This window comes from Acinetobacter sp. 826659 (genome assembly GCF_000588515.1).
In the GTDB taxonomy this organism is placed as follows: Bacteria; Pseudomonadota; Gammaproteobacteria; order Pseudomonadales; family Moraxellaceae; genus Acinetobacter; species Acinetobacter pittii.
Map to the genome: position 1 here is coordinate 346,030 of NZ_JFYD01000002.1, position 115,343 is coordinate 461,372.

The 115,343-nt window shown below is 39.3% G+C and carries 109 protein-coding genes and 1 other RNA gene (2 of these 110 only partly in view); 65 read left to right on the top strand and 45 right to left on the bottom strand.

What is annotated here, in order from left to right:
* The 10 genes from J663_RS06215 to J663_RS06260 form a co-directional block, all read left to right on the top strand.
* Positions 1-625 carry the 3' portion of a VOC family protein gene (locus J663_RS06215; RefSeq protein ID WP_033848560.1) on the top strand. Its footprint begins 305 nt before the window's first position, so only the last 625 of its 930 coding nucleotides appear in the window; its start codon lies beyond the left edge, outside the window; it ends in the stop codon at positions 623-625.
* A gap of 29 nt (positions 626-654) precedes the next feature.
* Positions 655-1,866 carry an NAD(P)/FAD-dependent oxidoreductase gene (locus J663_RS06220; RefSeq protein WP_033848562.1) on the top strand — a complete coding sequence of 404 codons (1,212 nt, stop codon included), beginning with the start codon at positions 655-657 and terminating at the stop codon, positions 1,864-1,866.
* 42 nt (positions 1,867-1,908) lie between these two features.
* On the top strand, positions 1,909-3,132 hold the full coding sequence (locus J663_RS06225; protein WP_033848565.1) for an MFS transporter: 1,224 nt from the start codon (positions 1,909-1,911) through the stop codon (positions 3,130-3,132).
* 23 nt (positions 3,133-3,155) lie between these two features.
* Positions 3,156-3,677, top strand: coding sequence for a cupin domain-containing protein (locus tag J663_RS06230; RefSeq protein ID WP_002117566.1), 522 nt, complete (start codon positions 3,156-3,158; stop codon positions 3,675-3,677).
* Positions 3,678-3,712: 35 nt separating this feature from the next.
* Positions 3,713-4,537 (top strand): alpha/beta fold hydrolase, encoded by an 825-nt coding sequence (locus J663_RS06235; RefSeq protein ID WP_033848567.1) that lies wholly within the window; start codon positions 3,713-3,715, stop codon positions 4,535-4,537.
* Between the two features lie 15 nt (positions 4,538-4,552).
* Positions 4,553-5,347 carry an SDR family oxidoreductase gene (locus tag J663_RS06240; RefSeq protein WP_004703156.1) on the top strand — a complete coding sequence of 265 codons (795 nt, stop codon included), beginning with the start codon at positions 4,553-4,555 and terminating at the stop codon, positions 5,345-5,347.
* Positions 5,348-5,362: 15 nt separating this feature from the next.
* Positions 5,363-6,154 carry an aspartate dehydrogenase gene (locus J663_RS06245; RefSeq protein ID WP_033848569.1) on the top strand — a complete coding sequence of 264 codons (792 nt, stop codon included), beginning with the start codon at positions 5,363-5,365 and terminating at the stop codon, positions 6,152-6,154.
* A 13-nt stretch (positions 6,155-6,167) separates the two neighbouring features.
* Positions 6,168-7,634 carry an aldehyde dehydrogenase gene (locus J663_RS06250; protein WP_033848570.1) on the top strand — a complete coding sequence of 489 codons (1,467 nt, stop codon included), beginning with the start codon at positions 6,168-6,170 and terminating at the stop codon, positions 7,632-7,634.
* Between the two features lie 38 nt (positions 7,635-7,672).
* A complete protein-coding gene (locus J663_RS06255) occupies positions 7,673-9,313 on the top strand; it encodes a thiamine pyrophosphate-binding protein (protein ID WP_033848573.1) in 1,641 nt (546 codons plus the stop codon).
* A gap of 155 nt (positions 9,314-9,468) precedes the next feature.
* Positions 9,469-10,665 carry a hypothetical protein gene (locus tag J663_RS06260; protein ID WP_033848575.1) on the top strand — a complete coding sequence of 399 codons (1,197 nt, stop codon included), beginning with the start codon at positions 9,469-9,471 and terminating at the stop codon, positions 10,663-10,665.
* Between the two features lie 61 nt (positions 10,666-10,726).
* On the opposite strand, the gene J663_RS06265 is transcribed toward J663_RS06260, so the two are convergent.
* On the bottom strand, positions 10,727-12,025 hold the full coding sequence (locus J663_RS06265) for an MFS transporter (protein WP_017399054.1): 1,299 nt from the start codon (positions 12,023-12,025) through the stop codon (positions 10,727-10,729).
* A 241-nt stretch (positions 12,026-12,266) separates the two neighbouring features.
* Between J663_RS06265 and def the strand changes: the two genes are divergently transcribed.
* On the top strand, positions 12,267-12,749 hold the full coding sequence (def, locus tag J663_RS06270) for a peptide deformylase (RefSeq protein WP_033848577.1): 483 nt from the start codon (positions 12,267-12,269) through the stop codon (positions 12,747-12,749).
* 178 nt (positions 12,750-12,927) lie between these two features.
* On the top strand, positions 12,928-14,250 hold the full coding sequence (locus tag J663_RS06275) for a glutaminase (RefSeq protein WP_033848578.1): 1,323 nt from the start codon (positions 12,928-12,930) through the stop codon (positions 14,248-14,250).
* Here J663_RS06275 and J663_RS06280 read toward each other — a convergent pair.
* On the bottom strand, positions 14,217-15,005 hold the full coding sequence (locus J663_RS06280; protein ID WP_033848580.1) for an AraC family transcriptional regulator: 789 nt from the start codon (positions 15,003-15,005) through the stop codon (positions 14,217-14,219). The genes J663_RS06275 and J663_RS06280 overlap by 34 nt on opposite strands.
* Before the next feature lie 106 nt (positions 15,006-15,111).
* Between J663_RS06280 and J663_RS06285 the strand changes: the two genes are divergently transcribed.
* Positions 15,112-16,332, top strand: coding sequence for an MFS transporter (locus tag J663_RS06285; protein WP_033848582.1), 1,221 nt, complete (start codon positions 15,112-15,114; stop codon positions 16,330-16,332).
* Positions 16,333-16,399: 67 nt separating this feature from the next.
* On the opposite strand, the gene J663_RS06290 is transcribed toward J663_RS06285, so the two are convergent.
* On the bottom strand, positions 16,400-17,545 hold the full coding sequence (locus J663_RS06290) for an aldose epimerase family protein (protein WP_033848584.1): 1,146 nt from the start codon (positions 17,543-17,545) through the stop codon (positions 16,400-16,402).
* 193 nt (positions 17,546-17,738) lie between these two features.
* Between J663_RS06290 and J663_RS06295 the strand changes: the two genes are divergently transcribed.
* Positions 17,739-18,185 (top strand): hypothetical protein, encoded by a 447-nt coding sequence (locus J663_RS06295; protein WP_033848586.1) that lies wholly within the window; start codon positions 17,739-17,741, stop codon positions 18,183-18,185.
* A gap of 11 nt (positions 18,186-18,196) precedes the next feature.
* Here the strand turns inward: J663_RS06295 and J663_RS06300 are convergent, their stop codons facing one another.
* Positions 18,197-19,072 carry a LysR substrate-binding domain-containing protein gene (locus tag J663_RS06300; RefSeq protein ID WP_081404654.1) on the bottom strand — a complete coding sequence of 292 codons (876 nt, stop codon included), beginning with the start codon at positions 19,070-19,072 and terminating at the stop codon, positions 18,197-18,199.
* A gap of 184 nt (positions 19,073-19,256) precedes the next feature.
* Between J663_RS06300 and J663_RS06305 the strand changes: the two genes are divergently transcribed.
* From J663_RS06305 to J663_RS06320, 4 genes are all read left to right on the top strand, one after another.
* Complete coding sequence (locus J663_RS06305; protein WP_033848590.1) at positions 19,257-20,006, top strand: SDR family NAD(P)-dependent oxidoreductase; 750 nt, start codon at positions 19,257-19,259, stop codon at positions 20,004-20,006.
* 77 nt (positions 20,007-20,083) lie between these two features.
* A complete protein-coding gene (locus J663_RS06310; RefSeq protein ID WP_033848591.1) occupies positions 20,084-21,385 on the top strand; it encodes an MFS transporter in 1,302 nt (433 codons plus the stop codon).
* A gap of 19 nt (positions 21,386-21,404) precedes the next feature.
* Positions 21,405-22,250 (top strand): transketolase, encoded by an 846-nt coding sequence (locus J663_RS06315; RefSeq protein ID WP_081035343.1) that lies wholly within the window; start codon positions 21,405-21,407, stop codon positions 22,248-22,250.
* Positions 22,251-22,260: 10 nt separating this feature from the next.
* Positions 22,261-23,265, top strand: a complete 1,005-nt coding sequence (locus tag J663_RS06320) for a transketolase family protein (protein ID WP_033848593.1) — start codon at positions 22,261-22,263, stop codon at positions 23,263-23,265.
* Between the two features lie 78 nt (positions 23,266-23,343).
* On the opposite strand, the gene metH is transcribed toward J663_RS06320, so the two are convergent.
* Positions 23,344-27,030, bottom strand: coding sequence for a methionine synthase (metH, locus tag J663_RS06325; protein WP_033848594.1), 3,687 nt, complete (start codon positions 27,028-27,030; stop codon positions 23,344-23,346).
* 462 nt (positions 27,031-27,492) lie between these two features.
* Between metH and J663_RS06330 the strand changes: the two genes are divergently transcribed.
* Positions 27,493-29,124, top strand: a complete 1,632-nt coding sequence (locus J663_RS06330) for an inorganic phosphate transporter (RefSeq protein WP_005070664.1) — start codon at positions 27,493-27,495, stop codon at positions 29,122-29,124.
* 165 nt (positions 29,125-29,289) lie between these two features.
* Positions 29,290-30,624 carry a D-serine ammonia-lyase gene (locus tag J663_RS06335; protein ID WP_033848595.1) on the top strand — a complete coding sequence of 445 codons (1,335 nt, stop codon included), beginning with the start codon at positions 29,290-29,292 and terminating at the stop codon, positions 30,622-30,624.
* Positions 30,625-30,671: 47 nt separating this feature from the next.
* Here the strand turns inward: J663_RS06335 and J663_RS06340 are convergent, their stop codons facing one another.
* The 5 genes from J663_RS06340 to J663_RS06360 form a co-directional block, all read right to left on the bottom strand.
* Positions 30,672-32,219: a hypothetical protein gene (locus tag J663_RS06340; RefSeq protein ID WP_033848597.1), complete on the bottom strand. Its 1,548-nt coding sequence runs from the start codon at positions 32,217-32,219 to the stop codon at positions 30,672-30,674.
* Between the two features lie 554 nt (positions 32,220-32,773).
* Positions 32,774-32,938 carry a hypothetical protein gene (locus J663_RS18830; protein WP_000854552.1) on the bottom strand — a complete coding sequence of 55 codons (165 nt, stop codon included), beginning with the start codon at positions 32,936-32,938 and terminating at the stop codon, positions 32,774-32,776.
* Between the two features lie 109 nt (positions 32,939-33,047).
* A complete protein-coding gene (locus J663_RS06350; RefSeq protein WP_033848598.1) occupies positions 33,048-34,052 on the bottom strand; it encodes a formylglycine-generating enzyme family protein in 1,005 nt (334 codons plus the stop codon).
* Positions 34,049-35,725, bottom strand: coding sequence for an arylsulfatase (locus J663_RS06355; RefSeq protein WP_033848599.1), 1,677 nt, complete (start codon positions 35,723-35,725; stop codon positions 34,049-34,051). The genes J663_RS06350 and J663_RS06355 overlap by 4 nt, the downstream gene beginning before the upstream one ends.
* A gap of 170 nt (positions 35,726-35,895) precedes the next feature.
* Positions 35,896-36,513, bottom strand: coding sequence for a rhomboid family intramembrane serine protease (locus J663_RS06360; RefSeq protein WP_033848600.1), 618 nt, complete (start codon positions 36,511-36,513; stop codon positions 35,896-35,898).
* A 158-nt stretch (positions 36,514-36,671) separates the two neighbouring features.
* On the opposite strand from J663_RS06360, the gene nfuA reads away from it, so the two are divergent.
* Both nfuA and J663_RS06370 read left to right on the top strand, forming a co-directional pair.
* A complete protein-coding gene (gene nfuA / locus J663_RS06365; protein WP_002117617.1) occupies positions 36,672-37,310 on the top strand; it encodes a Fe-S biogenesis protein NfuA in 639 nt (212 codons plus the stop codon).
* A gap of 169 nt (positions 37,311-37,479) precedes the next feature.
* Positions 37,480-39,744 carry a TonB-dependent siderophore receptor gene (locus tag J663_RS06370; RefSeq protein ID WP_033848602.1) on the top strand — a complete coding sequence of 755 codons (2,265 nt, stop codon included), beginning with the start codon at positions 37,480-37,482 and terminating at the stop codon, positions 39,742-39,744.
* 23 nt (positions 39,745-39,767) lie between these two features.
* Here J663_RS06370 and J663_RS06375 read toward each other — a convergent pair whose 3' ends face one another.
* Both J663_RS06375 and J663_RS06380 read right to left on the bottom strand, forming a co-directional pair.
* The gene (locus tag J663_RS06375) at positions 39,768-40,775 is read right to left on the bottom strand and encodes a hypothetical protein (protein ID WP_033848604.1); all 1,008 of its coding nucleotides are present in this window, start codon (positions 40,773-40,775) and stop codon (positions 39,768-39,770) included.
* Positions 40,776-40,800: 25 nt separating this feature from the next.
* Positions 40,801-41,826, bottom strand: a complete 1,026-nt coding sequence (locus tag J663_RS06380; RefSeq protein ID WP_033848606.1) for an alpha/beta fold hydrolase — start codon at positions 41,824-41,826, stop codon at positions 40,801-40,803.
* 284 nt (positions 41,827-42,110) lie between these two features.
* Between J663_RS06380 and J663_RS06385 the strand changes: the two genes are divergently transcribed.
* On the top strand, positions 42,111-42,725 hold the full coding sequence (locus tag J663_RS06385) for a carbonic anhydrase (RefSeq protein WP_002117769.1): 615 nt from the start codon (positions 42,111-42,113) through the stop codon (positions 42,723-42,725).
* 35 nt (positions 42,726-42,760) lie between these two features.
* On the opposite strand, the gene J663_RS06390 is transcribed toward J663_RS06385, so the two are convergent.
* A complete protein-coding gene (locus tag J663_RS06390; protein ID WP_033848609.1) occupies positions 42,761-43,384 on the bottom strand; it encodes an arylesterase in 624 nt (207 codons plus the stop codon).
* Between the two features lie 44 nt (positions 43,385-43,428).
* On the opposite strand from J663_RS06390, the gene J663_RS06395 reads away from it, so the two are divergent.
* Complete coding sequence (locus tag J663_RS06395) at positions 43,429-44,121, top strand: ABC transporter ATP-binding protein (RefSeq protein WP_033848611.1); 693 nt, start codon at positions 43,429-43,431, stop codon at positions 44,119-44,121.
* A 3-nt stretch (positions 44,122-44,124) separates the two neighbouring features.
* Entirely contained in the window at positions 44,125-46,584 is a 2,460-nt protein-coding gene (locus tag J663_RS06400; RefSeq protein WP_033848614.1) for an ABC transporter permease, read from the top strand.
* Between the two features lies 1 nt (position 46,585).
* Here J663_RS06400 and J663_RS06405 read toward each other — a convergent pair whose 3' ends face one another.
* Positions 46,586-47,395, bottom strand: coding sequence for a rhomboid family intramembrane serine protease (locus J663_RS06405; RefSeq protein ID WP_033848616.1), 810 nt, complete (start codon positions 47,393-47,395; stop codon positions 46,586-46,588).
* A gap of 76 nt (positions 47,396-47,471) precedes the next feature.
* Between J663_RS06405 and mtgA the strand changes: the two genes are divergently transcribed.
* Both mtgA and ppk1 read left to right on the top strand, forming a co-directional pair.
* On the top strand, positions 47,472-48,149 hold the full coding sequence (mtgA, locus tag J663_RS06410) for a monofunctional biosynthetic peptidoglycan transglycosylase (RefSeq protein WP_002117784.1): 678 nt from the start codon (positions 47,472-47,474) through the stop codon (positions 48,147-48,149).
* Between the two features lie 105 nt (positions 48,150-48,254).
* Entirely contained in the window at positions 48,255-50,333 is a 2,079-nt protein-coding gene (ppk1, locus tag J663_RS06415; protein ID WP_033848618.1) for a polyphosphate kinase 1, read from the top strand.
* A 60-nt stretch (positions 50,334-50,393) separates the two neighbouring features.
* Here the strand turns inward: ppk1 and J663_RS18835 are convergent, their stop codons facing one another.
* Positions 50,394-50,522, bottom strand: coding sequence for a hypothetical protein (locus J663_RS18835; RefSeq protein ID WP_080591609.1), 129 nt, complete (start codon positions 50,520-50,522; stop codon positions 50,394-50,396).
* Between the two features lie 57 nt (positions 50,523-50,579).
* Here J663_RS18835 and J663_RS06420 point away from each other — a divergent pair, with 57 nt between their 5' ends.
* Positions 50,580-51,170 carry an SPOR domain-containing protein gene (locus J663_RS06420; RefSeq protein ID WP_033848620.1) on the top strand — a complete coding sequence of 197 codons (591 nt, stop codon included), beginning with the start codon at positions 50,580-50,582 and terminating at the stop codon, positions 51,168-51,170.
* A 29-nt stretch (positions 51,171-51,199) separates the two neighbouring features.
* Here J663_RS06420 and oxyR read toward each other — a convergent pair whose 3' ends face one another.
* The 4 genes from oxyR to rubA all read right to left on the bottom strand — a co-directional run bounded on the left by oxyR (position 51,200) and on the right by rubA (position 54,552).
* Positions 51,200-52,108: a LysR family transcriptional regulator OxyR gene (gene oxyR / locus J663_RS06425; RefSeq protein ID WP_005070616.1), complete on the bottom strand. Its 909-nt coding sequence runs from the start codon at positions 52,106-52,108 to the stop codon at positions 51,200-51,202.
* A gap of 6 nt (positions 52,109-52,114) precedes the next feature.
* The gene (estB, locus tag J663_RS06430) at positions 52,115-53,059 is read right to left on the bottom strand and encodes an esterase EstB (protein WP_033848622.1); all 945 of its coding nucleotides are present in this window, start codon (positions 53,057-53,059) and stop codon (positions 52,115-52,117) included.
* 52 nt (positions 53,060-53,111) lie between these two features.
* Positions 53,112-54,293: a rubredoxin reductase RubB gene (rubB, locus tag J663_RS06435; protein ID WP_033848623.1), complete on the bottom strand. Its 1,182-nt coding sequence runs from the start codon at positions 54,291-54,293 to the stop codon at positions 53,112-53,114.
* 94 nt (positions 54,294-54,387) lie between these two features.
* Complete coding sequence (gene rubA / locus J663_RS06440; protein WP_000760495.1) at positions 54,388-54,552, bottom strand: rubredoxin RubA; 165 nt, start codon at positions 54,550-54,552, stop codon at positions 54,388-54,390.
* A 446-nt stretch (positions 54,553-54,998) separates the two neighbouring features.
* Between rubA and J663_RS06445 the strand changes: the two genes are divergently transcribed.
* Positions 54,999-55,439: an SRPBCC family protein gene (locus J663_RS06445; RefSeq protein ID WP_005070606.1), complete on the top strand. Its 441-nt coding sequence runs from the start codon at positions 54,999-55,001 to the stop codon at positions 55,437-55,439.
* 15 nt (positions 55,440-55,454) lie between these two features.
* Here the strand turns inward: J663_RS06445 and J663_RS06450 are convergent, their stop codons facing one another.
* Positions 55,455-55,943 carry a YqiA/YcfP family alpha/beta fold hydrolase gene (locus J663_RS06450; protein ID WP_033848624.1) on the bottom strand — a complete coding sequence of 163 codons (489 nt, stop codon included), beginning with the start codon at positions 55,941-55,943 and terminating at the stop codon, positions 55,455-55,457.
* Positions 55,944-56,199: 256 nt separating this feature from the next.
* Between J663_RS06450 and lysS the strand changes: the two genes are divergently transcribed.
* The 5 genes from lysS (at position 56,200) to cysN (ending at position 62,288) form a co-directional block, all read left to right on the top strand.
* Entirely contained in the window at positions 56,200-57,729 is a 1,530-nt protein-coding gene (gene lysS, locus J663_RS06455) for a lysine--tRNA ligase (protein WP_005070604.1), read from the top strand.
* 185 nt (positions 57,730-57,914) lie between these two features.
* Positions 57,915-59,357, top strand: a complete 1,443-nt coding sequence (locus J663_RS06460) for a capsule assembly Wzi family protein (RefSeq protein ID WP_033848627.1) — start codon at positions 57,915-57,917, stop codon at positions 59,355-59,357.
* 254 nt (positions 59,358-59,611) lie between these two features.
* Complete coding sequence (locus tag J663_RS18840; protein WP_002117520.1) at positions 59,612-59,743, top strand: hypothetical protein; 132 nt, start codon at positions 59,612-59,614, stop codon at positions 59,741-59,743.
* The gene (cysD, locus tag J663_RS06465; RefSeq protein WP_000140408.1) at positions 59,736-60,644 is read left to right on the top strand and encodes a sulfate adenylyltransferase subunit CysD; all 909 of its coding nucleotides are present in this window, start codon (positions 59,736-59,738) and stop codon (positions 60,642-60,644) included. Before J663_RS18840 ends, cysD begins: the two co-directional genes overlap by 8 nt.
* Before the next feature lie 30 nt (positions 60,645-60,674).
* Positions 60,675-62,288, top strand: a complete 1,614-nt coding sequence (gene cysN, locus J663_RS06470; RefSeq protein WP_002117513.1) for a sulfate adenylyltransferase subunit CysN — start codon at positions 60,675-60,677, stop codon at positions 62,286-62,288.
* Positions 62,289-62,341: 53 nt separating this feature from the next.
* Here cysN and J663_RS06475 read toward each other — a convergent pair whose 3' ends face one another.
* Positions 62,342-62,899 carry a DUF2239 family protein gene (locus J663_RS06475; RefSeq protein ID WP_081404637.1) on the bottom strand — a complete coding sequence of 186 codons (558 nt, stop codon included), beginning with the start codon at positions 62,897-62,899 and terminating at the stop codon, positions 62,342-62,344.
* Between the two features lie 213 nt (positions 62,900-63,112).
* Between J663_RS06475 and J663_RS06480 the strand changes: the two genes are divergently transcribed.
* Entirely contained in the window at positions 63,113-63,625 is a 513-nt protein-coding gene (locus J663_RS06480) for a hypothetical protein (RefSeq protein ID WP_002117749.1), read from the top strand.
* Positions 63,626-63,667: 42 nt separating this feature from the next.
* On the opposite strand, the gene J663_RS06485 is transcribed toward J663_RS06480, so the two are convergent.
* The 3 genes from J663_RS06485 to J663_RS06495 form a co-directional block, all read right to left on the bottom strand.
* Positions 63,668-65,005 carry a CitMHS family transporter gene (locus J663_RS06485; RefSeq protein ID WP_002117607.1) on the bottom strand — a complete coding sequence of 446 codons (1,338 nt, stop codon included), beginning with the start codon at positions 65,003-65,005 and terminating at the stop codon, positions 63,668-63,670.
* Positions 65,006-65,574: 569 nt separating this feature from the next.
* The gene (locus tag J663_RS06490) at positions 65,575-66,900 is read right to left on the bottom strand and encodes a hemolysin family protein (RefSeq protein WP_002117726.1); all 1,326 of its coding nucleotides are present in this window, start codon (positions 66,898-66,900) and stop codon (positions 65,575-65,577) included.
* 123 nt (positions 66,901-67,023) lie between these two features.
* A complete protein-coding gene (locus tag J663_RS06495; RefSeq protein ID WP_004703082.1) occupies positions 67,024-68,013 on the bottom strand; it encodes a LysR family transcriptional regulator in 990 nt (329 codons plus the stop codon).
* A 587-nt stretch (positions 68,014-68,600) separates the two neighbouring features.
* On the opposite strand from J663_RS06495, the gene J663_RS06500 reads away from it, so the two are divergent.
* The gene (locus J663_RS06500) at positions 68,601-70,205 is read left to right on the top strand and encodes an isocitrate lyase (RefSeq protein WP_002117581.1); all 1,605 of its coding nucleotides are present in this window, start codon (positions 68,601-68,603) and stop codon (positions 70,203-70,205) included.
* A 55-nt stretch (positions 70,206-70,260) separates the two neighbouring features.
* Here J663_RS06500 and J663_RS06505 read toward each other — a convergent pair whose 3' ends face one another.
* Both J663_RS06505 and J663_RS06510 read right to left on the bottom strand, forming a co-directional pair.
* Entirely contained in the window at positions 70,261-70,731 is a 471-nt protein-coding gene (locus J663_RS06505; protein WP_005075493.1) for a copper resistance protein NlpE, read from the bottom strand.
* 188 nt (positions 70,732-70,919) lie between these two features.
* Complete coding sequence (locus J663_RS06510; protein WP_005070594.1) at positions 70,920-71,243, bottom strand: hypothetical protein; 324 nt, start codon at positions 71,241-71,243, stop codon at positions 70,920-70,922.
* Positions 71,244-71,444: 201 nt separating this feature from the next.
* Here J663_RS06510 and J663_RS06515 point away from each other — a divergent pair, with 201 nt between their 5' ends.
* The 9 genes from J663_RS06515 to J663_RS06555 all read left to right on the top strand — a co-directional run bounded on the left by J663_RS06515 (position 71,445) and on the right by J663_RS06555 (position 77,639).
* Positions 71,445-72,320: an urease accessory protein UreD gene (locus J663_RS06515; protein WP_033848632.1), complete on the top strand. Its 876-nt coding sequence runs from the start codon at positions 71,445-71,447 to the stop codon at positions 72,318-72,320.
* Positions 72,321-72,421: 101 nt separating this feature from the next.
* Positions 72,422-72,724: an urease subunit gamma gene (gene ureA / locus J663_RS06520; RefSeq protein WP_002117495.1), complete on the top strand. Its 303-nt coding sequence runs from the start codon at positions 72,422-72,424 to the stop codon at positions 72,722-72,724.
* Between the two features lie 11 nt (positions 72,725-72,735).
* Complete coding sequence (locus tag J663_RS06525; protein ID WP_033848633.1) at positions 72,736-73,056, top strand: urease subunit beta; 321 nt, start codon at positions 72,736-72,738, stop codon at positions 73,054-73,056.
* Positions 73,046-73,504 (top strand): GNAT family N-acetyltransferase, encoded by a 459-nt coding sequence (locus tag J663_RS06530; protein WP_033848742.1) that lies wholly within the window; start codon positions 73,046-73,048, stop codon positions 73,502-73,504. The genes J663_RS06525 and J663_RS06530 overlap by 11 nt, the downstream gene beginning before the upstream one ends.
* A 12-nt stretch (positions 73,505-73,516) precedes the next feature.
* Positions 73,517-75,217 (top strand): urease subunit alpha, encoded by a 1,701-nt coding sequence (gene ureC, locus J663_RS06535; protein WP_033848635.1) that lies wholly within the window; start codon positions 73,517-73,519, stop codon positions 75,215-75,217.
* Between the two features lie 70 nt (positions 75,218-75,287).
* The gene (gene ureE, locus J663_RS06540) at positions 75,288-75,770 is read left to right on the top strand and encodes an urease accessory protein UreE (RefSeq protein ID WP_033848637.1); all 483 of its coding nucleotides are present in this window, start codon (positions 75,288-75,290) and stop codon (positions 75,768-75,770) included.
* Complete coding sequence (locus tag J663_RS06545; RefSeq protein ID WP_033848640.1) at positions 75,757-76,422, top strand: urease accessory protein UreF; 666 nt, start codon at positions 75,757-75,759, stop codon at positions 76,420-76,422. Before ureE ends, J663_RS06545 begins: the two co-directional genes overlap by 14 nt.
* A 23-nt stretch (positions 76,423-76,445) precedes the next feature.
* A complete protein-coding gene (ureG, locus tag J663_RS06550) occupies positions 76,446-77,060 on the top strand; it encodes an urease accessory protein UreG (RefSeq protein WP_002117800.1) in 615 nt (204 codons plus the stop codon).
* A 9-nt stretch (positions 77,061-77,069) separates the two neighbouring features.
* Positions 77,070-77,639, top strand: a complete 570-nt coding sequence (locus tag J663_RS06555) for a HupE/UreJ family protein (RefSeq protein WP_033848641.1) — start codon at positions 77,070-77,072, stop codon at positions 77,637-77,639.
* 42 nt (positions 77,640-77,681) lie between these two features.
* Here the strand turns inward: J663_RS06555 and rsmD are convergent, their stop codons facing one another.
* Complete coding sequence (gene rsmD, locus J663_RS06560; protein ID WP_017387153.1) at positions 77,682-78,233, bottom strand: 16S rRNA (guanine(966)-N(2))-methyltransferase RsmD; 552 nt, start codon at positions 78,231-78,233, stop codon at positions 77,682-77,684.
* Positions 78,233-80,251: a penicillin-binding protein 2 gene (gene mrdA / locus J663_RS06565; protein WP_005802923.1), complete on the bottom strand. Its 2,019-nt coding sequence runs from the start codon at positions 80,249-80,251 to the stop codon at positions 78,233-78,235. Before mrdA ends, rsmD begins: the two co-directional genes overlap by 1 nt.
* Positions 80,252-80,486: 235 nt before the next feature.
* Between mrdA and J663_RS06570 the strand changes: the two genes are divergently transcribed.
* The 4 genes from J663_RS06570 to J663_RS18845 all read left to right on the top strand — a co-directional run bounded on the left by J663_RS06570 (position 80,487) and on the right by J663_RS18845 (position 83,329).
* Entirely contained in the window at positions 80,487-81,005 is a 519-nt protein-coding gene (locus tag J663_RS06570) for a hypothetical protein (protein WP_002117557.1), read from the top strand.
* Between the two features lie 61 nt (positions 81,006-81,066).
* On the top strand, positions 81,067-82,380 hold the full coding sequence (locus tag J663_RS06575) for a membrane protein (RefSeq protein ID WP_005070566.1): 1,314 nt from the start codon (positions 81,067-81,069) through the stop codon (positions 82,378-82,380).
* A gap of 86 nt (positions 82,381-82,466) precedes the next feature.
* Positions 82,467-83,120, top strand: a complete 654-nt coding sequence (adk, locus tag J663_RS06580; RefSeq protein WP_002117671.1) for an adenylate kinase — start codon at positions 82,467-82,469, stop codon at positions 83,118-83,120.
* Positions 83,121-83,191: 71 nt separating this feature from the next.
* A complete protein-coding gene (locus J663_RS18845) occupies positions 83,192-83,329 on the top strand; it encodes a hypothetical protein (protein ID WP_002117672.1) in 138 nt (45 codons plus the stop codon).
* A 37-nt stretch (positions 83,330-83,366) separates the two neighbouring features.
* Here the strand turns inward: J663_RS18845 and nth are convergent, their stop codons facing one another.
* Positions 83,367-84,056, bottom strand: a complete 690-nt coding sequence (gene nth / locus J663_RS06585) for an endonuclease III (protein WP_017398664.1) — start codon at positions 84,054-84,056, stop codon at positions 83,367-83,369.
* Positions 84,057-84,848 carry an RnfABCDGE type electron transport complex subunit B gene (locus J663_RS06590; RefSeq protein WP_033848643.1) on the bottom strand — a complete coding sequence of 264 codons (792 nt, stop codon included), beginning with the start codon at positions 84,846-84,848 and terminating at the stop codon, positions 84,057-84,059. It lies immediately after the preceding gene.
* A gap of 272 nt (positions 84,849-85,120) precedes the next feature.
* On the opposite strand from J663_RS06590, the gene gdhA reads away from it, so the two are divergent.
* A complete protein-coding gene (gene gdhA / locus J663_RS06595; protein ID WP_081404638.1) occupies positions 85,121-86,524 on the top strand; it encodes an NADP-specific glutamate dehydrogenase in 1,404 nt (467 codons plus the stop codon).
* 53 nt (positions 86,525-86,577) lie between these two features.
* Here gdhA and J663_RS06600 read toward each other — a convergent pair whose 3' ends face one another.
* The 5 genes from J663_RS06600 to J663_RS06620 form a co-directional block, all read right to left on the bottom strand.
* The gene (locus tag J663_RS06600; RefSeq protein WP_033848645.1) at positions 86,578-87,687 is read right to left on the bottom strand and encodes an META and DUF4377 domain-containing protein; all 1,110 of its coding nucleotides are present in this window, start codon (positions 87,685-87,687) and stop codon (positions 86,578-86,580) included.
* A 168-nt stretch (positions 87,688-87,855) separates the two neighbouring features.
* Positions 87,856-88,632: a DODA-type extradiol aromatic ring-opening family dioxygenase gene (locus tag J663_RS06605; RefSeq protein ID WP_005075524.1), complete on the bottom strand. Its 777-nt coding sequence runs from the start codon at positions 88,630-88,632 to the stop codon at positions 87,856-87,858.
* A gap of 112 nt (positions 88,633-88,744) precedes the next feature.
* Positions 88,745-89,224: a 23S rRNA (pseudouridine(1915)-N(3))-methyltransferase RlmH gene (rlmH, locus tag J663_RS06610; RefSeq protein WP_033848647.1), complete on the bottom strand. Its 480-nt coding sequence runs from the start codon at positions 89,222-89,224 to the stop codon at positions 88,745-88,747.
* Between the two features lie 303 nt (positions 89,225-89,527).
* On the bottom strand, positions 89,528-91,957 hold the full coding sequence (gene lon, locus J663_RS06615) for an endopeptidase La (RefSeq protein ID WP_002117591.1): 2,430 nt from the start codon (positions 91,955-91,957) through the stop codon (positions 89,528-89,530).
* A 445-nt stretch (positions 91,958-92,402) separates the two neighbouring features.
* The gene (locus tag J663_RS06620; RefSeq protein WP_033848649.1) at positions 92,403-92,987 is read right to left on the bottom strand and encodes a 5-formyltetrahydrofolate cyclo-ligase; all 585 of its coding nucleotides are present in this window, start codon (positions 92,985-92,987) and stop codon (positions 92,403-92,405) included.
* A 240-nt stretch (positions 92,988-93,227) separates the two neighbouring features.
* On the opposite strand from J663_RS06620, the gene J663_RS06625 reads away from it, so the two are divergent.
* From J663_RS06625 to J663_RS06630, 3 genes are all read left to right on the top strand, one after another.
* Positions 93,228-93,572, top strand: coding sequence for a hypothetical protein (locus tag J663_RS06625; RefSeq protein WP_033848651.1), 345 nt, complete (start codon positions 93,228-93,230; stop codon positions 93,570-93,572).
* A gap of 112 nt (positions 93,573-93,684) precedes the next feature.
* Positions 93,685-93,798 (top strand): hypothetical protein, encoded by a 114-nt coding sequence (locus J663_RS18850; protein ID WP_002117788.1) that lies wholly within the window; start codon positions 93,685-93,687, stop codon positions 93,796-93,798.
* A gap of 93 nt (positions 93,799-93,891) precedes the next feature.
* The gene (locus tag J663_RS06630; protein ID WP_005070549.1) at positions 93,892-94,212 is read left to right on the top strand and encodes a hypothetical protein; all 321 of its coding nucleotides are present in this window, start codon (positions 93,892-93,894) and stop codon (positions 94,210-94,212) included.
* A gap of 139 nt (positions 94,213-94,351) precedes the next feature.
* On the opposite strand, the gene ssrS is transcribed toward J663_RS06630, so the two are convergent.
* From ssrS to J663_RS06640, 3 genes are all read right to left on the bottom strand, one after another.
* Positions 94,352-94,536: non-coding RNA, 6S RNA (gene ssrS / locus J663_RS18605), on the bottom strand.
* Positions 94,537-94,729: 193 nt separating this feature from the next.
* On the bottom strand, positions 94,730-95,014 hold the full coding sequence (locus tag J663_RS06635) for a cell division protein ZapA (RefSeq protein WP_002117766.1): 285 nt from the start codon (positions 95,012-95,014) through the stop codon (positions 94,730-94,732).
* Positions 95,011-95,571, bottom strand: coding sequence for a hypothetical protein (locus J663_RS06640; protein WP_002117619.1), 561 nt, complete (start codon positions 95,569-95,571; stop codon positions 95,011-95,013). The genes J663_RS06635 and J663_RS06640 overlap by 4 nt, the downstream gene beginning before the upstream one ends.
* Positions 95,572-95,635: 64 nt before the next feature.
* Here J663_RS06640 and J663_RS06645 point away from each other — a divergent pair, with 64 nt between their 5' ends.
* From J663_RS06645 to J663_RS06665, 5 genes are all read left to right on the top strand, one after another.
* Positions 95,636-96,265: a UPF0149 family protein gene (locus J663_RS06645; protein ID WP_033848653.1), complete on the top strand. Its 630-nt coding sequence runs from the start codon at positions 95,636-95,638 to the stop codon at positions 96,263-96,265.
* Between the two features lie 67 nt (positions 96,266-96,332).
* Positions 96,333-97,655, top strand: coding sequence for a Xaa-Pro aminopeptidase (gene pepP, locus J663_RS06650; protein WP_033848655.1), 1,323 nt, complete (start codon positions 96,333-96,335; stop codon positions 97,653-97,655).
* A 31-nt stretch (positions 97,656-97,686) separates the two neighbouring features.
* Positions 97,687-98,895, top strand: a complete 1,209-nt coding sequence (locus tag J663_RS06655; protein ID WP_033848656.1) for an FAD-dependent monooxygenase — start codon at positions 97,687-97,689, stop codon at positions 98,893-98,895.
* Positions 98,892-100,124, top strand: a complete 1,233-nt coding sequence (locus J663_RS06660; protein ID WP_033848657.1) for an FAD-dependent monooxygenase — start codon at positions 98,892-98,894, stop codon at positions 100,122-100,124. The genes J663_RS06655 and J663_RS06660 overlap by 4 nt, the downstream gene beginning before the upstream one ends.
* A 207-nt stretch (positions 100,125-100,331) precedes the next feature.
* Positions 100,332-100,583 (top strand): hypothetical protein, encoded by a 252-nt coding sequence (locus tag J663_RS06665; protein ID WP_002117665.1) that lies wholly within the window; start codon positions 100,332-100,334, stop codon positions 100,581-100,583.
* Positions 100,584-100,620: 37 nt separating this feature from the next.
* Here J663_RS06665 and J663_RS06670 read toward each other — a convergent pair whose 3' ends face one another.
* Positions 100,621-101,022, bottom strand: coding sequence for a MerR family transcriptional regulator (locus J663_RS06670; protein ID WP_033848660.1), 402 nt, complete (start codon positions 101,020-101,022; stop codon positions 100,621-100,623).
* A 65-nt stretch (positions 101,023-101,087) separates the two neighbouring features.
* On the opposite strand from J663_RS06670, the gene J663_RS06675 reads away from it, so the two are divergent.
* Positions 101,088-101,729 carry a cation transporter gene (locus J663_RS06675; protein ID WP_033848661.1) on the top strand — a complete coding sequence of 214 codons (642 nt, stop codon included), beginning with the start codon at positions 101,088-101,090 and terminating at the stop codon, positions 101,727-101,729.
* 56 nt (positions 101,730-101,785) lie between these two features.
* On the opposite strand, the gene J663_RS06680 is transcribed toward J663_RS06675, so the two are convergent.
* The gene (locus J663_RS06680) at positions 101,786-102,388 is read right to left on the bottom strand and encodes a LysE/ArgO family amino acid transporter (protein WP_033848662.1); all 603 of its coding nucleotides are present in this window, start codon (positions 102,386-102,388) and stop codon (positions 101,786-101,788) included.
* 105 nt (positions 102,389-102,493) lie between these two features.
* Between J663_RS06680 and J663_RS06685 the strand changes: the two genes are divergently transcribed.
* Entirely contained in the window at positions 102,494-103,384 is an 891-nt protein-coding gene (locus J663_RS06685) for a LysR family transcriptional regulator ArgP (RefSeq protein ID WP_033848664.1), read from the top strand.
* A gap of 17 nt (positions 103,385-103,401) precedes the next feature.
* Here the strand turns inward: J663_RS06685 and J663_RS06690 are convergent, their stop codons facing one another.
* Entirely contained in the window at positions 103,402-103,773 is a 372-nt protein-coding gene (locus tag J663_RS06690) for a hypothetical protein (protein ID WP_033848665.1), read from the bottom strand.
* 90 nt (positions 103,774-103,863) lie between these two features.
* A complete protein-coding gene (gene rsmI / locus J663_RS06695; RefSeq protein WP_033848667.1) occupies positions 103,864-104,700 on the bottom strand; it encodes a 16S rRNA (cytidine(1402)-2'-O)-methyltransferase in 837 nt (278 codons plus the stop codon).
* A gap of 209 nt (positions 104,701-104,909) precedes the next feature.
* Here rsmI and J663_RS06700 point away from each other — a divergent pair, with 209 nt between their 5' ends.
* The 3 genes from J663_RS06700 to J663_RS06710 all read left to right on the top strand — a co-directional run bounded on the left by J663_RS06700 (position 104,910) and on the right by J663_RS06710 (position 106,965).
* Positions 104,910-105,311, top strand: coding sequence for a YraN family protein (locus J663_RS06700; RefSeq protein ID WP_005070523.1), 402 nt, complete (start codon positions 104,910-104,912; stop codon positions 105,309-105,311).
* Positions 105,312-105,390: 79 nt separating this feature from the next.
* Positions 105,391-106,098 (top strand): BON domain-containing protein, encoded by a 708-nt coding sequence (locus tag J663_RS06705; protein WP_033848669.1) that lies wholly within the window; start codon positions 105,391-105,393, stop codon positions 106,096-106,098.
* A gap of 3 nt (positions 106,099-106,101) precedes the next feature.
* Positions 106,102-106,965 (top strand): alpha/beta hydrolase, encoded by an 864-nt coding sequence (locus J663_RS06710; RefSeq protein ID WP_002117650.1) that lies wholly within the window; start codon positions 106,102-106,104, stop codon positions 106,963-106,965.
* Positions 106,966-106,993: 28 nt separating this feature from the next.
* Here the strand turns inward: J663_RS06710 and nudC are convergent, their stop codons facing one another.
* The 3 genes from nudC to dnaQ form a co-directional block, all read right to left on the bottom strand.
* Positions 106,994-107,737 carry an NAD(+) diphosphatase gene (gene nudC / locus J663_RS06715; RefSeq protein ID WP_033848672.1) on the bottom strand — a complete coding sequence of 248 codons (744 nt, stop codon included), beginning with the start codon at positions 107,735-107,737 and terminating at the stop codon, positions 106,994-106,996.
* Positions 107,737-109,380: a hypothetical protein gene (locus J663_RS06720; protein WP_033848674.1), complete on the bottom strand. Its 1,644-nt coding sequence runs from the start codon at positions 109,378-109,380 to the stop codon at positions 107,737-107,739. Before J663_RS06720 ends, nudC begins: the two co-directional genes overlap by 1 nt.
* 130 nt (positions 109,381-109,510) lie before the next feature.
* A complete protein-coding gene (gene dnaQ, locus J663_RS06725; RefSeq protein ID WP_033848676.1) occupies positions 109,511-110,890 on the bottom strand; it encodes a DNA polymerase III subunit epsilon in 1,380 nt (459 codons plus the stop codon).
* Between the two features lie 233 nt (positions 110,891-111,123).
* Here dnaQ and J663_RS06730 point away from each other — a divergent pair, with 233 nt between their 5' ends.
* Together J663_RS06730 and J663_RS06735 are read left to right on the top strand one after the other, a co-directional pair.
* Positions 111,124-114,339 carry a LysM peptidoglycan-binding domain-containing protein gene (locus J663_RS06730; RefSeq protein ID WP_033848677.1) on the top strand — a complete coding sequence of 1,072 codons (3,216 nt, stop codon included), beginning with the start codon at positions 111,124-111,126 and terminating at the stop codon, positions 114,337-114,339.
* 15 nt (positions 114,340-114,354) lie between these two features.
* On the top strand, positions 114,355-115,343 hold the 5' portion of the coding sequence (locus tag J663_RS06735) for an extracellular solute-binding protein (RefSeq protein WP_033848679.1). 847 nt of this gene lie beyond the right edge of the window; the window shows 989 of its 1,836 coding nt (coding positions 1-989); it begins with the start codon at positions 114,355-114,357; its stop codon lies beyond the right edge, outside the window.

Below are 115,343 nucleotides of genomic sequence, written 5' to 3' on the forward strand. Positions count from 1 at the left end.
GTGTCTTGACCCAAATGGCATGACCATTCGTTTTGAACAAAGTTTTGTAAAAGAAGTACCAGAACTTAAAACGGAAGGTATTAACCAATACGGCAACATTCAACGTGTGAATGCAGCAAGTCCTGTATATGAAAAAGGTCAACCTGTTGCGATTGGACATGTGGTGTTCTTCACACCGGATTTGGCAACTACTGAAAACTTCTATATTGAAAAAGTAGGCTTTCATTTATCTGATGCTTACAAAAATCGCGGTGCATTCTTACGGTGCCGCGGTGAAGGTTATCACCACGATTTATTCTTACTTAGCGTTCCAAATAAACCTGCGGGCCTAAATCACGTTGCATTTGTTGTTCGTGATATTCATGAGGTGATTGGAGGCGGTTTACATATGAACCGTTCAGAGTGGTCAACCTTTATTGGACCGGGACGTCATCCAATTTCTTCTGCTTATTTCTGGTACGTCAACTCACCATTGGGTGGTGCATTTGAATATTACACCAACGATGATTATTTGACCGAAGAATGGCAGCCACGTGTAGAAGAACATCGTCTAGAGCTTTTCACCGAGTGGGCGATTGAAGGTGGTCTTGATGACAAACCCCGCCGTCAGGTAAAGCCTGTGTAACAGGCATTGCTTTACAAGGAAGAAAGGCTATGGAAAAGATTGTAATTGTAGGGGCGGGGCAGGCTGCAGGTTGGGCAGTTAGTACCTTACGTCAAAATGGATATATGGGTGAAATTCATGTGGTCTCAAATGAAGATCAGGTGTTTTATGAGCGTCCGCCATTGTCTAAGCAAGTACTTTCAAAAGAAGCAAGTTATGAAAGTTTGAATCTGTTCTCTCCAGAACAGGTTCAAGAGTTCAACATTCAATGGCACAAACCGGAAATTGCAACAAAAGTCGATCGCGAGCAAAAGCAGGTTCATTTAGAAAGTGGTCAGATTTTGCCGTATGACAAATTGCTGATTGCAACTGGAAGCCGTGCGCGTGTACCCGTCAATACATGGCAGTTCATTCCAAATGTTGTGACTTTACGCAATGTGCATGACTGTGAACGTTTGGCTGAAATTTTAAAGAATGCAAAAAATGTCGCTGTGATAGGCGGTGGCTGGATTGGTTTAGAAATTGCTGCAACTGCACGTAAGCAAGGTAAAGATGTTCATATTTTTGAGTATGGCGACCGCTTATGTGCAAGAAGCGTGAGTCCGGAAGTTTCTGCATTTTTAAAAAATATGCATGAAACCCAAGGCACAAAAATTCATTTAGACAGCAAGAGCCTTCATTTGGTTGAAGCGCCGAATCAGAAAGTTGAAGTGGTGAACCATCCTCAAAATAGTCAGTTATTTGACTGTGTTGTGGTAGGTGCAGGCGCTGAAATTGCCAAAGAGTTAGGTGTACATGCTGGTCTCGATGTGAAAGATGGCATTGTAGTGAATTGTTTTGGGCAAACTTCAGATCAAAACATTTATGCCGCAGGTGATGTCGCGATTCATCCTGGTTTGGGTTATTGCATTCAGTCTTGGGCAAATGCACAAAATCAGGCAATTGCAGCAGCAAAGTCGATGCTCGGCATTGAAACTGAATATAGCGATATTCCATGGCTTTGGTCAGATCAATATCACTTTAATATCCAGATTTTAGGTACGTATCAGCCTGAAAAAACGAAGGAAGTAGTCATTCGCCAAGGCGGGGAAGATCAGGTGAGCTATTTATATCTGGACCATGAAAATCGTTTGCTCAACATGATAGCCATTAATGATTCTAAACTGGTCAAACTGGCAAAACGTTGGATGCAAGCCAACACCGTTTTAGATCCAAAACTATTAGCAGATGCTGAATTTAATGTCATGAAGTTAAAACCGTAAACATTAAATCTGGTTCTCATTACCAAATCGAAGGAATGACACATGAGTAATGAAGAAAAAAGTGGATTGAAGCATTGGGTACCTGCTTTTGTCCTTATGGTATGTGTGGTACTGGCGTTTTTCGACAAGATTAGTATTGCGGTTTTATTTTCAGATCCTCATTTTCAAAGTGCAATGGGAATTGCTGAAGATAAGGCCAAGCTCGGATGGCTCATGACAAGTTTCTTACTTGCTTATGGTTTTTCATCAGTCTTTCTCAGCTTTTTGGGTGACATCTTTAACCCAAAGAAAATGCTGTTCTGGAGCGTAACGTCGTGGGGCGTACTCATGTTCTGTATGGGGTTCACCACCAGTTATTCAGGCATGTTGGTTTTACGTGTACTGCTTGGTTTAGCAGAAGGCCCGTTATTTGCCTTGGCATACACCATTGTTAAGCAGACTTATACGGACCGTCAGCAGGCACGTGCTTCTACCATGTTCTTACTTGGAACACCGATAGGTGCATTCCTTGGGTTCCCGATCACTGCAAATGTTTTAGCTCACCACGACTGGCACACCACTTTTTTTGTGATGGCTGCGCTAACCCTGATTGCGATTTTTAGCATTGTTTTTGGTCTGCGTAACTTGCAGCTCAAGAAAACTGTCGAAATTGAGGGCGAGAGTAAACGCACTAATTTCAAAGGTCACATTGCCAATACTAAATTGCTGCTCAGCAACAGCGCATTCTGGTTGGTTTGTCTCTTTAACATTGCGCTGATGACGTATTTGTGGGGCTTAAACAGCTGGGTTCCTTCTTACTTAATGCAAGACAAAGGATTCAATCTCAAAGAGTTTGGGATCTATTCAAGCTTTCCGTTCATTGCCATGTTAATTGGCGAAATTATCGGTGCGTTTTTATCTGACAAGTTAGGCCGCCGCGCAATTCAAGTATTTAGCGGTTTATTACTCGCGGGCATCTTCATGTATGTGATGGTCATTATGACTGAGCCATTATTGATTATTGCTGCCATGTCTTTAAGTGCTATGGCATGGGGTTTTGGAGTAGCAGCTGTATTTGCTCTGCTTGCAAGAGTCACGACCTCAAATGTAGGGGCGACTGCGGGTGGAATATTTAACGGTTTAGGTAATTTTGCAAGTGCAATTGCGCCTGTTCTTATCGGTTACATCGTGATGCAAACACATAGTTTTAATTTAGGAATTACCTTCTTGGCTGCTGTCGCTGTCATTGGGTCGTTGTTCTTGGTTCCTCTTTTAAAACGTTATTAATTCACTGTATAGGAGTTTAAAAAATGACTACACAACAATTCGAATCGTGGGCACAACCAGAGGGTGCTTCTTTAGAAGATTGGTTAAACACACGTATTGCTCGCTTTGAGACACGTAAATACGACTTCGATGCTTTGAAGTTCCAAGCAGATTACGACCCGAAATATCGTCGTGCACAAATGCGTTACATGGGTACGGGTGCAACAGGTGTTGCAAATGACGGTAACACCGTTCCAGCAGAAAACTTCACATTTTCAACCATGGTTCTGCCACCACAGTGTGAAGGCCCTTTGCACATTCACCACGATGTTGAAGAAGTTTTCTTTATGCTCCGCGGCGAAATTGATTTGTTCATTGAGCACAACGGCGAAAAATTTGAAACCCGTTTAAAAGAGCGTGACCTGATTTCAATTCCACCGGGTATTTACCGTGGTCTATTTAACCCAGGTCAAGAAGATGCCTTGATGTGTGTGATGTTGGGAACAGGTAAACCAACAATTCCGAACTATCCACCAGAGCATCCGTTGTCTCAAATCAAACGTTAATTGTTTGATGAAGTGAATGAAGGAAAGAATTGAAAATGATGACACTCATTGAAAAGTTAGCAGAATTTCCGGTGAAAACCGTTACTGTTCAAGGCCAGCAGCAAGCCTATCGGGAAGCCGGTCAGGGCGAGTACCTTGTGCTGTTGCACGGCATTAGTTCAGGTTCTGCTTCATGGGTAAACCAACTTGAAGTGTTGTCTCATCATTTTCATGTCATTGCCTGGGATGCACCGGGCTATGGCAAATCAGATGAACTTTTAACTGATCAGCCCAATGCGACCGACTACGCAAAGCGTTTGGTTGCGTTGTTTGATGTTTTAAAAATTGAAAAAGCAATTGTGGTCGGACACTCATTAGGTGCCTTACAGGCCAGTGCATTTGCTGCACTGTACCCAGAGCGAGTGGAACACTTGGTTGTTGCTAACTTAGCACAAGGCTATCAACGCCACGATGAGCAAACACAAATTCAGGTTTTTGAAAAAAGACCAAAAATGTTGAAAGAACTAGGCGCTAAAGGAATGGCCGAAAGCCGTGGACCTCATTTGATTTATAAACAAGAGCCACAAGCCTTAGCTTTAGTTTCAGAAGTAATGCAGCAGTTGACCTTACAAGGTTTCACACATGCATCGTACTTACTGGCATATGACGAAATACGTAATTACTTAACCCATTTAAAAGTCCCATGCACAGTCATTGCAGGGCAGCAAGATCAAATCACTCCTGCGTTAGGTATACAAGAGCTTGCTCAGGAATTGCAGTTGGAACAGCGCTTCGTCATAGAAGATGCAGGACATTTAAGTTATGTCGACCAACCGCAAGCATTTAACCAAATTATGTTGACGATTCAGGAACAATCGTAAGAGAGATTAAGGATTATGAGCTTCCAAGTTGAAGGAAAAGTTGCAGTTGTTACCGGTGGCTCATCTGGGATTGGGCTGGCTGCTGTTGAAATACTGGTTGCAGAGGGTGCAAAAGTTGCTTGGTGTGGTCGCGATGAAGAACGTCTAAATGCTTCAAAGCACTATATTTTAGAAAAATTTCCGCATGCCAATATTTTTACCAAAGCATGCAATGTGTTGAAAAAAGAAGAAGTTCAGCAATTTGCCAAAGACGTCAAACTCAATTTGGGCAATGTGGACATGCTCATTAATAATGCTGGGCAAGGCCGTGTTTCAAATTTTGAAAACACACAAGATGAAGACTGGATGAAAGAAATCGAGCTGAAATATTTCAGTGTTTTACATCCGGTACGGGCTTTTCTTGATGACTTAAAACAGTCGGCAAATGCCTCAATTACCAATGTGAACTCGTTACTGGCATTACAACCGGAACCGCACATGATTGCGACTTCATCTGCACGCGCTGCACTGTTGAATTTAACCCATTCGTTGGCGCATGAGTTTACTCAATATGGTGTTCGCGTGAATTCAATTTTACTCGGAATGGTCGAATCTGCGCAGTGGAAACGCCGTTATGAAACCCGTTCAGATTTAAATCTGTCATGGGAAGAATGGACAGGCAATATCGCAAAAAATCGTGGCATTCCTATGCAGCGTTTAGGCCGTCCAGAAGAGCCTGCACGTGCTTTAGTTTTCTTGGCATCACCATTGGCATCTTACACCACAGGTTCGGCAATAGATGTCTCAGGTGGTTTTAACAAACATTTATAAATATTAGGTGCTGTCATGAAAAAGTTGATGATGATTGGTTTTGGCGCAATGGCAGCAGAAGTGTATGCCCACTTGCCTCAAGATCTGCAACTCAAATGGATTGTCGTGCCATCTCGTAGCATTGAAAAAGTTCAATCACAAGTCTCGTCTGACATTCAGGTGATTTCAGATATTGAGCAATGCGATGGTACCCCAGACTATGTCATTGAGGTGGCAGGTCAAGCAGCAGTGAAAGAGCATGCTCAAAAAGTTTTAGCGAAAGGCTGGACCATTGGTCTGATTTCGGTGGGTACTTTGGCTGATAGCGAATTTTTGGTTCAGCTTAAGCAAACTGCCGAAAAAAATGATGCCCATCTGCATTTACTGGCAGGGGCTATCGCAGGGATTGACGGGATTTCTGCAGCCCAAGAAGGGGGTTTGCAAAAAGTCACTTACAAAGGCTGTAAAAGTCCAAAAAGCTGGAAGGGTAGTTATGCAGAGCAATTGGTCGATCTAGACCATGTTGCTGAAGCTACAGTCTTTTTCACAGGAACTGCGCGTGAAGCTGCCATGAAATTTCCAGCTAATGCCAACGTTGCAGCAACCATTGCACTTGCAGGACTTGGTATGGATGAAACCATGGTTGAGTTAACTGTTGATCCAACCATCAACAAAAACAAACACACTATTGTGGCAGAAGGTGGCTTTGGGCAAATGACTATTGAACTGGTGGGCGTGCCGTTACCAAGTAACCCAAAAACATCAACTTTGGCTGCGCTTAGCGTGATTCGTGCTTGTCGCAACAGTGTAGAAGCAATACAGATTTAAGAAGGATTTGATCATGGCAAAGGAAATTTATATTGCAGGTGAATGGCGATTAGGCAGTGGTGCAGTCATTCAAAGCCTGTTTCCGGCAGATCAGTCGGTAAACGCTGAGCTTTCAACAGCAACGCTTGAAGATGTAAATGAAGCAATTGAAAAAGCGGATCAGGCTTGGCGTCAACCGAGCTGGAGAAACAGTTTGCCGCATGAGCGCGCACGTATTCTCTACAAAGTTGCAGACATTATTGAAGCGCGTGTAGATGAATTAGCCAAATTACAAACACGTGATAATGGTAAGCCTTTAACCGAAACTCGTGGCTTGGTGATGAGCGCGGCGGCAACTGCACGTTATGTTGCTGCGGCATGTGAAACATTGAACGATGAGCTCACCACTCAACGTGCTCCAGACTTTATGACCATGAGCGTGCATGAACCTGTGGGCGTTGTAGCAGCCATTACCCCTTGGAACTCTCCAATTGCGAGTGAAGTTCAAAAGCTTGCTCCAGCTTTGGCAGCAGGAAATGCCGTGGTGTTAAAACCAGCTGAAGCGACTTCACTGATTGCTTTAGAGCTTGCCAAAATTTTTGAAGAAGCAGGTTTACCAAAAGGCTTACTCAGTGTGTTAGTGGGGCGTGGTTCTGTGATTGGTGATGCTATTGCTCAGCACCCATTGGTTCGTAAAATTTCTTTTACAGGTGGAACAACCACGGGACGTCATTTGGCACACATTGCCGCAGATAAACTGATTACTACTTCGCTTGAGTTAGGTGGTAAGTCACCAACCATCGTTTTGCCGGATGCGGATGTCGAACTGGCAGCTAAAGGTGTCGCGTACGGTATTTTTAGCTCGGCAGGCCAAGCGTGTATTGCAGGTTCTCGCTTGTTTATTCATAGCAGTCTTTACGATCAGTTTTTAACGCATTTGGTTGAAATTACCAAAGGCTTACGTGTGGGCCATCCAGAACAAGCTGGTGTGCATTTAGGTCCACTGGTCAATGACAAACATTTGCAATCAGTTGACCGCTATGTGCAGCTTGCTAAAAGCGAAGGTGGTCAGGTTCTAATTGGTGGTGAAGCGCTTACGGCTGGTGACTATGCCAAAGGAAGCTATTACTTACCCACCATTATCACGGGCTTAAATAACAGTGCTCAAACCTGTCAGGAAGAAATTTTTGGCCCTGTTTTAGTCGTTATGAAATATGACAACGAGCAAGATTTAATTGCTCAAGCCAATGACAGTTGTTTTGGTCTTGCCGCAGGTATCTGGACTGAAAGCTATCGCAAAGCTTGGCGTATTGCACGTGCATTAGAAGTGGGAACGGTATGGATTAATACCTACAAAAAATTCTCGATTAGTGCGCCGTTTGGTGGCTTTAAAGACAGTGGGATTGGGCGCGAAAAAGGCCGTTTGGGCATTTTATCGTACATGCAACAAAAGAGTATTTATATGGGGCTGAATGAACAGCCTAACCCTTGGTGCGATTAATAAATTCAAGGACTGAAAACAAATTTTGAGGAACAGACATGACTGAACGTGTAAATGTAGGCGAAGCAATCGCAAGAGTTTTAGAAGCGCACCAAGTTGATAGTATTTATGGTGTTATTTCCATCCACAATTTACCTATTGCCGATGCGGTAGGGCGCCGTGAAAAAATGCGCTTTGTAGCAGCCCGTGGTGAAGCGGGTGCGGTTACTATGGCAGATGCACACTCACGCTTTAAAGGCCTAGGGGTAGCGTTAACCAGTACGGGTGCTGGTGCGGGTAATGCGGTGGGTTCACTCATTGAAGCAATGAATGCAGGTAGCCCTGTATTGCATTTAACGGGTCAAGTTGAGCGTGAATATCTCGACCGTGATGCAAGCTTCATTCATGAAACCAAAGATCAACTTACATTTTTACGTGCATCAAGCAAAGCAGCATTTCGTATTACCAGCCCAGACAATGCTGTTGGTGTAATACGTGAAGCCATCCGTGTTGCAACTACAGTTCCAATGGGACCAGTTAGTGTTGAGTTACCAATTGATGTACAAGCAGCAGAAATTGATTTACCACTTAATCTTGGGCCAGTGAAAGCACTTGAATTGCCACAGGCAGAGCAAGCTGAAATTGATCTTCTTGTAAGCGAGATCAAAAAAGCAAAACGTCCGATTTTCTGGATTGGTGGTGGAACTTTAAATAGCATTGCCGAAGTTAAAGCAATTGCAGATTTAGGTATTCCAGTTGTTTCATCGACTCATGCTCGTGGGGTGTTGCCAGATGATCATCCACGTAGCTTAGGTGCGTTCCATAACTCGGCAGGTGTTGAGCAGTTATTAAAAGATGCCGACCTGATGGTGGTAGTGGGTTCTCGTTTACGTAGTAATGAAACAAAAACTTATTCGGTTGAATTCCCTGAAAATATTATTCAGATAGATGCAAACCCGGTGGCTCAGCAACGTAATTACAAAATTCGCAACTTCATTTGTGGCGATGCCAAAGATGTCTTAACACGTGTGTTAGAACAGCTTCAAGGAACTTCAAAAGTTGACGCCGATTACGATGCTGCTGTAGTGGCTGCTAAACAGGCTGCAATTGATGCACTGCGTAAACAAATCGATCAGTACGCTTTAATTTGTGATCACTTACGTGCAGCTTTACCTCAAGACGGCATTTTTGTACGTGACATCACCATGTCGGGTAGTACATGGGGTAGTCGTTTATTCCCGGTACAAGCGCCAAACCAAAACATCCACTCACTTGCGGGTGCAATTGGTTTAGGCCTTGCAACAGCAATCGGTGCTTCAGTTGCTAACCCTGACAAAAAAGTAATTGGTTTAGTCGGCGATGGCGGCTTAATGCTGGGTATTGGTGAAATTGCAACTATGGTGCAAGAAAACACCAACATGGTCTTAATGATTATGAATGACGGTGGTTATGGCGTAATGCGTGGCATTCAAAATAACTACTTTGGTGGTCGTCAGTATTTCAATGAATTGCATACACCTGACTACAAACTTCTTGGCGAATCAATGGGTGTGAAAAGCTGGAAAGTGGGTAGTGCAGATGAGTTTAAAACGGTTATTGAAGAGGCTGTCGCTTTTGAAGGGCCAACCGTGATTGAACTCGATATGAACTCGATTGGACCATTAAACTTCGCGGGTCCACCGCAAAAGAAACTGTATTAACCAGTTTGGATGGTTTAGTACATATGCGATGGGAGCTGCTAAGCCATCCTTTTTTTAGATAAATTTTTTTGTCTAAAAAACAATAAAAACGAAGTTTTACAGGTAAAACAAATAAAGTTCCAGCAGGACGCTGGAACTCAATCAAGGATGTAGAGATGAAAAAGACTTCATTGATCATGGCATTCATTGCACCGCTTACGCTGGGGGTAAGCGTCAATGTATTTGCAAAAGACTCATTGCTTGAATGGAAAAGTGATGACGGCACCGACTCATTAAAGTTAGGTGGGGTGGTTCGGTTAAATCAACGCTATGAAGATTGGGAAGGGCCAAACCGTGGTTTTGGTAAGCTCCATTTTGATATTTTCAGGGTTGATCTCAAAGGTAAATTTGATAATGCCTATATCAATGCCAGCTATATGTTTCAAGACCAACAGAAAACGTCCATTGAAAAAGCATATGTTGGCTATAACTTAGATGCCAATAACAGCATTGAAGCAGGTTTGGTTTATAAGCCTTTTACGATTTATCCTTACCCGCAAAATGGCTGGACCTATCACATTCCATTCTTTTTAGGTTATGGCAATAACATTGCACCGGGGATCAACTGGAATTATCACAACAAAGATTGGGATGTAAAACTCGGTTATTATCCTCAAATGTTAGAGACGAACCTGCGTTATTCCCCTGAAAGTGCAACTTATGATGACTTGGCAGGAAATGCATTTCCATCTCAAAAAGCCTATCAAAATGAAAAGCGCAATCAGGTGAATACCCGTATTGTTCGCAAGTTAGAAACTGATTTCGGTAAGCAAGAGTTCGGTGTATCGGGTGCAATCGCCCAGCTACATAATGATATTACCGATAAAGACGGCAAATATTATGCAGTCGGTTTGCATACTGAAAACAACTACAAACGCTTTAATTTACAAAGCTCGGTCATCCACTATCAATACGATGCTAAAAATCCGGATGGTGTAAATAGTGATATGACTTTGATGGGAGCGAATGGCCTTACGCCTGCTTATTTCATTGCTTCGGAAGGTACGATTGCCAGTTTAAACCTTGCCTATACGTTGCCTGTGACCAATATGGGCAAGCTAAAAGCCATTAAGTTTTATAATGACTATAGTTATCTCGATAAAAAACGTGATGATTGGTCAGATTCGCAAATGAATACTACAGGGATGATGTTTATTGCTTCACCATTTATGGTTTGGGCAGATTATACGTGGGGTAAAAACTCCAACATCATTGGTGGCTCGACCAATTCAACAGGATATACCTCTGCTACCTCGCCAAACAGCGACAAATGGTTATACCGTATTAACTTTAATATCGGGTTTACTTTCTAAAGTAAGCAGCAATAAAAAACCACGCAATTGGCGTGGTTTTTTATTTAATAAGTGAAAATTTTTAATACCTGTTTTTTTCGAACTTATTCCAAAACACAAAGGCAGTCACAAAGGCCAAAATGGTTAGCGCGAAAATATAATACATCGCACCAATATCACTATATTGACTGAGCCAATGCACTAAAGGCAGGGTCATACCACCAACAATTGCATACGATAAATTATAAGAAAATGAAATGCCCGAGAAGCGAACAGGCGCGGGGAACATTTTGACCATACTGCTCGACACCATGCCGACGGTACCAGAGCATAGACCCAGCAACATATATAAACCAAAAATGGTTGAATGTGCCGCGTGCCCCAAACTGTTATAAAAAACTGCTGCTGTGAGTGCCACGGCAAGCGCACCGACCATCATGACTTTGCCACAGCCAAAACGGTCAGCAAAATAGCCTGCCAAAATACAGCCTACCATTTGCATGACAATGGCTGCACTTTGCATTTCAAAAGTTTGAGAACGCTCAAAGCCAAACGTACCAGTTAATAAATTTGGCATGGCTAAAATCACCACCACCACACAACCTGTTAAAAACCATGTAAATAACATGCCAATCGCAACAGCTGTTTTATGCGTTTTTAACACTTGTTTTACAGGCATTTCTTTTGAGATTTCTTTACGAGCTTGCATGGCTTTAAACACAGGCGTTTCTTTTAAATAAGTCCGCAAATAAAGTGCAACCAGACCAAAAATACCACCTGCAATGAAAGGAATACGCCATGCCCAGTCATGGATTTGTCCTTCACTAAAATTCAGTGAAATCCATAAAGACATCAATGCACCCAATAAAATTCCTAAAGACAGTCCAGCGGTGAGTAAACCATTTGCCAGTCCAATTTTTCTTTCGGGTACGTGCTCAGACACAAATGTCCATGCGGCTGGAATTTCACCCCCAATCGCAATACCTTGCACCACACGCATAAGCAATAAAAGTAGGGGTGCCAGATATCCGATATTTTCAAAGGTAGGCAATATCCCGATAAACAGGGTAGGCAGTGCCATCAGTAAAATAGAAAGCGAAAATAGTTTTTTACGACCGACCAAGTCACCAAAATGGGCCATGACAACCCCGCCTAAGGGCCTGAAAAAATAACCTGCTGCAAAAATGCCATAAGTGTTGAGCATGGCCCAAAACGGACTAAGTGTGCTGGGGAAAAAGAGGTCGGAAATGATTTTGGCGTAAAACACATAAATCACAAAATCATAAAACTCTAAAGCTCCACCCAATGAAGAAAGGGCGAGGGTTCGTTTATCTTCTTTATTAAGATAGTTCGCATCCTGCAAAGTTAATTCCTGATCCATTTTTTACTTAATTGTTGTAATTGAAGTTTGGATATTAATGGAAAAGTGAAGTAAAAGTAAATGGAGGAAATTTGTTCTATATGGTAACGGGTAACATCGATTGGACTTGTTCAGATCAAAAAGCTTTAAAACAAAAAACGCTTTAGATGAAACAAAAACAGATGTAGGAATGGCTTTTCTTTTGTTTCGTTCAGCGACACAATAAAACTTGTTATAGCCAGTTTAATGAGAGAGTCAAAGGATGAGTGTAGTTTTACCTGTCGCGAAGCGTGGTGAAGATATTTTGAAATTGACTGCGGCCCCTGTGTCGGCAAATGAGTTAAACAGTAATTGGCTTTATCAGCTTGCTGACGCTATGCATGCGACAATGCTTGAGCGTAATGGAGTAGGGATTGCTGCACCGCAAGTTTATATCTCTAAACGCGTCATTATTGTGGCGTCTCGTCCAAACCCACGTTATCCCGATGCACCTGAAATGGAAGCAGTGGTCATGGTGAATCCTGAGATTTTAGAGTTCTCAAACGAGGTTTGTTTAGGTGAAGAAGGTTGCTTAAGTGTGCCAGACGAGCGGGGGCAAGTTGAACGCGCAGAGATGGTTAAGGTTAAATATTTAACACTTCAGGGTGAAGCAGTTGAAATGATTTTCCATGGTTTTCCTGCTCGTATTGTTCAACATGAAGTCGATCATTTAAATGGGATCTTATTTGTAGAAAGAATAAGCTAATCTTTAGTTTAAAGTTTTGAAAAACCTATAATGAGCTTGAAAAGGATAACTCATCGGAATTAGAATACTTATATCGTGATATTTAAATCATTACAAAAGATATAATTTTAATATTATCAGCAGGTTGTGCTGAAATTTTGCGCGATGTTGTAAATCTCCTCATTTAAGGTTACTGACCATGAAAACCCCTCTCCCAGAATATTTGGCAAATGTTATAGAAGCCTGTGACATCGATAACAGCGGTCATCTCGCCGATTATATTCCTGAGTTGGCAAATGCAAACCCAAATCGATTAGCTTTAGCAATGTCTACGGTAGATGGTGAAATTTATTCGGTCGGCGATGATGATGTTGAATTCACCATACAATCAATTTCTAAACCATTTGTATATGCCTATGTTTTACAACAGCTTGGCATTGATGCAGTACTTTCGAAAGTAGGGGTAGAGCCTTCGGGGGAAGCCTTTAATGAAATTTCATTAGGTAAAGACGGCCGTCCCAAAAACCCGATGATCAACTCTGGCGCAATTACTGTACATTCCTTGATTCAGGTTAAACATGGTTTGCATAGCGCAGAAATCCTACGCCGTTTTATGAGCGAGCTTGCTGGTCGTGAATTAAGTTTTGATGAGTCTGTTTATGATTCGGAAGTCAAAACAGCCTACCGTAATCTTTCGATCGGCTATATGTTGCGCACGGTGGGGATTTTGGAAACTGACCCTGTCGATATTGTGAATGGTTACATTCGTCAATGTGCGATTATGGTTACAGTTAAAGATCTGGTACGCATGGGCAGTGTACTTGCCAATGGCGGGGGCGACCCTAGAACTGGAAAACGCCTATTAAACCGATCTGTAGTTAGACAAGTGCTCAGTGTCATGATGAGCTGTGGCATGTATGATGCCGCGGGTGACTGGCTTTCAACTGTAGGTATTCCTGCTAAAAGTGGTGTAGCAGGGGGGATTTTGGGTGTGCTGCCGGGACAGGTCAGTATTGCTGCTTTTTCACCTCGACTAGATGAGCATGGTCATAGTGTTCGAGGAATCGATATTTTAGAGCGATTATCTCGTGACATGGGATTACATCTCATGGAAGGTACGCCTTCTGCCCAGACCATTGTACAAAGTCATTACCGTACAGGAAAAGATGCATCATTAAGTGTGTATGTGCTTCGGGGGGTATTGAAATTTACCGAAGCTGAAATGTTGTTGCGTATTTTACAAGACGAGACAACTGATCAAAGCACAATCGTTATTGATTTAACCCAGATTTCACTTATCCACGATGTGGGTAAACGTATGTTTTTAGAAGGCGTAGATCGTCTGATTGATGATGGTCATACCCTTGTTTTAGTTGATCCTGAACAGCGCTTAGACCATGCCAGAACCGCCAAAGATCGAGAACTTCATGTCTATCATGATTTCGATGATTTATTGGAAAAACATGAGATCCGCTCTAAAAAAAAGACTTATAGCGACATCGCGGCACTTCTAAACTGCTGAGGTGTTTTTCCTAGATGTCGCTTAAACATCGCACTGAATGCGCTGGGGTTTGTATACCCCAGTGACTCTGAAATTTGGGCAATAGATTCGCCATTCGCGATTTTACTCAAGGCAAGTGCAATATGCATTTGCTGTACCCATGCCCGATAAGACAGCCCAGTTTCTTTTTGGAACATGCGCATTAAAGTTCTAGAGCTCGTACCAATATCATCAGCCCAATCTGTTAAATCTTTTGAATGGTCAGGAGTATGTAATAACTCTTGGCAAATTTTTAAGAGTCTTTTGTCTTTCGGCCACGGAATCTGAATAGACAACAAATTAGCGCGATGGATTTCTTCAAAAATCAAAATTTGCAAAGAACGGGAAAGCTCTTGAGAGGTCGCTGTATTTGGAGTGTTCTCTCGTTCAATTTCATTTAAACGAATCAAAAGCTCATGTAACAGGTTACTGACTCGAATAATAAAGCAATGTTGTCCCATTAAAGCTGCTGCATTTACTTCAACCAATGCCGTATTTAACTTAACGTGACTCAGTGAAATCACGCTGTGCTCTACATGTGCTGGAATCCATAATGCACACATGGGTGGCACAATCCACACATGATTAGGTGTAAACACCTGAATGTTGCCAGTGGACGCATATAAAAACTGCGCACGTGTATGCGTATGGGTAGGAGTGATTTCTCGGTAAGAATGCTCGGAAGATAGCCCAATCACCAGTTCAGATAAATCAGACTGAATAAGAGAATCGGACATAAACTATCCTAAAAATTGTCACTTATACAATGATTATTGGAAGATAACTTTATAAGCGACAATTTACAATAAGCATCTCATTTAAAAATATTGGAGTTTTTCAGGTATGACGTCTTCAATACAATTGAAAGATGGTATTGCCAATACCGTTGCAAATGATCAGCCTCAAGGAATGATTATTAAAATTGTAGGCGCCGTAGCAGTCGCACATTTACTGAATGATTTAATTCAGGCGGTGCTACCAGCCATCTATCCAATGCTAAAAGCAAACTTTTCGCTGAGTTTTGCTCAAGTCGGCCTGATTTCGTTTGTATATCAAATTACAGGTTCACTGCTACAGCCTTGGATTGGACTTTATACCGATAAACATCCAAAACCGTATCTTCTCCCACTCGGAATGGTCGTCACATTCTGCGGCATTATCTTGTTAGCATTTTCACCAAGTTTTGCTGTGTTGTTATGTGCATCTGCACTGATTGGGGTTGGGTCTGCAACCTTTCATCCAGAAGCTTCACGGGTGGCGCGAATGGCATCGGGCGGGCGCTTCGGTACAGCTCAGTCGACTTTCCAAGTAGGCGGAAACACAGGTACTGCCATTGGTCCATTATTAGCAGCTTTACTCATTGTCCCATTTGGACAGCATGCAGTTGCCGGCTTAGTGATATTTGCACTTTTAGCGATTTGGGTTTTATTTGGTGTAAGCCGTTGGACTGTGAGCCATGCTAAAAATCAGGTAGCTGCACGTGCAACTCAAGCACATACTAAATTGCATGGTCGTAAGCTCATTATTGCTTTGAGCACAATTAGTGTATTGATGTTTGCCAAATTTACCTACATTGCCAGCATTAGTAACTACTTTACTTTTTACTTAATTCAAAAGTTCCATATCAGTATTCAAACAGCTCAGTTGCATTTGTTTGCCTTCTTGGCAGCCGTTGCTTTAGGTACATTTGCAGGTGGCCCAATTGGTGACAAAATTGGCCGTAAAGCGGTTATCTGGGTTTCATTTGTTGGTATGGCGCCGTTTGCATTAATGATGCCGTTTGCAAACTTATTATGGACAACAGTTTTCTCAATTATTGCAGGTTTAGTGTTGTCATCGGCTTTTGCAGCGATGGTGGTTTACGCACAAGAAGCTGTTCCGGGCCGTGTGGGTATGATTGCAGGTTTAATGTTTGGGCTTATGTTTGGGGTAAGTGGTATTGCCGCAGCTGGGTTGGGACATTTAGCCGATATTAACGGCATTGAATGGGTATTTGGTTTATGTTCATTGTTGCCATTACTTGGTTTTGCAACTGCATTTTTACCCAACACAAAAGTAAAATAAATGAAAAGACTCTCAGCCATATTTAGCTGAGAGTCTTTTTAATATGAACATAGCCTCATTGAAAAGATTATTTTTGAACACCAAACTTAAATACGGTGACACTGTTATAAGTTTGATTTGGGTTTAAACGTGTAGAAGGGAAAGCTGATTGATTCGGGCTATCTGGAAAATGCTGTGTTTCTAATGCTAGCGCATCTGCTTGTCGATAGAGTACGCCATTTGCACCAGTAACATTTCCGAGTAAATGATTGGCTGTATACATTTGAACGCTTGGTTCAGTGGTTAAAACCTGCATGGTTCGTTTAGATTTTGGGTCAACCACAATAGCTGCAAGATTGAGTTTCCCTTGAGACTTTTGATTAATTACCCAAGTTTGGTCATAGCCATATCCATAGGCCAATTGCTGATTATTCGCTCGAATATCTTTTACGATTGCTTTAGGTGTCCGAAAATCAAAAGGTGTACCTGCAACCGAAGCTATTTCACCTGTGGGTAAAGAGTTTTGATCGGTTACCAATATACGGTCTGCATTGAGTTGTACCACATGATCTAGCACGCCATAAGGGTTATTGCCAGCGCCTGATAAGTTGAAATAACTGTGGTTGGTGAGATTGACGACTGTCGGTTGATCAGTTTTGGCTTTATATTCGATCTGGAATTCATTTTGATCTGAAAGACTGTAGATCACTTCTACATCTAATTTTCCGGGAAAACCTTGATCACCATTTGGACTGGTTAACTTAAGAGAAGCTTTAACGGTTTCACCTTTAGAAACGAGGGGCTTAACTTGCCAAACACGTTTATCAAAACCGGGATTACCGCTATGTAATGAATTCGGCCCATTATTTTTTTCAAGGTTATACGTTTTTCCATCTAAGTTAAATTTAGCATTGCCAATACGGTTCGCATAACGACCAATTAATCCGCCAAAATGAATGCCTTCCTTGGTATCAGTGACTTCATAACCTTTTAGATCATCAAAGCCCAAAACAATATTATTTTGTTTGCCTTGTGCATCGGGAGTCAAAATCTGTGTAATTACGCCACCGAAGCTAATAAAAGATACCGAGACTCCTTTGTTATTGCTCATGGTGTATAAATCAACTTTTTGACCGTCTTGAGTCGTACCATATGGTTTTACATTTAATGTGGCTGCATTGGTAAGTTGTGCAAAGCTATAAATCGTAATACCTAAAATTACTAATTTTTTCATGTTTATACTCTATTTTTTAATCGTAGGATTGGATGAATATAAGATTGATATTTCATCTTTTTAAAGAGGTTTTTATTATAGATAGTGTTAATGATGCTTAGTGCCATTAACTCTAAATATTGAACAAACTTGCACAATTTAAGGTTATAAAGAAATTAATCTTATGAGTAAAACTCAACGGTAAGCTATTTTTATGATTCATCCCGACTCGGTTTTAAAATTTTCGCTTGGTCTAAATAGTCTCTTGTTTGATTTAGATAGCCAACACCTTCACCTTGAGCAGGGCTTAGGTTTTGTTAATTCAAAAAGTATCAGCGATGGTGTGATTGATGAGCTTGCGATTGAAAAGATGATTTATTTTATTGAAGAAATCATCGAGTCAAAACCCCTCAGAAATTTAAATATAAGTGGTGTAGCTGTTACGTCTGATGCTGTTATGACACAACTGAGTCAGTTATTTTTTAATGCTAGAAAGCAAATCAGCCGTACTGAGCTTGAGCATGGATTTAATGATTTTATTGAACGTTTAAGTTACTACACAAACCAAGTGGCTCCAAATCAGCTTTATATTTTTACCTACTTTGTATTTGTTCGAGAAATGATGCATCACTTAAGAGTTGAGGAAATTCAAATCATTTAATAATTACTTTCTCAATCCGCCAACTCATCATGAATCCAGTTTAAAAACAGCTCAATTTTAGGAATAAATTGGTGGGTTCGTGGATATACCAAATGATGAGCCGAGATAGGAATCGATAGTTCATCTGCAAAAACTCTAACTAATTTTCCAGATTCTAAGTAATTTGGAGTGAGTAAATTACTTTCCAAAACAAAACCTAGTCCATGTGTGGCTGCTTCAAGTGACATATAAGAGCGGTCAAAACTCAAAGTATAGGGAAACTCAGGAATGCTTAAACCCTGATGGGCAAACCACTGTGGCCAAGTGACTAAGGTCGAGCGCGATAAAATCAGTTCTTTCTTTAATAAATCTTGAGGCTTTTGTACCGGACTACGTTCAAGTAGCTTAGGAGATGCAAGCACTTCTAGCTTTTCATTACGAATCGTTCTGATTTCTACGCCTGTCCAGTTGGGTAATCCATGACGAATATCAATGTCGATCTTGTCGCGGGTAAAGTGCAAGTTTTCATAAGAACACGAAAGATTGACCTGAATCATTGGGAACTTTTCTTTAAATGACTCGAGGCGAGGGAGCAACCAAAGCAAACCAAAACTTGGGGATGAATGAATATATAAACTGTCTTTAGGGCTTTTATCGGCAGCTTTTTCAGTGGCTAACATCAGGTTATGCAAAATGGTGGTGACATCTTGAAAATAGCGCTCGCCAGAAGGGGTAAGCGTCACACCACGGGCACCACGAATAAATAAACTCTGCCCAATCATTTCTTCAAGCTTAGCAATTTGATGACTTACTGCTGAAGGGGTGAGATTCAAATGCTCGGCTGCCTTGGCAACATTGCCGAAACGGGCGGTTTGTTCAAAAGCCTGTAATGTTTTAATTGAGGGCATGTGGTTGAAATTGTTTTCACTACTATCCATGAAATGATCCGTTTTTATCCCTAAAACTTATTTGAAAATAGCATAGGCATGAATTTTTTTCATGCCTTGTTGAATTCGACATGATTGCTGGGCTTTGTGAAAAAAGAGATTCTAAGTCAGAACTCAGGAAATAAAGCGTAAAAGAGGATTGAACATGTTACTACAAGGAAAAGTGGCATTAATTACCGGTGCAGCATCAGAACGTGGAATTGGGCGAGCAACCGCCGAAATCTTTGCACAACAGGGTGCCAAAGTCATTATTGTTGATTTAGATCTTGCTCAAAGCCAAAACGCTGCAAAGGCGCTTGGTGAAGGACATTTAGGCCTTGCTGCAAACGTTGCGAACGAAGAACAGGTCAGAGTAGCTGTTGAACAAGCATTACAGCACTATGGCAAGATTGATATTTTAATTAACAATGCTGGTATTACTCAGCCAGTTAAAACACTCGAAATCCAGCGCAATGACTATGACCGCATTTTAGATGTCAGCCTGCGCGGAACACTGATTATGTCACAAGCGGTTATTCCATCTATGAAAGCAAACGGTGGTGGAAGCATTGTGTGCTTATCTTCAGTTTCAGCACAACGCGGCGGTGGTATTTTTGGCGGGCCACACTATAGCGCTGCTAAAGCAGGCGTATTAGGTCTGGCAAAAGCGATGGCTCGTGAGTTTGGTGGTGACCAGATTCGTGTAAATTCTCTTACTCCAGGTCTAATTCAGACTGATATTACTGGCGGTTTAATGAATGATGACCGTCGTCACGACATTTTGGCAGGTATTCCACTTGGCCGCTTAGGTAAAGCGCAAGATGTTGCAAATGCAGCATTATTTTTGGCAAGTGATCTGTCAGCTTACTTAACTGGTGTCACACTCGATGTAAATGGTGGCATGCTGATTCATTAACGCTTGTCATTTAAAAACTAAAAATAGAATGATGGTCACAAGAGGATACTGTGGCCAAATGTAAAGGGATTCGCATGATGGATACAGTATTTTCATCTGAAGTAGATACAACGATTCGTAAATCGGCGTATCGAAAAATTGCATTTCGGCTCATGCCATTTTTAATGCTTTGTTATTTTTGTGCCTATTTAGATCGAGTAAATGTGGGTTTTGCCAAACTCCAAATGATGAGCGATTTACAGTTTAGTGAAGCTGTATATGGGCTAGGCGCAGGGATTTTCTTTATTGGTTATTTTCTTTGTGAAGTACCAAGTAACATCGTACTTCACAAGGTAGGCGCAAGACGTTGGATTGCCCGTATCATGATTACATGGGGAATTTTGTCAGGTTGTTTTGCCTTTGTTCAAACCGAATGGCAATTTTACACCTTACGTTTTTTACTTGGTGTCGCCGAAGCTGGGCTAGCTCCGGGTTTGTTGCTCTACCTCACTTACTGGTTCCCGTCTTACCGCCGCGCACGCATGACAGTTCTTTGGTTTATCGCGATTCCAATTTCAGGAATGATTGGTGGACCACTTTCAGGCTTAATCATGGACCGAATGAGCGGTGTACATGGCTGGTTTGGCTGGCAGTGGATGTTTGTAATTGAAGCCATTCCTACTGTACTTGTTGGCCTGCTAGTACTTGCTGTTTTAAAAGACTCTGTTCAAGACGCCAACTGGTTAACCCAAGACGAAAAAAACTTGGTGAAGCAAGAGCTTGCTCAGGATAACCAGCACAAAGAAGGTCATGCTAGCGTCAAAGAGTTTGTCGCAGATAAACGTTTATGGCTATTGGCAGGTATTTACTTTTGTGTCGTGATGGGGCAATACGCCATTACATTTTGGCTACCAACTCTCATTCGTAACTCGGGCATTAGTGATAACTGGCATATCGGTTTGCTCACAAGCCTGCCTTATATGTGTGCCATTGTGGTCATGATTTTGGCAGGGCGTAGTGGTGACCATTTCCAAGAACGCCGCTGGCACTTAATTATTCCGATGTGTGCAGGCGCTATAGCACTCACATTTGCGACCTTATTCGCTTCAAATCTAACGCTCTCTTTAATTTGCCTTTGCATCGCAGCCTCAGGTGTGCTGACGGCATCCTCTTTATTCTGGATGTTACCGACCAACTTTTTGGGTGGTGTTTCCGCAGCGGCAGGTATTGCAGCAGTGAATAGCTTCGCCAATCTTGCCGGATTCTGTTCGCCGTATTTAATTGGTTGGATTACTACTAACACAGGTTCAAATGCAATCGGCATGTTCTTAATCACAGCAGTATTAATTTTCGGTGCCAGTCTGGTTCTGCGTGTTCCGGCAAAACTGGTCAATCGTTAATAAGGAATAGTAAATGACAATGTTAAATGTTGATAAAGCAGACCAAATTGCCGAGTTGCAACAACGTGCCTACCACATTCGCCAACATGCTTTACGTATGGGACAAGTACAAGGCCAAGGCTATGTTGGACAAGCCTTAGGTGCAGCAGATTTGCTCGCTGTATCTTATTTCCATGCCATGAAATATCAGCCAGAAAACCCTGAGTGGGAAGGTCGTGACCGTTTTTATCTCTCTATTGGGCACTATGCAATTGCACTTTATGCGGCCTTAATTGAAGCAAAAATTATCCCACTTGAAGAACTTGAAACTTACGGTGCAGATGATAGTCGTCTACCGATGTCGGGTATGGCTTCATATACACCGGGCATGGAAATTACAGGTGGTTCATTGGGGCATGGTCTTGGAATTGCGGTCGGTGCATGTTTAGGACTGAAACAGAAAAAGTCGGATGCTTTTGTCTATAACTTACTGTCCGATGGTGAGTTAAATGAAGGCTCAACATGGGAGGCAGTGATGTCTGCTTCTCATTGGAAACTAGATAACTTGATTGCCATTATTGATGTGAATAATCAGCAGGCAGATGGGCACTCCAGCGAAATTTTAGCGTTTGAACCCATTGTAGACCGTTGGCAGTCATTTGGTTGGTACACCCAACGTGTGGATGGCAACAACATGGAAGCTCTGCTTGAGGCATTCGATCAGGCACGAAACCATGAGGGAGCATGCCCACGTGTCATTATTTGTGACACCAAAATGGGTAAAGGCGTGTCGTTCTTGGAAAGCCGCGAAAAAACTCACTTCATTCGTGTTGATGAACATGAATGGGATGACGCTTTAAATATTTTGACCCACTACGGACAGTAAGGAATACACCATGAGTCAGTTAGCCAATCCTCCTAAGAAAAAACTAACCACTTCGGCAATGATTGCTTCTATTGCTGCCGAGGGCCAACCGACCAAACCAGCACCATTTGGACATGCACTGAATGCCTTGGCAAAAGAGCGTGACGATATCGTAGGTTTGTCAGCAGATTTATCAAAATATACAGACCTACATATTTTTGCCAAAGAAAACCCAGACAAGTTTTTCCAAATGGGCATGGCAGAACAACTTTTGATGAGTGCAGCAGCAGGACTTGCTCGTGAAGGATTTGTTCCTTTTGCAACAACTTATGCCGTATTTGCATCACGCCGTGCCTACGATTTTATTTGTATGGCAATTGCGGAAGATAACCTGAATGTCAAAATTGTAGCAGCACTTCCGGGGCTAACCACAGGTTATGGCCCAAGTCATCAGGCAACAGATGATATTGCAATTTTCCGTGCTATGCCGAACTTGATGGTTATCGATCCATGTGATGCCTTGGAAATAGAACAGGCGATTCCTCAGATTGCCGCGCATAATGGTCCGGTATATATGCGTTTATTACGCGGTCAGGTTCCGTTAGTGCTCGATAAATACAACTACCAGTTTAAATTGGGTAAGGCACAGGTGATTAAACCCGGTAAAGACTTACTCATTATTTCGACTGGTTTATTGACCATGCGTGCGCTTGAGGCAGCCGAAGAGCTTGAAAAAGAGGGCATTGAGGTTTCAGTGCTACATGTACCGACCATTAAGCCTCTAGATGAACAAACTATTTTAGATGAAGTCACAAAAGGTGGCCGACCTGTTTTAACTGCCGAAAATCATTCAGTCATTGGTGGGTTAGGAGAAGCTGTCGGCTCACTACTTCTAAGAAATGGTCAACATCCTCGTTTTGACATGATTGGTTTGCCAGATGCATTTTTAGATGCAGGCGCATTACCCACTTTGCATGATCGATATGGTATTTCAACTGAAGCAGTTAAAGAGAAGATTAAGGCACATTTGAAGTAAAAAGATTAAATTTTCAAATTGAAAAGAGCGTGATGGAATTTCCCTCACGCCCTATTTTTAATCAGGATGATTCAAAATTTAAGCAATCGAATCATCTAAATTCGGCGCTAACCAACGCTTCGCTTCATCTAGTGACCAACCCTTACGTTTCGCATAATCTTCAAGTTGATCCTGAGAGATTTTACCCACGTTAAAGTATTCGCTTTGAGGATGCGAATAATAGAAACCACTCACCGAAGATGGCGGCATCATTGCAAAGTGTTCAGTCAGTTTAGTACCGATTTTGTCTGTAGAACCTAACCAGTCGAACAACACTGCTTTTTCAGAGTGCTCTGGGCAAGCAGGGTAGCCCGGTGCAGGACGAATACCGACATATTTCTCTTTAATCAGTTCTTCATTATCCAATGTTTCATCGGCTTTATAACCCCAGAACTCTTTACGAATACGTTGGTGTAAGTGTTCTGCAAAAGCTTCGGCAAAACGGTCTGCCAGTGACTGCACTAAAATTGCAGAGTAGTCATCGCCTTTGGCTTTATATTCATTTGCCAACTCTTCAGCACCAAAGATGGATACAGTGAAGCCGCCTAAGTAGTCTTGATGTTCACGGTCAGTACGAATGTAATCTGCCAAGGACAAGTTCGCTTTACCGGTCACTTTGTCTGATTGCTGACGTAAGTGTTCAAAGGTGTGCGTAACATTCTGACCATTTTCATCAAACACGCTGACTGTGTCTGCACCAGTACGCTGAGCAGGGAACATACCAAATACAGCACGTGCATCAAAACGATTGTTGTCGATAATATCTTTCAACATTGCTTGAGCTTGGTTGTACAAATCTGTTGCTGCTTCACCGACCACTTCATCTTCTAAAATTTTAGGGAATTTACCCGCCAAGCTCCAAGAAATGAAGAATGGTGTCCAGTCAAAATATTCAACCAATCTTGCCAGTGGGTAGTTGGTTAAAACTTGTGTACCAATTAGGTTTGGCTTTGCTGGAACATAGTTTTCATCAATTTTAAAGCCATTCTCAACTGACTCGGCATAGGTCAATTTGGCAGCTTTCGGTTGTTTGTTAGCTAAGCGCTCACGAATCTTGGCATATTCAGCACGATGCTCTGCAATAAAGTTACCGCGCATTTCTTTAGAGAGCAGGGTTGTTGCAACACCCACAGCACGTGAAGCATCGGCAACATAAATCACGGCATCGTTTTGATATTGCGGATCAATTTTTACTGCTGTATGTGCTTTAGAAGTAGTCGCGCCACCAATTAATAAAGGAATGTTAAAGCCTTTACGCTGCATTTCTTTAGCAACAAATACCATCTCATCTAAAGATGGGGTGATCAGACCAGATAACCCAATGATGTCACATTTTTCATCAATCGCAGTTTGCAAGATTTTCTCGCAAGGAACCATTACCCCAAGGTCAACAATGTCGTAACCATTACAACCAAGTACCACGCCTACAATATTTTTACCAATATCGTGTACGTCGCCTTTAACAGTTGCCATCAGGACTTTACCTTTAGATTGGCTGCCTGTTTTTTCAGCTTCAATGTACGGGTTGAGCCAAGCCACAGCTTGCTTCATAACACGTGCAGATTTCACAACCTGTGGTAAGAACATTTTGCCCGAACCGAACAAGTCACCAACCACGTTCATACCATCCATCAAAGCACCTTCGATTACATCTAAAGGACGTTTGGCTTTGAGGCGAGCTTCTTCGGTATCTTGATCAATGTAAGTGGTAATACCTTTAACTAGTGCATATTCAAGACGTTTTTCGACTGACTCATTACGCCATTCAAGGTTCTCGGCTTCTTTGGCAGCACCGCCTTGTCCACGGTATTTTTCTGCTACTTCAAGCAGTTTCTCAGTCGCAGCTTGACCAGATTCACCTTGGTTTTGGTTTAAGATGACATCTTCAACTGCTTCTTTTAACTCGGCTGGAATATCATCATAAATTGCCATTTGGCCGGCATTCACAATACCCATGGTCATGCCTTGCTTGATGGCATGGTACAAGAACACAGAGTGAATGGCTTCACGAACAGGCTCGTTACCGCGGAACGAGAATGAAACGTTCGACACGCCACCAGAAATCATGGCGTGCGGTAAGTTTTGTTTAATCCAACCTGTGGCCTCAATGAAATCGACCCCATAGTTATTGTGTTCTTCAATACCTGTTGCTACTGCAAACACGTTCGGGTCAAAAATAATATCTTCAGCAGGGAAGCCTACATCGTTAACCAAAATGTCATATGAGCGTTTACAGATTTCACGCTTACGTGCAGCAGTGTCAGCCTGACCTGTTTCGTCAAATGCCATAACAATAATCGCAGCACCATATTGACGGCACAGGCGAGCTTTTTCTACAAACTCTTCATAACCTTCTTTTAAAGAAATCGAGTTAACAACGGGTTTACCTTGTACGCATTTTAAGCCAGCTTCAATGATTTCCCATTTTGATGAGTCAATCATGATTGGTACACGTGAAATATCTGGCTCAGAAGCTACAAGGTTTAAGAAATGCACCATCGCATTTTGCGAATCGAGCATCCCTTCATCCATGTTAATGTCGATAATCTGTGCGCCAGCTTCCACTTGTTGCTGTGCAACTTCTAAAGCTTCAGCAAAGTTTTCTTCACGGATTAAGCGTAAGAATTTTTTTGAACCTGTAACGTTAGTACGTTCACCCACGTTCACGAAAAGTGAGTCATCATAAATATTAAATGGTTCTAAACCACTCAAACGACACGCAGGTACAGTTTCAGGAACTTGACGAGGCGCAATATCTTTTACCGCATTGGCAATCGCGCGGATATGGTCAGGTGTTGTACCACAGCAACCACCAGTAATATTAATTAAGCCGCTTTCTGCAAATTCTTTTAAGAATGCTGCCGTTTGTTCTGGCGTTTCGTCATATTCACCAAAAGCGTTTGGTAAGCCCGCATTTGGGTGCGCTGAAACAAACGTATCTGCGACATCGGAAATAGTTTTTACGTGAGGACGCATGGCATCTGCACCAAGCGCACAGTTAAAACCAATCGATAGCAAGTCGCCATGACGTACAGAGTTCCAGAACGCTTCGGCAGTTTGACCTGTTAATGTACGACCCGATGCATCGGTAATGGTCCCTGAAATCATGATTGGTAATTCACGACCAATTTGCTTAAAGACTTCTTTAACCGCAAAAATCGCAGCTTTACAGTTTAGTGTATCAAATACGGTTTCAATCAAAATGATATCTGTACCGCCTTCGATCAGCGCATGAGTCGCTTCAATATAGTTTTCTTTTAACTCATCAAAAGTAATGTTACGAAAGGCAGGGTCATTTACATTCGGTGAAATTGAACAAGTACGTGATGTTGGCCCAAGGACACCTGCGACAAAACGCGGTTTATCTGGAGTTGAGTACTTTTCACAAGCTGCTTTGGCTAAACGTGCTGCTTCTCGGTTAATCTCTGGAACAAGATCTTCCATGTGGTAATCAGACATTGAAACACGCGTGCCGTTAAAGCTATTGGTTTCAATAATGTCTGCACCAGCATCAAGATAAGCTTCATGAATACCTTGAATGATTTGAGGCTGGGTCAGAACCAAAAGGTCATTGTTACCTTTTAAGTCATGTGCCCAATCGGCAAAACGCTCACCACGGTAGTCTGCTTCTTCCAATTTATGGCGCTGAATCATGGTACCCATTGCACCATCAATAATCAGAATACGTTTGGCAAGAAGCGCTTTTAGGGTGGCAAGCGTGGACATATAAAACCCCGATATTGTACGAATTTAAAAATGCGGCGCTATTGTAACAGAATAGTTGCGCAATAGATGATCTATGACGACCCACCATTCACCGTAAATTAGTCGTAAAAAAAAGTGTTTTCGAACAAAAAGAGGGTGTTTTTTCATCAAATATTCATAAAATGATCATGATATTGAAATATTTCATCTCCAATATTCGGTTTTATGACAGTTGTGGTGTTTAAAAAGTAGACATTTAAGTAATTTTTTAGATATTTTTGCTTCAAAAATAGTCATAAAATAGATGGGTGGGGATTTATGTAAATTATTGTATTTAAATAAAAAAATAAAAATCATAGAGGAAAGGTGCATCAAATGAGGTCAAAATGTGAAAAATTGACTTCATCGGGCGCCGCTTTGTCATATAATTGTCATAATTTAATTTAAGAATACAGAGGATTTTTTTATCCTCTTACCGTCTGCATGAATTCTAATCTACCCCCTGTTTCGGATTCAAAACTTGCGGCAAACCTGCAAGTCAAATCGACGAATGTACATGTCCCGACACCTAAATTTTTTATGCCGGTGTTTCTGACGATTATTGTTGCAACACTTATTTATATTGGATTTCAGGTGAGTGCTGATTTAGCACATGTACCACCTTTGAGTCTTTATTCAGTTATTCTTTTATCAACTGCACTCTTGATTGCTTTAGGCTTTGAGTTTGTAAATGGCTTCCACGATACTGCAAATGCAGTGGCAACAGTGATTTACACCAATGCTTTACCAGCACCGGTTGCAGTCATGTGGGCTGGTTTTTGTAATTTCCTTGGGGTAATGGTTGCAAGCGGCGCAGTCGCTTACGGCATTATTGCATTGTTACCTGTTGAATTGATCATGAATATGGGTAGCGGTGCAGGTTTCGCAATGGTTTTTGCGCTTCTTATTGCTGCGATTCTCTGGAACTTGGGTACTTGGTTCTTAGGTATTCCTGCATCTAGCTCACATACCTTGATTGGTTCAATCTTGGGTGTGGGCATTATGAACCATCTATTGAGTGCATCGACTGGCGTAACGACCAGTGGTGTTGATATGGATCAGGTGATTAAAGTCGGTAAGGCATTATTATTTTCACCTTTAATTGGTTTCGCTTTTGCAGCGATTGTATTCTTGTTGGTTAAAACTATTTTTAAACGCCAATTAGAATTATTCCAGCCACCTGAAGGGAATAAACCACCACCAGCAATCATTCGTGCAATCTTGATCTTTACCTGTACAGGTGTGAGTTTTGCACATGGTTCTAATGACGGTCAAAAGGGTATGGGACTCATCATGCTGATTTTGGTTGGTCTGGTGCCGTTGGCTTATTCATTAAATAAAAATCTTGATACTCAGCAAGTTCAATCATTCCATCAGCTTTCTTCTCAAACTGCCGTATTTTTGAATCAAAATCAGCCAGAATTAACCGATGAAAAAGCACGTGTTATTTTGACTAAATATATTCAAACTAAACAGCAAACTCCGGAAGTTGTGCCTGCATTGGCAAGTATGACTGATCACTTGGGTGAGCGAGTTTCTAGCTATAGCAACTTAAAAGATATTCCTGAAGCTGCAATTAGCGAAATTCGTAATGACATGTATTTAAGCACCACGACGTTTAAGCGTTTGGATAAAGCAGATGCTTTACCAAAAATGGATGACTCACAGAAAAAGCTTGTGAAAGAATACCGTAGTAGCTTAGATTCATTCTTACAATACATTCCGACTTGGGTAAAAGTGGCTGTTGCTTTAGCACTTGGTCTAGGCACAATGGTGGGTTGGAAACGTATCGTTGTGACTGTAGGTGAGCGTATTGGTAAGCACCACATGACTTATGGTCAAGGGATGTCTGCTGAGCTTGTCGCAATGAGTACAATTGCAGCTGCCGATGGTTTAGGTATGCCAGTTTCAACAACACACGTTTTAAACAGTGCTGTTGCGGGTACGATGGTCGCGAATAAATCAGGCTTAAACTTTAATACCGTGAAGACAATTCTCTCTGCATGGGTATTTACTCTTCCTGCAACAATCTGCTTGTCAGGTGGTTTGTACTGGTTATTCTTACAGTTTGTATAAAAGCATTTAAAAAATTAAAGCCACTGTTCACAGTGGCTTTTTTATTTGTTTAGTTTTTAAAGTTGAGACTATTTTTCATATACATTCATCTATAAATTAATAGGTTGTTATAGGCCATCAAACAGCTTTATAGATTGGGCTTAAAATTTTATATCAGGATATATTATGAATGCGGTTCAAATAGATCAGCTAAAACAAGAATTTCCACTTATTGAAACACTTCAAGCCTATCAAGAAACATTTTGGTTTACACCTCATCGCTATCCTTTAAAAGAAGCTTTAGAAAAAGTTGGACTAACCGCTAAGGATGTAAGTGAAGCAGAAGCAAGACTAGCGCGTTTCGCACCTTATTTGGCAAAAGTATTTCCTGAAACTCAAGCACAACAGGGAAAAATTGAATCAGATATTGTTGAAATTGCTCATATGCAACAAGCACTTTCTTCAGCAAAACAAGTACAGCTTAATGGAAGATTCTGGCTGAAAAAGGATAGTCATCTACCTATTTCAGGCTCTATCAAAGCACGTGGTGGCATTTATGAAGTGCTCACACATGCAGAAAAACTTGCCATGCAGGCAGGGTTACTCAAACCAGAAGATGATTATAGTAAATTAGATCAAGATTCATTTAGGGCATTCTTTTCTAAGTATCAAATTGCAGTAGGTTCTACAGGCAACCTTGGGCTTTCGATTGGCATTATGAGCGCCAAACTCGGCTTTAGAGTCACTGTTCATATGTCGGCTGATGCTAGACAGTGGAAAAAAGACAAACTACGTTCACTCGGCGTTAACGTTGTAGAATATGCGAGTGATTACGGCGTAGCTGTTGAAGAGGGACGAAAAGCCGCAGAGCAAGATCCACACTGCTTTTTCATTGATGATGAAAACTCAACAACATTATTTTTAGGTTATGCCGTTGCAGGAATACGCTTAAAACAGCAATTGGAGCAAAACCAAATTAAAGTCGATGCTGAACACCCATTATTTGTTTATTTGCCATGTGGAGTCGGTGGTGGGCCAGGTGGGGTGAGTTTTGGACTAAAACTGGCTTTTGGTGAGCATGTACACTGTATCTTTGCAGAACCCACACATTCGCCGTGCATGTTACTTGGTGTCCACACAGGTTTGCATGATCAGATTTCAGTTAATGACATTGGCATTGATAACGTTACTGCGGCAGACGGACTTGCGGTAGGACGTGCTTCAGGTTTTGTCGGGCGTGCTATGCAACAGTTAATCGATGGCTACTACACCATTCATGATGAACGGTTATATGAGCTCATTGCGCTTTTAAATCAAACTGAGAATATTCAACTTGAGCCTTCTGCGGTAGCAGGCATGATGGGACCGTATTATGTTCAGACGAGTCCTGATTACTTGGCTTTGCATCAGTTAACAGCTGAGCAGTTGCAACAGGCAAATCATGTAATATGGGCTACCGGGGGTGGCATGGTGCCACCTGATGAAATGCAAAAATATCTATCGCACTTTCAAGATAAATAAAGATACGTTATAAAAAAGCCCAATTCTAAGATTGGGCTTTAATCAAATTATTTTTTAGACGATTTTCTAAAAGGGAGTTTTTCGGTAGCAAAACCATAAATTGCGGCAAAAGGTAGGGCAGTTCGTGCTAAATAAGCCACACGCCATAATCCACCGTGATTGGCACCTTCCATCATAAGTTCAAGCGGATGGTCTAAGATAGTTTCAGGATTCGCCACAGAAGACTCATTTCTTAAGTCATGAATCCAGAGTGCCGCCATAATGGCATTGGTGGTTTCAGGGCTAAATGCTTCTACATCGAAAAGTTCTGCGCCATTAAAAGCTGCTTTCAATAATGGATTTTTAGTCACTGAGTGAGTCGTTGTCGATGGTGCAATATTAATGCTGACACGTTGTCCTTGATGGCGGGCCAAAATAGCACGCCATTGTTGAATACGTTTTGCCAAAGCATAGTTTGGACCTTGTTCAACCACTAAGCAGTCGGCAATACCATAAGTTTTTCCATTTTCACATGTAACCAAGTCTTGGTATGGCGCTTGAAAAAAACGATTGAGCGAAAGAGCAGAAACACCTTTTACTGCCAACTTTTGCATTTTTCTGCGGGATTTAAATTTCTCTTGAGCAGCCTCTGCAACTTCTTTTGGTACTGCATAAACATCGGTTGGAGTACACATAAACATAAGGCTTGTATCAGGCTTATGCTCGCTCACAAATTGCATGATGCTATCCATTGCCATGGAAACGCGGACATGCTTTTCACCATCTAAATAGGCGATTGCTGCCAAATCTAACTTTTGTGGAAACTGTACCAGCCACTGCGCTATTTCTGGTAATTGAGTCAGTAAATTTGCACCCAGCTTATCTTTTAACTCAGAAGCTTTTGCTGACGAATCAACGGCTTCAACACATGGTGCAATGAGTGTTGCATTCCCTTGTTGAATCGTATTTAAGATTTTGCTCCAGACTCGTGAGTTTGGTAAATCTACGGCAACAATATTTGCTTTCCATTTGGCTAACCAAGGCAGTGGCCCTGCTTCTGAGGCTGCACCAAACAGCACCATTGTACGGTCAGATAAATCGAACCATTCAGGATGAGCAATAGCTTCACGAAGTGCCTTTGCATGACTTGGCTCAATAATACCAGCCTCTTCCCAGCGTTGAATCTGGTCTAATAAGCTTTGTCCACTTAGTTTTTGTCCTTTATAGGGAACATACCATTCAGGTGCTGCGTCACTTTCACCTTTAAGTTTTACTGTATAAAGAGGAGTAGATGAAGCAATATGAACGGCATCTTTTAAAAGGTAGTGTTTACCATCACGATAATAATCAAAAATATGGTGAGCTTTATGCAACCCTTGCTTCGCAATAGTAATTGGGTTGTTGATATTAGAAATCCCTTGTTTAACAAGAGCTTTAAAATATAAAGGATAGTTTTTTCGCCAGTTTTTTTCATTCAACACTTGTTGTGCGGTTTTATTATCTACAATAGATAAGGCCTCTGACAAAATCTCTTGGCCTGTAAGAGATGTACTTTGTTTTTTTGTTGAGGCGTGTACCGGAAATTGTAGACCTTCGACTTGACTTGTGCTGGACATAAAATATCTCGTTTATACGACTGGGTTAATATACATGTGTATACATTATCTATGCCAATGAAAGGAAACGAGTGGCAATAACTGACAAAATAATATTGATTATTTATGTGATGAAACGTGAAAGAGAAAGTTATTATGATAAATTCATCTCATTTTGGCCTTAATTTTTTTCACATTTTTAGAACATTTTTATAGACTTACGTTACATAAATGTTTATTTTGTATTAAGCAAATACATCAGTATTAACCTGAAGGTAAAATGTTCAAAATGTATCAATAATAGAGATACAGAAATGATTAAAAACTAGACTTTTTTCTTAAGCGGTAAGAAAAGTCAAACGGAATAAGAAAGAATTGGGGTGAAACTAGATAGAAGACAACGTAAGATTGTCTTTTAAAAATCTTGGGGATATGGTGATTTTTTTACACCATAATTTTCTAGTTTCATCCCATCTATTTTTGGGCTGGAACCCTCCATTTAGTATTCAATTCATCACTTGATTGAAGCCTATTTCTTTAGAGTAACTTCAAAATTACTTTAAAAGAGGGTATTTCTAACAACGTCCTTTTTTAGCTTGTCCTGGTGGGCAAAAGCCTCCTGGATGTCCGTAATATGGTGAATCAGGGTCAATCACAATACTACCTTCAGGCGTATGGACCGCACAGGCTGATAGTGACATTGTGAAAATTGCTGCGGCACAAAGAAGTAAAGTTTTCATCTTGTTCTCACTTTTTTATCATTCTCACTTGTACTATAAAAATATTTTGATCATTTTTCGATCTAATTTTGGTTAAAAAATATCTTTAATCAGTCGAATTAAGAAGAAATTAAGGAGACCGTAAAATAGTCCGAAATCCAACATGTGTTGCAGCTAAATCAAAATCTTGTGGATAACGGCTACTGCTACGATAACGTGAACAATAATTTTGTGCACAAAGAAAAGATCCACCTTTAATTACATATTGCGTGCTAGTGATTTGTTGTTGTCGTAAATCAGAATAATTTCCCATATGCTGGTCATGAGCACCTTGATACGGAGATGATGTCCATTCCCATACATTTCCAATCATATCAAATAGTTTGAAATTATTTGGCGTAAAACATCCAACAGGTGCCACATCTTTAAAGTGGTCTTGATTTAGATTTTGAAAAGGGAATTCACCTTGCCAGTAATTGGCTTGCGGATGTTGATGTTCATCAGTAGGGGCCTGATGTAAAGGTGTATCAGTCTTTGAATTGGCTTTAGCTGCATATTCCCATTCTAGTTCTGTGGGTAAATCACGTCCGAGCCACACCGCATAATGTTCAGCATCATTTTTACTTACATATCTTACTGGCTCATTAGGGCTTGCAATAGCACCATTACTGCCGTTTGGCATTTTCCATGTATAACCTGATTTTAGCTGCCACCATTGCTGGGGGTGATCAGGATCAGGTGAAAAAACAGCGGCCTGCTTTTGTTTTTCGGCATCGGTAATATAGCCAGTTGCTTTTACAAAACTTGCAAATTGAGCGACCGTAACTTCAGTTTGGTCAATCCAAAATTCTTTGACTTTGCGCTGTTTTTTTCCAAAATTAAGTTCGTCTGGATAGGCTTTCTCAGAACCAAAATTAAAATTCCCATCGGCAATTAAAACCATTCCAGCTGTAGGTTGTTTGAGCCAACCCTGAGGCAAACCAGTATAGTTTTGACACTTTTCAATAGACCCTAAATCAGCTAAAGAGGTTTGCTGTTGCGTTGAGGGTGCTGATTCAGAAACTTTTGAAGATTGGCTACAGCCTGTCATGATAGACAGGCTGATGGTGGTGACTAAAAATGGCTTCAATTTCATTTGGAGTTATATTCCTGCACACCATTTTTCTCAGTATATTTTTGATAGACCGATAAGAGTTCTTGAACTTTAGCAGGATAAAGCTGAGCAACATTTTGTCTTTCCCCTCGATCTGTTTTAATGTTGTATAGCTCCCAAGTCCCTGTACCTAATTCAGGGCGCCCTTGAAGTGCGATTTTCCATTCACCTTGTTTTGCATATTTGCTGCCATGTAACTCATCCGCAAAGCTAAAATTTGCAGGGCGAATAGTATTGGTTTTGTTTTCAAGCAAAGGTTTCCATGAAATCCCAGATGGCGTATTAATAGCCCGGCCATTATATTGGCCTTGAGGTACTGGAATATGAGCATATTCTAGTAAGGTAGGGAAAACATCGAGTACAGATGCAAAGCTATGATTAGTTTGTTCTGCTTTTTTCTGATTCGGTAATTTCACAATGGCAGGGGCCGTAGTTGCTCCTTCGCCCGCCGTATCTTTCCATAAGTGGAAAGGTGCCGCACTGACTTCGGCCCAACGTGGCCCAATATAGTGATATGAAGTAGGTGTGCCAACATTAGCTACCGAGTTATCAAAACCAGATTCACTGCCATATCCGCCACGTACAAAACCTTCTGCACCATTATCTGAGACAAAGAAAATTAAAGTATTGTCATAAAGATTATTTTGTTTGAGATATTGAATAATGCGGCCGACATTGGCATCAAGATTTTCTACCATGCCCGCATAGATTTCCATCTTACGAGCTTCTAGAGCCTTTTGTTCGGCTGTTAATTCATCCCATTTCCCATATTTTTGTGGAGCATTTTGAGTCGCAATTGGTTCTGCTGCATCAAAGTTTGCAGGAATAATTCCAAGCTGTTTTTGTCTGGCAATGCGGGCATTACGAATTGCATCGTAACCTACATCATAAACTCCGCGATATTTTTCACGATATTCGGCTGGGGCTTGAATTGGCCAGTGAGGTGCCGTGTAGGCAGCATAAGCAAAGAACGGTTTGCCACTATTTTTGCCTGAGTCTAAGTAGCTTAGTAATTTATCGGTAAAATAATTTGTCGAGAAAAAGTCATCAGGCAAAGCTGAAACAGGAATAACTTGACCATCTTCTGTATAAGTTGAATTTCGTTTAAAGGCGCTTGGTGCTTGCTTAAAATGATGGTCTAGACCTTGTAATAAAGTAAATGAATGATCAAAACCTTTTGCATGTGCATTGGTTTCAGGGGTTAGTCCTAAATGCCATTTACCGCTGATGTACGTGCGGTAACCATTGTCTTTAAGTACTTGTGCGATAGATAGAGAGCGTTCATTCAAATATCCCTCGTAACCTGGTTGTCCCTTCAAATGTTCTGGGGTGAGTTCTGCCATTGCGCCAATACCAGCTAAGTGGTGATCAGTACCGGAAATAAGTTGAGAACGTGTTGGCGAACAGGTCGGGGCAGTATGATAATCCGTTAAAAGGCGTCCTTCTTGAGCCAGACTATCAATATTAGGGGTGTGAATTTCACCACCAAAAGCTCCTAAATCTGAATAGCCTAAGTCATCAGCCATAATAAATAAGATATTGGGTTGCTTAGGCGTGCTTACGACATTTTCTTGATTATCGTTGTCATTACATCCAGCCAGAGATAAGCTAAATAAGGCAATAGAAAGGCTAGATAAAATTGCTCTGTACTTCATTGTATCATCTGAATTATTAAAAGAATTGGCATGAGTTTAATCAGATGGTTTTTGCAAACAAAACAACGAATTGATCAAAGAAAATCAGAAAAAAGACTGAGAATTTATGCAGATAAATAAATCAGAAAAAAAGAAAAGCCCATAACGGGCTTTTCTTTGATTTATATCGTTTAGAAAGGAAGACGGGTAAGCTGGTCTAAGAAATGTGGAATAACTTTAGGTTCAAGTAAAATGGTTACGATGATTCCGTAAGCTGCACCCCATAAATGAGCACTATGGTTAATATGACTATTACCACGTTTACCAGCCCAAATACTGTACGCCACATATAAAATAGCAAAAATAATAGCGGGTACAGGAATGAAAAATACAAAAATCAGCTTCCATGGCTGGAACAAAATATAAGCAAATAAAACTGCCGAAACAGCCCCTGAGGCGCCCAGGCTGGCCCAATTCGCCTCATTTTTATGTTGTAAATAGCTTGGCAAAATCGCAAAGATTAAGCCACCTAAATAGAACAACACAAAACCCATGTCATAGAAATATTGGCGGTAAAAACTTTCAATGATACTGCCAAAGAAAAACAGGGTAATCATGTTGAACAGTAAATGTGTTCCGTCGGCATGGATAAAACCATGAGTAATGAATCGATCAATTTGTCCACGTTGCATTGCAGGCGGCCAAAAAATCAATCGGTTCATTACATTTTGATTGCTAAAAGCAAGTAAAGAGATAATGACCGTAATAATAATAAGAGTAACTGTATGGTTAAACGGCAAATGCAACATAAGAAATATTTAAAAAATGATCAATACTGAGCTCAATAATGCCATTAAAAACTTAAGTTGAAACCCTGTTGTGTATAAATCCGACAAATTTAGTTGATTTTTTTTAAATCCACCTCATCTTCGGTTAATATAAAGGCATCAGCTTGAGGAATATTGTTATGTCGACTGAGAACACCAACACTGCTGTTGCAGAAGAAATTCCAAACCTTTTGATTACACCATCTGCACAAGAGTATTTGCACGATTTACTAACGAAGCAAAATACTCCGGGAATTGGCGTTCGAATTTTTGTTGAGCATCCGGGTACGCCACGTGCAGAATGCTGTATGGCATATAGTGCGCCAGAAGAAGTGATCCCAACGGATTATAAACAGGACTATCCTGATTTTCCTGCGTATATTGATGCGCCATCTATTCCTTATCTTTTAGATGCCGTAATTGATTACAACAAGGACCGTTTTGGTGGTCAGCTCACTTTCCGTGCTCCAAATTCTAAAGTTCCACGCGTTGGTCCAGATGCTTCGATTGAAGAACGTATTACTTACATTCTTCAAGCAGAAATTAACCCAGGTCTTGCAGGGCATGGCGGAAATTGTAGCTTGGTAGAAGTACAAGATGATCCAGAACACGGTTTAACTGCTGTATTGAAATTTGGTGGTGGTTGCCAAGGTTGTTCTGCAATTGATGTTACCTTGAAACAAGGTGTAGAAACTACTTTAAGAGAGAACATCCCTGAGCTTCAACGTGTGGTTGACCAAACAGACCATACACAAGCTGAAGGTGCTTATTTCAAATAATCAAATTATTTGAAAAGTAAAATAAAAAAGCCTCGCAATGAGGTTTTTTTATTATTCAATATAAATAATGATAATTATTATCAATATCATTTGTAATTTTATTTATCTTTGTTACAATGCGGAACTGAAAATGAGAGATGTTTAATAAATCAATATATTGGGAATACTTATGTCGAAGCGTATTATCCAGTCAGTGCTTTCTGTTTCAGTACTGGCAAGTATGATGTCTATGGCTTATGCTGCACAAAATGAGCAAGAACAAGCTGAAAAAGCATTAGAAAAGCCTGCTGAACCTGTGAAATTGGAAACAATTTTTGTAACAGCTGAAGAGCAGGTGAAGCAGTCGCTCGGCGTATCAGTAATCACCCAAGAAGATTTAGAAAAACTACCAGTTCGTAATGATATTTCTGATTATGTGCGCCGTATGCCTGGTGTCAATTTAACAGGTAACAGCGCAACAGGTCAGCGTGGCAATAATAGACAAATTGATATCCGTGGAATGGGGCCCGAAAACACGCTTATTTTAGTGGATGGAAAACCAATTAATTCTCGTAATTCAGTCCGTTATGGCTGGAAAGGAGAGCGTGATACACGAGGGGACTCAAACTGGGTGCCAGCAGAAGCAATCGAATCGATTGAGGTTTTACGTGGTCCAGCAGCAGCTCGTTATGGCTCCGGTGCGGCAGGGGGTGTGGTTAACATCATTACTAAAAAAGTGACTAATGAAACCCATGGCTCAGTAGAGTTTTATACTTCACAACCTGAAGATTCTAAAGAAGGTGCATCAAATCGTGTTGGCTTTAACGTAAGTGGGCCATTGATTAAAGACGTTTTATCTTATCGTTTATATGGTAATTACAATAAAACAGAAGCTGACGATGTCGATATTAATAAATCAATAGGCAGTACCGCAGCTGGGCGTGAAGGCGTTAAAAATAAAGATATTTCAGGCCGTTTAGCTTGGCAGGCAACAGATCAGCAAACTGTTTTGCTTGATGTCTCTTCTAGCAAACAAGGTAATATTTATTCTGGTGACTCTCAGTTAAATGCAAATGCGGAAGCTGATGCGATTCTTTCGGAACTTATTGGTAAAGAAACCAATACTATGTACCGTGATAGCTACGCATTAACCCATGAGGGTGATTGGTCTTGGGGTAAGAGTAAGCTCGTTGCTCAATATGATAAAACGCATAATAAACGCCTTCCAGAAGGCCTTGGTGGCAGCACAGAAGGAAAAATTAATAATCTTGATGATAAAGCCACTTCACGTTTAGAAACTCTTCGATTTAATGGTGAAGCCAATATTCCTTTTGAATATTATGTACCGCATGTATTAACACTTGGTACTGAATGGGTTGAAGACAGATTTAAAGATAATGTGTCGACAAATCAAGGGAAAGACAGTAGTGGTTCAGGTTATGGTGATCAATTGGCTAAAGGCGATCGTAGTAAAATGGAATCACGTATTGCTTCTGCATATATCGAAGATAACTTGAAACTCACAGACAGTACAGATGTCGTATTAGGCCTGCGTTTTGATGACCATAGTAAATCTGGTTCTAACTGGAGCCCAAGCTTAAATATTACCCAAAGACTTAACGATTATTTCACTTTAAAAGGTGGGGTAGCAAAAGCTTATAAAGCACCGAATATGTATCAAAATGCTGAAGGGTATTTATTAAGTACAAATGGCAATGGTTGTCCGGCCAATATTGAGTCACGTTGCTTATTACAAGGTAATGGTGATTTAAAACCAGAAACTTCGGTAAACAAAGAGCTTGGTATCCAGTTCCAAAAAGACATCGTGAATGCGAGCTTAACTTGGTTCCGCAATGACTATAAAGATAAAATTGTGGCTGGTACAAATGTGGTTGGAACAGTTGATGGTTCAAGTACCAATGCAAATACAGGAGCTGTGACCAATACCAAGTGGAATATCTTACGTTGGGAAAATACGCCTAAAGCATTAATTCAAGGTTTTGAAGGAAGCTTAGGATTAGACTTCGGTGATATCCGCTGGACTAATAACTTTACGTATATGATGGATTCAAAAGATAAACAAACAGGTAATCCATTATCTTTAGTTCCAATCTATACAATTAACTCAATTTTTGATTATGACATCACAGATCAGTTAGATGTAAATTTTGTATTTACTCAATATGGTCGTCAAAAATCACGTCAGTTTGCAGAAAGTAGAATCGAATCAGGGATTGGTTCAGGTGGAGTAAATTCTGCGCTTAAACCAAGTACTGTAAAAAGCTATAGTACCGCTGGAATCAATGTCGGTTATAAATTTTCAGACAATATAAGTACGCGTGTTGGTGTGAGCAACTTGTTTGATAAACAAATTTTACGAGACAGTAATTCAATCAGCCAAACTTATAATGAACCAGGTCGAGCTTATTACGCTTCTTTAAAATATTCTTTCTAATCAATACAAAAAACAAAGGCGCTTTAAGCGCCTTTGTTTTTTAAAATATCTAATGTTTTTTCAGAATAATAAAACTTTTCTAAGTAAACACGGGCACGGCGTCTTAAATGTCCTGTTGTAATTAACTGCTGTAATACAGGCACAAGTAACGTGGTCAGCTCATGTTGCACTAAGCTTTCATCAATATTGAGGTCACGGAGCAATAAATCAAAACTACGCTCTTGATTACGTACATACCAAGTATAGATACCATCATGTACTTGTTGTTTTAAATAATCAGATTGGCGAATGTGGTCCCATATTTCATGCCCTAAACCAACCGTTTTTGATAAGTCTTGAGTTTCTACATAATTTTTTAAAACAGAAAGTGGCATAGTTTTAACTTTATGCCAAACATTTGCCTGAAAATGGTAGAGCTTATCATTGTCAAAATGTTGGTTTAAAACACGCTCACTCATTTGGCTGAGTTTTAAAATATTCTTTTGCAAATAATGATTAATCGTATCGTCCAGATTGGAATCAGTTACTGTTTCTAAAACAGATTTCCCCATTTTCATAAAACGCCCTACACCGGGCACGCGTTTTGACATAGATTCATCTAAATAATCATGCATTGTTTGCTGAATCAGTTGCGTGAGCAGGGCCGAAAAAGCAGGATTATTCACAATCGTTTTAATCAGTTTTTTACGGTGCTCTTCTTTACTTGCAACGTATTGTGCAATTCGGTCAATCGTTAAAACAGGAATAACCTCTTCAACAGTTGCGGTTTCATTTGCAGGATGAATCAATGCAAAGCGAATATGCTCAGCAATTTGTTCAATCAGGAAATCAGAAGCAGGCGTATCTAAAATCTGCTTTTGAATGAGCTGTTGAATTTGTTCAAAAGTCCACAGATGTTGTAATTGCCGACTCCCCAACCAATGATAAAATTGCTCAAACTCTTGCTGGATCACCTGAGTCTGAGCAAATTGCTCATCTAAAAAATCTAGATGAGCTTCAATAAGTTTTTCAATAAGTGGTTGGGTAGACATAAGGTCTCACAAGTCCGAAGTTTTATTAAGGTGTGGTCGTTTTTGACGACTGATTTGTTTCTACTTTAAGTAAAAACGGTAGATATTGTTGCATAACCAACTGTTCAGCTTCCAATATTGGCATATGACCTACATTTTCTAAAATAACTGGAGGCTGAGCATTCTTTAAAAGTCGTTTTAGTTCACTTGCTACTTCGACATTAATAATCTTATCTTGTTTGCCCCATAGAATGAGCGTCGGTGCATCGATCGTTTTGGTAAGTACCGTAAATGAATCTGGTGTATAGACTTTATTAAGTGCAATCAATTGATCAACCAGTTTTTGTGTTTGAGGCGCCTGATCAATCATCAACTTTTCTTGAGCTTGAAGAAATTCTTTAGGAATAAACGGAGGATTAAACATGGTTTGTTTTAATAAATAATTAAAGTCACCTTTTTTAGACACTAAAAGTTGTTTGAGGTAAGCAGGATCTTTTAAATAAATTGTATTGGCTGAGCGAAAAATACCGCCGCTATCCACCAAGAATAGACTTTTCGTTTCAAATGGATATTGTCCAGCATAGAGCAGGGCAATAGATCCGCCGAGTGAATGCCCAGCAATATGAATTGGACCTTTTAAATTTGCAGCCTCAACAAAGCGACGTAACTTTTCAGCAAGATTTGGTACTGAATAATCGAAATCTTGTGGAACGATAGTTTCGCCACTACCCGGCAAATCGGGAATAATGACATGATAATTTGTGGTGAGATAACGAGTCACTCGGTTCCAGTTATCACGGCTGCCTGCTAGGCCATGAATAAGCAGTAAAGTCGGTTTTGTTGTGGAGCCGCCTTCGCTATATGACCAAGTCACATCACCGACTTTTAAGCTTTTACTTTGTAAACCTGCCCAGCTACGTTCTTGCTGTAAAACATTCTGGAACGTCACATCAATATTATCGGCTGCCTGTATTTGAGAAATACTCATCAATGACAATAAGCTACAAGCCAATGTCAGGGCGGTAGCAGTTTTTTTCATAGAGGCCTTAATTGATGTGGACACCCTTGTCATAGATTTCATCCTTGAAGCTTAAGCGAGTTTGAAAAATTATTGAAAAACTTTGCCAATGAGTCATTTGCCAAATGTTTAGAATGAGGAAAATTATAGTCAATCCGAGAACCAAAGTATGTCTATTTTTTCACTAAACAGTAGCGAATGTGCAGTGAGCTCTTCATTAAAACAAGTTAAGTATTTTTAAATTTTTTCATAGAAAAGGATTTATTTTTTGTCAGTGACATTCAAATTTTGACACATTAAAATGATTTCCAACCTTGAAAAAACAATGGAAATATAAAATGCCTACTGCGCAAGAAGTTTTAGATCGTCTGAAAGCCGGTAATCAACGATTTGTAAATGGAAATACTTCCCTTGCAAAAACCTTATCTCATCAAGAACGCGCTGAAATGGCAAAGGATCAAAATCCATTTGCAATTGTACTTGGCTGCTCAGATTCTCGTGTTCCAGCAGAGATGGTATTTGACCAAGGTCTTGGTGATTTATTTGTAATCCGTGTTGCTGGTAATGTGGTTGCACCTTCACAAGTCGGTAGTGTCGAGTTCGCAGCAGAGCGTTATGACTGCCCGGTTGTAGTTGTATTAGGACACAGTCATTGTGGCGCGATTCAAGCAACAATTGATACGTTAATGAATCCTGATCACCCGCCATCATCTAACCTAATGTCGATTGTGAACCGCGTTCGTCCATCAGTTGAAATTTTAATGCAGACTGATTTAAAAAATGATTTGAAAAAATTATCATGTCATGCAGTGCGTTCAAACGTTTTTGCTTCAGTAAATCAATTACGCCATGGTTCAGCGGTGTTAGAGAGCCTGATTGCAAAAGGTGAGTTGATTGTTGTCGGTGCAGAATATTCACTCGAAACTGGTGAAGTTACTTTTTTTGATTTCTGATCATATTAAAAAGAATATTTAAAGATAAAAGGTGCCTATAGGGCACCTTTTATATATGGGTAAGCTAAATTAAGTAGTTTTGACTGCGCTTGAGCATTGGGATGAATCAAATCATTTTGCATAAGCTGTTTTTGACCAGCAACACCATCTAGAAAAAACGGTAGTAGTTTCACCTGATGTTTTTGGCTTACGACTTTATAATTATTTTCAAAAGCTTTGCTATACGCAGCACCATAATTTGGCGGAATCTTCATGCCAAAAAGAATAACTTTGGCTTTTTGTTTTTGGCTTAATTGAATGAGCTGATCCAGATTTTTTTGAATCATTTGAGGCGGTTGCCCACGCAAGCCGTCATTTCCACCTAATTCAATCACGACCACATTCGGCTTATAGGTCTGCAATAATTTAGGTAATCGGGCTAAAGCGCCGCTTGTTGTTTCTCCACTAACACTTGCATTGACCACTTTGTGTTGTTTGGGATACTGTTGGTCTAAACGTTTTTGCAGTAATTGCACCCAACCTTGTTTGGGATCAATTCCGTAACCGGCACTAATACTATCTCCTAAAATTAAAATAGTTTTCGCCGATACAAGCATAGGCAACATACTTAATGAGATGAGCATGATGCTTTTAGAACCAATCAAAAAAGATTTAGACATTTGTACTTCGACCCTGATTCTGAATACATAGGACTTTTCACATCATGCCACAACCCATCATTGCTGCCCATCAAGTTACACAAACTATTCAGATTAACCAAAATCAGTTTACGATTTTAAAAGATATTGATTTAGAGATTTTTGAAGGGGAACAGGTAGCAATTACGGGACGTTCCGGCTCAGGTAAATCAACCTTACTAGGAATTTTGGCGACTTTAGATCAACCGTCTGAAGGAGAAGTCTGGTTGTGTGGACAAGCTGTACATCAGTTAACAGAGGAACAACGTGCCCAAATCAGAATGCTACATATTGGTTTTGTATTTCAGTCTTTTCAACTTCTGCCTCAGTTGAGTGCGCTTGAAAATGTGATGTTACCTTTGCGACTACGTAAAGATTTTGATTATAAAACTGCAGAGAAAAAAGCTTTAGATTGGTTGCATCGAGTTGGGCTGAGTCGTCAAGTTGAACAAACACCTAAAGTTTTATCTGGTGGCGAGCAACAGCGTGTGGCGATTGCACGCGCTCTTATTGCAGAACCACAAATTATTTTTGCAGATGAACCGACTGGAAATCTAGATGGTCAGACAGCACAAGAAATTGAAAACTTACTCTTTGATTTAAACAGAGAGTTAGGTACAACACTGATTTTGGTGACGCATGATCGTAATTTAGCAACCCTTTGTCAGCGTCATGTTGAGTTAGATGACGGCAGACTAAAGACAGTACAGGGTGGTTAAATTATGCGTAATCTTTTAAAACCACTTCTGCTACAAAGTTTTCGTACAGGTGGATTATATCTACTCATTATTGCTTTATCGCTTGCGATTAGCGCAACGACAGCCCTGAAATTTAGTAACGATCAAGTTAAAAATGCAGTCAGTCTGCAAGCTTCACAAATGCTGGGTGCAGATTTAGTTCTGTCGAATAACGAGCCTATCGAACAGTCGTGGAAAAAAAGGGCAGAACAGCTGGGTTTAAAACAAACCAATGTCACTATATTTAGCTCTATGGCACATACCCAAGATCAGTTTGTCATGGTGAATGTAAAGGCAATTGAGCCTTTATTTCCACTCAGAGGACAGTTGGAAATTGAACCAAGCGCTAAAGCAATTCAATCTGGTGAGGTTTGGCTAAGTCAAAGAGCAGCCGATTTACTTAAAGTAAAGCGAGGAGATACTGTTTCTATTGCTGATGGTACCTTCCGTTTTAGTGGCGTGATTGTGCGTGATTCAAATCAGGAACTCGGTTTTTCAGGCTTTTCTCCAACCGTTATTATTCATCAAGCAGATATTGCTAAGACTCATGCGATTCAGACAGGGAGCAGAATTGACTATCGTTTATTAATGGCAGGGAGCCCTGAACAGGTTCAGTCATTTTCAAAGCAATTTAAGCAACAGCATCAACCTTCTAAAGATGTAGATGAAGCGGCTGGCTTGCGTTTACGTGATGCAAGTGAATCGAACAGTAGGTTATTACGTCCGCTTGAAAATTTAGATACCTTTTTGCAATTGGCCAATATTTTAACGATTTTATTGTGTGGTATTGCCATCGCTTTAACGAGTCAAAGATATGTTCAACAAAACCAAGATCACATTGCACTTATTAGATGCTTAGGCGCCAGTAAGTTCCAAATCTTGTGGGCATATATTGGATTGCTTTGTATTGTCAGTGCGATTTCAATTGTGCTAGGAAGCCTATTAGGTTTAATCATGGGGTTTGGTCTGCTGCAACTTATGCTGCAATTGATCCCTCAATTAGAGTTAAGTTTTTCGGTTGTACCTCTTTTAATCGGGCCTTTACCAATTGCGATTTTTACCAGCGTGATTGTGCTGCTTGGTTTTATTTTGCCAAGCATTTGGGAGCTTTTAAATACACCTCCAATTCGTGTTATTCGGGAGCAAGCCAAATCTCGCAAATCTTTATTCTTCATGTTTTTTGCAGGAATCACTAGCCTAGTTGTTTTTAGTTTGGTGTTGAGTGAAAACTTAATGCTCAGCATTTTGGTGTTGGCGGCAATTATTGTTCTTTGTATTTTGCTTTACACCGTTGTTTGGCTATTGCTTCGTAGCTTAAAAAAGCTGAAAAATCGATTGTCTTTTTATATTCGTTCGCCATCACAAAGCGCCTTACAAATTACCGCATTGGCTTTAGGCTTAAGCCTCATTACGGTACTCAGTGTATTAAGAACAGATTTATTAGAGCGTTGGCAGCAACAACTTCCAGAAGGGACACCGAATCAATTTGTTTATGGATTACCTCCATTTGATTTAAAAGCATTTGAGCAACAATTAAAGCAGAATGGCTGGCAAAGCACGCCGTTATATCCAAATATTCGTGGCCGATTGTTAGCGAAGAATGATGTGCCTTTTTCAGAAGAGGCTATAAAGCAAAATAATTCTTTGCGCCGTGAACTGAATTTGACTCAATCAAATCTACTACCAAATGACAATGTCATTACAAATGGTCAAGCTCAGTTTAATGGCGTAGGGCAAGTTTCAGTCGAAAGTAAAACTGCCGAAAGTTTGGGAATCCAAATTGGAGATAAGCTTACTTTTAGTTTGCCCGAAGGCAACTTACAGGCCAAAGTTGTGAATTTTCGGAGTGTCGAGTGGGAAAGCTTTAGCCCTAACTTTTTCTTTATTTTTTCACCTAAAACCTTAGACAAAAATGCTGGAAGTTATTTAGGTAGTTTCTATGTGCCTAAGCAAGATCAATCTAAAATGATCAATATTATTCAGCAGTTCTCAAATACAGTATTTATTGATGTTGACCGGATTTTAGATGAAGTAAAACGCTTAATGAATGTTTTGGTCAAAATAGTAACTGTTCTAGCGGCATTAGTTGGTTTTTCTGGAATACTCGTTTTAATTGCATGTCTAAATTTATTAATGGATGAGCGACGCCGTGAAGTTGCTTTACTACGCTCATTTGGTTTATCTAAAAATAAAATGAAGCAAATGCTCAGTTTTGAGATTGGGTTTTTAGGTTTGTTAGCAGGCATAGTTGCCTGCTGTTTTGCAGAAGTGATTAGTGCGATCGCAAGCTATAAAATGAATATGGCAATACAGTGGCATATTGAAATCTGGCTGATTTTACCTCTTGGCATGATGCTGGTTTGTGCTTTGATTGGTCGTTATCGACTAGGCTATCTCTGTAATTTACCACCTTTACAAAGTTTAAGAGAATTAAACCAATTGTAGTTTAAGGAATAATGTCAGGGTTCTGGATGATGATTTCATGCCAGAGTGGAAGTAACGGTGAATTGATTTGTACACAGTACATATAAAAAACACCCGTAATGATTACTGCGCCTAATAAGCCTAAAATTTTAAGTATAGTTTTTAACTTGCTGACATAGCTTAAGTACCAGATTAGTGCAAGGAATGCTCCTATAATCATGCCGCCAATATGCGCGGCATTATTAATACCCGTTGCGACAAAACCAAAAATAAGGTTGATTGCCATAACCATTAATAAAGCTTTTTTATCGAGTATGTAGGCCTGATGCGGAAGCGGGGGAAATAGAGAAAGTACTGTTAACGCAGCACCTAATCCCATCACGGCACCTGAAGCACCTGCACTGACATGAGGAAGTAAGCTCTGATCAAAATGTTGTAGTAATTCATGCCCATTTTGAATGGTCATATAGCTACTAAGAAGGCTACCAAATAAGCCAGCAATTAAATACAGGCATATAAAATAGAAGCGACCAAATAGAGACTCTGCAACATTACCGAAAATATAGAGGGCCCACATGTTAAGCATGAGGTGCACAAGACCAAAATGAAAAAACATGCTGGTAAATAAGCGTTCAGGCTGCCCAGAAAAAGTAAGTGGTGTAAAATCAGCACCCCAATGAATAGCATCTTTCATGGCTGGGTCGCTAATATCGACGCCAGTTGCAATTTGCCAGACAAACAAACCTACATTAATCAAGATCAATAAGGCGGTCAGCCACCAAGTTTGTACATTGAGTTTACGATTAATGTGCGGAGGCTGATATTGAGTCATGCTATGCTTTTGTTATATATGAACATGCTTAACAGCTTAACATGAAAAAAGTTGAATACAGGAGATCAGGACGAACATGAAAGCTTTTATTGTTCGCGTGTTGTTAATTTTTATTGGGGCAATTCTCCTTATTCAACTTTGGATTTTCTCAAGTTTGGTTTGGTGGCGTACACATGAGGTTGATACTACCATGTTTATGCGAATTGATTATTGGTCAGATACCTCAGAGCCGATCATTCATGAATGGCTTGACTATGATGATATTAGCGACAATTTCAAGCATGCGATTTTAGCTGGGGAAGATGCAAAATTTATTCATCACCATGGTTTTGACTGGGATGGCATTCGTTTTGCTCTAGAGCGGAATAATGAAGAAGGAGAGGTTGTTGCGGGTGGTTCTACTGTGTCTCAACAACTGGCAAAGAACTTGTTTTTATACAATAAGCGTTCGTTTATTCGAAAAGGCCAAGAAACTATCGCAACTTGGATGATGGAGCGGATGTGGTCAAAACGCCGAATTCTTGAGGTATATATGAACTCTGTTGAATTTGGCAAGAATCGATATGGTGTAGAAGCAGCCGCGCAATATTATTATGGTAAAAGTGCGAGAAGCTTAACGCGCGAACAAGCTGCTTTTTTGGCCGCATTATTGCCTGACCCGAAATATTATCAAGATCACCGCAACGATCGTAAACTACAATATAGAAAACGCGTTATTCTACGTTATATGAATAGCACCCAGATTCCTGAATAATGATGTTTTAAAGATGTGTAAATTTTTTAGTTTTTACCAAATTGTCATATTTTTGCAGCATACTGTTTTATAGAGATTTTGGCTGGATAGAGAATTGAGTTAGACATGAATACAGCGATTACACCAACGACCCCAACAGAATATAGTTATAATGACCGTTATATAAATCGTGAATTGTCTATTCTTGACTTCCATTTGCGTGTATTGGAGCAAGCGGTAGACCCTTTACATCCATTACTTGAGCGAATGAATTTCTTGCTCATTTTTTCTCGTAATCTAGACGAGTTTTTCGAAATTCGTGTTGCGGGGGTGATGGAGCAATTTTCTCTGGGCAATGAGAGTCGTAGCCCTGATGGTTTGACGCCAAGACAAGTCTTACAAAAAATCTCTGAAACTGCTCACGCTGCGATTGAACGTCAATATCGTATTTTAAATGAAGAAATCTTACCTAAATTACGTGAAGAAGATATTTGCTTCCTCCGTCGTGGTGAACTAACGCCAGCACAGTCAGCTTGGATTAAGAAGTATTTTCAAGAACAAGTTGCTCCTGTATTAACTCCAATTAGCTTAGATCCAGCGCATCCGTTCCCACGTCTCGTAAACAAGAGCTTAAACTTTATTATTACCTTAGAAGGTAAAGATGCTTTTGGCCGTCAAATTGATTTAGCCGTGGTTCCAGCCCCACGTTCATTACCTCGCGTTGTACGACTGCCAGATGAGTTAACAGGTGGTAAAGAACATCACGTCATGCTATCTGCAATTATCCATGAGCATGTGTCCGATTTGTTCCCTGGCATGACAGCAACAGGATGTTATCAATTCCGTGTTACACGTAATGCTGACTTGGCATTAAATGAAGATGTTGAAGATTTAGCAAAAGCTTTAAAAGGTGAATTAAGTTCTCGACGTTTTGGTCGTGCGGTTCGCTTAGAAGTGACTCATAATTGTCCACAGCATATTTATGAGTACTTATTAGAAGAATTTGATTTAACCGATGAGCAGTTATACAAAGTTGATGGACCTGTAAACTTAGCTCGTCTGGTTTCAAATTTTAAACGCCCTCATTTGCGTTATGACTCGCATACACCGGTTGTGCCTAAAGTGTTTAAAAAGACCGAGAACATTTTCTCTGCAATGCAGAAGCAAGACATTTTGCTTCATCATCCTTTTGAATCTTTCGCACCCGTGATTCAGCTACTTCGTGAAGCTGCTCGCGATCCACAAGTATTGGCAATTAAGCAGACACTTTACCGTAGTGGTGCTGACTCTGAAATTGTACAGATTTTGGCGGAAGCTGCGCGTAATGGAAAAGAAGTGACCGCGGTTATTGAATTGCGTGCACGTTTTGATGAAGAATCAAATATTGAAGTGGCTAACGTTTTACAAGAAGCGGGGGCTGTGGTTGTTTACGGTATCGTAGGTTATAAAACTCACGCCAAAATGATTATGGTGGTGCGCCGTGAAAATAACAAACTTGTGCGTTACGTTCATTTAGGCACTGGTAACTACCATGCAATGAATGCTCGAATTTATACCGATTATGGTCTCATGACGACCGATAAAGATCTCTGTGAAGACGTGCATCGTATCTTCCAAGAGTTGACTGGTATGGGCAAAATGGCGAAATTGAAAAAGCTATTACATGCACCATTTACCTTACATGCTCAGCTCATCAACTTTATTGATGAAGAAATTGCCAATGCTAAGGCAGGACGTAAAGCTCAAATTATTGTGAAAGTGAATGCCTTAACGGAAGTTCAATTGATCAATAAATTATATGAAGCATCTCAAGCGGGTGTTCAGATTGATTTGATTATTCGTTCTATTTGCTGTTTACGTCCAGGTTTGCCTAACTTATCAGAAAATATTCGTGTACGTTCAATTGTAGGGCGCTTCCTTGAACATACCCGTGTTTATTACTTCAGCAATAATGGCGATGCGCGTATTTACTGCTCAAGCGCAGACTGGATGGATCGTAATTTATTTAACCGTGTTGAAGCATGTTTTCCTGTGGAAGATCCTGCATTGAAAAAACGTATTTATCAACAAGGCCTAGTGAACTATTTGCAAGATAACCAGCAAGCTTGGTTGTTACAGTCAGATGGTACTTGGGTACGTGCTGAGCCAGCAGAGGGTGAAAAATTGCATAATGCTCAAAGAGCACTATTAGAAATGATTAAATAATAAGTTTTAAATTTAATTAAAAAAGCCGACAAAATGTCGGCTTTTTTAATTCACTGAAATTCAAAATAATTTAATTAGTTTTTCTAAATGGTTGTTGGGTAAACGATAATAATTTGAAGCACAGCAAGATGTTTTTAAAATATGTGATTCTTTCCATAAAACATTGAATTTTATAAATATACAAATCATGTGAAATCTACTTTAATACGCCGCATTAAATATACTTAACTTCGGTAAATGAATAAGATGCAATGCTTTATTAGAAATTTACTTATTAGAATACTTTTGGGGATAATGCCAGTGGCGGCCTACGCAGATCAGAAGTGTTATGGGGATATCATCGTATTTCAAAGGTTTGATGATCAAGCGATATATCCTTATTTTGCGCCCGTTTCCAATGATAAAACTAAAAAGAGTGAGGTAAGGAATAAAACAATAATTATTCAAAAAAGAAAACAAAAACAAGATGAGTTTTTAGCGCAAAAGAAAAATGAGGAAGTTCACACAAAAAAAGTAGAAGAAAAGAAAAATTCTGAAAATAAAAAACAACTTGATGCTGCGATTGCTAAAGAAATTTTAGAAAATGGTGAAAAAAAGTGGATGGTACAGGTTGCACTAGCAGCTAATCAAAATAAAGCAAATCGGGTTCAATCTCAGCTTGAGGCAAAAGGCTATAAGGTCGTAACTAGTTCAACCACTAAAGGAATACGAGTCATGATAGATCCAGCCAACGACTATGCTATAGCACAGATTATTAGAGAAAAAATTATTGCTGATAATAGTTTGAATATGCAATCTGCTTGGGTGCTTAAGTGGGCATCCCTTACACCTCAATAAAATAAAAAGGAGTCCGAAGACTCCTTTTTTTATTCATGTAAATTCGTGGTGATTTTCTGCATAATTTGCAGTAACACGTCGAATTCACTTTGTAGCGGTGTACTTTTACGAGTGACTAGCGCTAAAGTGCGACTCGGGGCATCTTCAATTGGTTTTGCAGTAATTTGATCATTAAACTTGATCATACTGTTATCAATTGCAATTTCTGGTAAAAGGGTAAAACCTAAATCAGAAGAAACCATTTCAACTAAAGTTGGTAAAGAGCTTGCTTTTAAACGGTTGTCGTTTTTACGTTCACCGATAGGGCATGCACTTAAAACGTGGTCACGTAAACAGTGGCCTTCTTCAAGCAAAATTAATCTCGATAAATCAAGATCATCTAGTGAGTTTGCTTGCAAAGCATTTGTATCTTGCTTACTACATACAAGGTACAAATTTTCTTTCGAGATTTCAGCGACTTTTAGACCTCTAGTATCAAACGGTAGAGCAAGAACAATCATGTCTAGATTACCGTGTTCTAGACGCTCTACAATTTTTTCACTTTGAGCTTCATGTAGATGCAACTGAATTTTAGGTAACTGCTGATGCACTTCATCAAGTAACCGTGTCAGGATAAAAGGTGCAATGGTTGGGATAACTCCCAAATGCAAATCACCTGTTAACGGTTCACTCATTTCACGGCTCAATCGCATTAAATCTTGAGCATCTGCTAGTAATACACGGGCACGAGCAACAACTTGTTCACCCAATGGTGTTAAACGCACATTCTGACGGTCACGCTCTACCAGAACGCCACCTAATAATCGTTCAAGCTCCATGATGCCGCCTGATAACGTCGATTGCGTGACAAAAGAGCGGCGTGCTGCTTCAGTAAAATGCAAAGTTTCCGACAACGTAACTAAATATGATAGCTGTCTTAGTGAGGGTAATGCAGCCATAGTGTCCTAGTATGATGATTTAAAATGATGCGCAAATAAACCGCTAAGCTGAGGAATAAAATGTGCAGGGATATCATGCCCCATTCCATCAATTAATTCAAACTTAGCACCGGAAATTGCTTTTGCTACAGCCTTACCATGACTAGGTGGAAGTAAGCGATCACGAGAGCCATGTAAGACTAACGCGGGTTGCTTAATTTCACGGTCCAGTTGAAGTAAGGAGCCTGTACATAATATTGCTAAAAACTGTTGAAGTACACCAGCAGGATAATAGCTACGTTGATAAAGTTTGCGTGCAGTTTGCATTGCTTCAATCTGGTTGACGTAACCAGGTGAACCAATCAATTGAAATAGTTTTAAACTGTGATTAACAATACCATCTTCGTCACGTGACTTAGGTTTGCCAATTAAACTCAAAAGCTGTTTCGGAAAAGGAGGGGGTAAAAAAGGCTGATTATTACTTGTAAACATGAGCCCCAATTTTTCAACCTTTTCAGGATATTTTGCTGCAAGAATTTGAGCAATCATACCGCCCATTGATGCACCAATGACATGTGTTTTAGTCATGCCTAAGCGGTCAATAAGCATTGATACATCATCTGCCATATCATGCAGAGTATAAGGGGCACCTTGATTACTTAGTCCGAGCGCAAAGCGACCCATCAATTTAACCGTATTTAACCGTTTACCTTCATGACGTACTTTTGAAGAAAGGCCAATATCGCGGTTATCAAAACGAATAACACGAAAACCTTGATCAATGAGTGATTTACAGAAGAAATCCGGCCAGAAAAGCATTTGAGCCCCAAGACCCATAATCAGCAAAATGGTTGGATGTTCCGGTTTTCCACCTACTTCTACATGTAGCTCAATACCATTGCCTAAGTTGACCTTGGTTTCTTGCATGAAAGATGTGTACGGCGAAATGTTAAACTGTAAGGCACTATTCATGTTATTCATTCCTTAAAGGAATACTCACAAAAGAGTATTCCTGATTCAAACCTTATGCTTGGGCTGGAATAAGATCTGGAACAAGCTTTGTTAAAGTTAAGCGTTGTTTACCTGCTGTTGCACCTAACAATACGAAACCACGCAATGTTCCTTCATTGTCAATTGCTTTAGCAAGCATACCATCGTCGAACTCTTCTGTTTCCCAGTTCACTTCTATATCAACTGGAGCTGGTAACACTGTAAGTGGAGCTGCAGGAGTTTTTACTGCAACTGGCATAGCAGGGTAGTGCACGGCAGTTTGTTGTCCGCTAAGGGTTTTTGCAAGAGCACGAGCTTGCTGCATAATTGGCATTACATACGGAAGTAGCGTGCCATTTACTTCAGCGCAATCGCCAATCGCATAAATATCGGCTTGATTTGTTTCAAGTAAACTATTGGTAATAATTCCACGGCTTGTTTGAATATCTGCACTTTTAGCAAGTGAAATATTTGGCTGTAAACCAATGGCTGAAAGAACAATATCGGCTACCAAAGTTTGGCCGTTTGCGAGTGTAATCGCATAATCTTCGCCATTATTAATTTTGCTGACTTTTTCAACGGTTGTGCCTAAAGCAAATTTAACACCAGCCTCTTCGAGATTTTGCTGGAATGCAGAAGCAATATGACCTGGCAATAAGCGACCTAATGGTTGAGGTGCCAAATCAATGACAGTGATGTCATATTCACTGTGAAGTAAGTCATTAGCGAATTCACAACCAATTAAGCCAGCACCTAAAATAACAACACGTTTGTCTTTACGTTGAGCTAGATTTTCACGGAAAGCACGGTAATCAATCAGCGAGTTCACTACATGAATGTCATCGCTACCATCGCCTGCAATTGCAAGACGAATTGGGTTAGCACCAACCGCTAAAATCAGTTTTGAATAGGGTTGATTCGAAGTTACCCCATCTTTCTCAAGAACAAGCTCATGACGTTCAGCTAAAATTTCTTTTACAAAAGTGAAAGGCTCAATACGCATATTGAGTTGGGTACCCATTTTAGCAGCATCACCTAAAGCAATCTGTTCAGGTGCTTTTTTACCTGCAAATGCATTTGATAATGTTGGTTTTGCATAATTCACTGCATCATCCGCACAAATCATCACAAGTTCTTGCTCTGGGCTAAGTTTACGAAACTCACGTGCTAAGGTATAACCCGCCATGCCTGATCCGATAATGACGATAGGATGCATTTTTCTCTCCAGAGTTAGAATTGTTTATTTAATACGGTAATGGGTAATATTCGTAAAAAAGACCATGTCAATCATGGCCTTTTGCTTTAAATCATTAGATTTCGATCATTTCGAAGTCAGCTTTTGAAACGCCGCAATCAGGGCAAGTCCAGTCATCAGGGATATCTTCCCATTTTGTTCCAGCTGCAATGCCGTCTTGTGGCCAACCTTCTGCTTCATCGTAAATCCATCCACAAACGATACATTGATATTTTTTCATGAGACTCTCCGCACTGATAAGTTTGCTCAAAGCTGCCTTTCAGTAAAACTATTCCATCTATTAATAATGTAACCACGATCCGGTCAATAATAACCAATGTGCCTTTGATCGGATATCAAATTTTTACGCAGTTCTACATTTAATGTAAAGCAAATAACGGAGTTTAATCATTCGTAAGCAAAGATGAATGGCAGGTTAGGACAAATAAGTGGTTTTTTAGGCAAAACTTGAGCATAAACTAATAATAACTAATACATTCTTAACATTAATTTTAAACTTAATGTTGTTTGTGAAATTATTGAGAAATAAAAAGTGTCTGCTCATTTAAAAGATTTATATAATAAGAAAGCTAAATAACAACAAATAAAGATTCAACAGATGTCATTATTAAACGCGAAAATTAAAATTCGACAGTATAAGAACGGAATAAATCAGGGAACTTAAGTATGGAAAATTTAGTATACGAAGTAGAAATTGAGGCGCCTATAGAAAAAGTATGGGAATTACTTTGGAATAACGAGACATATAATGCTTGGACAAAATTCTTTGCCCCAGACTCTTCAATGCGTACCGATTGGCAAATCGGTGGTAAAACTTATTTTCTAGATGGTGAAGGCAATGGCATGGTCTCCACCATTGAAGAATTGAAAAAGCCGGAAATATTGATTTTTAAACATTTAGGAATGATTAAGGACGGTAAGGAAGATTTAGAAAGTGAAGAAGTTAAAGGCTGGAGTGGTTCCCAAGAAAAATATTTTTTGAGCCAGCACGATAGTGTAACTACTTTAAAAGTCGAATTAGCCACCTTACCTGAATACATGGGCATGTTGAAAAGTGGCTTCGTTCAAGGATTTGATGTCATCAAGAAATTGGCAGAAGGAAAATAGGTAATCGGCATCAAGTTAAGCCAAATATTTTTTATAAATTTTCATAATCAAATCATTGATACGAGAAGGATAGGCCAAACGATGATGTCCGCCTTCAAAGGTTTCAATATTCATGTAGGGTGCAAGTTTTTCTTGAACCTGATACATATCAAGTTGCTCATCTCCTAATTCTAAATAAGCCATTTTAGGATTAGAAAGGGTAAGTTCCTCTTCGGAAAGCTGAGGGTAGTCTGCCCGAAAATTAGGCGTAAGACTTGGATTCGCCACAATCACAGCTAATTTATGTTGAGCGGCAGTTTTTAAGGCCCAATATCCTCCAAGGCTGTGACCAACCAGTAAATCTGGTTTGATCGTCTGAATAGCTTGGTGATAAAAGTACTCAACAGATGCATAACTTAGGTTGCGATAATCAACATCAATACAAAACTTTTCAGGATGTAAAATGGCGTGGAACTTTGTTGATTCACGAGAAGAATCCAAGCCATGTAAAAATAGAATTTTCATTATTTACGACACAATCTCATTGATAAAATACAAGGCAAATAGGGCCTTTGAATATCGAGGTTATTTGGATTTTTTTATATTTTACTAAATGCTTTAAAAAATGATCTTAGCGATTGGTCTAAGTCATTTTGCCTTTAAAAAGTACTGCTCGTTTCCATAAATTGTCTTTTTTCATTTTTGTTTGATTGAAATCATTCGAAAAACTCCTGCAATCTGTTAAGCTATGCCACTTCATTTTTACTTAATCGAGGCAGAGATGACGCAACAAAACGCTCAATCGACTTCTGAACCAACTATTTCCGAAAACGATTTAATTGCACAGCGTCATGCCAAATTAAAGCAAATCCAAGATGTTGCGAAGGAAACTGGAAAGAGTCCTTGGCCAAATACTTTTAAGCGTGAACATTACGCAGCTGATCTACAAGAACAATTTAAAGATCAGTCGAAAGAACAAATTGAAAGCGCTGAGCATGTCTATGTAAAAGTGGCCGGCCGTGTCATGTTAAACCGTGGTTCTTTCATGGTGATTCAAGACATGACAGGTCGTATTCAGTTATATGTTGACCGTAAAGGCTTACCAAAAGATATTCTTGAAACCATTAAAGGTTTAGATCTCGGTGACATTATTGCTGCCGAAGGTTATATCGGACGTTCAGGCAAAGGTGACTTATATGTTCATCTTGAAGGTTTTGAACTTCTTACAAAATCTCTTCGTCCGTTACCAGATAAATTTCATGGCTTAAATGACACAGAAGTTAAGTACCGTAAACGTTACCTTGACTTAATCGTGAATGAAGAAACACGTAAAACTTTTGAAATCCGTGCCAAAGTTGTTGCAGGTATTCGAGCATTCTTAAACAACGAACGTTTCATGGAAGTTGAAACGCCAATGATGCATGTGATTCCAGGTGGTGCTTCTGCGCGTCCATTCGAAACACATCACAATGCTTTGGATATGCCTTTATTCTTACGTATTGCACCTGAGCTTTATTTAAAACGTTTGGTTGTTGGTGGTTTTGAGCGTGTGTTCGAAATTAACCGTAACTTCCGTAATGAAGGGGTGTCAACACGTCACAACCCTGAATTCACGATGATCGAGTTTTATCAGGCATATGCTGATTATAAAGACTTAATGGCATTGACTGAAAATATGCTTGAAAAGTTGGCTTTGGATATTCTAGGTACAACCGATGTCCCTTACCAAGGTGAAGTGTTTAGCTTCAAAGGACCATTCAAGAAAATCTCTATGTTCGATGCAATTTTAGAGAATAACCCACAGTTCACACCTGAAAATGTAAGTGATCGCGAGTTTCTTGCAAAATTTATTCGTGAAGAGTTGAAAGAAGAGGTTAAGCCTGGTTTTGGTTTAGGTAAGCTTCAAACGATCGTATTTGAAGAAACTGTTGAAACTAAACTTCGTCAGCCAACATTTATTACTGATTACCCAGCGGAAACTTCTCCACTCGCTCGCCGTAATGATGACAATCCACATGTTACAGATCGTTTTGAATTCTTCATCGGTGGTCGTGAATTAGCAAATGGCTTCAGCGAGTTAAATGACCCAATCGATCAAGCTGAGCGTTTCCAAGCGCAAGTTGCTGAAAAAGACGCAGGTGATGATGAAGCAATGCATTACGATGCAGAGTTTGTTGAAGCACTTGAATATGGTTTACCTCCAACAGCAGGTGAAGGTATCGGTATCGACCGTTTAGTCATGTTATTTGCTGATGCACCAAGTATCCGCGATGTAATTTTATTCCCGCATATGCGTCGTAAAGAAGGTTAATCTTCTAAGATGCAAAAAGGCAGTATTTATACTGCCTTCTTTATTACTTTTTATATCTAGAAATTTACCTAATTATACTAACCTTAAGATAGCGTTAAAAAATGTAATTGCACAGTTTAACAATTGCAAAGTTGTGATAAAAAATTTAAGGTGTTGCTCATAAATAACTTTGAGAATTGGCTGGCATGTTTCTAAGAAAAACACTTTCGATTGCAATATTGGCAACTGCTTCATCCGCTATTTTTGCACAAGGTTTAGTGCTAAATAATGAAGATTTACGCACCGATTTAAATTGGTTAAATCAACAAGGTGTTATTAATATTAGTACTTCAACTTGGCCGTTAAGTGGTGATGAAATTCAAAGAGCACTTTCTCAAGCAAAAGTGTCTCATCCAGCTCAACAAAAAGTTATTAACTCAGTACTTAATGCATTAAAAGCAGATAACAATACAGTTAAAGTGGGTGCTTTTGCTGAAACTGATATCAAAAATATTCCTCAAGCATTCGGTGATAACCAAAAAGCTCAATATCAAGGTTCGTTAGAGTTTAATGCTGGCGGTGAAAACTGGGATGCTAAAATCCGAGTAAATGCAGAAAAAGACCCGCAAATCGATAATGGGCAAGATGTGAATGTTGAAGGCTCATATGTCGCTGGTAAACTTTGGAATCAGTGGGTAGTTGCAGGTCAAATTCCAACATGGTGGGGACCTGGACACGATGGTAGCTTAATTCGTGGTGATGCGAGTCGACCAGTATATGGGGTAACTGCACAACGTGCTGTGCAAAATGCTTTTGAGACAAAATGGTTGTCTTGGATTGGACCTTGGCAATACCAAGCATTTGCTGGTCAATTAGATGATTATAAAGCAGTACCTGATGCTAAATTAATTGGATTACGTTTAACTGCACAACCATTACCATATTTGGAACTAGGTGCTTCACGTACAATTCAGTGGGGTGGAGACGGACGTTCGGAAAGTTTTAGCTCTTTATGGGATGCTATTAAGGGCAACGATAATGTCTATGGCGATACCGAAAATCCATCAAACCAATTGGCTGGGTTTGATGGGCGGTTATTATTGCAACCTCTTTTAAATATCCCAGTAAGTCTTTATGGTCAATATGTGGGAGAGGATGAGGCTGGTTATTTGCCGTCTAAAAAGATGTATTTAGCTGGGGTCGATTATTCGTCAAGCTACAATGATATGCCATATCAACTTTATGCAGAATGGGCGGACACGCGTACTAATGGGGATGTAAAGAGTATCTCTTATACGCATTCGGTTTATAAAGATGGTTATTATCAACATGGTTTCCCATTAGGTCACGCGATGGGTGGTGATGGTCAAATGTACTCAGTGGGGGGCGATATCCGCTTTGATGTCATGAACCGTTTAAGCGGTCGCGCTATGGTGGTTAAAGTTAACCAATCTAACTTGGCAATCAATAAAGCATTCCCTAAAGATGATGAAATTAAAGCACTTGATTTAACTTGGACACATTTCATCAAACCTGATCTTCCATTAAAAATTAATGGATGGGTAAGTGATTCGGATATTGAGGGTAATGATGCAGGTGCATCTATTGGTATTGAAATTCCATTAGAACGTAAAATGTTTGGTTTCTAAGATTAGATCATGTTTTAGAAAAGAGAAGCGATTAATGCTTCTCTTTTTTTATGGCTTTTAAAGAAAACTAAAGACTAGAACATGATTTGCTTAAGTTGATTACACAAGCTAGGATTACAAAGTTATGCAAGTGAATCAGCATATTACATGTATATGATTAAATCGAATATCAATATGAAAAAACAAGCAAAAGGAATCGGTTTTAAATCACTATAATGCATAACTAATGCTATAAGCCATATAAAGGCTTGTGGTTGGATTATCTATCACGAAAAATTGGAGTTGTTATGGCACTCGTTCCTCCACATGGTCTTCTAGGTGGTGGTTTAATACTACTTCTAGATTTTATGGGCAAAATGGATAGAGAAGGACGTGTTCATGACTGAATCAAGACTCACACATCTCAAACAGCTTGAAGCGGAAAGCATTCATATCATCCGTGAAGTTGCTGCAGAATTCGAAAACCCAGTCATGCTTTACTCAATTGGTAAAGACTCGGCTGTTATGCTTCATCTTGCGTTAAAAGCATTTTATCCAGCTAAACTTCCATTCCCATTATTACATGTAGATACGGGTTGGAAATTTAAAGACATGATCGCGTTTCGCGATAACATGGCAAAAACTCATGGTTTTGACTTAATTGTTCATCAGAACAAAGAAGGCCGTGAAGCTGGGATCAACCCATTTGATCATGGTAGTTCAAAATATACCGATATTATGAAAACCCAAGCTTTAAAACAGGCTTTGGATAAATATCAATTTGATGCTGCTTTTGGTGGTGCACGTCGTGATGAAGAAAAATCACGTGCGAAAGAGCGTGTATATTCATTCCGTGATAGCAAACACCGTTGGGATCCGAAAAACCAACGCCCTGAACTTTGGAATCTTTACAATGGTAAAGTGAACAAAGGTGAAAGTATTCGTGTATTCCCTTTATCTAACTGGACTGAGTTGGATATCTGGCAATATATCTATTTAGAAAATATTCAAATCGTTCCTCTTTATTTCTCTGCTGTTCGTCCAGTAGTAGAGCGTAGTGGTACGTTAATCATGGTTGATGATGAGCGTATGCGTCTAAAAGAGGGGGAAGTTCCACAAATGAAGTCTGTACGTTTCCGTACGCTTGGCTGTTACCCGTTAACTGGTGCAGTTGAGTCTGAAGCAGATACGTTACCTGAAATTATCCAAGAGATGCTTTTAGCCACGAGTTCTGAGCGTCAAGGTCGTATGATTGACCATGATGAAGCGGGCTCAATGGAAAAGAAAAAGCAAGAAGGCTATTTCTAAGACAATTTCTAAATTTGTGGAGTTTGAGCAATGTCTCATCAATCAGAATTAATCAGTCAAGATATCTTGGCCTATTTAAAGCAACATGAACAAAAAGACCTTCTACGCTTTTTGACTTGCGGTAATGTAGACGATGGTAAAAGTACGCTTATTGGACGTTTACTCTACGATTCAAAATTGATTTATGAAGATCAATTGCAAGCAGTAACGCGTGACAGTAAAAAAGTAGGAACTACGGGTGATGCACCAGACTTGGCGTTACTAGTAGATGGCCTTCAAGCAGAACGTGAACAAGGTATTACCATTGACGTAGCTTACCGTTATTTCTCAACAGAAAAGCGTAAGTTTATTATTGCGGATACCCCGGGACATGAGCAATATACACGTAACATGGCAACAGGTGCGTCAACTGCGGACTTGGCAATCATCTTGATTGATGCGCGTTATGGTGTGCAAACTCAAACTCGTCGCCATACGTTTATTGCAAGTTTGCTTGGTATTAAAAATATCGTTGTTGCAATCAATAAGATGGACTTGGTTGAATATTCACCTGAACGTTTTACCGAAATTCAGATTGAATATGATGCTTTCGTAAGCCAATTAGGTGATCGCCGTCCAGCCAATATTCAGTTTGTACCAATCTCTGCTTTAAATGGTGATAACGTTGTAAATCCGTCAGCTCATACGCCTTGGTACAAGGGTCAAACTTTGATGAGCATTCTTGAGTCGGTGGAAATCAGTCGGGAATCGAATAAACACGAATTCCGTTTCCCTGTTCAGTATGTAAACCGTCCAAACCTTGATTTCCGTGGTTTTGCGGGTACCGTTGCTTTAGGTGAAATCAATGTTGGTGATGAGATTGTTGCACTGCCATCAGGTAAGCGTTCAACAGTTAAAGAAATCGTTACTTTTGATGGAAACCTTGAGCAGGCTGTAGCGGGTCAAGCGGTTACATTGACCCTGAATGATGAAATTGATATTAGCCGTGGTAACGTTTTGGTACGTGCTGGGGAGCAACCATTAATTTCACGTAGTGTTCGTGCTTCAGTGGTGTGGATGAATGAACATCCGCTCGTGAAAGGTAAGTTATACAACGTTAAGATTGGTACCCAGACTGTTCCTGCTAAAGTGACTAATATTCACTATCGTGTGAATGTGAATACACTTGAACATACTCATGTGGAAGAGCTTGAGTTAAATGCAATTGCAGATGTTGTAGTTGAGTTCGATGCGCCAGTTGTGTTTGATCAATATCAAGATTCTCGTTATACAGGTTCATTCATCTTCATTGACCGCTTAAGCAACGTAACTGTTGGTGCAGGTATGGTTGAGGCTGCTGTTGAATGGACTGCACATAGTAATCCTGTAACAGCTGAAGATCGTGCTGCACGTTTGGGCCAAAAGCCAGCGGTGATTGGGATTTCTGCACAGTTAATCGAGAAAGCTCAAGTTTTAGAAAGTTTATTGATCCAACAAGGTGTAGTTGCGATTGCAAAAGCCAACTTAACTGCTGAGCAAATTACGTTATTGCGTGAGACAGGTGTTGTGGTTATCACAACTTCTGTGGAAGGTACGGATACAGAAGTTACTGCTGAAACCGTTGAAGAGGCAGCTGAAAAAGTTGTGGAATTAGTTCGTCTTTAATAGACTGAATTGATTTTGAAAAAACCCGCGTAAGCGGGTTTTTTTTATTGGGTTTAGAAAATACTTTGAGTTTTTAAAGTTAAATATTCTCTTAAATCTTTAGGATAGTTCTGAATCATCTTTAAAAATATATCTCGATCACCTTGATATAAGGCACGTGTTGCTTCTTCGTAATTTGGCATATTGCCCAACATGGCAGACATAAAACGGTCGATGGCTTGTTTAGCGAGCATAATATTGCCTTCAGAGTTTGGGTTATTTAACTCTTTATCAATTAACTTGCGAATTACTGCTGATGCACTCGCACTTTGTTGATCTAACCAATCCCAATGTTTTTTCTGTAAAGTGATTTCACGAGAAATTACTCCGAGTTTAGGTCGTCCAACTTTTTTAATTTCTTCCGGTTCATCATAACGTTGATGAAATTCTTGTTCCGAACCAGAAAGATCAAGATCAATTTGTTGACCTGTTTGATCATTGAAAATCAGAATATTTTCCGTTGTTTTCGGAAGATCTTTGAGTTTTTTTGCAAGTTCAATAAGGGAGTCACTCGCAATAAGCGTGCTTCCAGTGAAGGCAGTATAGGTGATTTTAGTATTCATTTTAGCCATATATTTTTATCTGGGTAAAATAATATTATCAGGGTAAAATTAATTTGGCAAATAATTAAAATTATAACCAAAGAATTATTTGATTTTATGAGTGTAGTCTATGAAGTTAGGACTATAAAAATAGTCAAGATAATGGGCTATTTAAAATTTTACTCTGCTTTAGTATCGCTTTTATGAGAGAATACGCCTTTAGTTGTATGTATAGAGACTCCTATGTTTGAGCAATCTCCTGAATCTTTAAGCGATATCGAAATTTTAGACATTTTACAGTCGATGAAAAAAGATAAGCTAGATACGGAAGCAAATGAGATCATCCGTAACGGGGGGAAAGCAGGACGTCAGGAAGCACATAAACAGGCTTTAGTGGCACTGAATACAAATTTTGAAGAAAAGTTTGTAGAGGCAGTTACTCTTGCATTAGGTTTAAATGCAGCTCAAGCTAAAAAAATTCGCTATAAAAAAGATCGAATTCGTATTTTAAAAGCGCGTGGTATTGATTATTTAGCTATTGATGGTGCAGAAACAGCGCAAGTTTTGGCACAAATTTCACAAGCGATTGTTCGAGAAGATGCAATAGTTACTCATGACTTACATGACATCTTCCCATTTTGGAAAGAAGGTTGGCCAATGGTGCAATTTGATAATGCCTATAAAATTTTAGAAGAAGATATTAGCTTGCACTTTCATGCGTTCTTAGACGCCATGATTGAGTATATAAATAAATAAAAATAAAAGCCCCGTTTGGGGCTTTTATTTATAGAAGAATAATTAAAGTGTACTAAAGAGCGGGAAAACGCCAATCACTAATGCGGTGCCCATCAAAACCATACATGTTATAAATGCCCATTTAAATGTGAACTTTTGATGATCTGCAAAGTCAACTTTAGCAAGACCGCATAACAAGTAAGTTGAAGGAACAAGAGGTGATAGCAAGTGTACTGGCTGGCCTACAATTGAGGCGCGAGCAATAGCTTCTGGGCTAATACCGTAATGAGAAGCTGCTTCAGCAAGAATTGGTAAAACACCATAGAAGAATGCATCATTTGACATAAAGAATGTTAAAGGCATACTGACTAAAGCGGTAATCGGTGCAAGATATGGGCCCATGCTTGGAGGAATCATTGCGACGAATTCTTTAGACATCGCCTCAACCATACCTGTACCAGATAAAATCCCTGTGAAAATACCTGCAGCGAAAATTAAACCTACAACAGCTAAAATACTATCTGCATGCATTGCGATACGCTTTTTCTGCATATCAACATCAGGATAGTTAATCAGCATTGCAATACAGAACGCTAGCATGAATAGCACTGACATTGGCAAAATGCCTTTGATTAATGCAATCATGAGAATAATAGTAAGTACCATATTTACTTTGCGTAAATGTGGACGCGTCGCTTCAGGGTCTTTCGACACGGTAATATTGTCACCATGATGACTTTCAAGCTCAATCACGCCTAAACGTTTTTGCTCATAGCGGCCATATAAATATGCCAAGAAGAATAACCAACCAATACTAATGATCATTGGAAGGATCATTGGTACGAAAATATGGCTTGGATCAACTTGTAACGCACTTGCAGCACGAGCAGTAGGACCACCCCATGGCGTTAGGTTCATTACACCACTACATAAAAGCATAAGCGCAGTCATGATGAGTGTGTTCATTCCTAGACGTTGATAAAGTGGCAACATTGCAGCCACACAGATCATATAAGTGGTTGAGCCATCACCATCTAAAGAAACGAGAGTGGTTAAAAAGACAGTTCCTAGAGTAATTTTTAAAGGATCGCCTTTAACTTTTTTCAAAATCCATTTAACCGGCGGGTCGAAAAGACCTGCATCGATCATTAAGGCAAAATACAAAATTGCGAATAAAAGCATTACGCCAGTTGGCGCTAATTTTTTGATGCCATCCAGCATCATCTCACTGAGACCTTTAAGTTCAATGTGACTTAAACTTTCAAAGTAATGACCTAGGCCCCAAGCAATGAGAGAAAAAATAAACGGGATGAGAATTAAAGCAATAATAGGGCTTAAACGTTTGGACATGATTAAGTACATGAAGCACAAAATCATGCCAACACCAAGTAATGTCAGCATACAATCAATCCTTTGCCTATAGTTTTACTGAACAAGTTTATTCAAAACTCTGACCTTGGTTATTCTTATTAATTTTTATTAAAAAGACAAATAATATATTTAGTTTATTTGGTTAATATATATTCGTTTGGATAGGTATATTTAGATGAAATACTGAACATATATATTAAGGTTATAATGGTTTTATAATAAATGAATGCTATTATAAAATAATATAAAGGTATTATAAAAATAAAAATTATATGGCATTTTTTTTAATTATATATATTTTGATGATTGAAATGAGAAGAAGAAGCATTTAGGGGCTTACTTTGAGCTAAGCTACATAAGTTTGTTTGCAATTTAAATGGGGCTTAATCGCTTTATAAGCAGTTAAGAGATATAGATTATTTTATTAATTTTCAGTATTTAAGCTTTAATAGAGTTGTTAAATGAAATAATAATACTTTTAGATTAAAAGAGCAAATTGAATAAATGAATCTAAAATAATTATTACATATATTTAAAAAAGTTATTTAGTTTTAAAAAAATACCCCAGCTAAATTGTGGGGCATTTAAATTAATAACGATTAGTTTTCATCAATTGATGAGTGGGTTTCGGTTTGTTCTAAAATTCGAGTTACAAGAAGTTGGTCAATTTTAAAATGGTCGACATCGACAACTTCAAATTTATATCCACCAAATTCCACAAAATCTGCTGGACGTGGAATTTTGCGTAAACGGTACATCATGAAACCTGCGAGCGTCTCATAATTTTCTTCATCAGGCATTTCATCAATTTCAAGAGCATGTCTTAGATCATCAATTGGTGTACTGCCATCAATTAACCATGAGTTATTATCACGTTTAATGATTTGCTGTTCTTCTTCAATAGGAGTAACCCAATCACCCATAACTGTGATCATGATATCGCTTAATGTAATCACTCCGACAACAAGTGCATATTCATTGATAACGACAGCAAATTTCTCTTTTGTAGAACGAAAACGGTCAAGTAGTTCAGAGAGTGTGAGAGTGTCGGGAATCATGAGTACGGTACGAATGGTAGACTCATTTAATTGAGTTGGTGATTGATTATTTAAAATGCGTACTAAGAAATCTTTAGCATCAACATAACCAATAACCTGATCAATATTTTCATTACACACTAAAAATTTTGAGTAAGGATATTCTGCTAATTTTTGACGAATACTATCTTCATGTTCGTTTAGGGTGAAATAAACGACGTTTTCGCGTGTCGTCATGCTTGAAGGTACAGTACGTTCTTCTAGTTCAAAAACATTCTCAATAAAGTGGTGTTCTTGTTTTTGAAGTACGCCGGCTTGAGCACCTGCATCCATGACTGCTGAGATATCATCAAAAGTAATATTATCTTCGCGTGTTGTATTGACTTTAAATAAGCGAAATAACAGGTTCGCAATAGCATTAATTCCCCAGGCTAAGGGTTTACATACCTTAATAAAAACTTGAATCGGGTTAATAACGCTAATTGCAATTTTCTCAGGTGCAATCATTGCCAAACGTTTTGGCATGAGATCGGCGAATAAAATAAATAAGGAAGTTACTAAAGTGAAGGAGAGGGCAAAACCGATAGTTTGTGTCCAAGGGCCTTCATAAAAGCGGTCGACGAGTGTGACAAAAAAGGGACGAAAAGCCGCTTCACCCAAAATACCGCCTAAAATTGCAACTGCATTTAGGCCAATTTGAGAAGCTGCAAAAAAATCGGCAGATTGTTCTTGTAGATCAAGTACTTGTTGGGCACGTTCTTCGCCAGCTTCGGCTAAAATTTTTAACTTTACTTTTCTGGCGCCAGCCAATGCAATTTCAGTTAAAGATAAAAAGCCTGCTGCGATGATGAGCAGTACGATGATAATGATATTTTGAAAGAGACTCACAAATCACCCGAGGTTCATCATTATTATGACTATGTTTTAACACAAAAAAGCGCTGAGGTAATCAGATTGATTGCTCAGCGCTTGAAGATAATGTCTAAAATCGACAATTAAATTAAAATTTATTTAATAGTGAGAAAATTGTGAATTGTTGGTTAGAAATTCACGATTTTCTTCTTCAATCATTTGACGAGCAACAAATAAAATAAGTTGGCGCAACCAGCGATGAGCTGGGTGATGATGTAATAACGGGCACCAAGCCATTTTAAGTTCAAATTCTGGAATATAAAAAGGAGGATCTTTTATAACCAGTTTTGGATTTTGAGTTTGTAGGCGTGCCATTCGAGTTGGAAGGGTGGCAATCAAGTCAACATTTTGAGCAAGTAATGCTGGCATTTGGTAGTGGCGGGTAAATACAGAAATTTTACGACGTTGACCAATACGTTCTAATGCCTGATCGATCCAGCCTAAACCGCCTTGTTTATCTGGATTTACACCAAAGCCTACACCCATACCTGTTTTAGAAACCCAGATATGCTGTGCATCTAAATAACTTTTTAGGTTCAAATGGGTTACAGCAGGGTGTTTGTCATTAAGAATACAGCTGAAACTATCACGCCAAACTAACACTTGGTGGAAACTTTGCGGTATTTCATTAAATCTATTAATCGCAAGATCGACTTTACCTTGTTCCATGTCTCTATAAGACACATCACTTGGTGTAAGAAAGTCGAGTACAACATTTGGAGCTTCAGAGCGTAGAGCTTTGACAAGACGAGGGACTAAAGTTGCCTCGGCATAGTCAGATGTCATAATGCGGAAAACGCGATTACTTGTATAAGGGCGGAATTCGGTACGGGGTTCCAAAATCATGGAAAGATCAGAAAGGGCATCACGAATACGAGGTTGTAATTCAAGTGCACGTTCTGTCGGGGTCATCCCTTCGGAAGAACGGATAAGAAGCGGATCATTAAATAAATTACGTAAGCGACGTAAAATATTACTCATTGCAGGCTGAGTTACCCCAAGCTGTTCGGCTGCGCGCGTAACATTTTTTTCACGAAGAAGTACATCAAGATATATTAATAGATTAAGATCTACTCGCTCCAGATTCATAAAAAAAATACCGAAAATAAAACCCTGAAATTGTTTCAAATTATGCCATATTTAATGATCATTGTGTGAAAGAATGATGAGAAAAGCGACATTTTTTGTAGGAATTAAGTAGGGTGGAAAGACGTTTCAAAGGCACGATTTTACTGTCTTTGCTCAGTTTTGAATGAAAGAAATCTAAATAGAATATATTTATGAATAACTTTTCAATTTCTAGCATATCAATTGACTTTTTGCATTGGCAAAAATAGCCTAATTTACAATTGACTTTTAGATTTAAAAATGAGTGGAAAATCTCCAAAAATTGTATAGAAATAAGACTTAGGGAGTTTTTAGAATAAAACTCTATACTCCTTTAGGATAATTTTATTTTTATAAACAAAGTGTTAAGGTTTTTGGTTTTATCTATAATATCGATTTATTGGTATATTTTTTAAATAAATACTGAAGATTAACAAAGGATATTGGATTAATTGATTGGCTAAGTCTAAGCTGTGTTCATGAGGAAGCAGCTGGTGTCATAAGAAATTTAAGTAACGTGACTCTAGGCTTCAATCGATGAAATCCTAAAATGAATACAGGACAATATCATGACTACATATCAAACAGCGATTGATGCAGTACGTCAATTAAAAGCAAAATTCGGCAATACTTGGGCAGACATTAGCCCAGAAGATGCTGCTCGTATGCAACTTCAAAACCGTTTCAAAACTGGTTTAGATATTGCTAAGTATACAGCTGCGATTATGCGTCGTGATATGGCTGAATACGATGCTGACTCAAGCAAATACACTCAATCATTAGGTTGCTGGCATGGTTTCATCGCACAACAAAAAATGATTGCGAACAAAAAATATTTCGGTACTACAAGCAAACGTTATATCTACCTTTCTGGTTGGATGGTTGCTGCTCTTCGTTCTGAATTTGGTCCACTTCCTGACCAATCTATGCACGAAAAAACTTCTGTTCCTGCATTGATCGAAGAAATCTATACTTTCTTACGTCAAGCTGACGCAAAAGAATTAAACGATTTATTCCGTGCACTTAAAAAAGCACAAGAAGCTGGTGATACTGCTAAAGCAGCTGAAATCACAGCTCAAATCGACAACTTTGAAACTCACGTTGTGCCAATTATTGCGGACATCGATGCTGGTTTCGGTAACGAAGAAGCAACTTACTTACTTGCTAAGAAAATGATCGAAGCTGGTGCTTGTGCGCTTCAAATTGAAAACCAAGTATCTGATGCTAAACAATGTGGTCACCAAGCTGGTAAAGTAACTGTTCCACACGAAGACTTCATCGCTAAGATCCATGCATTACGTTATGCATTCTTAGAAATGGGTCTTGAAGAAGGTATCATTGTTGCGCGTACTGACTCTGAAGGCGCTGACTTGACTCAAAAAATCCCAGTGGTTAAAGAGCCAGGTGACATCGCGTCTCAATACATCAGCTACTTAGATACTCAAGAAATTGACATTGCTGATGCTCAAGAAGATGAAATCTTAATCAAGCGTGATGGTAAATTACACCGTCCTAAGCGTTTACCTTCTGGCTTATATCAGTTCCGTGCTGACACTCAAATTGACCGTGTTGTACTTGACTGTGTGTCTAGCTTACAAAATGGTGCTGACCTTCTTTGGATCGAAACTGCGACTCCAAACGTAGAAGAAATCGCACACATGGTTAACCGTGTTAAAGAAGTTGTTCCAAATGCTAAGCTTGTTTATAACAACAGCCCATCATTCAACTGGACTTTAAACTTCCGTCAACAAGCTTACGACCGTTGGGTTGCTGAAGGTAAAGACGTTTCTGCATATGACCGCGCTAAATTAATGAGTGCTGAATATGACAACACTGAATTAGCTGCTGATGCTGATGACAAAATCCGTACTTTCCAAGCAGATGCTTCTCGTGAAGCGGGTGTGTTCCATCACTTGATCACACTTCCGACTTACCACACTGCTGCTCTTTCTACTCATGAGCTTGCACAAGGTTACTTCGGTTCTGAAGGTATGTTGGCTTATGTTGCTGGCGTACAACGTAAAGAAATCCGCGGCGGTATCGCTTGTGTTAAACACCAAGCAATGGCGGGTTCTGACATCGGTGATGATCACAAAGAAATCTTCTCTGGTGACAACGCTCTTAAAGCACATGACGATGCTAAAAACACAATGAACCAATTCGCAGCTCACTAAGAATTGATTCATAAAAAAACCCGCTCAAATGAGCGGGTTTTTTAATTATTAAAAATTATTTTTTCAAAACATAGTGTTCAGCTAAAGAGCCTTCAACTTTTTTACCTTCCATATCTAAAGCAGTTGCAGTATTTTCACCAATAAAGAATTTACGGTTTTGGCCTTTATCATCTAACGTAATAACTGAAGTATTATCTTTGTCGAAAGTAAAGGTACCATGGGTTTCAAATGGGTTGGTGTCACCTTTACCAAGATAAGTTTCGGTTAGCTCGTAAGTTTTATCATCTTTAAGTTCTAATTCGGTTTTAATACCTTCACAGTCTGCGCATGGGAGAGTGCCTTTATATGTGCCGTCCCAATCGAGTGAGTTTTCAGCTGTGTGCGCGGTATCTACAGCATTATTATTCGCTTCAGTAGTTTGCGCTGGAGCAGATGCTTGAGTTGTCGTGTCGGCTTTATTTTCATTTTTGCTACAAGCGGCAAGAAGGATACTTAAGAGTGCTACTGATAATAATGTTTTTTTCATGATGATCTAAACCTCGGAAAATAAATAAAAAACAAGTAAACAGGCTATGAAATATAAGAGCCTAATAAAAGTTTAAGTATGTAATTTAATTTTAATAAAAGGTAAAGTGAGTAAAAATTAATCAAAAAAGAAAGATATAAAATTAAAAAAAGGTATCCACTAAAAAAATAAGTGAATACCTTTATATATTAAGGTTGAGAAGAAACCCCACCTAAAGAATCACAAGCTGATTTATAAAGTTGATATTGTTGCTTTAAAACTTCATCGAGCGGCATGTCGAATAATTCTTCACCATTCTTGTAACTTTCTACATATGAAGTCGCCTTTTCTTTGCTTACCGCTAAAGACTGCTGGTAGTAAGAATTGATTGAGCTTGTTGCTATCTGACTTGTCTCAACATTTTTACATTCAAAATTATGGAGAATTTTTTCTGCACGTTTGACCTCACTAGATTGGCCAAAAATACACCCAGTTAAAAAGACAAGTGGCGTTAACACGAAAAAAAGTTTCATGGAGAGCAAGTATGGAAGCAACGGTGGGCGCTATTGTATAAATAATTCCATAAGTTACTGTGGTTTTATGTTAGACATTGATTGTTTTTTAACTCATTAAAATCAAAAAATTGTATCTAATTTTATCATTTTGCTTATTTTTATATTTGGTGCGTATTTTGCTTATAACTTTAAGCACTTATTTTGAACATATGAACCAGAATGAATCAGGTACAAACGTTTTCAAAAAACTCTTTAGCACCATTTTGGTATGCGCGATTAGAGCTCGGATTTTGTTTTGAAAATTCACGCACCATAATGAGTCATAGAAAACACCATGGCCCTGTAAGGGTGCAAAAAATGCTCTGGCCTGAAAAAACAGGTGTATGTCATGCGATTATTGTACATCCTCCAGCAGGAATTGCAGGAGGAGATCATCTTACTTTTCAAATCGAAACCAAAGATCAAGCTCATGCGGTTGTAACGACTCCTGGTGCTGGAAAATGGTACAAAACCAATGGAAAGCAAGCCTTTCAGCATATTCATCTTCATGTGCGAGATCGGTCTATTTTGGAGTGGGTTCCACAAGAAACGATGCTGTTTGATGGAGCTCTAGCACACTCAGAAACTCATATTCATCTTGACCATGCTGCCAGTTTTATTGGCTGGGATATGTTGGTACTCGGGCGGCAGGCACGTGCTGAACGTTTTGTGCGGGGAAGTTACCACAACCAGTTTAAGTTGTGGCGAGAACAAAAGTTACTAGTTGCAGATACATTGTTTTTTGAAGGTGAAGACCGTTGGCTGAGTTCATGTTTAGGTATGAATAATCAAGCCGTAATGGGAAGCTTTTGGGCAGTCGCTCCTGAGAAATATCGGTCATCATTTTATTTAGAACAACAGCTCGAACTCATTCGCGAATTGATGATGCGTATGCAAGCACCTGTAACTTTAACGTTATTAGATGATGTGGTTTGTGCGCGTTTCTTGGGAAATGATGTCAGACATTGCCATGATGCTTTTGCGGCAATAAGAGCAAGATTAAGACGTTATTGGATTGATTTAGATGAAGAATTTCCAAGAATCTGGAGGACTTAAGTTACGTTAAATTGCGTATTTAAAAAACGATTAAAACAAGTATGCTGCTTTTGAGCACGTATTTTGCTTAAAGAAAGTTAGATGCTATTTAGGAAAGAGATATGGAACTCAATCCAACAGAAAAAGATAAATTACTTATTTTTACCGCAGGCCTAGTCGCTGAGCGCCGTAAAGCTCGTGGCTTAAAGCTAAATTATCCGGAAGCTATCGCTTTTATTTCTGCTGCTTTGCTTGAAGGGGCGAGGGATGGTATGACGGTGAGTGACTTGATGCATTACGGAACAACTTTATTAAAGCGCGAAGATGTGATGGATGGTGTGCCAGAAATGATTGCTGAGGTTCAGGTCGAAGCAACTTTTCCTGACGGTTCGAAGTTAGTCACTGTTCATCAGCCAATCGTATAAAAGGAGCGTTTATGATCCCTGGTCAAATCATTACCCCAGATACAGACATTGAGCTGAATGTTGGACGACAAACTTTAAAAATTGTAGTTGCCAATATTGGGGATCGGCCTATTCAGGTGGGTTCACATTTTCATTTTTATGAAGCAAATGATGCACTGCAGTTTGATCGTGAAATAGCGAAAGGCTTTCGATTAAATATCGCGGCAGGCACGGCAATACGTTTTGAACCGGGACAAAGTCGGGAAGTGGAGCTTGTTGCTTTAGCGGGTAAGCGAGAAGTATATGGTTTTGCAGGTCGTGTCATGGGACGTTTGGATGAAAATGTTGATTAGAAAAGCAACGAAAGATGACACAGATACTATCGTTGCCATAATCGCTCCATATGTAGATCAAGTGATTGCAAATGACGAAGGGCGCTCACGCTTTAAACCAGAAGTTATACAAACAATTTTTGATCGAGAAGATATTCATTATTTTGTTGGAGAGATTGATCAACAGATCGTGGGTATAGTCGCTTATATGGAACCCTCACATTTAATGCATTTTTTTATTAAAAAAACACATTTGAAACTAGGTCTAGGGCGACAGCTTTGGGGTTTCATAGAAGAAAAAATTAAAAATGAGAATATAGACGTTGAAAAAATTACGGTGAATTCAAGTTTTTATGCTCAAGATATCTATGAAAAATTTGGTTTTATTGTAAGTGGTGATGCTGCTGAAAAATGGGGAATCAGGTTTATCCCGATGACAAAATATTATGCTTTGCCATCAGAAAAATAAGGAACTAATCGTATGAAAATGTCACGTCGTGCATATGCTGAAATGTTTGGTCCAACGGTTGGTGATCGTATTCGCTTGGCTGATACAGAGCTTTTTATTGAGGTTGAGCAAGATTTAACGACTTATGGTGAAGAAGTTAAGTTTGGCGGTGGCAAAGTCATTCGTGATGGAATGGGGCAATCCCAACTTTTAGCTGATGAAGTTGCCGACACTGTGATTACCAATGCTTTGATTGTCGATTGGTGGGGGATTGTAAAGGCGGATGTTGGCTTAAAAAATGGTCGAATCTGGAAAATAGGGAAAGCAGGAAATCCTGATATTCAACCTGACATTACCATTCCTTTAGGTGCTGCAACAGAAGTGATTGCGGGTGAAGGGCAAATTTTAACGGCAGGGGGTATTGATACTCACATTCACTGGATTTGCCCACAGCAAGTTGAAACTGCACTTATGTCGGGTACAACAACAATGGTGGGTGGTGGTACGGGACCAGCGGCTGGAACTTCGGCAACGACAGTGACTCCAGGGCCTTGGCATATTGCGACTATGTTGCAGGCGATTGATGATTTACCTATGAACATTGGACTGTTAGGCAAAGGTAATTTGAGTTTGCCAGACCCAATTCGTGAGCAAATTAAAGCTGGAGTAATTGGGTTAAAACTACATGAAGACTGGGGCTCAACACCAGCAGCCATTGATAATTGTTTGAGTGTGGCAGATGAGTTTGATGTGCAGGTTGCAATTCATACAGATACTTTAAATGAAGGTGGTTTTTTAGAAGAGACTCTGGCTGCATTTAAAGATCGTACGATTCATACGTATCATACCGAAGGTGCGGGTGGTGGACATGCACCTGACATTTTAAAGGCAATTGGACAAAGTAATGTGTTGCCATCTTCAACTAATCCAACGCGACCTTATACCATCAATACTATTGATGAGCATTTAGATATGCTCATGGTTTGCCATCACTTAGACCCGGCAATTGCTGAAGATATCGCTTTTGCTGAAAGTCGTATTCGCCGTGAAACCATTGCTGCCGAAGATATTTTGCAAGATTTAGGCGCAATTGCCATGATGTCCTCTGACTCTCAGGCGATGGGGCGCGTGGGCGAAGTGATTTTACGTACTTGGCAAACTGCTCATAAAATGAAAATTCAACGTGGTCCTTTAGAGGGTGATAATGAGTTTCATGATAACAATCGCGTTAAACGCTACATTGCCAAATATACAATTAACCCAGCCATTACCCATGGTTTAAGTCATGAAATCGGTTCGGTTGAAGTTGGAAAACTTGCTGATTTAGTGTTATGGAAGCCTGCATTTTTTGGTGTGAAACCTTCCATGATTATTAAAGGTGGCATGATTGCAGCGGCACCGATGGGTGACATTAATGCTTCAATTCCGACACCTCAACCCGTGCATTATCGCCCAATGTTTGGGGCTTATCCGCGTGGTGTACACAACACCTGTATTACCTTTTTATCTCAAGCAGCAATCGATGAAAAAGTTGCTGAGAAGCTAAATCTTAAAAAGTTAATTAGCCCATGTAAAAACACGCGTGCAATTACTAAAGCTGATATGAAGCACAACACATATTGTCCAGTCATGCATGTTCATCCTGAAACTTATGAGGTGCGGGCTGATGGTGAATTATTAACGTGTGAACCTGCAGACGTGTTACCGATGGCACAGCGTTATTTCTTATTTTGATAAGTTTTATAGAGATGATTTGTCTCATTACTCTAGATATGAAAGAAATAAATAAGGAGAGAAAAGCTAAATGAAAATCTATACACAACGCCTTGAACATATTTCTCCTGATCAAGCATTTGAAACGGTTGAACTGACTTTTGATACCCGCCAAAAATCACGGTTCCGAGCGGCTTTAGCGAGTGGCGTCAATATTGGTGCTGATTTACCGCGTACTGGCATTTTGCGTAGTGGCTCATATATTGCAACGCAAGAGGGTGATGTATTACGTGTCGATGCTAAGCCTGAGCGATTAATGCAAGTCACTGCTCAAACCGATTTTGATTTGCTTAAAGCTGCCTATCACTTAGGTAACCGACATGTGCCATTAATGCTGACACCAACAGCTTTATATTTTGAGCCTGATCATGTGCTTGCAGAAATGGTGGAAGGGTTAGGGCTTACGGTTTCAGAAACTGATCATCCATTTGAACCTGAAAGTGGTGCTTATGCGCAGCATAGTCATGATCATCGTTTAAGCCCAATCAAAGCTTTACATCATGTCCATTCATAGTGCCGCGCAATTATTGCAATTACTGACACTGTCTTCAACGGCACTGCCAGTTGGAGCGTATTGTTATTCACAAGGTGTGGAAACAGCCATTGATATTGGCCTAATACATGATGAAACCTCGGCAATTGCTTACTTTGAAGAAGTTCTTGAAATGCTGTTAGTACGGTTTGAGTTGCCCGTATTAAAGCGTCTTATGCAATATCATGATGACTCAGATCAGTTTCTGGTATGGGCAAATTTGTATAAGGCCAGCAGAGAAAGTAAAGAACTGCTCGCTGAATCTCAGCAACTGGCATTTTCTTTAAATGCATGGATTAAAGATGTTTTAAAAAAAACGGTTGAGGTTAAAAAGCAGTTTGGTTTTGTGCCTGTCTATGCGCAGCTTTGCGGTCGACTCGAACTCAACGACATGGATGTACTTACGGCTTATACCTTTACTGTTTTAGAAAATCAGGTTTTAGCCGCAGTAAAAACTGTTCCTTTAGGACAAATGGCTGGGCAAAGAATTTTATGGCACTTGCATGGTTTAGTACCACAAGCGGTAGAGAAAGCTTTGAAGATTAATGATGAGCAATTGAGCAGCGCTTTACCTCGTTATGCCATGCTGAGCATGAAACACGAAACACAATATTCACGGTTATTCAGGTCTTAAGTTTAGGAAAAAGGATAAAAATCATGACAGAGCGTAGTCCATTACGAGTTGGAATTGGCGGACCAGTGGGTTCGGGTAAGACAGCACTTACACTTAATTTATGTTTAGCCTTGCGTAATAAATACAATATGGCTGTGGTGACAAATGACATTTACACCAAAGAAGATTCAAACTTTTTAACCCGTAATGAAGCGATGTCGCCAGATCGTATTGTAGGGGTAGAAACTGGTGGTTGCCCGCATACAGCAATTCGTGAAGATGCTTCAATTAACTTGGCTGCAATTGATGATTTGTGTGAAAAATTTGAAGGTTTAGAACTTATTATCATTGAAAGTGGTGGTGATAATTTGGCGGCAACATTTAGTCCAGAGCTTTCTGATTTAACTTTATATGTTATTGATGTGGCTGGGGGTGAAAAAATTCCTCGTAAAGGTGGCCCGGGGATTACCAAGTCAGATTTACTCATTATCAATAAAACTGACCTTGCGCCAATGGTAGGTGCAAACCTTGATGTAATGGACCAAGATGCGAAACGCATGCGCGGAGAAAAGCCATTCTTATTTTCAAACATGAAAACACAAGATGGTCTTGAAGAAATTATCCAATTTATTGAGAAACAAGGGCTGTTTAAAGCTTAAGGAGAGATTATGGACTTCATGAAAAAATGGAGTGTAGCGCTCCTTTCATTATTGCCAGCACTTGCAATGGCTCATCCGGGACATGACCATGCACATTCTGGTTTTATGGCAGGCTTTATTCATCCGTTTACCGGTCTAGATCATTTAGTCATGGCTTTAGGTTTTGGTGTCTTGTTATGGTCAGCAGCTAAACAGTGGAAAATTGCTGGAGTCATTGCCTTAAGTATTACCTTAATTGTAGGCTTTTTAATAGGTGCTCAAGGTTTGGTACCAGTTAATATAGCTGAATACGGCATTGTTGCTTCTTTAGTTATTACAGCAATTGCTCTATGGACAAAATCAAATAAAATTTTACCTATTTCTGCTGCTTTGCTTGCAAGTTTCCATGGCATGGCTCATGGTGTTGAGTTAGCACACGCGGGGCATATTGTTGCATTAGTAACTGGTATGGTTGCTGGTATGGCGCTCATCTATTCGGGTGGATTGGTGTTGGGTGTTGTGCTTACCCGATATGTGCCATATGGCAAAAAAATTGTTGGCGCCTGTGCAGCAGTTGTTGCAGTGATTGGCTTAAGCTAACTAAAGTTTTGCAAAGAAAAAGGTAGCTTTAAGCTACCTTTTTTATTCGTTTACTTTCTGGTAAAGCCCCGCGTGAACTGTACCCGCTTTAGTGGTTTTAACTTGTTGCCATGTTGCTGGAAGATGAAGCTGGGATAAATCTCGGTCAGCTTCAACATAAATATATCCATTTTTTTTAATATGAGGCTCGGCCAAGTTCGAGAGTTCTTGCCATAAATCAAGACTATAAGGTGGATCTAAAAAAACCACATCGAACTGTTCTTTTAAGCGGGGTAGGGCTTGTTGAGCCGTTGTATTAATTAGATGACAGTTTTGGGCTTTTAATAGTTCAATATTATCTTTTAAAAATCGTGCCTGAGCTTTGTCAGGCTCAATCATATAAACAGAGGCAGCACCACGTGACAGAGCCTCAAAACCTAATGCACCAGAGCCTGTACAGATGTCGAGAACTTGAGCATTTTGAATATCCCACATGAGCCAGTTAAATAGAGTTTCGCGTACTCTATCTGGGGTTGGGCGTAAGCCATCAATGCTAGCGAAAGGCAGTACTCGTCTTTTCCATTCGCCGCCAATTATACGTAATTGATTTTTCATTATTCATCGGCCTCATTGGTAGCAGGACGAGCAGGAGCAGCTTGCGGTGTTGATGCTGCTGGTTTGTTGGTGGTAGCTGTAGCCGATGCTGGACCAGAACTTTCCCCGCCGCTTGGAAGTTCACCTGGTTTAATACCTGCTGTCATTAACCCGCCATTGACTTGGTGATTTGCTGGACGAATCGGGTTTTTCTTACGAGTTAATAGCCAGTAATCAAAGACAGGTCTTGCAAGTTGAGCAGCTGAACCACCATGACGACCATTTTCCCAAATGACTGCAATCGCAATTTCAGGTTTTTCAGCAGGGGCAAATCCAACGAATAAACCATGGTCAAGTTGACGTTCACTCAAGGCTGCTTCGTTATAGCGTTTACCCTGTGCAATACTCTTAACCTGTGCTGTACCTGTTTTTCCTGCAATTTGGTAGAGGGGAGTACGAATACCGCGGCCAGTACCTGATTGAATTACATCAATCATGGCATCACGCATTTGAATCCAGTCTTCATCAGTGCCGTTGAATTTGATTTTGCCATCAGGCGCATTACGTACTGTAAATGGTTTTGCACCATGCGTTGCGCGTAAAACATGAGGCGTTACATGAGAACCATGATTTGCCGTAATTGCTGTTGCCATCGCAAGCTGTAATGGAGTGGCTGTAAACGCGCCTTGACCAATACTGACAGAAATAGTTTCACCCTTCATCCATTTCGCTTTACGCGTACGCATTTTCCATTCAGGACTTGGATAAAGGCCTTCACTTTCACTTGGTAAATCGACACCTGTTTTTTGACCAAATCCAAATTGGCGCATCCATTGGTTCATTTGATCAATACCCATTTGATGGGCAAGAATATAAAAATAGGTATCACATGACATAATGATGGCTTTATGCATGTTCACGATGCCATGACCAGATTTTTTCCAGTCACGGAACTTATGTGAATCACCTGGTAGATGGAAATAACCAGGGTCAGAAATTGCCGTTGACCAGTCTACAATACCATAGTGTAGGCCACCCATTGCTTCCATTGGTTTAATGGTAGAACCAGGGGGATATACACCCTGCACAGCACGGTTATAAAGAGGTTGGTCTAAATTGTCACGTAGTGAACTGTAGTCAGTATGACTAATGCCTGTCACAAACAAATTAGGGTTAAAACTTGGGCTAGACACTAAAGCTAGAATTTCACCTGTACGAGGATCAATAGCGACAATAGCTCCACGACGACCTGCGAGCTGCTGAGAAGCGACAACTTGTAAACCGTAATCTAAAGATAAATAGAGGTCATTACCGCGAGTAGGGTCTTTACGACCTAAATGACGCAATACATTACTATGTGCATCTGCTTCAACAGATTCATAACCCGGTGTTCCATGTAGTAGGTCTTCATAGCTTTTCTCAACACCAATTTTTCCAATTAGGTTGGTCCCAGCATATAAGTCTTTATCAATACTTTTTAATTCTTTATCGTTGATACGCCCGACATAGCCAATCACATGAGCAAATAACTCACCGTGTGGATAATAACGAGTCATTTGTGTCTCGATTCTTACACCTGGAAACTTATATTTGGCTTCACTAAATTTAGCAATATTAGCTTCAGTTAGATTAAGTTTAATCGCGACGCGTTCAGTTTTACGGGCAGTTTTTATACGGCTTTTAAAACGGTCAATATCTTCTTGTGTTAAATCTAAAATAGGTTGTAATTGCTCAATGACACTATCAACATCTTCTACATCTGTTTTACTTAAAGTTGCTGTAAAAACAGGATAGTTATCTGCTAGTAATACACCGTTTCTATCATAGATATAACCACGAGCAGGGGGAAGTGGTTGCAAGCGGATACGGTTTTTGTCAGATGCAGTCGAGAATTCGTCGTAGTGAAAAATTTGTAGATAAGCGTATCGGCTAATTAAGACTAATAAGCAGATGGTCACGATCCCTACGGCAAAAAAGATACGACCTCGATAAATGCGCTTTTCTTGCTGGATATCTTTTAAAGGAAAGTGCTGTTTCATAAGGATCGACTTAATGACATAGGGTAGAAAAATAGCTGCTTATTCTAACGCAAGAGCACTTAAAATATTGCATAATTTTCAAAGTTTCATTGCATTTTAATAAGATACTTTTTGACTTTGCAGACAACAAAATTGTAGATACTTGTATATAAGAAGCAAAATAATTCTGTTAAAGTCTCTCATTCAATAGAATAGGGTTGTTCTCACCATACGATTAGGGAAAATGGAGAAAATAATGAGAAAAATTTATCCCTTACTTGCAGTTTTGACAGTAAGTAGTTGGGCCCATGCTCAAGACTACTCGTTTCTTCCGGAAGCAAAATTAGCAGGACATAATGCATCTACCTGGAATGTGGGTGCAGGCGTTACTCAAAAATTATTACATCTTAACGGTGAGTGGGTAAATCCGTATGGTATTGCCTATGCGAAAGCCGGTGCATTTTTGAATGGTGACAAAACCGCTGGTGGTCAAGTTGGTTTTAGATATCCTTATTATCTTACTGGCACAGACAAGAATGGTTACTATATCGGTTTCTATGCTGGTCATCTTGATAGTAAAGAGGTCGATGGTGATTTTAAATCCCGTTTAGGTGCGGGTGTTGATTTGGCCTATGTGTGGTTAAATTCAGAAAGAATTAGCACTTTTAGTGTGGGTATCGGTGCGGCTGAAAAATTAACTGACCAGAACGGAAATGTTGCTGCAGATACTAAACCACAAATTCAATTTTCTTATTCTCTAAGTTTTGGTTTATAAAACAAAGCAGTTTATCGTTAACTCGCCATAAGCAGAGCACAAATAAATACGAGAGTCTTACATGTTAGAGTACGTCAGTGGATTGTGGCAGACCTTTTTACACAGACCTGATTTTTGGGCCGTTTTGAGTATTATTCCCGTAACGGCTTTTGTCACATGGGCACATGTGTGGATGGCTTTAAAAATGGTATTTTACCCAATTAAATTTTGGGGATTCCATTTAGGACCATTGCCAGTAGGTTGGCAAGGTATCGTGCCACGTAAAGCAGGACGTATCTCTGGAATTATTACCGATAACACTTTATCTAAATTAGGCTCATTGCGTGAATTTTTAGAAGCAATGGATCCTGAAGATATGGCCCGTATTATTGGTGAACAAGTCGGTTTTGAACTTGAACATCTTATTGATGAAGTCATGATCGATCGTAATGCTGTACTTTGGGAAAATCTACCTTATTCGATTAAACGCCGTATTTATGCTCAAGCACATAAGCAATTGCCGGGTGTGCTAAAAGAATTAGTGACTGAGCTGACCATGAATGTAGAGTCACTGGTTAACATGCGTGAAATGGTCGTGAGCCAGATGGAAGGTGATCGCCGTTTAATGGTACGTATGTTCTTAAAGGTGGGTCAAAAAGAAATTAACTTTATTTGGCATATTAGTGCATTAATTGGGATGTTCTTTGGTATTTTCCAAATGGTGGTTTGGTTTGTAGTACCATGGCACTGGACAGTACCATTTTGGGCTGCAATTTGGGGCTTTTTAACTAACTGGATCGCAATCTGGATGGTATTTAACCCAATTGAGCCGCATTACATTCGTTATCCACAGATTTTTAGATTAACAAAAGATCGTAAGTTTCCATGGATTGTACCAGTTCTTCGAATTGGGACCTATAATGTCCAAGGCGCTTTTATGAAGCGTCAAGAGGAAGTCTCTGATGTGTTTTCGAGCGTAGTCACAGAAGATTTGATCACGTTAAAATCGATTATGACCGAAATGATGTACGGGCCGCGTAAAGATAAAACGCGCCGCATTGTTAAGCGTCATATTAACGAAATCATGGAAACCCCGTTAGTTCGTACCTCTTTACAGCTTTCTTTAGGGCCAAGAGAGTACGCAAGATTAAAGACGGACTTGATTGATCGTTCAATTGAAATTACGATGGGACCCGTATGTGACCCAGCACTGAACGCAAGCCGGGCACAGAAGATTTTTCAAATGTTTAAAGAGCGTATTCGTGAACTAACACCAAAAGAATTTCAGAATTTATTACGTCCTGCATTTCAGGAGGATGAGTGGATTCTTATTGTACTAGGTGGGGTAACCGGATTTATTGCTGGTACAATACATTTGTTTGTGGCTTTCTTATAATTCGATGTCAGGCAGGATCTATTGAAGATTAACGAGACTTTTTCTGCCGGACTTCATATTCATTGTTTTAAATGAGGATGTTTTTTATGCGCATTATTTTACTCGGACCACCTGGAGCAGGCAAAGGGACTCAGGCTCAGTTGATCTGTAAGCGCTACAATGTCCCACAAATTTCAACCGGTGATATGCTCCGTGCTGCGATTCGTGAAGGTACTGAATTAGGTCTAAAAGCTAAAAGTGTAATGGAATCTGGTGGTTTGGTTTCAGATGAACTTATTATCGGTTTAGTAAAAGAACGTATTGCTCAACCTGACTGTGCAAATGGCTGCATTTTCGATGGTTTCCCACGTACTATTCCACAAGCTGAAGCTTTGGAAAAAGAAGGGATTAGCATTGATCACGTGATTGAAATTGATGTTCCTGATGAAGAAATCGTAAAACGTCTTTCTGGTCGTCGTCAGCATCCAGCTTCTGGCCGTGTTTATCACACTGTATACAATCCACCTAAAGTGGAAGGTAAAGATGATGAAACTGGTGAAGATCTTGTTCAACGTCCAGATGACCAAGAAGAAACAATCCGTAAGCGTTTAGCGTCTTATCACACTGAAACAGAGCAATTGGTTGGTTTCTACCAAGGTCGTGCTGCTTCTGGTGAAAATGCTCCAACTTATGACAAGCTTGATGGCTTGCGTACAATTGAAGATGTACAAAAAGATTTGTTCAACATCTTAGACAAATAATTTAATATTGTTTGTGATAATGAGCCCTCTTTGTGAGGGCTCTTTTCTTTCATTAAGTGCAGGAGAACAATATGAAAATCATATTGATTTTGGTGGTATTGCTGAGTCTGGCACTAGTAATATTTTTGGCTTTTCAAAGCTACAAAATGCTAAGACAGGTTCAAAAACAAGCAAAAGAAGAGCGTAATGAAAAAAAGCGTCTAAAGTAAGTTTGATTGGGTATGATCCCTATACCCAACCATATTTTTAAGCTTCAATATTTTTAATGGCAATTTGCTTTTGTGCACCAAATTCAAAACGATCAGGCCAGTTACAGACATCTGCAACAACACATTCTGCACATTTAGGTTTACGGGCGATACAACAATAACGACCGTGTAATATGAGCCAGTGATGTGAATCTAAAATAAATTCTTTAGGAATGACTTTAATTAAGCGGTGCTCAACCTCAAGAACATTTTTACCTATTGCTAAACCAGTTCGATTTCCCACTCGGAAAATATGAGTATCGACAGCCATGGTGGGTTGTCCGAAAGCCGTATTTAAAACCACGTTAGCTGTTTTACGCCCGACACCCGGTAAAGCTTCTAAATCTTTTCTGTTGCTTGGAACTTCGCCGTTAAATTGTTCCATTAAAATCTTACAGGTCTTGATGACATTTTCGGCTTTTGCGTTATAGAGACCAATTGTCTTGATATATTCCTTTAACCCATCTACGCCCAAGTTATAGATTTTCTCGGCTGTATTCGCCACAGGGTAGAGTTTATCAGTTGCTTTATTAACACTTACATCGGTCGCTTGAGCTGACAACATAACTGCAATAAGTAGCTCAAATGGAGATGAATATTTTAACTCGGTTTGAGGTGAAGGTCGTTGTTCGCGAAGGCGTTCAAAGAAAATTTGAATCTGCTTTTTCGTCATATTCTTGACGGCCATTCAGACCTCCTGTAATTGCATGAGTTGCTGTTGAAGTTCTTCAAGTTGAAGACGTTTTTTAGTATCTTCACGTACACTGAGCTGTTTTTCCAACTTTTTAATTTGCGTACGAATTTTCGCTAACTTAATTGTAGTTTTTGCATCAGTTGACACAACTTCTTTGGGTTTCTCGATGAGCTCGATTGAAGGTACTTCATCAAGTGCCTGAGAGAACTGGGCAAACAGTTGGGTATCAATTTCAGCGCGTACTACAGGTCCTTTACGGTGAGTACGACGTTTTTCTTCGCGCTGAATGTGAGCGTAATAACGTTGTCTTAAATCATTTTGTTCAGCGATACGCTGTTGCTCATTTGGTAATACTTGCGTGTCTTCGACCAAATCAATGCAATCTACCGGACAAGGTGGAATACATAACTCACAACCTGTACATAAGTCAGTCAAGATGGTATGCATGAGCTTACCACTTCCAATAATAGCATCTACAGGGCAAGCACTAATACATTTGGTGCAACCAATACATTCATCTTCCCGAATAATCGCTTTCATTCGCTGGGGACGACCATCGGCCTGTACAGGCCATACGCTAGTTTCAGCGGTTAACACAGGACGATTTAATAGATTTGCGAGTGCATCGGCTACAGGCTGACCACCTGGAACACATTTATTTGCTTCTTCACCTTCAGCAATCGACTTTGCGTAGGGTAGACATCCATCACGATGTCCACATAAACCACACTGAGTCTGTGGTAATAACGCATCAATCTCGCGTATGAGAGAAATAGATGAATTCATAGTGGGCAAATAGCTTGGTTAAAACGATGCGATAATGAAGAAAAACCTAAGTAAGGTCAATGGATTTTAACGAATTTATCGGGTTTTTAATTGACCTAAAATGTAGCTAATATTGCACAATAATAGATCAATAAAAATGAAAAGATAAATTAATATTTCTTATTTTTAAGTAGTTTTTCTAAAAATAACTTTTTGATAATTAAGTTGAATAAAATAATTTAAAATAAGTATTGTTAAAATTGATGGAAAGGGATTTAATATTTTGCTGCTAAATGATGCATTTAAAAATGTATTGCACCAATTTAATTCATTACTATGCTGAGGACCGTGCGTTGAAATACAACAACCTGAATGAATTCCTGAATTACGTGCAAGCGCGTGATCCGCATCAACCTGAGTTTTTACAAGCTGTCGAAGAAGTCATGACGAGTTTGTGGCCATTCATTGAAAAAAATCCGGAATATGCAGAGCATGGATTGCTAGAACGTTTGGTTGAACCTGAGCGTGTGATTCAATTCCGTGTTTCATGGATGGATGATCAAGGCCAGACTCAAGTTAACCGTGCTTTTCGCGTTCAATACAATTCAGCAATAGGTCCATTCAAAGGTGGAATGCGTTTCCATCCATCGGTCAATCTATCAATTTTAAAATTTTTAGGTTTTGAGCAGACTTTTAAAAACTCACTTACCACCTTACCAATGGGTGGAGGAAAAGGTGGTTCAGATTTTGATCCTAAAGGTAAATCTGATGCTGAAATTATGCGATTCTGTCAGGCATTAATGATTGAGCTTTATCGCCATTTAGGACCAAATACAGATATTCCTGCGGGTGATATTGGCGTGGGTGCACGTGAAGTTGGTTATATGGCAGGGATGATGAAAAAGCTGAGTAACGACACCGCTTGTGTCTTTACCGGTAAGGGAATTTCATTTGGTGGTAGCTTAATGCGTCCTGAAGCAACTGGTTATGGTACGGTTTATTTTGCAGAAGAAATGCTTAAAGCCCGTGGACAATCTTTTGCTGATAAAACTGTTTCTGTTTCAGGTTCTGGTAACGTCGCACAATATGCAGCAGAAAAGGCGATGTTCTTAGGAGCAAAAGTTGTTACCTTGTCGGACTCAAACGGCACAGTTTATTTAAAAAATGGTTTTACAGATGAGTTACTTGCTGAAGTAATGGAACTGAAAAACGTTAAACGTGGTCGTATTTCCGAGTTTGCTTCTAAACATGGTTTTGAATACTTTGAAGGAAAAACACCTTGGCATATTCCTGTTGATATTGCTTTGCCATGTGCTACACAAAATGAATTAACAGGTGAGGACGCTAAAAAACTTATTTCTAACGGTGTCATTTGTGTAGCTGAAGGCGCTAATATGCCATCTACACTTGAAGCAGTTGAACATTTTATTGAAGCTAAAATTTTGTATGCGCCAGGTAAAGCATCTAATGCGGGTGGTGTGGCAACTTCTGGTTTAGAAATGTCTCAAAATGCAATTCGTTTAGGCTGGACCCATGCTGAGGTCGATGAACGTTTACATGCAATTATGAAAGACATTCATGCCAACTGTGTAAGATACGGTACTAAAGAAGACGGTAGTGTGAACTATGTAGACGGTGCCAATATTGCCGGTTTTGTAAAAGTTGCTGATGCAATGCTTGCTCAAGGTATTTTCTAAGATAGAAATAAAAAATCCGATGCATAAGCATCGGATTTTTTTAGTCTAAAAACTTATTTTTTAGGTTTTTTAACTAACTCTTGTTCTACAACCATATCTAATACATCTGCTTGACTAGATTGGTCTGCAGCTGGGTTTTTCACTTCAAAACGTTTTACACGCAAAATTACGCGTTGGTCTGGTTTATGTTCAAAACCTTCAATTTGACCGTAATATAATGACCAGTTTTTGTCAGCGTAAGTTTTAACGCCTTTGTCATCATATTTAATTTCACGAACTTGCATACAAGTTTGTGGCGCAACACCAGTACAAGATTTAGTTTCTGGAGCTACTTCTAGGAAAACAGTTTTTCCTTCAGATTGATATTTTGCTTCAGGTGTCATTTTACCTGTGAAAGTATATTTCTGGCCTTGAGCATCAGACACTGTCAATGTTGGTTGATCAACATTTGTAGTATTGAGTTCAAATGGAATTGCACGTTTTTGGAAGAGGCTACTAGAGAACTGTTCCTGTTTCATTAAAGCAGGTTCACACGCCATCATCGTCGACATTACGTCAGCTGTTAGAATCGTATTATTTTCAACTTTCCAAGTTGTTCCTTGGCGGTTACAACCTGTTGCGATAGATAAACGGTCATTTGTAAAGTTAAGAACGATTGGCTTTTTAGTATTTTCAGGCTGATATGACCAAGAGTAATCTGTTAAAGCTTGAGTATTAACTGCTTTTTGACCTTGGAAAATGTGATTTTGACCAGCTTTATCTGTCACCGTTAAAATCACCTGACCATTAGTGTTGCTAATTTCAATTGGTAATTTTGCTTCATTAAAGATGCTAGTAGAAAGTTGTTCTTGTTTCATTAAATCATCTTGGCAAGCCATCATCGTTGAAACTAGATTCGAAGTAACAAGTTGGTTGCCTTCAACTTTCCAAGTACCGCCTTGGCCATTACAGCCCGTATTAATGGCTAATTTACCATCTGCATTAAAGTTAAGAATAAGTGGTTTAGAAGCTTTTACATTTTGATAAGTCCATGCATATTCACCTAAAGTGGTTGCAAGGTTTTGTTGTTGCTCAGAAACAATTGGAGCAGGAGTATTAGTAACTGTTTGACACGCCATCAAAGAAAAAGGTAATAACGCAAGAATTAAATATTTAATTTTCATTTAAAAACTTCAAGTAAAAAAACAACAGTAATAAGCTTAAAACATTCTTAAAAAAAGAAAATGTAAACATTTGATTGTTTCGGTTTTTAAAATGTATAAGTTTGTAAATTATTCTAATTTTCAACAAAAATAATGGTATACCCCGCAAAACGGGGTATTTCTTAATAATTAATCAAAACGATAGATATCCATTCCTAATGAGCCCATTGTGAAGCTACTATGAACAATCGTAAAGCGGTTGCCTGTACCCATAGCAAAAAACAAAGGTGCAAAATGTTCAAGCGTAGGGTGGTTACGTTTCACAAACGGCAGTGATTGCCAGTCTAAAACTCCATCATAATCTTGATGGGAAAGCTTATTAACGACAGTATTTCTAAAAGTTGAAGCCCATTCAGGAACTTTAGAGTTGTCTCCTTGCCAAGATAACTCTGCAAGATTATGAGTAATACTTCCCGAACCAATGAGTAAGATTTGTTTATCACGTAAAGGGGCAAGCGTTTGTCCTATACGATAAATTTCTTGTGCACTTAAATTTGATGGCAAAGAAATTTCGACTACAGGAATGTCTGCATCTGGGTACATATGCAATAAAGGCATCCATACGCCATGATCACGAGGACGGGTACTATTGGCATGTGCAACAAAGTGAGCATCGGCCAATAATTTTAAGATTTCTTCTGCTAATGCTGGTTCGCCAGGCGCACTGTAGCGAATTTCATATAATTCTTTAGGAAATCCACGGAAATCATGCCACGTTTCAGGACGAGTCGAAATGCTCACTTCAAGTGCTTTACTTTCCCAGTGCGCAGACATCACAATGATTGCCTTAGGTATAGGAAGATTTGTGCCTAAACGGTGTAGAGCAGGTCCCACTTGTTCTGGATCAAGTGCAAGCATGGGCGAGCCATGGGAAATAAACAGTCCAGGAAGGGTTTGTAGTTCCATTTCATTACACCTGAGTTGAAAAGCAGAATAATAGGTATTATGCCAAAATCAGGACATGATAAAAGTATCCAGATTTCAACGGATTGTTCTTAAAATGAAACGTTTGTTCCTTTTATGCACGGTGATAGGGATGATTGTGGTTAATACTCATGGCCCGATATAGTTGCTCGATTAATAAAACACGTACCAACGGATGGGGCATCGTAAGTTTTGAAAGTGACCAATGCCAAGCGGCAGCTTTACGTACCTGATCTGACAAGCCATCTGGACCGCCAATAGCAAGTGCTACATCATTACCCTCAAGCATCCATTGTTTCATTGTATCAGCTAATTTTTCTGTACTTAGTTCCCGACCACCAACTTCAAGAGCAATTAAGGTTTCATTGGGTTTTAAAGTATTTAAAATACTTTCGCCTTCAATTTGGCAATACTTTAAAATATCCGCTTCTGAATCATTCTTACCACGTTTGGCCATAGGTAGTTCAATAACTTGGGTTTGAACAAAAGGTTGGATGCGTTTGAAATAATCTTCAAAACCAGTAAGAACCCAAGCAGGCATTTTTTGACCAATGGTCAGAATACGAATTTTCATGTTATCTATTCATTCAAATACAGCTGGCGCATTATACCTGATGAATGAAAGTATCTGACGATCTAAAAAGCTGGCATAAAAAACGCAGTCCAAAAAACAGTGTTGGACTGCGATCAAATGATCATCTGTCTGGAGTTCAGATGATCATAGAGAATAAAAACAAGGCTATCTAAGAATTAGATAGTTAAGAGTACTCATTTATTTAAATACTCTTATTACCTATTATGAGGATGGTTGGATATTTTTCAATCAAATTGTGTAACAAAAAAAAGAGAGCCGAAGCTCTCTTTTTTTTATTTTTAATTAGTGACGTGCTGCTTTTGAGCCTTCCACCGGTTTTACAATCGGTGTTTTAGGTAAAGGCTTTGGCATCGAAACTAATGCTAAAGGTAAGATATCATCAATACTTTTCACAGCTTTGATTTCCAAACCTTCTTTAACATTCGCAGGAATTTCTGCTAAGTCTCGAACGTTGTCTTGTGGAATAAATACAAGTTTAATTCCACCGCGGTGTGCTGCAAGAAGTTTTTCTTTTAAGCCACCAATACGCATTGCACGACCACCTAAGCTTGTTTCACCAGTCATTGCAATATCAGGACGAATTGCAATACCTGTAAATGCTGATACAAGTGCAGTTGTTAATGCTAAACCAGCAGATGGGCCATCTTTTGGTGTTGCACCTTCAGGTAAGTGAACGTGTACATCAGTTTCTTCAAAACGAGAAGCTTCAATACCTAGCTCATCGGCACGTGTACGCACTAAAGTCATTGCTGTAGTAATAGATTCTTTCATTACGTCACCGAGTGAACCGGTTGTAATGAATTTACCTTTACCTTTAACCGCTGCAACTTCAATAGTTAGTAACTCACCACCTACAGATGTCCAAGCTAGACCATTTACGCGTCCTACTTGTGCTTCATCTTCTGCGATACCAAAGTCAAACTTGTGTGGACCTAAGTATTCTGGAAGATTGGCAGAAGTCACATCAAGTTGTAAGTTTTTAGACTTTTTACTTACTGCTTCTTTTACCACTTTACGCGCAATTTTAGACACTTCACGTTCTAAACTACGTACACCAGCTTCACGTGTGTAGCGTTGAACAATGTCACGGATCGCTTCTTCATGAATTGTTAACTCTTTTGGACGTAGACCATTGTTCTTAATTGCTTTTGGAACAAGGTAACGTTCAGCAATGTTAACTTTCTCATCTTCGGTATAACCCGGTAGACGAATAACTTCCATACGGTCAAGCAAGGCTTCTGGAATATTCATACTGTTTGCAGTACAGATGAACATCACTTCAGATAGGTCAAGATCAAGATCTAAATAGTGATCGTTGAACTTGCTATTTTGTGATGGATCTAATACTTCAAGCAATGCAGAAGCAGGATCGCCACGGTAGTCTTGCGCCATCTTGTCAATTTCGTCGAGTAAGAACAATGGGTTCTTCACGCCAACTTTTGTTAAAGATTGCACAATTTTACCTGGCATCGCACCAATATAAGTACGACGGTGACCACGAATTTCAGCTTCGTCACGTACACCACCAAGTGCCATACGAACAAATTCACGACCTGTTGCTTTCGCGACAGACTCACCAAGTGAAGTTTTACCTACACCAGGAGGGCCTACTAAACATAGAATCGGACCTTTGAGCTTTTTAACACGTGACTGAACAGCTAGGTATTCAACAATACGGTCTTTTACGTCATCTAAGCCATAGTGATCTGTATCGAGAATTTCCTGTGCTTTCGCAAGGTTAATACTCACTTTGCTCGCTTTATTCCACGGCGTATCTAAAATTACTTCTAGATAGTTACGTACAACAGCTGCTTCACTAGACGCTGGTTGCATTGCTTTAAGCTTACGGAACTCCGCTTCAGCTTTTTTACGTACGTGTTCAGGTAAATCAGCTTCAGCAAGACGTTTCTCTATTTCAGCAACGTCATCTTCAGCACCGCCATTCATGTCAGAAAGTTCACGTTGAATGACTTTCATTTTTTCATTTAGAAAGTATTCACGTTGATTTTTTTCCATTTGGCGTTTTACGCTGTCATGCAAAGTTTGTTCAATTTGCTGTTCAGCAGATTGATTTACCAAGTAGCTCATAAGCTCTTGCAAATGTGCTTCGAACTCATCGTGCTCTAAAAACTTCTGTTTAATTTCAATATTTAGAGGCACACGTGTTGCTACGAAGAACATGAGTTGTAGCAAGTCTTCAATTTTATTAGCCGCAGCAACGAGTTCGCGTGCATTACGTAATTTTGCTTCAGCATATTGAGCAAATAAAGTACGTAACTCTTGCAAACGAGTTTCTTGAGTAGCTTTATCTACGTTAATTGTCATTGGACTTAAGCTGTGTTCAGCAGTCAAATGACTATCTTCATCGATAATCTTTTCAAGTTTAGAGCGATGTAAACCTTCAATAAGTACTTTAATGCAGTTTTCATCATTCTCATGATTTACGACTTGAACAATCTTAGCGACAGTTCCGTACTGATAAAGGTTATCGTGATCAATTTCTTCTGTAAGCGAATCTTTTTGCGCAACTACAAATACTAAATTGTCACTGTTACGAGCCACATCAACTGCATTGATCGATTTTTCACGACCCACGAATAACGCAATTTGCATGTGTGGGTAGACCACTACATCACGTAACGCTAAAAGTGGTAATACACTTGGAACCTGAGGCTCTAAGTCAGTTTTTTCATTCATAATAAGTTCAGACATGGGCACTCCTAATGAGTGACAACGAGGTTGCCATGTTTTTTATAGTGATGTGTATTTCAAAAATTACAAGGGCCTCTCTATAGAAAATGTGGAAAAAATGACTAATTTAGTCAACTTTTTTATTAAAATATTATGAATCAATGGATTAATTCTTAAGAAGAATAAAATTTTGTAGAAAGGATAGGTAATTTAGCTTAATAATTATGAAATATTCATATAATAAAAAAGACGTTTGGATGGAAAATAACCATTTTCTTATGTCATTTGTCGGCATTGTATAATTAACAATAATGCAAAACTTATTTAATATTGAACATTAAATAGCCGTGTTACTATAAGTTGGTAAATCGGTCTGTCACGTAGAAGTAACCATCCTTAGGGTGGTTACTTTTATGATTTTAGGGGGCATTAAAAACTTAAGACTAATTTTAATTTTCTATAAATATTATCTTTTAAAATAATAAATATGTTGAGGGGTGAGTAAAGCATCTAAGGGTTGATCCCAACTTTGACGTTTTAAAGTATGTCCAATAAATTGAAATTGATGAGCCATTCCTAAACGATAAGGCTTATGTTTTGCACTAGCCAATGTACGGTCATAATAACCACCTCCCATACCAATACGCGTACCATATCGGTCGCATGCCAGAAGTGGCATGATCAATAAATCAAGTGATGAAACATGTTTTGCTCTAGTGGCCATCGGTTCTTTCATTCCCAATGGGTGATGCGAAAAACGTCGGTTTATATATTGGTTTTTAGATATTTTTACCCAGACCAAACGCTGGTTCATAGAACAAATCATCGGCAAATAAACCTGCTTATTTTTTTTAAAACATAATTCTATGAGAAGCTCTGTGTGAACTTCTCCAAAGGCATGCAAATATAAACCAATTTTTTGGGAAGAATGAAAAATAGGCAGGGTATTTAAATGATGAAGAACATTAAGCTGAGCTTGTTTTTGCTCAAATGAACTTAAAGAACGTCTTTTAGATCTTAAATTTTTTCTAATAAAGCTGAGTTCATTCATGTATAAATCTAACTAAGATTAAAGATCAGTCGTGCAAAATTATACCTATTTTTCGACAGTTTTATGGAAATAGAAGGGTAATTCGAAAATAACTTAAATTCGTTAGACCAAAAGTCATAAATTGATCTGATCTATTGTGTTTAACTATTAAAAATTCTATTTCTTTACGTATTGTCAGTATTTCTTTACATTTAATAAGGTTAAGTATATTTAAAAGATTAATGCAGAATTGTTAAGCGTATGAAGTTGAAAATTTTAACCATTACAATAAGTGCTGGTCTGCTACTTGGTGGATGTACGAAACAAGCCGAACCTGAAGCGGCGGAAGTTGATTATAAAGCTCAATTTGAAGAATCTGACCGTAAAATAGGAGAGTTTCTAGATCAACTAGATAACCCGAATACACCTCAAGAAGTTAGAGTCAAAATCTTATGTCATGACTATCCAGAAGTTTATAAGACCCAATATATGCCTGCCTTAATAAAAATTTCGCCTAAACCTTATACCGAAGACAAATTATTAGCGGATTTGAAAAGTGCGACTGACTACTATAAGGATGCTTTTGCAATTAGATGCACTCAATAATTTTGAATTGAATTTAATCTCAAAAAATCCGATAAATGTGAATTGATTGGCATTATTGGGTTGTGGTAAATTTTCTTCTATCTATATAAGTGAAAGTTTAGGGGATTTAGATATGGAAATCTTAAAGTTCTTACAGAGTTTTAATACAGTTGGTACATACTTAACGATCGCTTCAACCGTTTTAGTAGGTCTAATTATTTATTTTTATGTGATTAATCCAGCATAAACACATTTAAAAGAAATAGGGATCAATTTCCTATTTCTTTATTAATAATAAAACTCTGTAATTAATTTAAAGCTATAAAAATAAGGTAGGTATATGAAGTTTAAATTATTTTTTCTTAGTTTTTTAACTTTTGGCTGTTATGCCGATGAAAGTGTAAATGACCCCGAAATTTGTAATGTGGTGAAGAAAGTTTCTTATACTGTCATGGAAGCGCGTCAACAAAAAGTCCCATCTGAAGACTTGCAGCATATAGCGAATAGTCTTGAAGATCCAAAGGCAAAACAACTTTATCAAGATTTAATTACTTCTGCTTATTCAACCAAAGTATTCAAGACCAGCTTCTTTAAACGAAAAGCGATAGAAGATTTTCAAACAGCTTGGTATCAAGAATGCCTGAGTAGAAAAGAAAAGTAATTTTGAATGCAGAGACTCGTTCATCTCTAAAATAATAATGTGATGCTTATTGAATGCTTGAGAAAATATCGTACCGACAGGTCTGTATTAAAAGGCAAATTAAAATAAATATTTGAAATTTTATTATTTAATTAAAAGTAAATGCTCCGAAGATGCCGCTGCATGTGTCGTTACCCTGAACCCGATGAGTTCAAGGTGGACGCGACGTATACTTGCTGGGTTTCCTACTCGAAGGTAGGCATACACTCTAAATATACAGAACGCAATCCATAAGTTTAAGTATCGGCAGGGGAATAGACCCGCTGGCGAACATCCCAGAGATAGCTTAAGTATAACCGATCTGACTATGTTGGCAATCACTTGAGTCTATGGAACTGTAAACTTAGTTTGCGTTTGATGAAGCTTTGTACATTGAAAGTGGATAAAACGATATTCAACTGTAGTTGATAGTCAAAAATAAAAAAGCCTTGCATCTATGATTTATAGAGCAAGGCATTTTGTCGTAATCAAAGCTTATTTAAATAACTTGTTCCACATCTTCTAAAATCGCTTGCAGTAGGCGTTCACAGTGAGTGTATTCCTGCAAAGATTTATTAAGGCTTAGCACTTCTTGAGTTAACTGTAGAGCGACCATAATGACTAGTTTGTTGTGCTCAACACGTGGGGCACTACGGCGCATGTCATTAAATTTCTCATTGAGAAGTTGTGCAGCGCGTTCAAGTTCATCTTTTTTATCTGAGGTAGTCGCGAGTCTAAAAGTCTGCTCAATTAGCCTAAGCTCTACCATGACTTGTTCACTCATGATTGGATCTCCTCACCAGTTTCAGCATTAGGATGGGCAAGTTGCTGGATTTCTTGAGCGTGTTGATCTTGAGCAGTGCCTAAAATTCCTAAACGCTGAATAATGGCTTCAACTTTTGATTTGGCAAGCTCATTTTTTTGTAACAAACGGTCACGATCTTGTTGTAAATCATGCAGCTCTTGTTGGGTTTGACGCTGGTGGGCTTGTAACTTCTCTTTTGCAACACGTAATTCATTTCGTTCTGCAAGAATTTCTTGAAAACGATTTTTTAAATCAGTCGTACTTTTTTCTAATCGGCTATAACGTTCGGCAAGTGTGTTAGCATCTTGATTCAATTGTTGAAATTGGCCTTTTAACTGAGAAAGTTGCTCAGTTACCGACTCAATTTCCTCTTGTTTTTTAGTGATAATACTATTTTTTTGCACAACTTGTGCGTGATGCTCTGTTTCAGCCAGTTCTTTAGCTTCCGAGAGTGCCGCATGTTCACTCTCTAAATGATGTAAGCGTGTTTTTAAAACGCTAATATGCGCTTGTAGCCGCTGTAATTGTTCTAACATAACGAGGTCGCACAGAATTGCAATCAAAGGTAATATATACAAAGTATAGAGATTGGATAAACGAATGCAAGACGATATTTCAGGCTGGACAGATTGGAACGCTCATTTTGAAGGAATTGAAGAAATTTCAAGCCCTAGTGAGTTACATGGTCTGTTAACAGGTATTGTTTGTGTGACAGAAGCGCCTACGCGTGAAGAATGGTCACAAATTTTAACAACCCTTAATGTGCCAGAGTTAAGTGAAGATGCTTTAGCGCTTTTGACTGACGAAGCAGAAGATGTGGTTCATGCCTTATCTGAAGACGAATTGGATTATCTACCAATGCTTCCAGATGATGAACATCTACTTCAAGAGCGTGTACAAGCATTATCTGATTGGTGTGCGGGTGTTGTGTTAGGTTTTGGTTTGGCATCGGGTCATGTTCGTAGTGATGAGCGCGAATTGATTGAACACCTTCAAGATGTTGCAGCAGTAGAATTTGAAGATTCTGACAATGATGAGGAGGGTGAAAGCAGTTACGAAGAATTGTATGAATTTGTACGCTTAATCCCTGTGAGCTTGTCGATTGGTAGAAAAAAAATCACTGTAGCTGAAAGTTCTTTATTGAAAAACGTTCATGCAAAAAGTAAAAATGCTGCTCTAGGTACAGATCAGAATATTGTAGAAATGTTCACACCACATCGTCCAAGCTAATTGAGGCGATGTGTTATTGGTTGTATTTTATTTTTTGACTTTAAAATTCTAAATCAAGTAGATCATTATGAAATTGCCTCAAGCTGATTTTCAACATCGTAGAGACCGTTTAGCAGAAAAAATGGGTCCTAACAGTATTGCTATTATTGCAACGCGTGAGGAGATGTACCGTAATCGTGATTCGGATTATAAATTCCGTTCCGATAGTAGTTTTTTCTATTTGACGGGCTTTGCTGAGCCTGAGGCAGTTGCAGTTATTGAAACTTTTGAGGATGTAACTGACTATAGCTATAGTCTTTTTTGCCGTGAACGTAACCGCGAGATGGAAATCTGGAATGGTTACCGTGCCGGAATTGACGGTGCAATCGAAGACTATGATGCAGATGAAGCCTATGCAATTGATCTGCTTGATGAAGAAATTATTGAAAAGTTATTAAATAAAGAGCGCCTTTATTATCGGATTGGACAAAATGCTGCGTTTGATGCACGGGTGAGCCAGTGGGTAAAAAAAGCAGATGCTGAGCATCGACATCAAGGTGCTCCAGCTCAACTGATTCAGCTTGACCGTATTGTTGATGAAATGCGTTTAATCAAGTCACCACAAGAACTTGAGCTGATGCAAACCGCTTCAAAAATTAGTGCTCAGGCACATACCCGTGCGATGCAAATGGTGCGTCCAGGTATGATGGAATATGCGCTTGAAGCCGAGCTCAATTATATATTTGGGCAAAACGGCTGTGTGCCTTCTTACAACAGTATTGTTGGTGGCGGTGCCAATGCTTGTATTTTGCACTATGTTGAAAATAACCAGCCTCTTAAAGACGGTGATTTGGTTTTAATTGATGCTGCATGTGAATATGAGTTTTATGCATCGGACATTACCCGTACTTTTCCGGTAAACGGAAAATTTAGTCCAGAACAAAAAGCATTATATGAAGTGGTATTGGCATCTCAATATGCGGCGATTGATGCAGTACGTATTGGTAATGCCTACCGTGAACCTCATGAGGTTGCGGTCAAAATTTTAACTGAAGGCTTAGTTGATTTAGGTTTGCTCAGAGGTAATGTGAGTGAGCTTATTGAAAATGAAGCATATCGTCAGTTTTATATGCATGGTACAGGCCACTGGTTAGGTATGGATGTACATGATGTCGGTTCTTATAAAAAAGATGACGAGTGGCGACAATATGAAGAGGGCATGGTCGTTACTGTTGAACCCGGCTTATACATTGCACCAGACGATGAAACAGTAGATGAAAAATGGCGTGGTATTGGTATTCGTATTGAAGATGATGTGGTCGCAACCTCGAAAGGTCCACGAGTTTTAACTGCTGATGTAGTTAAAAATATTGCAGATATTGAACATTTAATGGCGCAAGCTAAATCATAATTAAACGTATTCGCCAAAGGAGCACAACTCGATGCAACAACAAGTGATTATTGTAGGTGGGGGAATGGTTGGACTTAGCCTTTCACTCATGCTGGCGAAGGCTAATATTGCAGTAAAGCTGTTAGAAGCTGTGAAATACCCAAACTATGATGATCAAAATGTTGCTCCTTATCATTCCAGTTTTGATGCGCGTAATACGGCTTTATCGCGTCGTAGCGTCCAGATTTATCAGAAGCTGGAGTTATGGGATGCATTACAGCAGCACGCGACTCCAATTTTACAAGTTCACATTACTGAACAAGGCAGTTTTGGTAAGGCGCGTTTAATTGCAGAACAAGAAAAAGTCGAAAGTTTTGGACAGGTGATTGAAAATGCTTGGCTGGGTCGTGTTTTATTGACTCAAGTACGTCAGCAGCCTTTGATTGAGCTGATTGATGGCGTTCAAGTGACTGCTTTAACTCAAGATGCTGAGCAAGTACATATTGAGGCCAAGCGTGGTGATGAAGTTTTAAAACTTGAGTCAAAGCTATTAATTGCCGCAGATGGACGTGACTCTTTCTGTCGTCAGGCAATCGGCGTTGGTGTAGATGTTCATGATTATGATCAGGTTGCAATTGTCACTACCGTTCAGACTTCAAAACCACATGATCAAGTAGGTTTTGAGCGTTTTAGTGCATTAGGCCCTTTAGCTTTATTGCCTTTACCGGGCGAATATCGCCGTTCGGTTGTATGGCCTGTTAAAAAAGGCACTGAAGGTGAGTGGTTAGGTGAAGAAAACGACCAACACTTTTTAGATGCTTTGCAAAAAACTTATGGTGACAGAGCGGGTAAATTTGAAAAGACGGGTAAACGCTTTAGTTATCCGCTTTCACAAGTGCTTGCACATAAACAAGCAGTCGGACGCGTTATTTTAATGGGGAATGCGGCGCATACAATCCATCCTGTTGCAGGACAGGGCTTTAACCTATGTCTACGTGATGCGGATGTTTTAGTGCGTTATTTAGTGAACCAGCTAACTACTTCTGATGATATTGGTAACCCAGATAATTTACTGGCTTATGAACAAGCCCGTTTGTCAGATCAACAGCGAGTGATTAAGTTCTGTGACACCGTGGTTCGTGGTTTCAGTAATCAAAATCCATTATTAAAATTAATTCGTAATACGGGATTAATTGCATTCGATGTCATTCCAGGTGTTAAACCACTGGTAGCGAACTATGCAATGGGGTTAAAAGCATGAGTGAAGTACTAGATGTTGTCATTGTTGGTGGTGGACTGGTTGGTGGTTTAACAGCTTTATTACTTGCACAAGGTGGTGTACAGCCTACTGTGCTTGATGCTGCTCCTGTACTGGATGTTGAAAAAACACTAAGTGTGATGAACCCGCGTGTTTTAGCACTGAGCCAAGCGACCATTCATTTACTTAAAACTGTCAATGTTTGGGATGACCTAGCACGTCAAATGCCATATACAGGCATGCAGGTGTGGAATCTGAATGGCTATGGTGAAATTAATTTTGGTCACGAGTCCGTACAAAGACCAATGTCAGAACAGGCCTTGGGTTCTATGGTTGAGCCAAGTGTATTGAATGTTGCTATTCAACAAAAAATGCTTGAGCAGTTAACAGATTATCGCACTCAAGTTCGCGTGACTCGGATTGAGCAGGGAGTTGGATGTTGGCATATTCAATTGGCAGATGGTACGACACTTAAAACAAAACTGCTGATTGGTGCAGATGGTGCCAATTCATTTGTACGAGAACAGGCCTTTATTGACCTAGATGTCTTAGATTACAAACAAGCAGCGATTAGTTGTGCTATTAAAACATCTAAACCCCACAATTATGTTGCTCGGCAAATTTTCTTACCTACAGGGCCTTTAGCTTATTTGCCAATGGCTAGTCTTGAAGAAAGTGAAAATGGTTACTGGCAGTCAATTGTCTGGACACTACCTGATGATTATGCCGATGAATATTCAGCTTTAAGTGATGCTGAATTTATGCGGCTTTTAACTCGAGAAAGCCAACATATGTTGGGTGAAGTGTCAGATGTACGTTCAAGAGCCCAATTCCCGCTCAAAGCGCGCGCTGCAAAACAGTATGTGAAAGCTGGTTTAGCTTTAATTGGAGATGCAGCACATGTTATCCATCCACTTGCTGGACAAGGCGTAAATATTGGTTGTTTAGATGCGGCTGTACTCTGTGATGCATTACTACATGACTTAGCGCGTGGTGTATGGGCAAATGAACACACATTGTTGCGTTATGAGCATCGCCGTAAAGGCCAAAATGACGCAATGATGCATAGCATGTCGGCAATTGGCTGGTTGGAAAGTAGTGAGCTATTTCCATTTATCTGGGCTCGGAATGTGGGACTCAAACAAGTTGAACAAATTTCCTTCTTAAAAGAGCGTTTTATGCAACAAGCAAACGGTTTAGGGTCTTTACAAAACACCCAGTATAGTCGTTAAAATAATTACGAAGTTTATGCTCTACTGGTCTAAATAAATATCAGTAGATATTTTTTAAACAATCATTTATATATCATTACCAATTGGGTTGAAAAAGATACACATTTGACCAATTTGGCTCTTTGCTAAATGCAAAGAGATTGCTAAATTTCTGAGGTCTTAGGACCATAGCGATGATGCAATAGAAATCATTCTGGGGAGTGAAAAATGTCAGATATCAATGATTATGAAGATGCAGAAGATTCTGCCGTAGATGAAGATGAAGCGAAGGCAGCTGAAAGCGGTGCAGCTGATGAAGAAGCAAGCAGTATTAATGATACTGATATTGCTGAGGCAGAAACACTGACTGTGACTGCTAAGCAAAAACAGCGACAAGCGCTGGAAGATGAAGTTGCCGCATTTTTAGCTAGAGGGGGGAGAATTACCGAAGTTCCTCCAGATGAACATAGCGACCATTAATCCTAAAAAGCATCACATGAGTGATGCTTTTTTATTTTCAAGGAGAGTTTTGAAGTTCTCTCAAGATCCCGCATTCATCTACTGTTCGGTTGGTAGAGCAGTGCTGTTTTAAATCAATCAAAGATTCTTTTAAAAGTAATAACCGTTCGATTTTTTCAGATACTTCTTTTAAGTATTTATCCACTAAATTATCAATTTCTGTGCAGGCCTGTTTAGGCTGAGCTTTCATTTCTTTTAACGTTTTAATATCACTCAGTGAAATATCTAATTCACGGCAATGCTTAATAAATAAAAGGTCTGCAAGTGTTTGTTCGGTGTAAACACGATAATTATTTTCTGAACGTTGGATGCGATCAAGCACACCTACTTTTTCGTAATAACGGATTGTATCAATTGGAATATCCGCTTTTTTTGATAATTGACCAATAGAAAGACTCATAAGGCTTGACTCTGGAGCTACTCAAGGGTTTTTAATCACTATAAAAGAGTTTTTGAGGAAATAAAATGGCTGGATGTGGTTGTGCTTCAACATGTTCTCCTTCAAAGAAGGTGAGTCCACGTTTTAGAAAAGCATTATGGATTGCACTTGTGATCAATGCCTTAATGTTTGTTGTAGAAATATTGGGAGGTTATAAGGCCCAATCTGTTTCACTTTGGGCAGATGCATTGGACTTCGCTGGAGATGCAGCAAACTATGCATTATCTTTAGTCGTTCTTTCGATGAGTTTATATTGGCGTGCGACAGCGGCACTACTTAAAGGAATAACGATGGCGGCTTTCGGCGTTTTTGTCATTGCGAAAGTGATCTGGTCGTATTTTTATGGTGTTTCACCCGAACCAATGGTGATGGGGGCAATTGGTATAATGGCTCTAATTGCTAACGTTTCTGTGGCGCTTATGCTTTATGCATTTCGTGATGGGGATGCCAACATGCGCTCTGTTTGGTTGTGCAGTAGAAATGACTCAATTGCCAATATTGCGGTAATTTTAGCGGCGGTTGGGGGATTTGGAACAGGTAGTGTATTTCCTGATTTGATTGTTGCCTTTGTCATTGCATACTTGGGTGTATCTTCTGGTTATGCTGTTATAAAACAGTCACAACAAGAAAGAAAACAGGCAAGAGTTATAGTTGCCAGTGAAGCGTAATACTCAAGAGTAATAAAAAAGGATCTTTTATATGATCCTTTTTTAATTTTAAGCCGTTAAAACAAGAGGGTTATAGCGATACTCCACATAACGCAACCAATAATGAAATCTAAAATTTTCCAAGCTTTGGGATTGGTAAATAGTGGCTTTAATAATTTTGCACCATAGCCCAGACTAAAAAAGAAAACCCAAGAGGCAAGAATGCTGCCCAAAGCAAAACTTACTTTATCTTCGAGCTGAGTTGCAACTGAACCAATCAGAACAATAGTGTCTAAATAGACATGAGGATTAAGCCAAGTAAAGGCAAGACAGGTCACTAATGCTTGAGTTAATGTTTGTTTTTGACTGCTATCAAGGTCCATACTTTGGGTAGTCTTAAATGCAGCATAAAATGCTTTGGCACCGTAAACTAATAAAAACGTTGCCCCTAAATATTTAGCCACAGTGATTAAGATAGGTGATGCCGTCATGATTTCTGCAAAACCTAATACACCACAGGCAATTAAAATTGAGTCGGACAGTGCGCAGATCAAACACAACCAAAATACATATTGCTGTTTAAGTCCTTGTTTTAGGACAAAAGCATTTTGAGCTCCAATTGCTACGATAAGCCCACTGCCAATACCGAAACCTTTAAAAAATATACTAAGAGAGAACATAACAATAAGATGGAAAAATCAGATGTGGGAATTATCTGACTTTTTATCAAAAAATAAGTAAAATTAAGAATATTTAGGTTTGGCTAAAAAAAATTTAGGCTTGATATGTTAGATAGCAAACAGTGTGAAGCCTTTCTTGCAGTAGCAGAATTGGGAAGTTTTGATGCGGCAGGGGAGCATTTATATATTACACCCTCGGCAGTGTCCTTACGCGTACAGGCTTTAGAAAAGTATTTAGGGCAAATTCTAATTATACGGGGCCGCCCGTGTGTACTCACTCAAGCAGGGCAAACTTTATTGCAGCATTTACGTCATACGAGGTTAATGGAGCAAAATTTATTACAAGGTTTAATGGGGAAATCTTCCGAATCCGAATTTTATAAAATTGCTCTAGCTTCAAATGCAGATTCATTAGCTACTTGGCTTTTACCAAATATTCAGCAAACGCTTTTTAAAGAAAAAATAGTATTAGAACTAAAAATTGATGATCAATCTCACACGCACACTTTATTGGAAACAGGACAAGTCAATGCCTGTATTTCGGCAGAAGAGCAGGTCATGTCAGGTTGTTTAGCTCAACCACTAGGAAAAATGCGTTATAAAATGTTGGCCTCTGCTGAATTTGTAAATAAATGGTTCAGTGCTGGAGTGAATAGAGACGCATTAAGAAAAGCACCAGCAGTTATTTTTAATCATAAAGATTTAATGCATTCAGAGGTTCTATTAAAAGGATACGGTTTACCGATGCAAAGTTATCCTTATAGTTTTATTCCTGCTACAGATGCGTTTGTGAAAGCAATCCAATTAGGTTTGGGATATGGCATGGTGCCTGAGCTTCAGGTTCAATCTTTACTAAGCAATGGAACTTTAGTAGATGTTATACCTGAGGCTGAGCTCGACATTCCGTTATATTGGCACCATTGGAAAAGGCAGTCTAAACAGTTAGATGCCCTGACAGAGACTATTGTCGAGTCAGCAAAACGCATATTGAGATAGTTTCAGAGGTTTCTTTTTTAATGAAGATTTGAAATATGCTGAATATAAAACTCTATATCTTGTGCTGAGTAACCTAAAAGTTGTCCAATTCTTCGTTCAAGCTCTATGCATTTTTCAAAATTAGTTTCTTTAAATAAAGTTTCAATACACATCATGAGTTCATTTAAATCTGCTAAAGCTGCATCTTTATAGATCAGCATAATTGAAAAGGGTAAAGGTAGAGAAGTTTCAATATCTTTACTCAGCATTGATAAAGTACCTTGTTCGAGATGCTTTAAAAAACTGATAGGTAGGATTTCATAGAAATAAGCGATAGATTTCTCGCCTGAAAGTAATAATTCTAGCTCTTGTCCTTCATGAGGGCCAAGTTTGCCCATTTGTTCAGTCATATTAGTACTCTTATTCTTATATCTTATTATGCAAAATTAACAGATGGTGATGACAAATAGTCTGTGTCATCACCATATCTAATTAAAAAATTAAGATTGTGTTAACTCAAGCGCACGTTGATAAGCGACTTTTTTCTTAACTCCTGTTAAATCAGCAGCCAGTTGAGATGCCGCTTTAACAGATAAATCTTGAAGTAAGCGTTTTAAAAGCTCATCTAGTTTTTCTTGTTCCAGATCTGTCTTTTCTGGTGCACCACCAACCACAAGAACAATTTCGCCTTTTTCTTGGTTGTGATCATTTTCTATAAAACTGACCAAATCTTTTAAAGTCATTTTTTTGATGGTTTCAAAGGTTTTGGTAATTTCACGTGCGAAACCTACAGGACGGTTTTCCCCAAATACCTCAGCCATATTTTTTACACACTCTAAAATACGGTGGGGTGCTTCATAGAAAATTAAGGTCTGAGTTTCATTTTTGAGTTTTTCTAATTGAGAAATACGTTGAGAAGCTTTTGATGGCAAAAATCCTTCAAAACTAAAACGATCGCTCGGTAGACCTACTGCACTTAGAGCGGCAATTGCAGCACATGCACCAGGCACAGGAACAACTTTAATGCCATGTTCTTGAGCAGCTCGAACTAACTTAAAACCGGGGTCACTAATAAGCGGCGTACCTGCATCACTAATTAAAGCAACATTGTCGCCCGCAAGTAATCTTTGAACTAACTGCTCAATTTTATTGCTTTCATTGTGATCATGACATGCAGTAAGTTGAGTCGATATATTATAGTGCTTAAATAATTGTGCTGATTGACGCGTATCTTCGGCAGCTACAATAGAAACTGATTTTAAAATATCAATTGCACGGAAAGTCATATCATCTAAGTGCCCGATTGGGGTGGCTACAACGAATAACTGAGCACTCATTTGGTTTTACTCCGTACAGATAAACAATTTTAATGGGGTAGTTTACCCGAAATTATGATTTGGGCGTGAACAATGTCTGCCAACCTTTGCTTTTCCAAAATGATCTGATTTTCATTTGTTCAATTTAAATCGGAAAGTGCAGTTGGTTTTAACAAAATAATTTAAGCATCAAAATATGTGGTGCTACTTTTAATTTGGGGAAGATAAAAATGTTATTAGCGCAGCAGTTGGGGAAATGGGCAGAGCAAACGGCTTTAAACCTGTTACAAAAGCAAAACTATGTATGGGTAACCAGTAATTACCATTCACGCCGTGGTGAAGTGGATTTGATTGTTAAAAGAGGACAAGAACTGGTTTTTGTCGAGGTAAAAGCGCGTACTATAGGAAATTATGGACAGGCTTGCGAAATGGTGACAAGAACAAAGCAGAAGAAAATTATTAAAACCGCGATGCGTTTTTTACAGCGCTACCCATCTTATCAGGATTTTTATTGTCGTTTTGATGTGATTTGTTTTGATTTTCCACAGAAAATTGCAAAAACAGTACAGCAAGACTTTTCAAATTTCCATTATGATCTGCAATGGATCGAAAATGCATTTACTTTGGATTAAGAGTTCATTACTCTTTTGAGCAAATTAAAACCGATGTTTTATGATCAAGCCAAGAAGAGATTGATAGGAGTCTGGTGGAGTGTTGAAACGTATTGCTGTAACAGCGCTTTGTGTCGCAAGTTTGTCAGGTTGCGCAAGTTTTATTTCTGGTGGAACAGGTACAGCTCCAGTCGGAACAGATAGTGGTGTACGTAGCTTAGGCCAGGTATTCATTGATTCTTCAATTAAACGTACAGCGAATATTAACCTCTATAAGCTTGATCAGCGTTTTAAACAATCTCGTATTAACATCGAAAGCTTCCATAGCACAGTATTGTTAACTGGTCAGGTGCCAGACCCTTACTTGAAACAGCTAGCAGAAGACAATGTTAAAGCCATGAGTGACGTAAAAGCTGTACATAACTACATTACCGTGGGTAATAAGGTCAGCTATAACACGATCATGCAAGATGCTGGTGTAACTGCAAATACACGTGCTCTATTAATGAAAGCACCAGTTGTATCGGACAGTAAAGTGCTCGTTCATACTGAAGATGGTGTTTTATATGTGATGGGCCGTTTAAATACTGCTGAAATTAATGATTTAAACAGTGTGCTTCAAAATGTTGGTAACGTGACCAAAATTGTGACGCTCATTGATAACGTTGATTTAGCACCTGCGCCAGCGGCGAGTACTGCTAGTGCAACGACTACACCAATTATTAATAACGTCATTGCTCAACCAACAGTTCAAACTCCTGTTGCAATTGATCCTGACCAAACAGATCCAGCTTCGAATGCACAGTAATATATGAATCTGATTGAACAACTACAAAGTAAAATTGAACAGGCGCGAACTCTTTATAAAGAGTTCCGCCTTTATGATTTGGGGAGTTTTGCTTTAAACCGTTTTACGCCAAAAGATGGTTTTGAACAGGTCGCAAATGTACGTTATGGTCTAAAGCCACGTCACCGTTTGGATATTTACCGATCTGTTAAAAAACTAGCACATCAGCCTCTTATTGTTTTTGTACATGGTGGTGCTTGGCAACATGGTAATAAGCGAGATTATCTTTTTATTGGTGAGACGTTTGCTAAAGAAGGCTATGACGTTGCAGTTATCAACTATCAATTAGCTCCTAAAAATATTTTTCCGAGTTTTGTTGATGACTTGACACAGGCACTGAATTATTTACATCAAAACCAAGACAAACTAGAAATTTCTACAGAAAATGTTGTGCTTATGGGGCATTCAGCAGGGGCATTTAATGTAATGTCTGCTGTTTATCACCCAAAACCAAATCCTATTCAATGTTTAGGAAATATTAAGGCGATTTTCGGTTTAGCTGGACCTTATCATTTTGATTATAAGGGTGATCCACTTGCAGAAGATGCTTTTGATCAAAGTATTTCTTATCAAGAGGTAATGCCATACTATTTCGTCAATCAAAATAGTATTAAACATTACTTGCTCATGGCTGAGAATGATCAGCTTGTCGGTAAAGAAAATACGTTGGATTTGGATCGGGCTTTAAGACAGAGTGGAAATCACAGCCATATCGCTGTGATTCCTAAAACTGGACATATTACAATTTTGGCCAGTCTTTCTAGTTTTATTAGTCACTATTTCAGAACGAAAAGAACGATCTTACATTTTCTTGAAGAAGTGTTTTAAACGAGAGTCTCGTTTAAAACATGGCAGATTATCCAGCTTGGGTAATCTGCATAATCATTGAATGAGCAATACTTCCTTTAAATGGAATCTCAGGTAATTGATTAATTTTGAAGAATTGGGCATCTGCAATTTCTTCTTCTTGAAGCTTAATTTCACCCGACTCATATTCTGCCCGAAATGCCACCATAAGGTTACTTGGGAATGGCCAAGGCTGACTTGACATATATTGAATGTTTTTGAGTTTTAAACCTACTTCCTCAAAGGCTTCACGTTGTACTGCCTCTTCAAGTGTTTCGCCCACCTCAACAAAACCTGCAATCAAACCATACATATTGGTTTTGTTGTGAACTGATTTAGCCAGCAAGATTTCATCATCACCACGAGTAATGACGGTAATAATGCAAGGGTTTACACGAGGATATTGGTGGTAGCGACAAGAAGGGCATACCATTGCATATTCGGTTGGATGAACTTCTGTCGGATGTCCACAGTGACTACAAAACTTATGGTTACGTCGCCATTCAAGTAATTGAACAGCACGGCTCGCTTGCAAAAACTGTTCTTTCGACCAGCTGGGAATAAGCTGGCGAATTGGAACAAGCTGTAAGCCTTCGGGGATAGGTTCCTCAGCAAGCAAGTCACGTGCAATGACTTGCTCATCATGAGTGAAAAGTAAATCACTTGCTAACTTTTCGACTTTAGGTAGTTGGAGATTCTGGTCAACCAGTAATTGTTGATGATGGAAAATATAAGCAAGTGATAATTCAGACATTAAGCTGCCTTTTTTTGAAGTTGTTGACTACTCGACAATGCTACATTAAACATGGATTGTAGAACAGGTTGTTTATTTTTTAAATTGTCAACTAACATATCAATGCCAGCTAATACGTTAAAAATACAGTGAATTTGGTTTGTATTAAAAGGCTGGTTTTGTTCAAGTTGCTCTTGAACAAATTGGGCAGTTTGGAGTAAAGCATGTTGTTGAGTCGTACTTCCTAAAAATTCGGCTGCACCCGCTAACTCTTTTAATGAACCTGCAATGGCTTCAATATTTTGTGTCTGATCATTGGCATACAAAGTAAGACTCTGACAGATAAAATCAATTAAATTTTTTGTTTCTGTAAGTAAAGCTTGGTGAGCTTCATCAAGACGATCTAAAGAAATAGCCGTATTATTCACGCTAAGTTGTAGACGATTTGAAGTGTAATTGCGTACCAAAATACCAATTGAGTTCATGGCAGATAAAATGCTATTCATCAGCTGCTGAGCATAGTTTTCGTCACTTAAAATGTTAAGTTGACTTAAACTACTGGCTTGTTGAGAAAGAGCAGATGCGGCTTCATCAAGGTTTAGAAGTTTAAAGGTATGAGCTAGTTGTAAAAGGCTTGTTTGTAGCTGCTGTGCTTTTTCAGGCGACATATTTTGGTAGTTGTATTCAATATCGTTCCGCACCTTATTCATTTCATCCAAGATTAATTGGCTGACAGTGTGCATCGTGTCAAAGTCAGGACCAAAAAGATGACGACTTAAAACGAGTAATTGAGTGTCAGTTGGAGTTTCATCACCAATATGAAGTTGATTACGAATATGGTGAGAAATCTCATCTTCTTGAGCGATGACAATACTTAAAATATCTGCGAATGCCGCTAAATTAGGTTCAAAACTTTCGGGTGCTGCCAAAAATAGAGCAATATGACTTTCAATATTAATCAGTACACGTAGGCGTGAATCATTTAAAAGTAGGTTGTCAATATGGTTAAAAGCATAATTGACGAGCTGCCAATACTTTTGGCTTGGCTGAGTGTTCGCCATGCTGACCAAATAGGTTGCAATAAGTTTAAAGGCTTGAAAATTCTGAGCTGATGCTGTCTTTTTTAAAAATTGGTGTAGAGATAGTTTGTATAGTTGATGAATGAACTGAGTTTTTTCACTAATTAATATTTCAGGCAAGGGTAGTTGAAGCGAAGTATTTGCAAGTAAAGGAACAATAGCTTGTCCTGATGTAGTCAGTGGCTTATTTAAAGCTAATTCTAAATTATTTAAAGTCGTAAGAAGAAATTGTGGAACTTGTATTTCACGCAAACAGATAAATTCAATATAACGCTTTACCATGGTCGTGCCTTCGCTTAGGGCAACGACATCATCCGTATTAATTTGGGCTGGATTCGCAATAATTTTTTGCATCAACTCAGTCGAATATTGAGTGATTTTTGCAAGATAAGGAACATCAATTAAGCGTAGAACTTGAGTGCATTGCTTAAACTGTTCTAATGCATCATCAATACCAAAAGGGAGAGTTTGTTCTTCAATTAAGGTACTTACTGCACCTTCAACCAGTTTTATTGAACGATCAATTTCATGTTTAATGATGAGTAAAGCTGTTGGATCGAAATGAATCGACGTATGCTCAGACATAAACGTTCCCCTTTGCAAAAAAATCAATTGTTATATTCATAGTGCTCAATAATTTGAGCTAAAAATCTATGCGACTAATATAACTTAACTTACAAAGGGGAAAAGCTAAAAACACTAAAGAATCAAAAATTTATTTTGCAAAAAGGCAAGGTTCTCCGTGTTTTTCCTCATATTCTTTGACCCAAGTCTCATGTGTATTTAACTCTTCATCTGAAGGGTAAACTACAGGGAGATCAATTTGAACTCTGCTTCTATTGGTTGTTTGCTGGCTATTTTCACTCTGAGATAAGGCATCTATATCAAAAGAAACCTGACCACCAGTCATTGCCAAGTAGACATCAGCAAGAATTTCAGCATCGAGTAATGCGCCGTGGAAAGTACGGTCACGTGCTGGAATTTCATAACGTCTTACAAGCGCATCAAGGGAGTTTTTTTGTCCCGGATGTTTGTTTTTCGCTAAAGCTAAAGTATCCGTTACCTCACATACTTCAGAAAGTGCAGGAAGCCCAACGCGTTTAAACTCCATATCGAGGAAGTTCATATCGAAGGTCGCGTTATGAGCAATAATCTCTGCACCTTTGAGATAATCAAATAAGGTGTCAGCAATGTCCGCATAGAGCGGTTTATCTTTTAAGAAATCATCACTGATACCGTGGATGTTTTCTGAGTCTCCCACTGGTTTTTGTGGGTTAATATAAATATGAATCGAGCTACCCGTAAGCTTACGGTTAATCATCTCAATCGCGCCCACCTCAATAATGCGGTCTCCATCTTGGAAATAAAAACCAGTAGTTTCCGTATCGAGAATGAGTTGTCGAGGACCTTGTAATTTTAATTTGGCTTCGGTCACAACGATTTGAGGATGAATGTTATTGGTTGGCTGCTTACTTTCTTGTTCGGCAGTTTCAACTTCAGTAATTTCTTCGGTTACTTCAATCATCTCAACTTCTTCAGTTGCTTCAAGATGAATATTTTCTTCTTCAGTTGCGTCAGCCAGATCAAACCCGAAAGGGTCATCTAGTAACCAATCCTGTTCAGGCTTTTTTATATCTTGCGATACAGTGGCAGACTGTGGTTGCTTGAGTTCTTTCGCAGTTTTGTCTGCACCTAAATTAGCAAGCTGGTCTGCCATTTCATTGCCTGGATGTCCTGCATGGCCTTTAATCCAGTTCCACTCAATATTTCTACCTGCACAGACAGCATCTAATTTCTGCCAAAGGTCAGGATTTTTTACATCTTTCCAGTTTTTCTTTTTCCAACCATGAATCCACTCAGTAATACCTTGCTTCACATAATTTGAATCTGTCCAGATAATCAAATGTGCATCGGCTGGGCAAAATGAAACACCTTCAATAGCAGCAGTGAGCTCCATGCGGTTATTGGTTGTATCAGGTTCACCGCCAAATAATTTATGTTCACCCTGCTCAGTAATGACATATGCGCCCCAACCACCTAAACCTGGATTGCCACGACATGCACCATCAACATACAGTGTGATTGTTTGAGACATAAATCGAAACCTAAACTAAAAGAAAAAGAACTGAATATGGTGTATTGTATACGCAAAAAGTTCGGTTCCATCGTATCAAAGCAAGGTTTTTTTAATTTCTTGTAACATTTCCATGCAAATGACATTAAATTATTGCCTTGTCTATCTTGCATGCTTTACTACAATGGCATCGAAGACCTAGGGTTTGTGGGCAGACCCCAAAAAAATATTACGCGAGTTGTTTGGAAGTTTTTATGTATAAACCAACCACATTTGTGTGGCAGCCATCTGCAGCATCATTGTTTAAAATTACCGTACTTAGCTCTGCGTTAGCTGCGTTGGGTATTACAACAGGCTGTTCATCGACTCCGCAATCTGCAAAAACCTCAAAATCGAAACAGGTCAGTGGTGCAGGTTATTTAGATGCGAGTAGTCTTGATTCATTGGAAGACTTACTTTCAGCAACTGATATGCGTGCTGTAGAGGGTGACCGTCTGCTTATTTTAAAGCACGGTGATGTCTGGAAACGTATGTCTGTTGGTTTCAAAATGGATTTGAACCATTGGGATTCACGCATTGAAGCTCAGCGTAGTTGGTTTATTTCTCGTCAGCCTTATCTTGATCGTTTAAGTGCCCGTGCAAGTCGTTACTTGTACCATACAGTTAAAGAAGCTGAACGCCGTGGTTTGCCGACAGAGCTTGCATTATTACCTGTAATTGAAAGTTCATATGACCCAGCTGCAACTAGTAGCGCCGCAGCAGCAGGTTTATGGCAGTTTATTCCGAGTACTGGCCGTATTTATGGCTTAAAGCAAACTGGTATGTATGATGGCCGTCGAGATGTTGTTGAGTCGACTCGTGCTGCCTATGAGTTTTTAGGAAGCTTATATAATCAATTCGGTTCTTGGGAGCTTGCTTTAGCAGCCTACAACGCTGGACCGGGACGTATTCAACAAGCAATTAACCGAAATCAGGCAGCAGGTTTGCCAACTGATTATTGGTCTTTAAAATTACCTCAAGAAACCATGAACTATGTTCCTCGTTTCTTAGCCGTTGCCCAAATTATTAAAAATCCAAAAGCTTACGGTATTTCTTTGCCACCTATTGCAAATAGACCCCATTTCCGTGAAGTAACTTTATCTGCACCTTTATCTTTAAATGAAATTGCTTCTGTAGCTGGATTAAGCCGTTCGGAACTCTATGCATTAAACCCGGGATATCGTGGTGAGATGGTGGATCCTGCAAGTCCAATGCGTATCTTGATTCCAGCAGATTTAAGTCCTTCAATTGATAATAAATTAAAAGGTATGAAGTCTGGCGGTGGTTCAGGTTGGTGGGCAAATGTGACTTCACCATCTAAGCCAGATGTAAGTGCTTCAACATCTGTGACAATTAAAACCACGCCTGCAAATCAGGTTCAACCAGTTAAACCGTCAACACCTACTAGAACAACGAGTAGCTCTAGCACGGTGAAAACTTCAACACCTCGCGGGTCTGATGCTTTAGCCGCATTTGCCGCTTCGGCTGATGTACCAAGTGCTCCACGTATTCCTGTTGCTGTGACACCTGCGGCAAATATTAAGCAAGTGAAGACAGAGCCACCAATCTCGGCTGCAGAACGTGAAAAGATTTTAGCGGCAGTTCGAGCTGAAGGTGAGAAAGAAACAGTTCAACAAGCTTTAGAACCACAACCAACGCAGGCTGAAAAAGATCAAGTAGTTGCCGAGTTAAAAGCTATTGCACCACAAGGAACAGAAATTGTTGATCCTTATGATGGCAAAATTAAGTTAACTGCGATTCAAACAAGCCAGTCAGTTGCAGAGCAACAAGGTAAAGAAGTAAGTAAGGGTTTTGCATATCCAAAAACTTTAGCTGAAGACGTGACTGTTGCTAACTCTGAAGATGGGCGTCGCAATAAAGACAAACCTTACATTAAAACTGATACAGATGTAGTGGTTGTGCAGCCAAAAGGCAAACGCAGTACCTATACAGTTTTACCGGGTGATACTTTAGCCGTTATTGCGATGAAAAACGGCGTAAACTGGCGCGATGTTGCTAAGTGGAACCAGATTGATCCAGAAAAGACGTTATATGTTGGTTCAACGCTTTATCTTTATGACGCTAAGCCACAAGAAACTCAAACGACTTCAAAAAGCACAGCTAAACCAGATGTATATGTCGTTCAGGCTAACGATAGCTTAAGCGGTGTGGCAAATCAGTTTAATTTGTCAGTAAGACAATTGGCTGAATATAACGATTTATCAGTGACAGATGGCTTATTTGTAGGGCAAAAACTACAGTTAAAAGAACCAAAGAATAGTCGCTCAAGTGCTAAAGCAGAACCGAAAGCAGTTCAGGCAAGTGCAAAGCGTATAGCAACTAAAAGCTATACTGTGAAGCGCGGTGAATACCTTAAACTAATTGCAGATCGTTATGCGCTCTCGAATCAGGAACTTGCTGAATTAACTCCAGGGTTAACTGCGGGCAGTAACTTAATGGTAGGCCAAAAAATTAATGTGCCTACACAAGATATTTCTGTAGATGAAGTTGCTGAAACTAAGGCTTCTAGTAAATCTGAGAAAGCGACGCAAAGTGTTTCTTATAAAACAGAAAGCTATAAAGTACAGCGTGGTGATACTTTATCGAGTATCGCAACTAAATCAAAAATTAGCCTAGCTGAGTTAGCTGAGCTAAATAATTTAAAAGCAAATAGCTATGTACAGCTTGGTCAAACTTTAAAGATACCAGCGGGTTTAAGTGTTCCAGATCAATACGTTGTACAGTCGGGCGATAGTCTAAATGCGATTGCGAGTAAATATAATTTGCAAACAAGCTATTTGGCTGACCTGAACGGTTTGTCTCGTACTGCTGGTTTGCGTGCTGGTCAACGTCTAAAATTGACAGGTGATGTTGAAGAAGCACCAACTAAATCTTCTAAAAATACTAAAGAAGACACACCAGAAACTTATACAGTTAAATCTGGTGATAGCTTAGGAAATATCGCTAATCGCTACCATTTACAGCTAGACTACCTTGCTTCACTAAATGGCCTTTCACGCACCAGTAGCGTTCGTGTAGGGCAGCGCTTAAAGCTAACGGGTGATGTACCTACAATTGAAACAGCTAAAGCAGATACTAAGTCTTCAACTAAAACAGTTGTGGCTGGAAAAAACACTGAAAGATATACGGTTAAATCTGGTGAGTCTTTAAATAGTATTGCGAGCCGTGCAGGTATTTCAGTGCGTGAACTGGCTGAAATGAATGCATTAAAAGCAAATGCTAATTTACAGCGCGGTCAAAATATTGTGATTCCAAAAACTGTGGTGGAATACAAGGTGAAGCGTGGCGATACCTTGATCGGCCTTGCGAGTAAATATGGTTTAGAAACCAATTTCTTGGCTGAGCTGAATAATTTAACGCCTTCTACTCAGCTTCGTATTGGTGATGTGATTAAAGTGCCTAATTTGTAAAATAATTAGTCATTTATGCATAAATTAAATTTTCAACTGAGCCTGCTAGTCGGGCTCAGTGTCATTTCCCATAGTGTTTTTTCTGCACAGCAAACCACTTCATATATAGCGATTCATTCTAAGCCTAAGTATTTAGAAATGATGGCTATGCCATATGCAAACCCTAATGCACCTAAAGGTGGCCTATTAAGTCAGGCAGCTCAAGGAACTTTTGATAACCTCAATAGTATGAATGGGAAAGGGAATGCTACAGAAGGCGTTAATTATCTTTTTGATACTTTAATGACTCAATCACTTGATGAGGTTGGAGTTTTATATCCGCTTTTGGCTCAGAAAGTGAGTTATGACCCAGAAAAAACGCAATCAGTGACTTTCTATTTAAACCCTAAAGCGCGTTTTAGCAATGGGCAGCCAGTCACTGCGGCAGATGTTAAATTTAGTTTTGATGCTTATCAGACTAAATCTAATTTAGGTTTGCAAATGTACCTTGCTGATTTAGCAAAAACAGAAGTAATCAATGCTCATCAAGTAAAGTTTAGTTTTAAGTCTACACATAATCCTAAAATGCCATTCATTTTGGCAACCTTACCGATTTATTCAAAAGCAGATTGGCAAAAAAGAGATTTTAGCCGAATTACCTTACAACCGATTATTGGTTCGGGACCTTACGTGGTTGAACGAGTTGATCCGGGCAGAAGCATTAGTTATAAACGGAACCCAAATTATTGGGCAAAAGATTTACCTATTAATAAGGGGCGTTATAACTTTGACCGCTTGAGATATGTTTATTATCGAAATTGGGATATTGCTTTTGAAGGATTTAAATCTGGGCAATACACTTTGCATGAAGAAACTAATCCTAAAAAATGGGTAACAGATTACCGTTTTCCAGCCGTAAAAGTAGGGTTGGTTACTCAATATAAGTTTCGTCATCATAATCCTATCGCCACTGAAAGCTATGTTTTTAATACGCGACGAAAACCTTTAAATGATATTCGTTTTAG

Coding starts and splice junctions, on each gene's coding strand:
- J663_RS06575 (WP_005070566.1), top strand. CDS start 81,067: ATGTTAGAGTACGTCAGTGGATTGTGGCAGACCTTTTTACACAGACCT.
- J663_RS06290 (WP_033848584.1), bottom strand. CDS start 17,545: ATGAAAAAATTAGTAATTTTAGGTATTACGATTTATAGCTTTGCACAA.
- rubB (WP_033848623.1), bottom strand. CDS start 54,293: ATGCATCCTATCGTCATTATCGGATCAGGCATGGCGGGTTATACCTTA.
- nth (WP_017398664.1), bottom strand. CDS start 84,056: ATGGCCGTCAAGAATATGACGAAAAAGCAGATTCAAATTTTCTTTGAA.
- pepP (WP_033848655.1), top strand. CDS start 96,333: ATGAAATTGCCTCAAGCTGATTTTCAACATCGTAGAGACCGTTTAGCA.
- J663_RS06525 (WP_033848633.1), top strand. CDS start 72,736: ATGATCCCTGGTCAAATCATTACCCCAGATACAGACATTGAGCTGAAT.
- J663_RS06240 (WP_004703156.1), top strand. CDS start 4,553: ATGAGCTTCCAAGTTGAAGGAAAAGTTGCAGTTGTTACCGGTGGCTCA.
- J663_RS06570 (WP_002117557.1), top strand. CDS start 80,487: ATGAGAAAAATTTATCCCTTACTTGCAGTTTTGACAGTAAGTAGTTGG.
- J663_RS06600 (WP_033848645.1), bottom strand. CDS start 87,687: ATGAAAATTAAATATTTAATTCTTGCGTTATTACCTTTTTCTTTGATG.
- J663_RS06700 (WP_005070523.1), top strand. CDS start 104,910: ATGTTATTAGCGCAGCAGTTGGGGAAATGGGCAGAGCAAACGGCTTTA.
- J663_RS06235 (WP_033848567.1), top strand. CDS start 3,713: ATGATGACACTCATTGAAAAGTTAGCAGAATTTCCGGTGAAAACCGTT.
- J663_RS06230 (WP_002117566.1), top strand. CDS start 3,156: ATGACTACACAACAATTCGAATCGTGGGCACAACCAGAGGGTGCTTCT.
- J663_RS06300 (WP_081404654.1), bottom strand. CDS start 19,072: ATGCCCTCAATTAAAACATTACAGGCTTTTGAACAAACCGCCCGTTTC.
- J663_RS06530 (WP_033848742.1), top strand. CDS start 73,046: ATGTTGATTAGAAAAGCAACGAAAGATGACACAGATACTATCGTTGCC.
- J663_RS06405 (WP_033848616.1), bottom strand. CDS start 47,395: ATGACTCAATATCAGCCTCCGCACATTAATCGTAAACTCAATGTACAA.
- cysN (WP_002117513.1), top strand. CDS start 60,675: ATGTCTCATCAATCAGAATTAATCAGTCAAGATATCTTGGCCTATTTA.
- J663_RS06555 (WP_033848641.1), top strand. CDS start 77,070: ATGGACTTCATGAAAAAATGGAGTGTAGCGCTCCTTTCATTATTGCCA.
- J663_RS06630 (WP_005070549.1), top strand. CDS start 93,892: ATGAAGTTTAAATTATTTTTTCTTAGTTTTTTAACTTTTGGCTGTTAT.
- J663_RS06690 (WP_033848665.1), bottom strand. CDS start 103,773: ATGACTGAACAAATGGGCAAACTTGGCCCTCATGAAGGACAAGAGCTA.
- J663_RS06385 (WP_002117769.1), top strand. CDS start 42,111: ATGCCTACTGCGCAAGAAGTTTTAGATCGTCTGAAAGCCGGTAATCAA.
- J663_RS06250 (WP_033848570.1), top strand. CDS start 6,168: ATGGCAAAGGAAATTTATATTGCAGGTGAATGGCGATTAGGCAGTGGT.
- J663_RS06335 (WP_033848595.1), top strand. CDS start 29,290: ATGAATGCGGTTCAAATAGATCAGCTAAAACAAGAATTTCCACTTATT.
- ureC (WP_033848635.1), top strand. CDS start 73,517: ATGAAAATGTCACGTCGTGCATATGCTGAAATGTTTGGTCCAACGGTT.
- ureE (WP_033848637.1), top strand. CDS start 75,288: ATGAAAATCTATACACAACGCCTTGAACATATTTCTCCTGATCAAGCA.
- def (WP_033848577.1), top strand. CDS start 12,267: ATGAGTGTAGTTTTACCTGTCGCGAAGCGTGGTGAAGATATTTTGAAA.
- J663_RS06480 (WP_002117749.1), top strand. CDS start 63,113: ATGTTTGAGCAATCTCCTGAATCTTTAAGCGATATCGAAATTTTAGAC.
- J663_RS06625 (WP_033848651.1), top strand. CDS start 93,228: ATGAAGTTGAAAATTTTAACCATTACAATAAGTGCTGGTCTGCTACTT.
- J663_RS06285 (WP_033848582.1), top strand. CDS start 15,112: ATGACGTCTTCAATACAATTGAAAGATGGTATTGCCAATACCGTTGCA.
- J663_RS06245 (WP_033848569.1), top strand. CDS start 5,363: ATGAAAAAGTTGATGATGATTGGTTTTGGCGCAATGGCAGCAGAAGTG.
- J663_RS06220 (WP_033848562.1), top strand. CDS start 655: ATGGAAAAGATTGTAATTGTAGGGGCGGGGCAGGCTGCAGGTTGGGCA.
- J663_RS06255 (WP_033848573.1), top strand. CDS start 7,673: ATGACTGAACGTGTAAATGTAGGCGAAGCAATCGCAAGAGTTTTAGAA.
- J663_RS06545 (WP_033848640.1), top strand. CDS start 75,757: ATGTCCATTCATAGTGCCGCGCAATTATTGCAATTACTGACACTGTCT.
- J663_RS06710 (WP_002117650.1), top strand. CDS start 106,102: ATGAATCTGATTGAACAACTACAAAGTAAAATTGAACAGGCGCGAACT.
- J663_RS06510 (WP_005070594.1), bottom strand. CDS start 71,243: ATGAAACTTTTTTTCGTGTTAACGCCACTTGTCTTTTTAACTGGGTGT.
- J663_RS18835 (WP_080591609.1), bottom strand. CDS start 50,522: ATGATTTGTATATTTATAAAATTCAATGTTTTATGGAAAGAATCACAT.
- J663_RS06495 (WP_004703082.1), bottom strand. CDS start 68,013: ATGAATCTGGAGCGAGTAGATCTTAATCTATTAATATATCTTGATGTA.
- rlmH (WP_033848647.1), bottom strand. CDS start 89,224: ATGAAAATTCGTATTCTGACCATTGGTCAAAAAATGCCTGCTTGGGTT.
- J663_RS06320 (WP_033848593.1), top strand. CDS start 22,261: ATGAGTCAGTTAGCCAATCCTCCTAAGAAAAAACTAACCACTTCGGCA.
- J663_RS06670 (WP_033848660.1), bottom strand. CDS start 101,022: ATGAGTCTTTCTATTGGTCAATTATCAAAAAAAGCGGATATTCCAATT.
- J663_RS06395 (WP_033848611.1), top strand. CDS start 43,429: ATGCCACAACCCATCATTGCTGCCCATCAAGTTACACAAACTATTCAG.
- J663_RS06390 (WP_033848609.1), bottom strand. CDS start 43,384: ATGTCTAAATCTTTTTTGATTGGTTCTAAAAGCATCATGCTCATCTCA.
- rsmI (WP_033848667.1), bottom strand. CDS start 104,700: ATGAGTGCTCAGTTATTCGTTGTAGCCACCCCAATCGGGCACTTAGAT.
- J663_RS06295 (WP_033848586.1), top strand. CDS start 17,739: ATGATTCATCCCGACTCGGTTTTAAAATTTTCGCTTGGTCTAAATAGT.
- nudC (WP_033848672.1), bottom strand. CDS start 107,737: ATGTCTGAATTATCACTTGCTTATATTTTCCATCATCAACAATTACTG.
- J663_RS06475 (WP_081404637.1), bottom strand. CDS start 62,899: ATGGCTAAAATGAATACTAAAATCACCTATACTGCCTTCACTGGAAGC.
- nfuA (WP_002117617.1), top strand. CDS start 36,672: ATGTCGACTGAGAACACCAACACTGCTGTTGCAGAAGAAATTCCAAAC.
- J663_RS06460 (WP_033848627.1), top strand. CDS start 57,915: ATGTTTCTAAGAAAAACACTTTCGATTGCAATATTGGCAACTGCTTCA.
- metH (WP_033848594.1), bottom strand. CDS start 27,030: ATGTCCACGCTTGCCACCCTAAAAGCGCTTCTTGCCAAACGTATTCTG.
- J663_RS06500 (WP_002117581.1), top strand. CDS start 68,601: ATGACTACATATCAAACAGCGATTGATGCAGTACGTCAATTAAAAGCA.
- J663_RS06640 (WP_002117619.1), bottom strand. CDS start 95,571: ATGTTAGAACAATTACAGCGGCTACAAGCGCATATTAGCGTTTTAAAA.
- J663_RS06355 (WP_033848599.1), bottom strand. CDS start 35,725: ATGAAGTACAGAGCAATTTTATCTAGCCTTTCTATTGCCTTATTTAGC.
- J663_RS06275 (WP_033848578.1), top strand. CDS start 12,928: ATGAAAACCCCTCTCCCAGAATATTTGGCAAATGTTATAGAAGCCTGT.
- J663_RS06685 (WP_033848664.1), top strand. CDS start 102,494: ATGTTAGATAGCAAACAGTGTGAAGCCTTTCTTGCAGTAGCAGAATTG.
- lysS (WP_005070604.1), top strand. CDS start 56,200: ATGACGCAACAAAACGCTCAATCGACTTCTGAACCAACTATTTCCGAA.
- J663_RS06400 (WP_033848614.1), top strand. CDS start 44,125: ATGCGTAATCTTTTAAAACCACTTCTGCTACAAAGTTTTCGTACAGGT.
- J663_RS06515 (WP_033848632.1), top strand. CDS start 71,445: ATGAATCAGGTACAAACGTTTTCAAAAAACTCTTTAGCACCATTTTGG.
- J663_RS18845 (WP_002117672.1), top strand. CDS start 83,192: ATGAAAATCATATTGATTTTGGTGGTATTGCTGAGTCTGGCACTAGTA.
- mrdA (WP_005802923.1), bottom strand. CDS start 80,251: ATGAAACAGCACTTTCCTTTAAAAGATATCCAGCAAGAAAAGCGCATT.
- J663_RS06360 (WP_033848600.1), bottom strand. CDS start 36,513: ATGTTGCATTTGCCGTTTAACCATACAGTTACTCTTATTATTATTACG.
- J663_RS06340 (WP_033848597.1), bottom strand. CDS start 32,219: ATGTCCAGCACAAGTCAAGTCGAAGGTCTACAATTTCCGGTACACGCC.
- J663_RS06605 (WP_005075524.1), bottom strand. CDS start 88,632: ATGGAACTACAAACCCTTCCTGGACTGTTTATTTCCCATGGCTCGCCC.
- rubA (WP_000760495.1), bottom strand. CDS start 54,552: ATGAAAAAATATCAATGTATCGTTTGTGGATGGATTTACGATGAAGCA.
- J663_RS06660 (WP_033848657.1), top strand. CDS start 98,892: ATGAGTGAAGTACTAGATGTTGTCATTGTTGGTGGTGGACTGGTTGGT.
- J663_RS06485 (WP_002117607.1), bottom strand. CDS start 65,005: ATGCTGACATTACTTGGTGTTGGCATGATTTTGTGCTTCATGTACTTA.
- J663_RS06590 (WP_033848643.1), bottom strand. CDS start 84,848: ATGAATTCATCTATTTCTCTCATACGCGAGATTGATGCGTTATTACCA.
- dnaQ (WP_033848676.1), bottom strand. CDS start 110,890: ATGTCTCAAACAATCACACTGTATGTTGATGGTGCATGTCGTGGCAAT.
- J663_RS06720 (WP_033848674.1), bottom strand. CDS start 109,380: ATGTCTGAGCATACGTCGATTCATTTCGATCCAACAGCTTTACTCATC.
- estB (WP_033848622.1), bottom strand. CDS start 53,059: ATGAATAGTGCCTTACAGTTTAACATTTCGCCGTACACATCTTTCATG.
- ureG (WP_002117800.1), top strand. CDS start 76,446: ATGACAGAGCGTAGTCCATTACGAGTTGGAATTGGCGGACCAGTGGGT.
- ppk1 (WP_033848618.1), top strand. CDS start 48,255: ATGAATACAGCGATTACACCAACGACCCCAACAGAATATAGTTATAAT.
- J663_RS06420 (WP_033848620.1), top strand. CDS start 50,580: ATGCAATGCTTTATTAGAAATTTACTTATTAGAATACTTTTGGGGATA.
- J663_RS06305 (WP_033848590.1), top strand. CDS start 19,257: ATGTTACTACAAGGAAAAGTGGCATTAATTACCGGTGCAGCATCAGAA.
- J663_RS06265 (WP_017399054.1), bottom strand. CDS start 12,025: ATGGATCAGGAATTAACTTTGCAGGATGCGAACTATCTTAATAAAGAA.
- J663_RS06655 (WP_033848656.1), top strand. CDS start 97,687: ATGCAACAACAAGTGATTATTGTAGGTGGGGGAATGGTTGGACTTAGC.
- J663_RS06330 (WP_005070664.1), top strand. CDS start 27,493: ATGAATTCTAATCTACCCCCTGTTTCGGATTCAAAACTTGCGGCAAAC.
- oxyR (WP_005070616.1), bottom strand. CDS start 52,108: ATGGCTGCATTACCCTCACTAAGACAGCTATCATATTTAGTTACGTTG.
- J663_RS06380 (WP_033848606.1), bottom strand. CDS start 41,826: ATGACAAGGGTGTCCACATCAATTAAGGCCTCTATGAAAAAAACTGCT.
- J663_RS06315 (WP_081035343.1), top strand. CDS start 21,405: ATGTTAAATGTTGATAAAGCAGACCAAATTGCCGAGTTGCAACAACGT.
- J663_RS06450 (WP_033848624.1), bottom strand. CDS start 55,943: ATGAAAATTCTATTTTTACATGGCTTGGATTCTTCTCGTGAATCAACA.
- J663_RS06730 (WP_033848677.1), top strand. CDS start 111,124: ATGTATAAACCAACCACATTTGTGTGGCAGCCATCTGCAGCATCATTG.
- J663_RS06665 (WP_002117665.1), top strand. CDS start 100,332: ATGTCAGATATCAATGATTATGAAGATGCAGAAGATTCTGCCGTAGAT.
- J663_RS06505 (WP_005075493.1), bottom strand. CDS start 70,731: ATGAAAAAAACATTATTATCAGTAGCACTCTTAAGTATCCTTCTTGCC.
- J663_RS06280 (WP_033848580.1), bottom strand. CDS start 15,005: ATGTCCGATTCTCTTATTCAGTCTGATTTATCTGAACTGGTGATTGGG.
- J663_RS06620 (WP_033848649.1), bottom strand. CDS start 92,987: ATGAATGAACTCAGCTTTATTAGAAAAAATTTAAGATCTAAAAGACGT.
- ureA (WP_002117495.1), top strand. CDS start 72,422: ATGGAACTCAATCCAACAGAAAAAGATAAATTACTTATTTTTACCGCA.
- J663_RS06260 (WP_033848575.1), top strand. CDS start 9,469: ATGAAAAAGACTTCATTGATCATGGCATTCATTGCACCGCTTACGCTG.
- gdhA (WP_081404638.1), top strand. CDS start 85,121: ATGATGCATTTAAAAATGTATTGCACCAATTTAATTCATTACTATGCT.
- J663_RS06375 (WP_033848604.1), bottom strand. CDS start 40,775: ATGTCTACCCAACCACTTATTGAAAAACTTATTGAAGCTCATCTAGAT.
- J663_RS06635 (WP_002117766.1), bottom strand. CDS start 95,014: ATGAGTGAACAAGTCATGGTAGAGCTTAGGCTAATTGAGCAGACTTTT.
- cysD (WP_000140408.1), top strand. CDS start 59,736: ATGACTGAATCAAGACTCACACATCTCAAACAGCTTGAAGCGGAAAGC.
- J663_RS06445 (WP_005070606.1), top strand. CDS start 54,999: ATGGAAAATTTAGTATACGAAGTAGAAATTGAGGCGCCTATAGAAAAA.
- lon (WP_002117591.1), bottom strand. CDS start 91,957: ATGTCTGAACTTATTATGAATGAAAAAACTGACTTAGAGCCTCAGGTT.
- J663_RS06370 (WP_033848602.1), top strand. CDS start 37,480: ATGTCGAAGCGTATTATCCAGTCAGTGCTTTCTGTTTCAGTACTGGCA.
- J663_RS06225 (WP_033848565.1), top strand. CDS start 1,909: ATGAGTAATGAAGAAAAAAGTGGATTGAAGCATTGGGTACCTGCTTTT.
- rsmD (WP_017387153.1), bottom strand. CDS start 78,233: ATGAAAAATCAATTACGTATAATTGGCGGCGAATGGAAAAGACGAGTA.
- J663_RS06310 (WP_033848591.1), top strand. CDS start 20,084: ATGGATACAGTATTTTCATCTGAAGTAGATACAACGATTCGTAAATCG.
- J663_RS18850 (WP_002117788.1), top strand. CDS start 93,685: ATGGAAATCTTAAAGTTCTTACAGAGTTTTAATACAGTTGGTACATAC.
- J663_RS06680 (WP_033848662.1), bottom strand. CDS start 102,388: ATGTTCTCTCTTAGTATATTTTTTAAAGGTTTCGGTATTGGCAGTGGG.
- mtgA (WP_002117784.1), top strand. CDS start 47,472: ATGAAAGCTTTTATTGTTCGCGTGTTGTTAATTTTTATTGGGGCAATT.
- J663_RS18830 (WP_000854552.1), bottom strand. CDS start 32,938: ATGAAAACTTTACTTCTTTGTGCCGCAGCAATTTTCACAATGTCACTA.
- J663_RS06645 (WP_033848653.1), top strand. CDS start 95,636: ATGCAAGACGATATTTCAGGCTGGACAGATTGGAACGCTCATTTTGAA.
- J663_RS06675 (WP_033848661.1), top strand. CDS start 101,088: ATGGCTGGATGTGGTTGTGCTTCAACATGTTCTCCTTCAAAGAAGGTG.
- adk (WP_002117671.1), top strand. CDS start 82,467: ATGCGCATTATTTTACTCGGACCACCTGGAGCAGGCAAAGGGACTCAG.
- J663_RS06350 (WP_033848598.1), bottom strand. CDS start 34,052: ATGAAATTGAAGCCATTTTTAGTCACCACCATCAGCCTGTCTATCATG.